Source organism: Rhizobium binae (assembly GCF_017357225.1).
In the GTDB taxonomy this organism is placed as follows: domain Bacteria; phylum Pseudomonadota; class Alphaproteobacteria; order Rhizobiales; family Rhizobiaceae; genus Rhizobium; species Rhizobium binae.
Genome location: NZ_CP071606.1, coordinates 113,420 through 223,533, shown reverse-complemented (window position 1 = coordinate 223,533; position 110,114 = coordinate 113,420). Strand labels below are relative to the sequence as shown.

Here is a 110,114-nt window from a genome sequence, read left to right as displayed (position 1 = left end):
CCAAACCATACATCATGGCATCGACATAGTTGGAGACTTCACGGATATCATCAACCGGTTGCCCGGCCTGAGCTTCGGTTTCAAACCGCAAGAGATCGGAAAGCGTCGACTGCGTTCCTTCGATCTGCGAGGAGAGAACAGCTTCCTTTCTCACATACATATAGAGAAACAGCTCCTGTCGCGGCAGCAGCATTGTGATGCCATCCAAGCGTCCTAGCGCGCGCTCAGCCAAGCTGAGACGCTCCAGCAATGAAAGCACATCGATCGCCGGTTCGGGCGGCAAAGGTGGAGGTACGAAAGCCGATACTGTTTCACTGGCAGCGGTCGTCTCGACGAAGCGACCCAAGCGATTTTTGGATTGGGAATCTGACATAACCCACTATCGGGCTCGCTCGTTATTTAAGCAAGACGCTTTTCATTTAATTAAGCCACAGACTTAGATAAGCGCGCTTAATTAACGCGGAGACACGAAGTCCAGAGCGCTGATCCAGAGTGATCTGAGTAAAGGGATAATGCTGATGAGGCAACATTCACCGTGTCAGACCCGGTACATCCTTTCTTAAAGCTCACCTCATATTCCCGCTCGCCCTCGGGATTAACGCCGAGAGAAACGGAAAGAGCATGACCAAAAACGACCTTTTATCACGTCATTTTCAGCGAAAGATATTAGAATTCTGCGAGCTGCGTATCGCGCTGATTGCGTCCAAAAGGGTACTGGAGAATATTCGGCCCTACCTAGTCAGTTTCATCATCTATCGAAAATCGCCCCCGCTCCTGAATGGCCATATCGACTGGACGACGATCGGTCAGGCGTGTGGGATCGAAGCCGAGTTGACGACAGAACTGAAAAAGCAGATGCGGCCAGGCTTGGATGCGATCATCCGATGGCTAGGCGCACCGCCGGCTGTCGAAGACCTAAAAACTCGGAAGCAGACCCTTCGCTCTAAGAAATCAGATCAAGACAAAAAGACAATCACCGCCTCCTCAACCAGAAAGCCGCATCGCGTCGGCGAAGGCGACAATGCTGCTCACTCAGCTTTCGCACCGCGTGGACCTGCACCGAAGCCGATCAGTCCTTTTCCAGAACCGCTATAGCAACGGTCTCGGCAAGAAATGCATTCCGCTGGATAAAGTCTGTTGTTCCCCGTGTGAATAGTGATGTGGGCTCCGCCATGATATATATCTCCCTTTAGGAATCAGCCGTTGTTAATAAAATATATGAGAATAGCGCTCCATGCTGAGCCAGCTATAAATATTACAGACCAGAGACGCATTGTTTTTCTTATCACGTCGCGCCTTTCTCTCATAATATGCAAGAATGCCGCCAATATAAGCAGTATATAAACCTGCGGAGACACTATGATCATTCCGGCGATAGAACCATTAGGTTGAAATGCGCCGAGTACTTCTTCTGATATACTTTGATAAAGTGCTATTTGCCTGAGAAGCGAGTACAAGCAACAAAGTAGATTATGGACAGTATAATCATAGATATTCTTAAGGCATGCGTTTTATTCATGGTTGCGCCCCACAATACGGCGTAATGGATTATTCTTAATCTTTGTCCGAATAAAACTAATACACAATAGCATCGGCAAGCGCTATTCTTCATAAATACTGTCGCAGTCATTATCCGAATTCGAAGGGGTTTAAGCGGCACGACACTTGAGAATTCATCTTAAGCTCCTGCTGATCCCGTTATCCGCTGGGGATAAATTCAAGAGATCAAAAATAAATTATTCGCATGAACGATTCCAGGATCGCACGCCAAAATTTCCAAAATTCAAAGGTGAAGTGGCAATTCTCAACTTAATGGTGAATTATTTTTTCTCGCAAACGTTGTCAATAGCAACCAGGGAACGTCCAAACTATTTTTTATGCTTCTAATCATTGGGCGGATCTTATCGAAAGATCATGCGATCAAAACCAGAAACTAGGTAAATCCCTTAGAGGTTGACTCAAAAAGACCTCAGCAATATCTGTATCTTGCGAGCCGCCGTGTGAGCATGCGGATGTGGGCGATTGTGATCCATGCTTAGGCGGAGGCGATCGTTTTCTCCCAATCCTTGGCCAGTCTACGGCAACGACCGAGCCAAGCGAAGGTCCGTTCCACCACCCAGCGGCGCGGCAGGACGGTGAAGCCCTCGGCCTTATCGGAACGCTTGACGATTTCCATCGTCCACTGGCCGATCTTCGCCAGTCTCCCTTTCAGCTTGTCGCCCGCATAGCCGACATGCCGGAGCCAGGGCCAGCGGTGGCGGATCGATTTCAGAAGGTCGGATGCCCCGTCGCGATCCTGAATGTCCGCGCCATGCACGATCAGACCGACCATCAGCCCCAGCGTGTCGACAATGATGTGGCGCTTGCGCCCCTTGATTGTAAGCGCGATTTTCGCTGCACGTTGACGCCAACCCGTTGATTGGCATCGGATCAACGTTTGGAACCGTATTGTGTCAGGCGGCTTCGGTTCTGGCGAAGTTGAACGGCAGCAGGTCGACGATGTCGGCCCTTTCGTCCCGCTGCGGCAACTCAGTGAGCACGTAGCGCAGCCAGGCGAGTGGGTCGACGCCACAGACGCGGCAAGTCAGCATCAAACTGTAGACCACTGCGCTGGCCTTGGCTCCGTCGGCGGTGTCGCTGAACAGCCACGATTTTCTTCCGGTGGCAAAAACTCTGATTTCGCGTCCCAGAATGTTGTTATCGATCGGGATCCTGCCGTCGCTGGTGTAGCGTGTCAGGTAATTCCATTGGTTCAGGGTGTAGGAGACGGCGTCGCCGAGCTTGGTATCCGGCACGACCTTCGGCGCGATGGCGTCGAGCCACGCCTTTAGGGCGTTCAGGACAGGCAAGCTGTGCTGTTGGCGGAAACGGCGAATGCAATCAGCCGTCGTCTCACCGGCATCTGTCAGTACCGGAGCAATTCGAAATGATCGCTGGGCTGATCCTCTGCGCCTCGCTGACGGCGGTCGACGGCGATACCGTCAAATGCGATGGACAGAACATGCGACTGCTGGGGGAAGGTGTCCCGTTCGTCTCGGGCATCGACACGCCGGAGATCGGGAGCCACGCGAAGTGCCTCAAGGAACGGAAGCTGGCGCTAATCGCCAAGGGCAGGCTGAAAGAGCTTTTGGCTGAAAAGGGATTGCGCGTCGTGTTCAGCGGCGCGGTGGACAGGACGCCATCTCACCGGCCGCTCGTTAACGTCTAACTGACGAATGGGGAAGAGATCGGGAAGAAGCTGCTCAGGGAAGGCTTCGCCCGGACATGGCACCCGCAACAGCGGAACGACTGGTGCGAGTAAGGCCACTGGGTACCCAACAAGATTAGCGAGTTCTGGCTAGTTGACCCTGTTGAAACCGATGTCATGCTAATGGGGTTGTTTGTCCCCCAGTGCTAGACCCTGCTTCTTTGGCCCCCGCTTGCGCGGGCTTTTTTTTACGTGCGAAGTGAAACCGGGAACTTTCGATGTCTCACATTGTTCGATGACTGGAACTTTCCTTTCTTTGCGCGCGGACGCGCCATGCGTCATTTGGCACGTCCGCTTCCTACACGCCCCGCTATAATGCGGGGCTTTTTTTTCGCTAGGCTGCGGAGCTTTTCTTGGTCCGCCGCCGTACAGGAACTGCCGCGACAGAACCAGGTTAGCTCACCGGATCGCGGGAGGAGGGTCACTGCGCAGCGACCAGGCCGAGAGCCTGTTCACCCGTTTCGGGCCTTCCTCGATCGAACTCGATTTTGCTGATGGCAGCCAAGCGCCGCGCGCCTGTTCTGCCAGACAGAATTGCCGAATAACGCCTTTCACGAACGGAATCGATATATGAGCGACAGACGCCATGAGTGGATCAGCAAACGGGCCTATGCGATCTGGGAAGAACAGGGCCGCCCTGACGGCCGGGACAGCGAACATTGGCGCCAGGCAGTCGCCGAGCGGGACGCGCTGGAACGCACGCAGGCCTCCGTCGACGGACGTGAAGTGCTGGTGAAGTTCCGCCCGAAGCCGCAACGGCCGGAACTGCCGCGCGACGGCTGGCTCACTCCGCCCGCCAAGGCCGGCTGATCCAACGGCCAGCGGCTTTTCCGCGCCCACGCTGATTTCCGCCTCTGCGGTCGGCGCCCGCGAGCGTCCTCCGGGGCCGTCTCAGATAAGCCTTTTGGATAAATATTCGGCGTAGCCTAGCGCTGTTACAATCATCGCGCGAAATGGCGGAGATGGGGCATGCGTCAGGGTTATCGCGTTCCGCAGAAGAAATCCTTGCTGCTAAGGGCGCCGGGTTTGGTCATCGGCGCGGTCGCGTTTGGTGCAGCCGGCGGCTGGACCGCGAGCGACATGCTGGCCTCATGGGGCGCTTCTGGCGGCTCTGGACTATCATGCAGGATCAAGGGCAACATCTCGATCGACACGGGCGAGCGCATCTTCCACGTGCCGGGGCAGAAATACTACGAGCAGACGAAGATTAACCCCCAATATGGAGAACGGTGGTTCTGCTCCGAATTTGAAGCTTGGGCCGCCGGCTGGCGCAAATCGAAATCGTAACTCGGAGATGGCCTTACAGCTGCTCGGTAAGCCTAAATGATAAAGTACTACTTATTGTCCTTAAAGAGAATTTCGAGCAACATTGTTGTGCAGCGCCTAAGTGCGCAATGCCTACAAAATAACCCCATGGTGCTCACCCCGCGAGAATGCGGGGATTTTTTGTCTGGCATCTACTCGAACCGCACCACAAACAACGGCGCCCGACAGCCCCGACTTTAGTCCGTCTTTTTCTCGGTAATATTCAAGCTAGATTTTCTTCATCCTTGTCGAGAGGACGCCAGGGAGGTTTTAGCAATGTTGCTTTGTATCCAGTCAGAACCTCCCTGGCAAAGTAAATAACACCTTTGTTTGCCAAGCTGGGTTAAACTATGTCCAACGCCGTAGTGGAACTTGGTCAGTCCCTCTTTGTTGTCAAAACTCGCCCCGCTTCGGCGGGGCTTTTTTGTCCGGCATCGTACCGGAACCACATTGGGACAATGAGGTTAACTCACCGGATCGCGGGAGAAAGCCAGTTAGTTTCCAGTTCGCGTAATGCCTTCCTCTTACGATCCACTGTTGGGTCGTGCGGAGTCAATTTACCGGTCCGCTCCCAAGCGACGCTCCGCACGGCCCGACGCTTTCGATGTTTCTCACGGACCGAAACATAAAGATGGCGCTGCGCTACGCGGTGTCGTCCGCTTTAGTTCCCATGTCTTCTAGATCCCCGCCATCTGCCGAATTTTGCGCTTAAGAGAACCAGGTGCTTTTCCAATCAGCGTTCGCCCCGTTAAATATCCAGAAACCTCATCAGATAACAAAGCAAATGAAGCGTAAAACAAAATAACGACAGGCGAAAATATAAAAATGACACCCAACATCGCGAGCCCTGGCCCGATCGATAACTCAGATGACAAAGTGGTCGCCAAGACAACAAGGGGAATCCAGGCAAGGACGGAAATTAAAAGCCCTGTTATTATAGCATAAAGGCCATATTTCTCTTCGTTTATCACTAAAATTCTTAGAAAACTAAACACGTATCTTCGCATCTTCAGTCCCTTAGCGACTCTGGTAAGGCGTTAGCCGTCTTCAGTGGCGCGTCATGAACATACCACCTTACCCTGGTGGTAGAAACTATTTTGCGGTTAACGTCGACGTCGCCAAGGTATGAAATTGCGCAGACATCAATGCTCCGGGTAAGTGAGATCATTGGGACTCTACCCGTCATTTCATTCGCAGGTTTCCATGCGTATTATTGCTGCAGCCGCTTTTTGTTTATTTCTGATCAAAATCGCAACCGCTCACGGCGCGGAAGATAGTCGCTCTCTTCATGAGACATTCAATGGGGAGGATAAATCCTGCTATACCGTCAACCGTGCATACGAAAACATGCATAACAGCGGGCGCTATACGATATCCGAGTTGCAAAAAGATGGTCACCTCAGGCCTTACATGGAGGTGCGCGCGATTGACAATTTCGTCTATTACAGAATCGAAAATGGCGGCTGGGGTGAAGAAAGGCGGCTGCCTATTCGTACCCCACTTGATGCAAATTCGGGACTGCCAGTCTTCACATCTTGTAAAGAGCTCGGCGACTCGCAAACCGAAGATGGTCCTGCATTTCACTATTCCGCAAACTGGCACCGAAACAAACGGAGTGCGGCGATGAAAATCTGGATATCGAAGGCCTCAGTGAAATTCATACAGACCGTCATGCACTACGATCAGGGTGCAGGAGAGCTGCTATTTCCAGTGGCTGTCCAAATTATGGATTATGACAGAGCCCACGCAATGAAACCGACAGTCCCACCCTGTTGGGCCCTTGATCTGGAGGCTCCGCCGGCCATCTGCATCGATCTCACCTCTCCCAGTCCGATCGCGGTTCATTGACCAGCTTGAACCCCGTTCGCCCACAGCGATGCGCGGCCCGACACTCAGGCGTTGTTTTTCGCCAGTGACGCAATGATGGCATCGAGCCGTCGGGTGGTTTCCTTCGACGTCTCCCGGTGCTCTTCGCGAAGATCCTTGATGCTCGATTCCAGCCGATGGATATGGCCGTCGAGATCAGAGCGGCGGGCGTACTCGTCGCGGATCCTGTTCAGCCGGTCATGCAAAACGTCGTCGCCCGCTTCGATCTTTCCGGATAGTCGCTCATCCACCGCGTTCATCCGCATCTTGATGTTGTTGAAGGCGGCAAAAACGAGCCCTCTGACAAACGTGGACACGGTGATCATGGCCCCGATCAACCAACGGATATCATCTGGCATTATTTTTCCCATCGAAGTTCGGGGTGGATTGAGCGCCGGCCTGGCGGGCGTTGAAATCGTCGATATGGTTGGCGCAGCGGGTCACCCGCGCGTTGGCGCGATCGAGGGCTGCGCGCTCCCGATCGAGAACGGAGAGCTTTTCGGCGACTTTGAGGTGACGATACATGATCTTCGCTCTCATCATGGCGTCATGGTCCTATGCGCCTGCGCAACAGCAAGGTCCTGCTGCGCCATGATCGTCGACCTCGTCTGCTTCGGCCTGACGAAGTACAAATTCCCCAAGCACCCGATGGCCCGCGGCCAGCACCGCATCCCGCGCGACCAGCAGCCGATGATGTTCCAGAGAGCGAGGCAAATAGCGTGAGGATCACGTCCGTTTGAGGGCCTTGTCAGGGCCAGTAAGCAGCGTCCTGATCGGCGCATTCCTCGGGGCTCAATTCCTTTCCCAACTCGCGCCAATAGATTGGAGCAATCCTATCGCAGTACGCCTTGGGATCCAGTCCAAAGGTTTTCGGCCGGTGCGGCAATGGAACGTTACGCGTTGACAGAACCGTTCGCAGAATTCCTCTTTGGTCATACAAATAAACTGCTTATGGCTGAAGATGGTTCAATCGGTGACCTTGGTAGTGGAATCACCGGAAGCGGTCTCCGCTCTCTCATCCTATGAAAGGAGGACGGGTAGATGACGGCTCGTCGCCACTCCCTAATCCCCGCCGGCATTTGCCGCCCCGCATGACGGCGGAACTTGCTGCCGGCTATTGTGGTGAAAGGCACGCCGAGGACTTCCTCGATCCCGTCGGCACGACATATCCACCGCCGCGCGTGGTTGACACGACACGACGGAAATTTTGGGATGATCTGGACCGCGATGAACATCGGCGCCGAGACGGTTTACACCTTCTACACGCGGCTCAGGAATACCAAGTTCGCATGGCCTTCTCTCGCGCTGCCCACCGCGGCCGAACTGATCTTTCGAGTTGGCGGAAGAGGCCCCGCCCGGCTGGCGGAGCCTCGGGGACCTCAGTCCCGGTTCGGGCGGGACCAGATCAACTGGAAGCCGTCTTCGCCTTCGACTTCCGTCAGCGTCGCGTAGATCGGCGCCGGGAAGCTCGGATCGTCGAGCTTGACCGAGAGGTAGTCGCGGTCGCTCTCGTTGGAGCGCTTCTGCCAGGCGGCGCCCAGTTCAACGGCACCCGCGTAGATGCGGAAGTGCGGGCCTTTGTCGGAGGGATTTTCAATGCGGGCGATGCGAGCCTTGACGTTGAGGGCGAGGGTGCGGATCGAGCCGGTGAAGCCGTTTTCGGTGGAGGTGAAGGTGCCGATAGTAGCCATTGTCATGTTCCTTTCGTTGTTTCGGGCCGCGCCCTTCGCGGCCTCGATGGCTGTCGCAAAGACCGGAGACGATCGGCCCGCACCTGAAGGTCCGGAATGAAATGGAGGGCGGCCGGAGGAACTTTGTTGTTTCGCGAGGAATGGCGGCGGAGCCGCCAGGGGGAAAGTTCTGGAGGCCGTTGCGGGAAGACGAGCGAGGCGAAGCCGCTGTCCGGTCAGACATGCCTCATCGAGCCCGCAGAAGGGAGTGCCGGCAACAATGAGGGCGGGAACATGGCGATGGCGACCCACACGCCATGCGATCGCAGTTCAAACGGCTCATAGGCGAGCCGCTCCAGGCTGCCAGATCGTTTGTCGTGGACGCCTCGACGTCGGCGCCGCAGACGCGCCAGTTGCTTTGATCCATACACGGGATATCGTTGAAGCGCGATTCGTTCCGGCCAAGAGATCCATGCGCAAACAGACAAAACCGTTCACCGTCGAAATCAAGCCGTCCCGCAAGCCGAAAACGGGTCCACAGAAAATGTCGATCTGGGGCAAGTTGGACTTGAGAGCGGACGAGGACCTGCAGGTGAGGACCGAGCCGGTGGTGGAGCCGGCCACCGCCGTTGGGGGAGGCCGGTCCTGACTATCCGCGAGCGGGAGCGGCACCCGGCTTTTCAAGCCGCCTGCCGGTCTTGGCTCTCCGCCGGCTGAAGATCGTGAAGATAGCCAACGGCACGTTGGGCATGCGCCGCGGCTTGGAAGATGGCTCGCTTGTCGCCCGAAAGAACGGTGAGCCAGGACTGAAGGTACGACGCATGATCCGGCCTCGGCTCGAGTTCCGGCGCAATGCCGAGATCGGCGCAGAGGAAGCAGCTGCCAAGCTCGGCAATGAGTTCCTCGCGGGCGCGCTCACTTCTATCTCTCGAATACCGGGAAAGATCCCGGCCGACGCGGCTGGCTGGCGCCGTCCAATGCGTTTTATGCCGATATCGGCATAAAACGCATTATGCCGTAAGCTGGATTATGCCGAATCTCATGAGAACGGCATTGGAATTAAACACCAACTCCGCCTTGATGGTCGGCATAATTGCTACCGGTTTGCCGTCGGCTACGCTGGGCGATGGAACTCCGCTCTCGCTTGTTCGACCGAAGCCCTGATCTCGCATCCTGAGGCGTGGTCATTGATGAGCCCCATCGCCTGCATGAAGGCATAGACGGTGGTTGGCCCTACGAAGGACCAACCGCGCCTTTTCAGATCTTTCGATAGCGAAATTGAAGCTGCGGAAGTCGATGCAGTCTGCGGTTCGGCGCAATCTTCCTGTCGCGGCTCGAAGCGCCAGATGTAGGTGGCGAGAGAACCCTCGGCCTTGACAAGCTCTTGCGCTCGTTTCGCGTTGTTGATGACAGCATTGATTTTGCCGCGATGGCGGACGATGCCCTCGTCCTTCAAGAGTCGCTCGACGTCGGAACCATCGAATTGCGCGATACGGTTGAAATCGAAAGCACAGAAGGCAGACCTGAAGTTCTCGCGCTTGGCAAGGATAGTTCGCCAGCTCAAGCCCGACTGAAAGCTTTCGAGGCAGAGTTTTTCGAAAAGGCGAAAATCGTCGGAGACCGGAAAGCCCCATTCGGCGTCATGGTAATGAAGAAACTCTGGTGCGGCCGCGCACCAGCGGCAACGCAGCCGTCCGTCATGACCTAGGACAGTTCCGCTCATCGATTACCCTTTCAGGAACATAAGCCGTTCATCAACGCGGCCTGGCGAGACTTCGTGGATCTCGGCGCTCACCACACGCTCTGCTACGAACGGATCCTCCTGAACCAACGCCTCAAGGCTTTTCCGATCAATATTGTGGGCGAGGAGTGTCCCGCCCGCGTTCGGCTGGAGGGTGCCTGCGAGAAGAAAAGTTCCGCTGTCGAAACCTCTTTTGATCCAGGTATTGTGTCCCTCAAGAAATTGAGAGGCCTGCGGCTTGTTGTCGGAAAACCTGAGAAATACGATAAACATGAACTGTCCCGTTTCTTGAGCTGTGACGGAATGAGAAAGGCGCTCGCCGCGCTATGACGCGTCGAGCGGGTTTGTTCGAGGCAGCTTATCCCCGGTCGGTGTTGACGCCTCGGCAGCGATAACCTTCAACCAATCCTTCATCTGATCGACCTCGCGCTGAACGAAGTCTTGATCCTGGAATGCATTAAAAAGGGTCGCCGCGCCCTGGCTCCGGGAGAGAAGATGCATGGCAAGCACATCCGCATCTGCTTCTCGACCGAGTGTTACGAACTGACGGCGAAGCCACGTCCTAAACAGCATGAACAATCTGCCTGCGTCTGGCTGCGCTGGATGGTTCAGCTTCGCAAGCTCACTCGTTAAGGTCCCGATCGGGCATCCATACAGTTTGATCTTATCCCCATTCACAATCAGGATATCGATGAAGCTGCTGATCCGCTCTACAGGTGTCTGGCCCTCTATCTCCCATCGCTCCAGCATAGCATTGCGATCAGCGAGGCGTTTTTGAATCACCGCTTCGAGAATGTCGTCCTTCGTTTTGAAATGGTGATAGAAGTTGCCGCGAGAAATCTTCACCAGCTCGGCAATGTCTGCAAAAGACGTGTGATCAAATCCTCTGCGATAGAACAGATCGTCCGCTACGCCGACGATCTCCTCACGTGTAGCCCGATTGGCCATCGTAGTAGTTCCCTGTTGGTCTTCGGACGCCTTAGGCAGCAGAGGCCTCTTCGCCGAGCTATGGTGGAAAATGGGTGATGACGGTTTGAGAATGGCGGCGTATCGAGGCGGGTGATTGAAGCCAGCCAGACCCTCTCAAGGAGAGCGATACGCCATGAACGAGACTATCAACATTTTTCGGCTTCGTCAGCCCGACGAAATTGAAGATCCCCTGACGAATGTGCTGCGCAGCGGGGCGCGCAAATTGCTAGCGCAGGCGATCGAGATGGAAGCCGAAGCATTTCTTGGCGCGATGAAGGATCTCAAGCTTGCCGATGGTCGTGATCGGATTGTCCGGCATGGTCACGCCCCGGAACGGAGCATCCAGACGGGGATCGGGCCGGTGCCGGTCAGCCGGGTGAAGATCCGGGACCGCGGCGCGGAATGCGAGGTTGACCGGATCCGATTTTCCTCGTCGATCCTGCCGAAATGGGCGCGTCGGACGCGCAGTGTGGATGCGCTTCTGCCCGTTCTCTACCTGCGCGGCGTTTCGACGGGGGATTTCCAGGAAGCCCTGTCGGCGCTACTGGGCAAGGACGCGCCGAACCTTTCACCCTCAGTGATTTCGCGACTGACGGCGGAGTGGGGCATCGAATATGATCGTTGGCAAAAGCGCGATCTTTCGGCGCGCCATTATGTCTATGTGTGGGCGGACGGGGTCTACCTGCAGGCGCGCATGGAAGATCAAGCCGAATGCATGCTGGTCCTGATCGGCGCCACGCCCGAGGGCAAGAAGGAACTTGTCGGCTTCCAGACCGGTATTCGCGAGAGTGCGCAAAGCTGGCGCGAGCTGCTGGTCGACATCAAGCGGCGTGGCCTTAAGATCGCGCCCGATCTTGCCGTGGGCGACGGCGCGCTCGGCTTCTGGAAGGCGCTCGATGAGCTCCTTCCCGACACCAAACACCAGCGATGCTGGGTGCACAAGACAGCCAACATTCTCAACAAGGTGCCGAAATCGGTGCAGGCCGGCATGAAGGCAGTCCTGCGCGAAATCTATCTCGCTCCCAGCCGGGCCTCGGCCGAGACGGCAATTGCCGTCTTCGTCGAAAAATATGACGCGAAGTATGCCAAGGCAGTCGACTGCCTGACGAAAGATCAAAATGCGTTGCTGGCGTTCTACGATTTCCCCGCCGAACACTGGGATCATCTGCGAACATCCAATCCCATCGAAAGCGTCTTTGCCACCGTTCGCCACCGCACGGTGCGCACCAGGGGTGCGCTATCCTCGAAGACCGCCACGCTGATGGTCTTCAAGCTGGTCATCGCCGCCGCCAGGACGTGGCGACGATTGAAAGGACAAAATCAGTTGCCGAAACTCATCGCAGGTGCCAAATTCCAGGACGGAATCGAGGTCATCGAATCGAAGCCACAGAGCGCCGCTTGATCAACCTCGTCACCCAAATTCCAGCATAGCTCCTCTTCGCCCGTGAAGAACGGATAATCAGTATATCCGGCGTCGCCCCCACCATAGAAAGTCGCTGGATCAGCCGTGTTCAACGGCAATCCCTGCCGGTAACGCCGTACGAGATCAGGGTTGGCGAGAAAGGGGAGGCCGAATGCCACGAGATCGGCTTCGCCATTTGCGATTGCCTGCTTTGCGCGGGCTAGGTCATAGCCGTTGTTCGCGATATATGTGCCAGCGAAACATGCCCGAAGAGCGCGATAGTCAACCACAGACGATTTTGTTGACATGTCTCCTTGTAGCACGTGGACGTATGCAAGCCCTCGAGCCCCAAGCTCCCGGATGATGTATTCGAAATGAGCTTGCGGGTCGGAATCGACCATGTCGTTGAAGCTGTTCTCTGGTGTCAGGCGCACACCAATTCTCCCTACGGGCCAAACTTCACCGACGGCGTCGAGGATCTCGTGCAGCAATCGCATACGGTTGCCGACAATGCCGCCGTACGCGTCACCTCGCCGGTTGCTGCCGTCGCGCAGGAACTGGTCGATTAGGTATCCGTTCGCTCCGTGAATCTCGACCCCATCGAATCCCGCGCGCTTTGCCAACGCCGCGGCATGTCGAAACTGAGCGACGAGATCTGGAATCTCCGCGAGCATCAGTTCGCGCGGCCTCACAAAATCCTGCATCCCGGCGTATGTGACTGCCTTGCCGGCTGGACGAACCGGCGATGGCGCGACCGGGGAAGCTTCTTCCGGCTGGAGGCTGGGATGGGAAACCCGGCCGCAGTGTTGCAGTTGCACGAAAATACGACCTCCTGAGGAATGCACGGCGTTGGTCAGTCGCAGCCAACTGCTCACGTGTGTGTCGGTGAAAAGGCCGGGAGTGAAGGGGTAGCCAACAGCCTCAGGAGAAACAGTAGTGGACTCGGCGATGATTAAACCCGCAGAAGCTCGCTGTTGGTAGTGCGAAACCATAATGGGCGTCACATTGCCATCACCATCGGCACGGTTGCGCGTCATCGGCGCCATCACCATGCGATTGGACAGCGGCAAATCACTTAGCTGAAAGGTATTGAAGAGATCGGCGATCATGAAACTTTCCCCACGGATTAGGTCATTTGTCCTAGTCCTGTGATTAGGTCAATTGTCCTACTCTGTCAACACCGATATCTCTTCCCTGCCGACATGTGTCAAACCATCATCTTGCGGCACTCCTGGCTTGACGTAATCAACGTCGACCCCGTCATGTCTGCCAGCAGGTCAGCAAAGGCCGGTATCGAATTGATGTAGAGGTTTTTGAAGAAAATTGTTGCTCCACCAACCCGGAGCACAATAATGGACATATCCAACCGGTTTACCTGCCTTGAGCCGTACCTCGCCTCTTTCGAGGAAAGTCTCTCCGCCAAGAACTACAAGCCTGCCACCGTGGAGAATTATCGTTATCTCCTGCGGCGCTTTGGCCAACTGCTTGAAGACGAGGGAGTTGCGCCGTCAGGTTTGACGACAGAGCTTGCGCTCGAATTGGGTCGGCGGCTACCGACGACACCCAAGGGCCAAATCAAGGTTCCCAACCTTGCGAGGCTGTTCGTCCAGCACCTGTTCGAGATCGGCGTGGCGACACGCCCGCGGCTCACTGCTGCTCAAGCCGAGCGCAAAGAGCTTCTCGGCGAACTCGAGTTTTACCTCCTGCGGCAACGTGGTCTCAGCCCACGGTCCGTCAAGCACGTGCAGGGGTTCGCGGCCCGCTTTCTGGCTCATCGCTTCGGAGACGGCATGCTCGATATTGCTGCGCTAAGCGCGCGCGACGTCGTTGCGTTCATGGAGCATGTTGTTGTTCGCAAGACGCCCTACCGGGATAAGACATTATCCTCGCATCTGCGCGGCTTCTTCCAGTACCTGTTCGCCCAGGGGCTCACCACCACGAACCTCTCACTCTGTGTACCCAGGGTACACAAGCCCTGGGGCGCGAGACTTCCGCGATATCTACCACCGGGCGCCGAACCGTCCGTTCAAGGATAGCCAGATCATCAACTCGATCTTGCGGGAAGCGTTCGCGGCAACCGGGGTGAAGCCGCCGGCACCCTATGTCGGATCGCATGTCCTTCGTCACAGCCTTGCGACGAACCTGGTGCGGTCCGGTGCTTCGCTGAAGGAGATCGGCGATCTGTTGCGACATCGATCGCGCGCAACGACGATGATCTATGCGAAGCTCGACACGGATGGATTGCGCTCCATCGCCCAGCCTTGGCCGATCGCGGAGGCAGCACAATGAGATTCCTTGCCGAACAGCACCGCTACCTTAGCATCAGAAGACGGCTGGGCGCCGACCTGAGTACGGACGAACGCATATTGCGTCGCTTCACCGCCTTTGCCGACAAGGATGGCGCGGAGTATGTCGATACCAGATTGATCATGCGCTGGCTGGAGAGCCTCCCCGCCGCCAGTGCCGGAACACGGGGCGCTCGCTTCCGGGTGGCACGTCAATTTGCCCTTTGGCTACACGGTATGGATCCGCGGCACGAGGTTCCGCCCCAAGGGTTGGTGCCCGCTCATGTCCAACGGGTTCATCCACACATCTACAGCGACGCCGAAATCCTTGCGATTGTCGAGCAAGCCCGGACGTTGCCATCGGTTTACGGCATGCGCGGGTTAACCTGTTCGACGCTCTTCGGCCTGATCGCCGTGACAGGGCTTCGGATTAACGAAGCCCTGCGTCTCGACCAGTCTGATCTTGATATTGAGACCGGTGTCCTTCGTGTACGCTTCGGGAAACTCGGCAAGGAACGAATGTTGCCCTTGGATCTAACGGTCGTTCAGCAGCTCGAACGCTATGGGCGTGAGCGGGACCGGCTATTGGGGCGCAGGTCAGAGGCCATGTTTATCACGTGCAGGGGCCACCGTCTCGGCGATTGCGGCGCGCGCTATAACTTCGCGCTGGTCTGCCAGCAGATCGGTTTGAGGCCGAGGCAGGATTACCAGCGCCATGGACGCGGGCCGCGCATCCACGACCTTCGCCACAGCTTCGCGGTTCGGACGATGCTGAACTGGTATCGTTCAGGCCAAGATGTCGGGCGTGAGATGATCAAACTGACGACCTGGCTCGGTCACGAGAGCCCGGCCAATACCTATTGGTATCTGGAAGCGGTCCCGGAATTGCTGGAATTGGCCTCCACCCGGATTACGAGTGCGGCGGAGGGGAGCAATGAAGGCGACTAGCTTCCCTGCACTCATTCAACGCTTCTTCACTGACCGGCTCTGCACACAGATGGAGGCAAGCCACCACACCATCGCCGGCTACCGGGATACATTCCGGTTGTTGATCCGTTACGCTGGTTCACGGTGTGGAAAGCCGCCCACGAAGCTGACGATCGAAGATCTCGACGTCGATCTTGTCGCCGACTTCCTGACCCACGTCGAGACGGCGCGCGGTAACACGGCACGGACCCGCAACGCGCGCCTTGCCGCCATCCGCTCATTCTTCCGATACGTTGCGATGACCGATCCGACCAAGCTGCTCCATTGCCAGCGCATTCTCTCGATGCCAAGCAAGCGATACGTGAAGCGAAGCGTGACGTTCCTCGACGCAGAAGAAATAGCGGCGTTGCTGGCGGCGCCGGATCGAACGACGTGGGTGGGGCGGCGTGATCACGCCCTGCTGTTGCTTGCACTTCAGACCGGATTGCGAGCATCCGAGCTGATCAGTCTGCGGTGCACGGACGTGTTCCTTGGGACAGGCGCTCACATCCGTTGCGTCGGCAAGGGGCGAAAAAGAACGCAGTACACCTCTTCGTCGAGATACGGCAAAGTTGATCCAGGATTGGATTGGGGAACGCCGTGACAGCGACAATCCCGTATTCCCTTCGATCCGGGGTGAGCGGCTCAGCCGTGATGCGTTGGAACACCTGGTGCGCAAGCATTGCCTCACAGCATCCCGAGCATGTCCGAGCCTCGCAAGCAAACGGGTTACACCGCACACCTTGCGGCATAGCACCGCGATGGAACTGCTCCATCATGGCGTCGACCAATCCGTGATCGCGCTTTGGCTCGGGCACGAATCCGTGGAAACGACCCAGATCTATATCCACGCCGACATGCGGTTGAAGGAGAAGGCGCTCTCTCAAGTCACCAAGCCGGAAGCCCATTCGAGGCGGTATCGTCCCGACGATGAACTGCTCGCGTTCCTAGAATCGCTCTGATTATGCCGAACCGCCGCATGGACACTTGGAGGAGCCTTCGCCCTTTATATCGGCCATGCGGCATAATCCGGCTTACGGCATAATGCGTTGCCTCATGGCTCAGCGTCGCATAGTAGCTCGCCGCGTCCCTGAAGCTCTCAAACGGCGGCATCTGGATGAGGTCGGCGGCAGGCGCGAAGAACGCCTGGTTTCCGCCATGGCGGATAAGCGCGCCGGTGTTCCGGAAGAAGCGGTCCACATGCGCAAGGCGCTCGACCGGGTCGAGGACGGGATCCAGGCGATGAAAATAATGATCGGGAAGGCCGTCGATCTGCTCGACGTTGAAAACGGTGTACGCCTTGAGGAACGGGATTTCCCGCTCGATCTCGCCGCCGTTACCGTCCGTTTCGGATTTGGTGAAGCGGCTCGCAAAGACAACCGTCGCGCCGGTCTCGCCCTTGCGCACGGCCGATCCCAATTCGAGCGCCTGCTTGAATGTCATCCACATCGGTGAGGAATAGCCACGCGCCATGCCCTCCGACCAAAGCAACAGCACATTCATGCCGGAATAGGGCTGGCCGTTGTGGCGCAGCGGTCGGGTGATACGGCCGTTCGTGTTCACCGCGTTCCATGGCTTCATCCAGGGCCGAACGCCATTTGTCAGGTCCTCCATGATCTTGTCAGTGATCCGCGTATAAATGTCGGCGCGTTGGCCTTCGTCCTTCCTGCTCATTCCAAACCTCCATTTCCAGGAGATCGCGCCGATCGCGACCCCGTCACGGCGGTCCAAAGGGTCGGAGCAAGAAGGGGTGAGGGCACCGGCAGGCCGGAACGAAAGTGGAGGACGGCGAAGCCGTTTCTCGAACGCCTCGCTCCGCCAGGACGCATGCCGGACGGGGTTGCGACGGCCGCTCCCGCGTCACTGCTTCACGAGTTTCAAGGAATGGTTTCGAGGTCGGTCGACCTGAACTCGTCCGCCGTGGCGAGGATCGGCACGCCATGGAATTTGGCGCAGGCATAATGCAGGCAATCGCCGAGGTTCAGATCATGGCGGCCGCTGCGATAGCGGTGCGCAGCGACAAGGGCGAGCCGCGTCGTCTCGTTTGCCGGCGGCAGATCGCGAACCTCGATTTCCCGCGCTTCGAGGAATTCCATCACGATCGTTTCGACCGCGGAAATCGGAAGGTTGAACTTGTCGGGCCGTGCAAGACCGAGGACGGTTTCGAGAATTGCGACCGGAGATGTGAACGGATGTCTGGCGGAAGCAACAGCGTCTGAGACGCGCGCCGCTTCCGGTTCATCAGAGAGAAGCGCGATGATCGCGCAGGCATCGACGAACATCAGGCGTCATCCCACATCTCATCGAATGCTTCACGAGGTAGAGGCTTGCGGATGTCCTCGCTCATCGCGACCCCATGCTTTTCCCGCAGCCGCGCCGCCGTCTGTAATGGCGTCTCCGCGCGATTGCGACGCTCGATCGCCTCCCGCATGGCAATGACGATGGCGTCGGTAATCCCGACGCCGGCCATTTCGGCGAACTTGCGCGTCAGCGCGTCCGCTTCCGGATTGTTGACGTTGATCGGCATGGGTCGTCTCCATGTAGATAATTTTCGAAGATAATGTAGATTATTGTGCGGTCTTTTCCAAGGCCGTCGGCACGCGTGCTTCTCGCCACCGAATAAGGCGGGGCCTAAGCCCCGCCGGAAAGCGCTTAGTCGAAGGCGGACATCTGTGCTTCGGCCGCCTTGCGATCCAGCGAGTGACCTGAGTTTTCGACGGGCCGATCGAAGGGCTTCTAGGTCTCACCGACGATTTGCTTGTAGGCTGCAACGGCGCCCTCGGCAGCCATCCTGAGCGCGTGTGCCTGCACTCCCATGTCGGCTGCAAACTCGCGCTTGCGCTGGGCAGCACTGTCGTAGCCGACAGGACCGTCGAGGTCCTCGTCGCGGCTGTCGTTGGCGGCCTTGGCTGTGGCATCGCGTGCCTCGGTAACGGCCCGGCTGTAGAACTGGCCTGCACCGTGGGCGGAACCGACGAAGGCGCCGACGATCCGCTGCAGGTGGATCTGCATGGCCTTTTCGCCGAGGCCGTCGCTCAGAGCATCGGCCGTACCGGAGATGAGCCGCTCATGGAGGTCGCGGATGCCGTCGCTGTCGACGATCGCGGTTCCGAAGCTCTCGGCGATTTTCAGCGCCTGGGCGCTGTCCGGGCATGTGAGCCGGACCATTTCGAGGGTTGCGCCTTTTCGGAGGGCCACGACGCGGGCGGATTGACGAGGGGAGGTAGCGGGCTTTGCCATGGTTTCTTCCTTTCCAACCTCGAAGCGGCTCCGGCCCCGTGCCGATTTGCCCTTCGATGCGGTCGCCCCGAACCGGCGGAAGACGGACGCTTCAAGGTCCGGAGACGGCGGTCTCCGCGATTCCGTTGCGGATCTGCCAACAAGTGCCTAGTTTGGGTCAAATCACGCAAAAGCGCCGGTTTCGACGCGCAATGTGGCCGTCAATGTCGGTTGACGAGAGAACCATTCGACACGATGTTGTGAGCTAACAACTAACCCAGCATCCTGAGAGACATGGGCTCCGTGCGGTTGGGGTAAAAAGCCGGCGCAAGCCGGCTTCAGACAGCTGACAAACCCGTCGATATTTTTCGGCGGGTTTTATTTTGGAGTTGGCTGCTTCGAATTGGGTGCGGCTGCGGAGCGGAGGTGGCGGCCTGTGGCCCTCATGCCATGGCTGGTTTGGGTGCTTTGGTGAGCGCCATTGCGATCTTCTTGATGTTTTGGGCTGCGGCGGCCAGCAGGCACTGACAAGCGACGCGGGTCAGACTTCGAAAGCGCGCATAGCGGTGCCCGTGAAGCTGCTTGGCATCGGCGAAGGAGCGCTCGACTGTCTCCTTGCGGCGCTTGTAGATCGCCTTGCCCCAGGGCGTCAGGCGATGAGCGTCGGTGCGCTCCCGGGCGTCTTGCCAGACATGACGGGTGATGGTGCGGACGGCCTTGCTGTTGCTGGTGCACGACGCCAGCAACGGGCAGGAACAGCAGATGGCCGGATCGGATGTGTAGTGTTTGTAGCCGTTGCGGTCGGTGGTGGCATAGGTCAAGAGCTGACCTTCGGGGCAGCGGTAGCCGTCTGTCTCGGGCTCATAGTCGAATTTCGACTTGCGCATCATGCCGGCCTTGGGCGGCGTCGGATTGCGGTAGCCGGTGACGCCGAGAATAGTGCGATCTTCAAGACCCTTGGCGATGCCGGATGTGGCATAGCCGGCATCGAGCCCGACCGCCTTCACATCGAAGTCGAAGCGATGCCGCTGCCGGTCCAGCCGATCGAGATAGACGATACTGTCATGCACATTGGCCGGCGTCACATGCGTGTCGGTGATGATGGCGAGCTTGCCGTCCACCGTGCGGTGATCGAGATAGAAGAAGCCCTTCGGCTTGCCGTCGCGCACCATGTAGCCGGCCTGGGGGTCGGTACGGCTGACCTTGGTCTGCTTCACCTGCGGCTCGCGCTCCTTCTCCGTCAACGGCTTCTGCCCATGCAGCGCCCGCTCAGCCTCGATCGCCCGGTCGAGATCGGCCCAATAGTCGGCACGCGACTTCTCGATCATGGCAAGATCGTACTTGCCCTTGTTGGCATTGGCCTTCAGATGCGTCGAGTCGGTATAAAGCACCGTGCCGTCTACCAGCTTGTGGGCGATCGCCTGTTCGACGATATGGTCGAAGATATCCTGGGCCACCGATGTGTCGCTGAAGCGCCGACGCCGGTTCTGGCTCAGCGTCGAGGCGTCGAACACGCCATCTGCCAGCTTCAACCGCAGGAACCAGCGATAGGCGACGTTGACCTCGATCTCGCGCACCAGCTGACGCTCGGAGCGGATGCCGAACAAATAACCGATGAACAAGGCCTTGAACATCAAGGTCGGATCAAGCGCTGGCCGGCCGTTGTCCGGGCAGTAAAGCAAAGCCACACGATCATGAATGAAGGAAAAGTCGATCACCTGATCAATCTTGCGAAGCAGGTGATCCTTCGGCACTAGGCTATCGAGCGTCACCATCTCGATCGCCGTCTGTTCGGCAGAGGGTTTCTTCAACATGTCCCAATGAATCACAAAACCCCCGGCATCGCCAGGGGTTTGTCAGCAGTCTGAAGCCGGCGCAAGCCGGCTTTTTTATGTTTTGGAGGCAGGAGTGCCGGCGTTGCGAACCCGCGTCTATATCGACGGCTACAATCTCTATTATGGCTGCCACCGCAAGACCGCGTTCAAATGGCTGGACGTTCTGTGCCTTTTCGAAACGCAAATCCTGCCGACGATCCTCTACCGGCCGACACCGGATGCCGACCTCTACATCCGAACTGCGCGATCAAGTATTTCACGGCCAAGATCATCGAAAGTGCGCTAGGGCGAGGACTCAGTGTCTTCCCGGGCCCAATACTATTACGCCTTGACGACGCATTGCGACGGCAGGCTCTCCATCGTGGTGGGCGATTACGGGACTCAGCGGCGACGTCGATCAGTCGGTGCTTGTCACCAACGATAGGCGCCTCACCCTGGCGCTGGAGATGTTGCAGGCCCGTTGCCCGCATATCGTCCGCGGCCTGGTGATCCCGACACGAAAGGTCGGCGCCGGCGGAGATCTTGAACACGAGGCAAACGTGTCGCTTGCGAAGCTGGCGCATTGGGTGAGGCGACATATTGCGAAGGATGAACTGCGGGGGGCGCAATTGCCGGATGTCGTCCCCGGCCGTCGACGCGGCCAGCGTCAAGCCGCATTCATGGTATGCGAAACCGCGTCGCCTCGCGAAAATGCTGGAGATGGCACGCCCGGTGCTGAGCACTGAAGGCGAAGTCCTGAAGTGGGCGGTAAGGAGAACGTCCATCTCGGTGGGCGTCGCCCGATCGATCTGATCGAGACCGATACCGGCGCGGTCGAGGTCTTCGATTACATCGAAGCGTATATCCGCGAGCAGCTAGACAAGGCCGATGATCAAGACGATCCGTCCTCGGACTCCTGACTTGGCGGGTGGGAAGGGAGTATGAGAGGTGGGGACCTTTTGGGGTATCCCTCGTCCTGGCCCGCAAACCGACTTAACTGCGCGTCCACCGATCCGTGTCTTCCAGCGCCTTGCTAAAGCAATCGAGAATTTGATCAACATGGCCCTCCTTTGCGATCAACGGCGGACAAAAAGCGATGCTGTCGCCGATGTTGCGGACAATCATCCCATGAGACTGGCAGCAGGCGTTGAAATATGCTCCGACGCGGCCGGCGGGATCGAAGCGCGCCTTCGTTGACTTGTCCGCCACGAGTTCGACCGCCGCAATAAAGCCGATCCCGCGGATTTCACCAACGAGGGAGTGATCGGCATAGCGCGAGAGGCCCGAGAGCAGCCGCTTCCCCATCCTCTTTGCATTCTCCACCAGACCGCGTTCTTCGATCAGCCTGATATTTTCAAGTGCCACCGCCGTTGCCACGGGATGGCCGCTCGCTGTGAAACCGTGTCCGAACGTGCCGATAGCAGCACTTTGGCTGGCTACCTGCTGATAGACCTTGTCATTGATGAGCACGGCGGCAAGCGGCTGATAGGACGACGACAGTTGCTTGGAAAGCACCATAATGTCCGGTTCGATGCCAAACGTGGTACAGCCGAACATGGAGCCGGTTCGCCCGAACCCGCAGACGACCTCATCGGCCACCAGGAGGATATCGTATCTTCGGCAGATCTCCTGGATTCTGCTCCAGTAACCGGTCGGCGGAACGATCACTCCACCCGCCGCCATGACTGGCTCGCCGATAAATGCGGCCACTGTGTCTGGTCCTTCGCGTTCGATCAGGGCTTCGAACTCTCGGGCAAGCCGATCAATAAAGGCGGTTTCCGTTTCTCCTGCTTCCGCAAACCGATAGTAATGCGGGCAGAGCGTATGGAGGATGTTCGGCAATGGCAGGTCGAAAGCGCGATGGTTGTTCGGCAGGCCGGTCAGGCTTGCGGCGGCCACGGTGACGCCGTGATAAGCGCCGATACGGGATATGATTTTTTTCTTTCGCGGCAGGTCGCGGGCGTTGTTGTAGTAGCGCACCATCTTCACCACGGTGTCGTTGGCTTCCGATCCGGAATTGGTGAAATGGACCTTGCTCATCGGTACCGGTGCCAGCGAGATGAGCTTCTCGGCAAGCTCGATGGCTGGCTGATGCGTCTTGTGGGTGAAGGTGTGATAGAAGGGCAGCTTGCGCATCTGCTCGATCGCTGCCTCGACGAGCCGAGGCTCGTCGAAGCCGAGCGCGACGCTCCAGAGCCCCGCCATCGCTTCGATGTAGCGGCGCCCATCAGTGTCGTAGACGAACACCCCCTCGCCGCGCTCGATGGCCAGCGGGCCAGCTTCCTCATGCGCTCTGGCGTTGGTGTAGCTGTGGAGATGAAAGGCGATGTCGCCAGCATGGAGCGCGCGGGTGAAATTGGACATGTGAGGTCTCCGACGGAATAAGGTATAGTGCGCACGTTCTCGCCAGGCCTGCGGCTTGCGAGGCTGTATTTGGTTTTTGCGAGATGTAGAGCCGCCTTCGCTGAGGCTGGCTCCGTCACGGACGGAAGCAGCGTCAGCCTGCATTATCGGCCGAGTCATGACAGGGCATCATGTTCCTCCTTCTATGGCATAAACCTTCTGAACGATCTGCCATTGCCCCTCTATTTTCAGCAACGACAGATAGTCAGTGAAGTAACGTGGCGGAACGGCGCACTTCAGTTTGACGAACGCCGTTCCGGGCGCCGACTGGTCCATTTGCAGCACCTGATCATGACGCGGCAATCGCTGAGCAAGAGGAGACTGGCGATCCCTGACGGCTTGCAGCCATTCGTCGCGCGGAATGATACGGACGGCGCCAAGCTCTTCGTACGTCAGCTCGCTGGTCGGTTGAAAGACCGACGCGATCTTGTCAGCGTCCCCTTCGTACAAACCGTCCAGATAAGTGGCGATACAGGCCGAAATGGCAGCATGATCGTCAGTGTCAGACATTGCTTTCCTCCCAGTGATGCCGTTGAATGTTGCCCCGTTCGTCTGGATTTGTGCAGGCGTTTTATCTCCCATTCGGTGGTGTCCTCACGTCACCACTCGGAAGTGAATAGCCGACATCAGCCCGCCATCATCGGGCGGGCGCGATTGGCACAACGGCGAGCAGAAAGCGGAGTGAGATGTGCGGTATACGTGCCTTAATCAGCCGGCTCAGCGCGTCATGGGGGGCCCAACAAACACGCCCCCGATCAGACGCCGCCGATGCAGAGATATTTCATCTCGAGATAATCGTCGGCGCCGTGGCGCGAGCCCTCGCGGCCGAGTCCGGATTGCTTGATGCCGCCGAACGGCGCCGTCTCTGACGACATCAGGCCGGTATTGATGCCGACCATGCCGTATTCCAGCGCTTCCGCCACCCGCCAGACCTTCTTCAGGTCGCCGGCGTAGAAATAGGCGGCAAGACCGAATTCCGTGTCATTGGCCTCAGCGATGACATCCTCGGCGGTCTCGAAGCGGAAGAGCGGCGCCACCGGTCCGAAGGTTTCCTCGCGCGCCACCGTCATGCCGCGGGTCACGCCGGTCAGCACCGTCGGCGCAAAGAAGGTGCCGGCACCGTCGATGCGCTTGCCGCCGGTCAGCACCTTGGCGCCTTTGGCAAGCGCGTCGCCGACATGATCTTCCACCTTGGCAAGGCCCTGTTCGTCGATCAGCGGCCCGATCTCGACACCCGCCGTGAAGCCGTCGCCGACCGGCATTGCGGCGACCCTGGCGGCAAGCTTGGCCGCAAAGGCGTCATAGACGCCCGACTGGATGTAGAGGCGGTTGGCGCAAACGCAGGTCTGGCCGGCATTGCGGTATTTCGAAGCGATCGCGCCTTCGACGGCGGCGTCGAGATCGGCATCGTCGAAGACGATGAAGGGCGCGTTGCCGCCGAGCTCCAGGCTGACCTTCTTGATCTGGTCGGCGCACTGCCGCATCAGGATACGGCCGACTTCCGTCGAACCGGTGAAGCTTATCTTGCGCACCTTGTTGTTGCCGCAGAGCTCGCGGCCGATTGCCGGTCCGTCGATACCGACGATGAGATTGAAGACGCCGGCCGGAATACCGGCCTGCTCGGCGAGCACGGCGAGCGCGATTGCCGTCAGCGGCGTCTGTTCGGCGGGCTTCGACACGACCGTGCAGCCGACGGCCAGCGCCGGCGCGATCTTGCGGGCAATCATAGCCGCCGGGAAATTCCACGGCGTGATCGTGCCGACGACGCCGACCGGCTGCTTGATGACGATCATCCGCTTGTCATCGGAAGGTGCCGGGATCGTCTCGCCGTAAATGCGCTTGGCCTCTTCCGCATACCATTCGACATAGGACGCGGCATACAGGATCTCTCCGCGCGCTTCGGGGAAGGGCTTGCCCATTTCGGCGGTCAGGATCGCGGCGAGTTCGTCGGCATTGGCGACCATCAGGTCGAACCATTTGCGCAGGAGGGCGCTGCGCTCCTTGGCCGGGCGGGCAGCCCAGGCCGGCTGGGCGGCATGGGCCGCATCGATCGCCGCCCGCGTCTCGGTTGCCCCCATGTCGGGCAGCGAAGCAAGCAGTTCGCCGGTTGCCGGGTTGAGCACGTCGAAAGTCCCAGTGGCATTGCCTGAGGTCCAGACGCCGTTGATATAGCCGGCGGCGCGCAGGAACGGCGAAGAGAAAGGAACGTGCTTTGTCAGTGCAGTGGTGAAAGCCATGTCATATCCTCATTGGGAATTGAGTGCGGTTCCGATGCGGTCACTTGCCCGTGCTCGCTTCCAGCATTGACGTCTCGAGAATGTCGAGCGCCTCGCCAAAGACCTCGTCCTGAATGGTGAGCAGGATCAGCCCCTTGTCGAGCGCTGTGAGCCGCACCTTGTTGGCGAAGTCAGCACTCGGCAATCCCGTCGTCCGGTCATTGAATTCGACGGCGTTCATGAAGCCGGGTCCGCGAATATCGGCAGTCTCCGGCACCTTTTCACGCAAGGATTCAAGCCGCTGCTTCAGCCGTCCGCCGAGCTGGTTGGCGCGACTGCAGAGGTCTTCGTCCGCGATGACGTCGAGGACGGCATGGGCGGCTGCGATGCCGAGCGGATTGCCGCCGTATGTGCCGCCGAGCCCGCCCGGTCCTGGCGCGTCCATGACTTCGGAGCGGCCGGTGACTGCGGCGAGCGGGAAGCCGCCGGCAAGGCTTTTCGCCATCGTCGTCAGGTCGGCGGCCACCTCGTGATGATCCATCGCGAACATCCGGCCGGTGCGGGCAAAACCGGTCTGCACCTCGTCAGCGATCAAGAGGATGCCGTGCTGGTCGCAGAGTTCGCGCAGTGCTTTCATGAAGGCTACGGGCGCCGGATAGAAGCCGCCTTCGCCCTGCACCGGCTCGAGGATAATGGCGGCGACGCGCTGCGGATCGACATCGGCGGCGAAGAGTTTCTTCAGCGCTGCAAGCGATTGGTCGACGGAGACGCCGTGAAGTTCGACCGGGAAAGGAACATGGAACACGTCGCCGGCCATCGCGCCGAAGCCGATCTTATAAGGCACGACCTTGCCGGTTAGCGCCATGCCCATGAAGGTGCGGCCATGGAAACCGCCGCTGAAGGCGATGACGGCCGAGCGGCCGGTGGCGGCGCGGGCAATCTTGACGGCATTCTCGACCGCCTCGGCGCCAGTGGTGACGAAGAGCGTCTTCTTCTGGAAATTGTCGGGCAACAGCGCGTTCAACCGAGGCTGACGTAGTTCTCGTAGGGCACGACCTGATGGCAGGTGTGGGTAAAGTGGTCGAGTTGCTCCTTGACGGCTGCGATAACCCTGGGATGGCGGTGACCGGTGTTGAGCACGGCGATGCCGGTGGCGAAATCGATATAGCGGCGGCCCTCCTTGTCGCAGATTTCGGCATTCTCTGCGCGGTCCGCATAGATCTGGGTGGTCATGCCGACACCGCGCGAAATCGCGGCATTCTTCCGGTCGGTAAGCAAGGTGGCGCTCACGATATCCTCCTGATGTTCATTTGCTTACGTGTTTTTGCCTTGGTAGCGTTATCTGCCATTCCGCAGTTTGAGATCGTCCCCGAAGGCGATCGAGATCTCAGCCTGCGGTCACCAGACGGGCCCGCCTGTGTAGGGCCGCCAGCATGCCGCCAAGAAGGACCGTTCCCACGATGAACAGGAATGCGGCAGCGACGATTGCCGGGCTGATGTTTTCGCGGATCGAGGAGAACATCTGACGCGCGAGTGTCAGCTGGTTCGGTCCGGCAACAAAAAGGGTCAGCACGACCTCGTCCAGCGATGTGGCAAAGGCAAGCACTGCGCCCGACAGCACCCCCGGCACAGCGAGCGGAAGCGTTATTTTCCAGAAAACCCGCCGGGGCGAAGCGCCCAGGCTCGCCGCCGCGCGCTCGACCCGATAGTCGATACCTTCGAGCGATGCGGTGATGCTGACCAGCACAAAGGGCACGGCGACAACGGTGTGCGCCACGATGACGGCTGCAAAAGTGTGCGCAAATCCGAGCCGGGCAAACAGGATCTGCAGGCCGACGCCGAGTACGACTGCCGGAACGACCATGGGCAGGAGGAAGATCGTTCGCAATGCCGAACCGAAGACGATGCGCCTGCGCAATGCGAGCGCCGCCAACATGCCGAGCACCGTCGACAGCAGGGTGGTTCCCGTGCCGATCAGCAAGCTGTTGACAATGGATCGCCGCCAGGCCTCGGTATTTGCAAGCTCTGCAAACCAGCGGGTCGAGAAGGCCGGAATGGGATAGGCTAGGAAGCTGCTGGAGGTAAATGCGATCGGAAGGATCGCCAAAAGGGGAGCCAGCAGAAAAACGACCGCTGCCGCGCCGAACGCGAATTTGAATAGCCGCGCCATCATCTCATGCCCTTGTCGTCTTCATGGAAAGCCGCCCATAGATGCCGTAAAGCACGATCGTGACGGCGAGCAGCACAATGCCCAGTGCCCCCGCCATGCCCCAATTGGCGGAGCCTGTGGCGTAGAAGGCAATGACCGAACTGATCATCTGGTCCTTCGGCCCGCCGATAAGCGCGGGCGTGATGTAGTAGCCGAGCGCCGCCATGAAAACGAGCAGGCCGCCGGAGGCGATACCTCGTAGCGTCAAAGGCAGCAGAATATGCAGGAAGGCTCTGATCGGCCTTGCACCGAGGGAAGCGGCCGCCGGCATGAGGTTTCGCGGGATGGCGATGAGAACGCTGTAGATCGGCAGGACCATGAAAGGCAGCAACACATGCGTCATGGCGATGATGACACCTGTCCTGTTGAAGAGCAGCGGCAAGGGACCGCTGACGAGGCCGAGCGACATCAGCACCGAGTTGATGAGGCCTTTATCCTGAAGAAGAATATACCAGGCTGCGGTGCGCACCAGAAGCGACGTCCACAGCGGCAGAAGCACTGCGGCCAGGAGAAGCTGGCGTCGCCAGCCGTTCGAGGCCGCCGCCAGCATCGCGTATGGCAACCCGATGACGCAAGTCGCCAAGGTCACGACAGCAGCCACAGCGAAGGTTCTCAGGAGAATTGCCCGATTGGCCGACTCCTCGGCCGGCATGGCCACGATCGCCCCTGCGGCATCATGTTGAAGATCGATGGCAGCAAGAAGATTGCGATCGGTATAGGGGCTGATGGCTTCGGCGATTGCCCGCCAAAACGCTATGTCGTTCCATCGTGGATCGACCTCTTCAAGGACGAACGGCGGCGTGCCATCTCTCACAGCCGTTATGGTCTTCCTCATCAGAGTGCGGAAGCCTGGCTGGGCACTGTTCAACCGTCTCACTACCTCGCCTAGGTTTTGGTCGTCCTTGATCGATTTCAGATCATCGACAAGCGCAGTGTGAATGGTGTCCGAAGGCGCGGAGATACGGTCCCAGCTGGAAATAGCGGCTGTTGTGAGCGGCAGGTTTTGGCTCACGACCGGATCCGACACCGCTTGACCGAGCACAGTCAGGAGCGGCCAGATAAAGAAGACACTCAGAAACAAGGCGAGCGGAAGCACGAGAGCAAAGGTGCCGAGACGTTGACGGAAAGCGCTCATGCGGCAATCACCCAGCAGTCGTCCGGCGAGAAATGCGCCATCACGTCGGACCCCGGTGGCCACTCCGCCGATCGCCTGTCGGTTCGAACCACGAAGCGGAAGGCATCCTCGTCGAGCTGCACCCGTAGATGATCGCCCTGGTATACGCTGTCGAGTATCTTTGTCGGCAGGGCATTGGCTGGCGAACCCTGTCCCCGTGCCGCCAGAGAAATCCGCTCGGGACGGACAGAAATATGGACGCGGCTTCCGACAGAGAGGGAGCCGCCGCCTGATACGACCACGTGCCGCCCGTCGACGATCTCGACTGCCGTCCCGGTCGGATCCGTTGCCTTCACCGTTCCTTCTATCAGGTTGGTTTCGCCTATGAATTCGGCGACGACACGCGTTCGCGGACGGTCATAGATCTCACGCGGTGAACCGATCTGTTCGATTTTGCCATGGTTGAAGACCGCAATCCGGTCCGACATGGTAAGCGCCTCGGACTGATCGTGGGTTACGAATACCACGGTCAGTTCCAAGCGTTTGTGAAGGTCGCGGATGTCGAGCTGCATCTGTTCGCGCAGGTGCTTGTCGAGCGCCCCGAGCGGCTCGTCCATCAGCACCACGGTGGGCTCGAATACCAGCGCGCGGGCAAGTGCCACACGCTGCTGCTGACCGCCGGAAAGCTGGGCCGGCTTTCGGCCGCTCATTGCCGACAGTTGCACCATGTCGAGCGCGCGCATCACCCGATCCTCGATCTCGCTGCGTCCGACGCCGCGCATTTTGAGCGGAAAGGCGATGTTGTCGGCGATCGACATGTGGGGAAAGAGAGCGTAATTCTGGAAGACGACGCCCATTTCGCGCCGGTGTGGCGGCAGGTGGTCGATACGGTGATCATCGAGAAAGATGCCGCCGCTGGTCGGATTTTCAAATCCTGCAAGCATCATCAGCAACGTCGTTTTGCCCGAGCCCGAGGGTCCCAGAAGGCTGACGAATTCGCCCTTGCCGATATCGAGCGACAGGTCCTTGACGACCTGAAATGTACCGAAGGATTTGGAGATTCTGTCAAAGCGTATGCGCGGGGTAGCCATGATGGCCCTCCGTTCGGATGGTCGTTTCTTAAATGCGGAGACCCACGGATTGCTTCTTGGAGCAATCCGTGGGCGAGGAAATAGCTCTGCTATTGCGCCAGCCAGGCGTCGAACCTCTTTGTCAGAGCTTCCGAATTGTCGATCCAGAAGTCCGTATCGAGGCTCAGTGCTCCGGCCATGTTGGCGGTCGCAGTCGGCAGGTCTGCGAGCTGGTCCGGTGGCAGGTTCTTGTCCGCTACCCTGTTCGTGAGGCCGTAGGCGATATATTGCGGCAGTTTCGCCTGGCTTTCCGGCTTGCTGGCGAAGGCGATGAAGTCGAAAGCCGCGTCCTTGTTTTCAGCACCCTTCAGGACGACCCAGCTGTCCACCGCGTAGATGCTGCCGGGCCAGACGACCTTGAACGCCCTGCCCTCGGAACGGTTGATGCCGGTAATGCGGCCGTTATAGGCGCTGGTCATGGCCACTTCACCGGAAGCAAGCAGTTGCAGCGGCTGAGCGCCCGACGTCCACCAGACGAGGTTCGGCTTGAGGCCATCGAGTTTGGCGAAGGCACGATCCACGCCCTCCGGCGTCGCCAGGACGTCGTAAACCTTGTCAGCCGGAACGCCGTCGGCCATCAGCGCGAACTCGAGCGTGTATTTCGGCCCCTTGCGAAGGGCGCGCTTGCCTGGAAATTTCTGCACGTCCCAAAAATCGGCCCACGACTTGGGACCATCGGCAATCTTGGCGCCGTCATAGGCGATTGCGGTCGACCAGACGATGGCGCCGACGCCACAATCATTGACGGCCGAAGGCAGAAAAGCATCCTTGCCGCCAAGCCTATTCCAGTCCACCTTTTCGAAAAGCCCGTCGGCACAGCCGAGTGCCAGTTCATCGGCTTCGACCTCCACGACATCCCAGGAAGGGCTGCCTGCCTTGACCTTGGCCTGGAGAACACCGATGCCGCCATCCCACCCCTCATCCAGCAGCGGCTTGCCGGTCTGTTGAGAGAAGGGCTTGAAGTAGATCTCCCGCTGGGCATCCTGAAAATTCCCGCCCCAGGACGCCACGGTGAGATCCCTGGCCATGCCAGGTCCGTCGGCAAGCGTCAGCGACAACAGGCCCAGAGCTGCGATCGTCGAGGTTTTGTTGAGGTTCATTCTTTTTCCCCTGTTTGTTAGTGATGCGGCAATGCTGACCTATGTCCCGGGCAGCGAGAAGGCGCTTTTTCTTGCCCGCGGTGGGACATTGGATGCACCACGCGAGACCAGCCATTGCCAGTCTTCAAACCGGCTCCGTCGGGAATCCACGTGCTTGGGCTCAAAAAAGCCGAATTCCATTCGAGGAAATAGTGGTGCATTGTATGCACCACGGTGCGCCACTCTTCATGACACAGGCCGTTCGAGTTTTTGTGGCATAACGGGCGGTGCACAGCAGTCTGACTTCGGTTCAATCACAGCCCATTTCATTGGGGGATACGCTTGCGCAGAGGGAAAGCAGAAGCAACCGAGCTTGATGGCGATCCGCCACGTGGGCGTTTGCCGCCCTTGTCCATGGTCCGCGCCTTCGAAGCGGTCAGTCGATTGGGCTCGATGCGCAAGGCCGCCGATGATCTCAACCTCAGCCATACGGTCATATCCCGGCATGTCCGAAACCTTGAAGCCTGGCTGGGCACGCGGCTTGTCGATGCCGGCCCGCGCGGCATCAGGCTGACGGTGGAAGGCAGGCTTTTTGCAGAAACTGTGGGAACGGCTTTCGACCTTATCGCTAAATCGACCGCTGAACTGCGGCCCGCCATCAGTCGCACGGTCTTGCGCGTCTGGTGCGTCCCCGGCCTCGCAACGCGCTGGCTGACGCCGCGCTTCAACCAGCTTCAGCTCGCTTTGCCCGGCATCGACTTCGTCATGCGTGCCACCGACCTCGAGCCGGATTTCAGCCGCTACGAGGCCGATGTCGACATCCGCTATTCGGAGGAACCAAGAGGAAACGTCCGCTGGATCCTGCTGGAAAGGCCTCGGATGTTCCCGGTTGCGAGCCCCGATTGGATCAGCAGAAATGCGCCCGTCCGGACCCTTGACGATTTGGTTCGCCAGCCTCTCATCCACGAGGAAAGCCGCGATCAATGGCGACAGTGGTTCCGCAAAGCCGGTTTCGAACATGAGGTTTTATTGAACGGTCCGCGATTGTGGTCAGCAAATCTCACGGTGGACGCGGCCGTCACGGGCCAGGGAGTCGCCTTGGCCACGCGATTGATCGCGGCAGACGATCTACGCGCAGGCCGGCTCGTCGAACTGCTTGAAACCGATGTCCGCCTCGGCGGCTATTATTTTGTCGGAGCGCGCGAGCGCTGGAACGAGGTGACACAGGCTCGTTTCAGAACGTGGATACAGCAGGCGATAACCGCAACGACGGGAGGTCATTCGCCTGGTGGAGACGCCGTGGATTAAAGCACGTCGGCCCCTGTTCAGCCGTTAAAAAACGCGGAATGCGCACGTAGAGGAGCGGTGGCCACTTGCGATGAGATCCTTGCAGTTGAACGGATTCGAACTATTCACCCAGCTATTTTCGCTCCCGGTGACATAAAGGACGTTCGGCAACCGGCATTCACACAGAAATTTTGGCGATCGGCTCCGTCGTGATGAAAATCAAGGGTCTCCGAGAATACGTCTGAATGGGAGCGCAGTCGCCGGAGCCTCGACCCCCGATGGGGCGCTGGGATGTTCAGCCGGTATGGATTGCCAGCAAATCAGCATAGACTGTCTGATTGCTCGCCAGCACCGGATGGCCCTTTAGCAAAGCTTCGCCTTCAGCCGGGAAGGTTAGATGAGTTCCACCTGCCTCCCTGACGAGGCAGTAGCCGGCCATGCAATCCCAGGCACGCATATGAGGCTCGTAATAGCCAACAAGCCGGCCAGCGGCCACATAGGCGAGCATCAGGGCACCGGAGCCATTGCGGATAAAATTCCCACCCTTGCCAAGCACGGCGGCGACAATCGCGCCTACCCGTTCCGGGGTGACATAGGTATTGCAGCCGATGCCCGTCATCGCATTCTGCAAAGTCCTTGACGGGTCGAGGCTGAGATTCTTGCCGTTCAGGCTCGCACCCATGCCCGCTGCCGCTGCGTAGAGTTCATCAGCGCATGGAACATGGATGACGCCGATCACCGGTACACCGCGGTGCAGGACCGCAATCGACACACACCACGTCGGCATGCCATTGACGAAGGGCGCCGTTCCGTCGATCGGATCGACTACCCATGTCAATGCCGACTGCCCTTCCTGATACCCGTATTCCTCGCCGAGAAATCCGTCTGCCCCAAAAGCTTCCGCCACGCGCCTGCGGATGAACGTCTCGACGTTACGGTCGGCAATGGACACGACATCCTGCAGATCCCGCTTCGTTTCGATCACGAGCGTTTCGCGCCTGTTGAAATAGTCGAGCGCCATGGCGCCCGCCTCCTGTGCCACCGCTTTGGCGAAAGCGAAGCGTGTATCAAGTTCGGTCTCTTGCAACATAATGCTGGTACCCCTTGCAATGGCAGTCGTCGGTGCGGGAGTTGAGCGGCCCGCACCGCCCGAATTTTCAGATATTAGAGGCCGACCCGCTGATAAGGGCGATGCCGCGGCTTCGAAAGCCGAGCGTCGCGTCGGCGGCGGCCGGCAGGATGCGGTCGACGGCGTGGTCGACGATGAAGAGCGTGCCGACGTCGGTTTCGACCTCGTACTCGACATGATCTCCGAGATAGGCCGAATGCAGGATACGGCCGGCAAGCCCTTGCCCACGTCCCTCGGAAAGCGCGATGGCGCCGGGACGAACGGCAAGGCTTGCCGCACCCGGCGTCGCCCGACCGGCAGGCACGCGGTGCTTGGAACCACCAATACGGATTTCAGCTTCAGCGCCATCGATGCCGACCACTTCGCAGGGGATAACGTTCGCCTCCCCCATGAAATCAGCGATGAAGGCGGAAGCCGGCGATTCATAGAGATCACGCGGGGCGCCGGACTGGGCGATTTCGCCATCCTTCATGATGATGATGCGATCGGACACTGCAAGCGCCTCGTCCTGATCGTGGGTGACATAGACGGCCGTGAAGCCCAGACGCTGCTGGAGCTGGCGGATATCGGTGCGCACCTTGCGGCGCAGGCGCGCGTCGAGGTTGGAGAGCGGCTCGTCGAGCAGCAGCACCTGCGGCTCCAGCACCAGCGCGCGGGCGACGGCAACGCGCTGCTGCTGGCCACCGGAGAGCTCGGCCGGAAGGCGATGGCCCATGCCGGCAAGGCCGACGAGCGCCAGCCCCTCTTCCGCCTTCTCACGCGATTGCCCGCGGCCGAGGCCGGAGGATTCCAGGCCATAGGCGACATTGTCGCGCGCATTCATATGCGGAAAAAGCGCATAGGACTGGAAGACCATCGAGACATCGCGTTCATTGGCCGGCAGCATGGTGACGTCCTTGCCGCCGATCAGGATTTTTCCGGCCGAAGGATGTTCGAGGCCGGCAAGCATGCGCAGCGTCGTCGTCTTGCCGCAGCCGGAGGGGCCAAGCAGGGTGACGAGCGTGCCAGGCTCGATGGTGAGCGACAGATCGGCAATGGCTGTGAAGGCGCCAAACGTCTTGCGCACGTTCTGGAAGACGACGGAACCGGCTTTCTGGTTGATCATGCGATTTTCTCCTGACGAGAGGAAGCGGAGGTGGCGAGGCCGGCGACACGGTTTTCACGGCGCAGGCGCCGTTCGCCCACGATGAGCTGGACGCCGGCGATGACGGTGATCATCACGACGATCAGCATGGAGGAATAGGCGATCGCCACGCCGTATTCGCCATTCTCGACGAGGCCGACGATGTAGGAGGTCGCCATGTTGTACTCGGCGCTGACGAGGAAGATGACGGCGCTGATGGAGGTGATGGCACGCACGAACGAATAGACGAGCGCGGCAGTGATGGCAGGACGCAGGAGCGGCAGGATGACCTTGCGGATCGTGCGGAAACTGTTGGCCCGGAGGGTCAGCGATGCTTCGTCCAGGCTCTTGTCGAGCTGGCTCATCGCCGCAATGCCGCCGCGCACGCCGACCGGCATATTGCGGAAGACGAAGCAAGCGATCAGGATCAGCGCCGAACCGGTCATCTCGAGTGGCGACAGGTTGAAGGCCATGATGTAGCTGACGCCGATGACCGTGCCGGGAATGGCAAAGCTCATCATCAGTGCGAATTCGAAAGCATTCTTGCCGGCGAATTTCTGGCGCACGATGATATATGCGGTGAGCAGACCGACAGCGGCGGTCAGCGGGGCGGAGATCAGCGCGATCTCCATCGTTGTCCAGAACGAGTTCCAGGCGACGCCCGTCCAGGCGATCCCGTTTTCGAAACTGATCGAGAAGGCCTTGGCGTAGTGATCGAGCGTCAGCGAATTGTCGAGGCCCCAGGTCTTCACGAAGCCGCCGATCAGGATCATGCCGTAGATGACGAGGGTGAAGAGGATCCACGGGATGACGAGGGCGTGAACGCCGATCGACAGCCCGCGCGGCAGGGCGATATGCGATCCGCTGTCGCCCTTGCCGGTGACGGTGGCAAAGTTCTTGCCCGACAGCCAGACGCGCTGGGCGAGGAAGGCGGAGAGCGTGAAGGCGAGCAGCACCATGGCGAGCACGGCGGCGCGCGAGGGGTCGTTCTGCGAGCCGACGACGGCGAAGAAGATTTCCGTCGAGAGCACGCCATGGCTGCCGCCGAGCACCAGCGGGTTGCCGAAATCGGCCATGCTTTCGATGAAGCCGATGAGGAAGGCGTTGGCGAGGCCGGGCTTCATCAGCGGCAGCGACACCCGCCGGAAAGTGCGCCAACGGTCGGCGCGCAGTGTCGTGGAGGCCTCCTCCATCGATGGGCTGACGCCTTCGACGACGCCGATCAGCACGAGGAAGGAGATCGGCGTGAAGGACAGCACCTGCGCGATCCAGATGCCGGTAAGGCCGTAGAGCCAGCGGCCGGGCTCTAGGCCGAACAGTTGCGACAGCCCCTGCGTGACGACACCGGCGCGGCCGAAGAGCAGCGTCAGCGCCAGACCGATGACGAAGGGCGGCGTGATAATCGGCAGGATCGTCAGCAGCCGCAGGCCCTTCTTGAAGGGAAAGCGGGTGCGGGTGGCGACGAGCGCGAAGGCAAGGCCGAGCAGGGTCGAGCCGAGGCCAGTCATGATGGCCAGCCACAGCGTGCGCCAGGCGACGCCGCAGCGGCCGGCGCCGATCACACAGTTGAGGCTCCAGATGCTCGGATCCTGAATGTTGCGGATGAAGTTATCCGCATTGAACGAGCCGTCGAAATCCTGCACCGATCCGACGAACATGCTGCCGATCGGGTAGAAGACGAAGACGGCGACGAGGAAGACCAGCAGCGCGATTGCGCTGACGACGAACGCATCGCCCTTCATCACGCCGCGCTCGGCAAGGCCGAAGGCGAAGAGCAGCACGAAGGTGATGGAAGAGAGCACTGCCCCCGCCCCCATGGCGGGCTGGCCGTTCGAGAGCGGGCCGAAAAGCGTGTCGCTCACCGTCCAGTTCCAGCCGGAAAAGCCGATGGCGAGGCCTTGGAGCGAGAGGAAGAGAACGCCGATCGCGCCGGTCCAGGCCAGCACGGCGCCGCGTCGCATCGGGTCCGCCATGCCGCGAGCCGCGACCGCCAGGAGAAGGAGCACGAGCGCAGCGGCAAGCCATAGCCGGCCATGGGCGAATATCTGCACGAGGCCGGGGGCGGCCTCCGGAGAAATAGGGAAACCGGCCAGCCAACCGAGCCCGAAGAGGCCGCCCTCGATCCGATACCAGGGCAACAGGGTCAATGCGACCGCGCCCAGGATCAGGACCACGTCCAGCCTGCGATTGCCATGTCTCATGGCTGACCTCGCTGTCTTTTGAGTTTTGGAAGGCGGCGCCCGTTGAGGCAGACGCCGCCGGTCAGGACATCAGTTGGCGGCGGCGCCGATTTCGCGATCCCAGCGTTCCAGCAGAGCCTTGCGCTTTGCCGGGTCGCCATAGGTTTTGAAGTCGTAATCGATCAGCTTGATGTCCTCGAAGCGCGGCGCCTCCTTCGGAATGGTCGCGCTCTTGTTGGAAGGCAGCTGGAAGGATTTGGCATCCTTCATGCGGGACTGGACTTCCGCCGTCAGCGCCCAGTCGTACCAGATCTTCGCATTGTCGAGGTTGCGCGCGCCCTTGATGATCGACATCGAACCGATCTCGTAGCCGGTGCCTTCGCAAGGCGTGATCGACTTGACCGGGAAGCCTTCCGCCGTCTGCGCCACCGCGTCGTGCACGAAGACGATACCGAGCGCCGTCTCGCCGCGTGCAGCCGCCTTGACGGGCGCCGAGCCGGACTTGGTATATTGCGAGATGTTGCCGTTCAGCTTCTTCAGGTAGTCGAAGGCCTGGTCCTCACCCATGATCTGCACGAGAGAGGCGAGCGCCGTATAGGCGGTGCCGGAAGAATTTGGGTTGGCGATCTGAATTTCGCCCTTCAATTCCGGCGCCAGAAGGTCTGCCCAGCAGACCGGCTCCTTATAGCCCTTGGTTTTGAAGATTTCCGTATTGTAGCCCCAGCCGAGCGCGCCGGCGTAGACGCCAACCGTCTTGTAGCCGGAGCTTTCAGCCTGTTTCTTCGCCCAGTCGTTGAGCTCATCGAGCTTCGGCGACTTATATTCCAGCGTCAGATTTTCCGCCGCGGCCTGAAGATGGGGGTCGCCCGTGCCGGCCCACCAGATGTCGGTCTTCGGGTTGCGGGCCTCGGCGCGCACCTTGGCATAGGTTTCGCCGGACGAGAGGCGAACCATGTTCACCTTGATGTCGTTATGCGCCTTCTCGAAATCACCCTTCATCTGCTCGCAGATGACGACATCGGCCGAGCAGATGAGGTTGAGTTCGCCGGCTGCCTGCGCCGGCAGCGCCCCGAGCGCCGTGCCGGCGAAGAGCATGAGGGAAAGGGTGTTGATTTTCATGCGGGCATCCTCCTGTTGCCTGGGTTTGATTATTCGCATGAACAAGACACAGCAGGGCCTTCGGCCTGCCCGCGGCGGCGCGTTCACGATTTCGGATTGCTGTTTGTCTAAAGGGCTCGATCAGTTCGTCACGGCGATTTCCGCATCGAATCTGCGGAGCAGTCGACTTCGTTCTTCCGGTGAGCCGAAGGTGGCGAAGTCATAGTCCACCATCTTGATCATCGAAATGTCAGGTGCTGCGAGCGGCAGGGCGGATTTCGCGTTGGATGGCACCTGGTTCTGGCCGGACGCCGCTCCGGTCCCCTGCCCTTCCGGGCTCAGCGCGAAATCGACGAAGCGCTTTGCTTCCTCGATGTTCTTCGCACCTTTGACGATGCTCACGGCGCCGATCTCGTAGCCGGTGCCTTCGCAGGGTGCGACGATCACAAGCGGAAAGCCCGCTTGCTTCTGCGTGACGGCGTCATGCATGAAGGAAATACCGATAAGGGTTTCTCCCCGCGCCGCCGCCTTGATAGGCGCAGCTCCGGAAGGGGTGTAGTGCTCGATATTGCGGTCGAGCGCGGCGAGATAACGGAACGCCTCATCCTCGCCGAAGAGCTGCACCAGCGTCGCAAGCGTGGTGAAGGCGGTGCCGGACGAATTCGGATTGCCGCTCTGGATGCGGCCGCGATAGGCGGTATCCGTCAGGTCCTTCCAGCAAGTCGGCGCCGGCAACTTCAGCTCGCGCAGCAGATCGGCATTGTAGGCAAAGCCGAGCGCCCCGGCATAGATGCCCGCCGAGCGGCCGCCGGACATCGCGAAAAAATTCTGCGCCCAGGGCAGCATGTCGCGCTCATGGGCCGGCTGGTAGGCTTCGAGAAGATTTTCAGAGCCGGCCTGCAGATGGGTGTCGCCCGTGCCGCCCCACCAGACATCGACGGTCGGCGCAGCTTTTTCCGCGCGGATCTGATTGAGGATATCGCCGGTGCTCTTGCGGGTTACCGAGATTTTGTGCCCGGTCTTTGCCTCATAGGCCGCCTTCATCGCGGCGCACCACATCTCGTCCACACCGCACAAAACGGTGAGCGACGGGGCAGCCGTGCCGGTGCCGGTGCTCGCCAGCCACAAAGCCGCGACCGCGCTGAAAGCGGTGATGCCTCTCACGATTTCCTCCCATTGGACCTTGCGCCCCATCTCCGCAGTCAGGATGTCACATCTGCTGCCTTGCGCAATCGAAGAATGGTTACGGTTCTTACAGCTTTGCCCGCGACGTACCCCTCAAAAATGACAAAGGTTACAAATGTGACAAAGCGCATAACACGAGCGCGCTTTGAAGATCGTGACAGCCCTGCCTATAATGGATGCGGGAGGACGTGCATGTGTTGAATGAGAAGATCAGCATTCTGATCGTCGAGGACGATCCGGACATGGCGGAGCTTATCTCCGACCTCGTGGAGGCGGAGGGGTGGACGCCGCTCACCGCGCCGTCGGCGGAGGAAGCGGCGATCGTGCTTTCGCGCGAAACAGTGCATCTCGTGCTCGTTGATCATAACCTACCCGGTACCTCCGGCCGTACCTTCGCGCAGCGCCTGCGGGCCCAGACCAATATCGGCATCGTCATGGTGACGGCTGCCGGCAGCGCCGCAGACCGGGTGCTCGGCCTCGAAACGGCGGCCGACGACTATGTCGTGAAACCCTTCGAGCCGATCGAATTGACGGCGCGTATCAAGGCCGTGCTGCGCCGGACCATCCCCTCGCTGAAGCCGGAGCGGGAAAGCGAACGGGAGCACGAGCCCGCATCCCTGAAACTCGGCGACTGGTCGGTGGATCTCAAGAGCCGCCGCGCCATCTGCCGCACAGATCCTGCCAGGTCGCTGACGAGCGCCGAATTCGCGCTGCTCGAAATCCTCGCAGAAACGCCGAACGCACCCGTCAGCCGCGCACAGATCCTCGACCGGCTGGGCGCCGAAAGCGAGCGCTACATCGACCGCAATGTCGACGTGCTCGTGCTGCGTCTGCGTCGCAAGATCGAGCGCAATCCGGACTTGCCGCGCCATATCAAGACGCGCCGCGGCAAGGGCTATGTTCTCGACACCGACGATGGCGAGATCGTATCGTGATCAGCCGTCCCTTCCTCTCCTCCATCGCCTTTCGCCTGCCCTTTGCCATCGCCTTCATCTGCGTGCTCGTCTTCAGCCTGGCGACCATCGCTGTCTATGGACTGCAGCGGGCTCGCCAGGAGATGGCCGCTTATGGCCTGCAGGCGTTTTCGAGTCTTGCCAAGGCTTCGCTGGTCTCGCGGCAGGTTTCCGATCTCGTCTCCAGCGCACCCTTCCTGATGAATGCGACCTCACCCTACCGGGTTTCCAGCGAAAGCCGCTCCGTGGTCGTGCAGGTCGATACGTTGCTGCGCGCCATGCAACCTGAAAACGACGGGGCTGCCGTGAAGGGTTTTGCGAGCAGCCGTATCGTCGAGCTGCTGGAAACGATCCGCACGCAGACGACGGCGCTTGCAGGCGACGCGGAATCCGCCCAGCAGCATAAGGCGGAGGCTGCGGCAGCGCTCGGCGAGATCGCAACCGGCAGCGGCATTCCGGATGCCGACTTCCGCGGCCGGCTGAACGCCGTCGTGCAATCCGCCTCCAATTCGGACAGCCTTTTTCAGCTCGGTGAATTGCGCCGGCGCTACGTCTCCGAAACCGCCCCGCGCCTCGAACCCGCCGCGCCGGACATCCGGATAGCCGCCGCCGAGCTTGCGCCCTACGAACGGGTGTTCGAGGCACAGACGCGCTATCTCCTCGAAATGTTCGCCATCCGCGCCGCCGTCTCGCGCCTGCATACGGTCTCGCGCGATCTGTCGCATGCAACGGAAACACAAAGTGAGGCCGTTGCCCGCGGCCTCAGCGACGACCTCGTCTCGACCTCCGACGCCTTGAGCCGCATTCTCGTCATCGTCGCCGTCGCCTCGCTGCTGGTGCTGGCGATGGCCGTGGTCTCGATCCGATCGGTCATGCGTGTCTCACGCGGCATTGTCGCGCTTTCGAACGGCATGAATGCACTGGCAGAAGGGCGCAAGGACGTTGACGCGCCGCGCTATGACGGCACGGAAACCGAGCTGGTGCGCCTGCTCGAGGCGTTCCGTGCATTCCGGGAAAGCGTTGAACGCGTCACGCGGCTGCGGCGCACTGCGGAGGCCGCTGCCCGCACCATCCGCTCCACCTTCCGCAGCATGAACGAGGGCATCGCGCTGTTCGATGCGCGCGGCCGGCCGATCACCATGAACCGCCGCGTCATCGAGCTGGTCGGCTGGTCTGGTTCGGCCAGGAAATTGCCACTCCGCAGTTTCGTGACGCCGCTGCCGGAGATCGATCCGGCACTCCTGCCGGCCGAGAACGACGCCGGTCTGCTCTCCGACCGGTCCGTCCTGCGCCACCGCTCTGACGCTGGGCGGGTGACGGAAGTGTCGATATCGCGCCAACCGGATGGCGGCGTCGTGCTGCTGGCGCGCGATATCACTGACATGGACCGGCAGGAGGCAGAGGCAGCGAAGATCCAACGGCTTGACGGTATCATGCGCATGACCCACCAGGTGAGTCACGAAGTCGGCAACATGATCGGTATCATCACCGGCAGCCTTGGGCTGCTGGAGCGCGAAACCGGCTTCAATGACCGGCAAAAGCGACACCTCGCCCGCATTCGCAAGGCTGCCGACCGGGGCAGGTCGCTGGCCGGCAGCATGCTGTCCATCGGCAGCCAGCAGCCGATCCATCCGGGTCCGGTGGAGATCGGCGTCGTGCTGCGCGGCATGGCCGACGTGCTTGAAATCGCCATCGGCGAAAAATGCCGGCTTGCCTTCGACATAGCCGACGACCTGCCCACCGTCCTCATCGATACAGCGCTCTTCGAGCAATCGGTCCTCAACCTCTGCCTCAACGCCGCCGCGGCCATGCCAGCGGGCGGAACGATCCTCATCCGTTGCGCCCGCAACGAGGCCGGGGTGACCGTCAGCGTGATCGACGACGGTATCGGCATGTCGGCCGAGGCAATCGATAAGGCGTTCGAGCCCTATTTCACCACCCGCGATGCCGAAGGCGGCGCAGGTCTCGGCCTGGCTGTGGTATATGGCTTCGTCCGCCAGAGCGGCGGCGACGCGCGCATTGCCTCGGCGCCGGGTAAGGGAACGATCGTGGAACTGCTGTTTCCGGCGTGAATTGCGTTCTACGCCAGCTTGTCAGGAATCGAATTACGCCCCAACTTCTGAAAATGAAAAAGGTCAGATCTCAATTAAACCGGTTGGCTGACCATACAAAGACGATCCTCGAGGGCGGGTCCGCACAGCAGTATGGTGCTCATTGTTTTCGCCCAATCGCGGGCGACGGCGTCGAAGTTCTCCTGATCACAACCCGTGAAACTCGGCGCTGGATTCCCAAAGGATGGCCAACTGAGGGGCTAGCCCCCCAACGAAGTGGCCGAAAGAGAAGCCTGGGAAGAAGCTGGTGTAAAAGGACGGGCAAAGAATCGGATCTTTGGCCACTTTGGCTATATCAAGTCGCTCGCAGATGGACAGCAGGTTCCCGCCTTTGTTGAGGTTCATATGCTTGAAGCGCGCGACACCAAAAAGCGTTTTCCAGAGTGCAAAAATCGGACACTCGCCTAGATGCGACCCGCAGAGGCTGCGTCTCTCGTCAAGGAGCCTGATTTAGAAGGCCTACTGCGTCGCATGGAAAAACAGGCGGTTTGAGATGTCCTGCGTGTCGGATAGGCCGGCGGTGGACAAAAGTCATCATATGGAGAGCCAGCTGTGATCCGAACGAAGATTGACATTCTATGGCTGAGGCAGTGTTGCGCTTTTCACTTACAGTATTTTCCTGACTCCACGCTTCTATCGAAGCTCTGCGACTTGCAGGATCGCATCGAACAAAATAGCGATGCGCCGCTTCTGCGCGTCCCCCTCACAAGCCTGCACATGACGGTCGCCACCTTGATCGACGCGGCGGCCCAATTTGCGGTTCCAAACCATGATATCTGGAAGTCGACAGGAGACCAATGGACGGAAATCGTGAATCAGATTGCTGAGAAGACGCCGCCGATTGATCTAGAATTCAGCGAGGTCGAGACTTCAGCTGCTGCTGTCTTCGAAAAGGCGCAGGAGCCGCCAGAACTGCGCAAACTGCGTTCCGCCATTTCACATGCCCTCTGCTTCGAAGATCGGCGTCCGAGACCCCCCAGATCGCCCACATAACGCTGTTCAGGTTTTCTGCTGCGGAATGGATATCAAAGGTCAACGTGGGTTCCGGTTTTGCGCCGATAAGGGTCACCGTTCGATCTCTTCAATTGTTGGAGGAGCGCGTCTATCCAAGTCTCGAGATCAAAAGGCTGGGTGCGCCGCTGCTACAGGGCGTGGGCGGGTAAAGCTCGCGAGCACGCGGCCATGGCCCCATTGATGGGTGGAACTTTCCATGGTCGAGATAAATCTCTTTGAAGTTGAAAGGATCTGAATCGCTGACGTCGTTGTTCGCCTGTAGCATCACTGAAAATTCCGGCTCTTGATCTTCAGCGTATCGATATGAAGATCCGGCACGAAAATATCCCTCGGGCGAACGCCCGGGACCGACCGCTCGCGCGAATCCGGACTTCCGGGAGAGCCATGGGCGAACTCGTCGCCGCGGCCGGTCTGCAGATGGAATGCACCGTCTCGATGGGCAAGGCTCGACAAGTCGGCCGAAAGATCGAAGAGCTGCTGAGCGACCAGGTGAACAACCTCGCCTTCCCGCTGGATCCTGCCATTGATCGCCATCATGCTGGCGCCGAGCACCACCCGTCGCGATCGCTCGAAGAGTTTTGGCCAGACGACAATGTTGGCAATACCGGTCTCGTCCTCGATGGTGATGAACATCACGCCCTTTGCCGAACCCGGGCGCTGGCGCACCAGCACCAAGCCGGCCGCCATCAGCCATTGCCCGTCACGAGCCGTCATCGTCTCGGCGCACGTGACGATCCGACGTTTGGCGAGATCGGCACGCACGAAACTCAGGGGGTGCTGCCTGAGCGTCAGACCCGTATGGCTGTAGTCTTCGACGACGTTATGGCCTTCGGTCATCTGTCTGAGCTCGACTGCCGGCTCCTACTGCTCGGCAATCGCCCGCGCTTCCCGTTCCGCAGCGGCGGTGAAGAGGGGAAGCGGCTCGTCGCGCAGCGCCTTGATCGCCCAGAGCGCATCGCGTCGCTCGAGACGCAGGGACGGCAGGAAGGCATCGGCTTCGGCAAGCTCGACGAGGGAGGCGACCGGAATGCCTGAACGCCGCCACATGTCGTCGACGGAGGTGAAGGGATCATCGGCGCGAGCGGCGACCTCATCAATCACACCTGTATCGATTATCAGGATCCAACGACCGGGCGCGCCTTTGAATGGGAATTTCGCCGAGAAAGCGAGATCTTTCCGATCCGCCAGTCAGCGCGATTAATGGTCTCGGACGTCGAGACCATGATCGGCGCTTGTTGCGAGGGAGCCGGTATCGCACAGGTCATGGAGCTGGGTTCGCAGCACATCATGGATACCGGAAAGCTCGTCGAGATCTTTTCTGACTGGCCCGACGAGATCTTTCCTCTTTATGCCATCTACCCGTCACGACGCCATCGTGCTGCGAAGGTCCGTGTGTTCACCGATTTTTGTTTAAGGCTACTGGGCCGGGCCGATAGCGGAGCCATTTTGGCATAGATCAGCAAAAGCTAATTAGGCAGTGACGCAGCCCAGCTTCGCTAAGGCGGCGTCCACCCAAGCTCTGTCATTCTTGCCCGCGCGGATTGCTTCCATCTGCTTCGTCTCGGCCTCATGCTTTTTCGTCGCCGCAGCGAAAATGCTTTCAGCATCGTCCATCTGTACGCTGAGGAAACCGTCCGCGTCTCCGCAGACGAGGTCGCCCGGGTTGATCACCATACCGCCGATCGAGATCGGCACGTTCACTTCACCCGGACCGTCCTTGTAAGGACCGCGATGGGTGACACCGAGCGCAAAGACCGGGAAAGAACCAGCAGACAGTTCGGCGCTGTCACGGATTGCGCCGTTGATAACGATACCACCGAGGCCGCGCTGAATGGCGTGCGCCACCATCAGCTCGCCGATGATCGCATTAGTCAAATCGCCGCCAGCATCGACGACGACAATGTCACCCGGCTCCGCGATATCGAGCGCCTTGTGGACCATCAGATTATCGCCCGGGCGGGCTTTCACCGTGATCGCCGGGCCCACCATCATGCCGCCGGTGAAATAGGGCCGAAGTGCTGCGCCGCCTGCGGTCATGCGGCTCATCACGTCGCTGATATTGGCAACCGGCAGGCTGCGAAACGCATCCACCCACTTTGCATCGACCTTGCGGTCGCGCGCGCAGATCCGAAATCCGATCATGTCAATTCTCCTCAGTATGGATAGGTTCGGGCAGCAGAAGCGAGGTTCTTGTTGGCAAGCGCCTGGGCGTCATAGCCCCGGCCCTCCAGGACCCTGATGATATGGGTGGCACTCTGTACCGCCATGTTGCGCAGCGCCGAGCGGCTGGCGCCGCCGACATGCGGCGTGGCGATGAGATTGGAGAGTTGCCAGAGCGGACTGTCGGCCGGCGGCGGTTCCTCCTCAAAACTGTCGAGGGCGGCACCCGCGATCGACTGCGACTGCAACGCCGCGACAAGGGCTGCCTGATCGACGACGGCACCACGGGCGGTGTTGATCAGGAAGGCATCCGGCTTCATCAATGATAGGCGCTCGGCGTTGATGAGATGATAGGTTTGCGGCATCAGCGGGCAGTGCAGGCTGACGACATCCGCGGCTCGCAGGATCTCATTGAGATCGCGGCTGACCGTAACTTCCGGCGTATCCGCGGCGAATGGATCATAAGGGATGACCCTCATGCCAAGACCGCGAGCAAGAGCAGCAGCGCGCTGGCCGATCTCGCCGAAGCCGACGATGCCGAACACCGCACCGGCGAGGTCCCGCCCGACATATTTCGTCTTCGGCCAGCCCCCGGCTTTGACTTGGGCATCGAGCGGCAGAACGTCCTTCATCAGGCTGACCGTCAGGCTGATCGCCAGCTCCGCGACCGACTGAGCATTGGCGGCAAGCGCCCTTAGAACCGGGACACCCACCTCGGTTGCCGCCGCCAGGTCGATATTGTCGACGCCACTGCCGTGCTTTGCGATCACCTTCAGTCTTGGCGATGCCGTAATCACCGATCGATCGATCGATCCCTGCCGCACCAGTATCGCGTCGACCTGATTGTCCCGTGCCATGGCGGCAAGATCGGCCGGCGTCGAATAGGCCGGGGCGAAGATAGGTTCGAGCCGATGATCCGCCAGAAGCTGCATGGCTTCGGAAACCAGCTGGGCTCCCGTGACCATCACACGGCCCTTAATCTGCCCGTCGATCGAATTCGTCGCATTCATATGTGCGCCTCGTCTGTACCAAAGTGCTGGAATATTCGGGAAAGAGCCCCAAGGATTCGAGGCAAGTTTCCCTGTCATTACGGATGTCTGGGCGATCTGGCGAACCGTGCTAAGATGTCTGCGCCGGCTATCCTCATCGATAACTGTCAGACGTTCTGGGTTCCCCATTTCCGAACCGTTAGATGTTCGATCGTCCGAAAGACAAGTCCTTCGACCACGAGACCGATCACGATAACGGTCAGCAGGCCAGCAAACACGCCGGAAGTTTCGAGCGCATTGCGAGCTTCGAAAATGTACCAGCCGAGACCCGCTGCATTTCCCGATACCCCGAAGACCAGTTCGGCGGCGATCAGGGTACGCCAGGCGAAGGCCCAACCAATCTTCAAGCCGGACAGGATCGAGGGGAAGGCTGCGGGAATGAGGATAAAAAACACCATCCGTAAGCCGCCGAGGCCATAGTTCCGGCCGGCCATCTTCTGGGTCTGGCTGACCGAAAGAAACCCCGTGAAGGTGTTAAGCGATACCGCCCAGAGGACGGAGTGGACGATGACGAAGACGATGCTGCTGGTGCCGAGGCCGAACCACAGGAGCGCGAGAGGCAGGACCGCGATGGCCGGCAGGGGATTGAACATGGCCGTCAGTGTCGCGAGCAGGTCCGTGCCGAAGCGCGTCGAGATCGCAAGCGTCGTCATCACCGTGGCAAGCGCGATCGCTGTCGCATAGCCGGTCACGAGAACCTGCAACGAGGTTATTGCCGCCGAAGGCAGTCTCCCGGAGACGATGTCGCCCCAGAGCGTCGTGACAGTGTCGCTGAACGAGGGAAACATCAGCGGGTTGCCCAGATAACGCGCATAGACCTCCCAGATCACACACAGGCCGATCAAGACCAGCGCTCGGCGGAACCCCGTGACATTGAAAAGGCCTTCCAGAAAGCCGATGTCCTGCTTGATGCTGCCGATTTGCGCGATATCGACCGTCTTGTATTCCAGATCGGGTCTGGCCGGCGGGGTCGGCCGTGCTGTGAGGACATCAGTCATAAGCAACCTCCTGATCGCCGAAGAGCATCTGGTTGATCTTTCGATTGAAGGCCATGAAGTCGGCATCGCCCTGGTGCTGATGCCCATAGGCAGTCGCATCAAGTTCCGCGCGGGCCTGGCCAGGATGCGGCGAGAGGACGAGAATTCGGGAACCGACGATGATCGCCTCTTCGATCGAGTGCGTCACGAACAGCAGCGTGAAGCGCACGTCATCCCAGAGTTCCAGAAGCTCTTCCTGCATGCGTCGCCGCGTCAGTGCGTCGAGCGCAGCGAAAGGTTCATCCATCAGGAGCATCTGCGGCTCCATGGCGAGCGCCCGGGCGATCGCCACGCGCTGCTTCATGCCGCCCGAGAGCATGTGAGGATAGGAATTCTCGAACTTCGAGAGCCCCACTTTGGCGATCACGCGCCGTGCACGGTCGCGGATCTCGGATTTCGGGAAGCGACCAGACCGGCGCATCGGAAACATGACATTGTCGATCACCGTCATCCACGGCATGAGCTGGTCGAATTCCTGGAACACCATCATACGATCGGGGCCTGGCCCACGAACCGGATTGCCGCCAAGCTTGATGTCGCCCTCAACTGGCGCCATAAATCCGGCAACACTTTTCAATAGCGTCGATTTCCCGCAGCCCGAAGGGCCCAGTAGAATGAAGCGATCATCCTTCTGGACGTTGAAGCTGACCTTGTAGGTCGCCGTCAGAATGGCGGCTCCTGTCTTGTATTGCAGGGTAACGCCATTCACGGAAAGCAAAGGCGATGATGTGGGCACGCCGTTCGTGCCATGTGCGAATTGCGTGTTCATGTCCATCAGCTACCATTTCCCTTGCTGACGGGCTCAAAGAACATATCGCGCCAGCTGGCAGGGGCCTGCTTGATAGCACCGGTGCTCGCCAGAAAGTCGGCGAAGCTTTGCATTCCGCGCGGCTCAACGGTGAAGACCTGACCTTTGATTGCTTCCTGGACTTCGGCTGCGGGCAAATTCGTTTTTTCCGCAGCCATATAGATCTCGGCGGTTTTGCCCGGATCATTCCGGATCAGATCCATGGCTTCCTTAAGCGCGCCCACAAACGCGGTCACCGCCTTTGGATTGGCGTCAGCAAATATTTGGGTTGCAGCATAAAGCGCACCGGAATAAGGACCTCCCATGACATCCTCACCGTCGAGAACTTTGAAGCATTTTTTTGATGCCTCAAGCGTGCTGATGAAGGGCGGTGCGGCGAAATAGAGGGTAACTCCGGTTCCGGTAATCAATGCAGTCGTTGCGTCGGGATGCGGCAACTGGACCATCTGCTTGTCGAAGCGCCTGGCCTCACCTTTGCCAAACGCCTTTTCGGCCGCCATCTGCAACATGATGGCCTGAGGGGACGTCGTACCGGTCACTGCAATGCGGTCCGTCGGCTTGATATCCTTGATCGACTTGATCGATGGGTCGTTCGTATAAAGCGTCAATACCGCTTCATTGCACGCCACCATCCCTTTGAGGTCGAACGACCCTTTGGTCTTGGCCCAGGCAGCAACCAGAGCTGTGGAACCGTAGGCACCGATATCGAGACTGCCACTGAAAATACCGTCGTTAATGACCGTCGATCCGCTGACACGCTGCACCTGAAATTCCGTTCCGGCGATCCCATTGCTCTCTGCATGCTTCTGGAAGAGCGAAAGCTTTTCCGCGACAGTCGTCGCAAGATGGCTCGTACCGTACTGAGTAGCGACTTTGATGGTCTTCTTGTCTTGCGACCGCGCGATCAAAGGCGCTCCAGAGGCCGCCAGCAGGCCGATCCCCGCAAAAGCCAGAGATTGACGTCTTGTCAGATTGATCATGAACTCCTCCACGAGTTTCGCCATCTGCTAAAGGCTCTCGGAGGGTTCACAACACTCATGAGCGCGTACCCATCCTCCCGATGAGCAGCACTTTGTTAGCATTTCGAAACGGCGTTGCAAATACAAAATGCAACGCCGTTGCAATTTTTAATATTCGCCTCCGAGCGAGTTCGTCAGCCCGTTCGCAAGGCTAAGCAGTTGTTGAGCCACTTGTGCCGACTTTTCGGCGGTCAGCCGCGATGCCGGACCCGTGATCGCGAGCGCTCCCAACAGGCGCTGCCCGGCTCCGAACACCGGGGCCGCCATCGAAGCGACATGCGGATCCGTCACGCCACTAGAATAGATGGGCAAAGTAACGCCTCTGCCGCTCTCAGCCCCTGCTTCGAACGCGCGCAAGACCTGCGCGATCGAAGACGCATCCATGGGTCTGAGGTCTCCGGGCCGCACATGCATGCGCAGCGGCGATGGCGAATCATGGCGGAACAGGCAAAGGCGCTGGTCGCCGCGACGGATATAGAACGAGGCGGTCTCGCCCGATATTGCAACAAGCCGCTCCAGGACCGGTATCACTTCAGACTCAAGGGCGAAGGATTGAAGGTAAACAGATCCCAGCCTGGCGATCTCGGTTCCCAGACGATAACGTCCGTCCCGCATCCGCTCTATGAAACCGAAACTTTGGAGCGAAACACATAAGCGCATGATCGTGCTTTTGACCAGGCCTGTCCGCTCGGCGAGCTCTGTCAGCTCCAGCGCATCGTCGCCCCGTCGGAACGCCGATAGCACGGTAAGAAGCCGATCGGCGGAGGCCACACCTTTGACCCTGGGCAAACCCTGCTCGTACTCGTCGTCCATAATCACCATCTTCCTCATGAGCCTGTCAGTGCATCGTTAGCCTAGCCACCGGCCATGCACAATTCCTCGCCTCGAACCGGTAGCCTTGCCCGCAAGATACTACCTGTCTGAGATTCAGTGAGGTAGATGACGTGACGATCATTCGGATCAAAGGCCATGTTGGTTGTCGAAATCCCAGCGCAGGACTGGATGCGATGCAGCGGCTCTCCTACGCGCGACACATGCCATATCGAGCCGAACCCGGTATGGGCGACGAAAAGTTCCCCATCTTCCGACAGCGCCAGCCCGTCAGGCCCACCCATACCACCATGCAATTGCAGGAAGACCCCGACCTTCGTGGCAACGCCTTCGTGAAGCGGCGCCCGCCAGATCTGCTGAGCACGGGTTACGGCGACGAGCAGATAGCTCATGTCCCTGGCAATCACGATCCCGTTCGGACTGGGGATGCCGGACAGGACACAATCCAGCTTCCCCGCCGCAGACCAGCGGAAAACCCGGCCGGTCGGCGAATGTAGCCCGCTTTGGCCCTGATCGGTGAAATAGAGATCACCATTGGCGGCAAAGACGAGGTCGTTGACGCCTTTGAAGCCCTCCGAAAAATAATCCTCAATAACCGGCGAGACCGCCCCCGTGCAGACATCGAGCTGCAGGATGCCACGTTTGTAGTCGGTGATGTAGATCTTGCTTTCACTGTGAAATTTCATGCCATTCGGCCAGCCGTCATATTCTGCGACCAGCTCCCAATCTCCTGCAGGCGTGATTTTGAAGATCCGACCGAACGGAATGTCGGTGACATAAAGGTTGCCATTGCCGTCGAAGCAGGGGCCTTCGAGGAAGGAATCGCTGGCCATGCCGGAACGGTTCACGTCAGCCCAGCGCGTCTTGCGCGGATGCCGGAAGCGGTCGGGCATCCGTGAGAAGACTTCCATCTGGATCGTCGGAGGGGGTGCGAAGAACATCAGAACTCTCCCTCTGGTTTGATGCCCAGATTGTAGACGCGGGCTGCTGTGGAAAAGAAGAGATCCTGTTTTTCCGAAGCACTGAAACCCTTGGTCAGGCGCTTGAAGGCGTTCCAAAGCGACCGATAGGAAACCATGCCCTTGTCGACCGGGAAATTGCTTTCGAACATGCAGCGCTGTGTCCCGAACCGTTCGATCGCAAAAGAGATATACGGGTCCCAAGCGGCCGCAAGCAGATCGGACGCCGGCGGCCGGTCGGCAAGGTGAAAATCAAACCCGCCTGCCCCCATGGCAAGACCGCCCAGCTTGACGCAGACATTGGGAAGCTCGGCGATCCTCTTCATGGAAGCGCGCCAATCGGCCAGCACCTCCTCGCGCCGCCCTCTATAAGGCCCGGCACCGAGCGGGCCACCAAGGTGGTCAAGGATGATTGTGGTATCCGGGCAGGCGCGTGCCAGGTCCTCGAACTCTTCGAGCTGGGTATGATAGGCCCACACGTCAAGCGTGAGGCCGCGTGCTCCGAGCCGGCGAGCGCCGTCGCGAAATGCCGCTTTCAGCAGCAGGCCCCTCACCGGAGGAACGGGGTTGGTCGCAATTTCCGGATCCTCATGCCAGGCAGTCTGGTTGCGGATGCCACGAAAGCGGCCTCCGCCGACACCCATCATGCGATCAAGAACCGCTTCGATCCGGTCACCGGCCATCAGATCGCAGGACCCTACGATCCCCGCGCAGGCCCTGAAAGATCCGTAGAGACCGGAGGCCGACCGCGCCGCCACGCCGTTTGCGAACTCAACCTCGCCAACAGGTTTGAGCAGATCATCCGCCTGATCGATATTATACATCGACCTGCTTTGCACGAAGACCGTCGCCTGGATGCGATGGCCCTGGCGGGCGTCGGCAAGCAGTTCATCGAACAGGTGCCGATGGCCAGGGCGGTCCCACAGGTGATGATGCGGGTCCACGATCGGCATCCCGGGGAAAAGAGCTTCCTCCTGTTCCAGAGCCAACCAGTCTTCGCGCACGGCAATATGGGGCGAACTTACAGCCATCGATCCTCCTCGAATTTGTTAGCAGCTGCAGCAATCGGCACTGATTTTTAAAAACGCGGTTGACAGTGCAGCCGAGATGATCTCATTATTTTTGCAACGCCGTTTCAAAAAGCACTTCGGGAGGAAGTATGCAACAGAAACTTCGCCGACGCGCCGCCTTGGCCGCGATCGCCGCACTGTCGATCTTCACAGTTTCCGCTACCGTCTCGAGAGGTGCCGAAGAAAAGCCGATCTCGATCGCGATCCAGTATGGTTACGCCTATCTGCCTGTCGTGGTCGCGGACCAGAAGGGCTTCTTCTCCAAGCAGTTGGCCGCAAAAGGCATCAACACGACCGTCGAGATCAAGAAAATCAGCGGGGCACCGGCCATCAATGACGCTTTGATCAGCGGGACGATCGATATCGGCGCCTACGGTCTTCCGGGCATGCTGATCGCTGCGGAAAAGACAAAAAGCTCAATCAAGATCCGCGGGCTCGCGGCCCTTGTTGCGGGCGACAATGGTTTCTACACGAACAAACCGGAGATCAAGGATCTCAAGGATCTCGGATCCAGCGACCGCATCGCCGTGACATCGACGACGGGTCAGCAAGGCCTTCTCGTCAGGATGGCCGCGAAGAAGGCTTTCGGAGACGCAAGACACTTCGATACGATGATGGTGCAGTTGCCGCATCCCGATGCGACGAGCGCCCTTCTCGCCGGTGGCACCATCAGCGCCTATGTTGCACCTCATCCTTACAGCGACGTGATGGAAGCGGATTCCAAGATCCACAAGCTGTTCAACTTCTCCGACTATCTCGGACAGCAGGTCACAAGCGGGCTGCTCGCAACCACCGGAAAGTTCATCGACGATCGCAAGGATGCATCTCTGGCCATCGTTGCAGCGATCGAAGAGGCTGATGGCTTTATCCGTGACAATCCGAAAGAAGCCGCTGAGATCTTCCTTGCGTCGGAAAAATCGTCTCTCAACGCCGAGCAGATCCAGAAAATGCTTGAGAGTGTGAAGGGCGAATGGGGTGTCCAGCCCAAGGGCGTAATGAGCTTTGCCGACTTCATGACTGAAGCAGGCCTACTGAAATCGAAACTGAGCAAGTGGCAGGACGTGTTCTTCGAACCTGTCGCTGCCGGTCAGGGCACCTGACACTGGGATAACGAAGCCTCTTGGAGGCTTTGTAGAAATGCGCGCAACGATGCAGGGCTAGGCTCCAGGCTGCTCAAGACAAGAACAGCGCTGGGACGTGCGAGCACTCGCCGATGCGCCGTTAGCACTCGAAAACCCATCATCTTTGCCAAAAAGAGCACAGGCTACGCCTTTGCCATTTTGGTCGCCACCATCCAGAGGAGGATTGAATATGCAGAACACCCATATCAAGCTCGCGTTTGCCTTTGCGGCACTTGCCATATCGGCGTCCTACGCCCATGCCGAGTGGCCAAACGACCGTCCGATCCAGATGATCGTCGCGTTCGCGCCGGGCGGCAGCACCGACGTCATGGCCCGTGCCATAGAGCCGCTGCTTGAAAAGGAACTTGGCGCCGATATCGTCATCGAAAACCGTCCTGGTGCATCGGGCGAAATCGCCTATACCGCGCTGTCGAAGGCAAAGCCCGACGGCTACACCTTCTCCTACATCAATACGCCTGGGTATCTCTCCATGCAGGTGCAGCGCAAACTCGGCTACGACCCGAAAACCATCAAGCCGATCGCGCGCATCGTCGATGACCCGGCGGCAGTCGTTGTCCCATCGGGTTCCGACTTCAAGACGCTGAAGGATTTCGTCGAAGCCGCCAAGGCAAAGCCGGGTTCCGTATCGTTTGGCTCTTCCGGCGTCGGCACAGACGACCATCTGGCCATCATCCTGCTCGGCGCTGCTACAGGCGCGAAGTTCACCCACGTTCCGTTCGGCGGCGCTGGTGAAACGCGCACGGCCATTCTCGGCTCGCAGATTTCGGGCGGCGGGCTGAATGTCAGCGAATTCGCTGGTACGGAAAGCACCGGGCTGCGCATGCTTGCCACCTTCGGGGCGGAACGTTCGCCGCAGCTTCCCGATGTGCCGACAGCCAAGGAGCAGGGCTTCGACGTCGAAATGAGTTCGGAGCGTGGCGTTGCCGCGCCAGCCGGTGTCCCAGACGAGATCACCAAGAAATTCTCCGAAGCAATGAAGCGCGTCATCGACAGCCCGGAATTCCAGAAGCAGGCCAAGCAGCTTGCTCTGCCGCTCGCCTATCTGTCTGGCCCAGACTGGGAAAAGCAGATGCCTGATCGACTCGCCCGCTTCCAGAAGATCTGGAACGAAACTCCGTGGGTTCAGTGATGGCAAGCTCCGATATGAGGAAGAGGGATTATCCCGATATTCTCGCAGGGGCCTTGATGATTGGACTGGGAGCGCTCGGCCTTTGGGCCGGGCGCGACCTAACCTTCGGTTCGGCGGCGATGATGGGACCCGGATATCTCCCAGACGTTATCTGCGGACTGCTGATCGTGATCGGCGGATTTGTGCTGATCAAGGCGATAGGCAAGTTCTATGAGGCAATTGGTGAGACGAACATTAAGCCGCTTATCATTCTCGTTGTGGCGATCGGTGGTTTTGCTTTCATGGCGGAAGCGCTAGGCTTCATCATTGCGACGATCTGGCTTCTCGTCATCGGTAGCCTGGCTGACCAGGAGTCCCGGTGGAAAGAGATCGTCATCTCCAGCCTGATCCTGACCGCCTTCGGCGCGCTCGTCTTCATCTATGGCCTCGGCGTACAGATGCCGATCCTGCCGTTCTGACAACGTCAGGAAGGAACTCAAATGGATTTTCTCCACTTCCTCGTGCTCGGTTTCTCCGAAGCACTCACGCCGACAAATCTCCTGTTCTGTTTTATCGGGGCGTTGCTCGGCACGTTGATCGGCGTTCTGCCGGGTATCGGCCCGACAGCAACCGTCGCAATCCTGTTGCCGGTGACGTTCTTCCTGCCGCCACTTGCGGCCCTGATCATGCTGTCGGGCATTTTCTACGGCGCCCAGTATGGCGGGTCGACCACCGCAATTCTGGTCAACCTCCCCGGTGAAGCATCTGCGGTGGTGACGGCCATCGATGGCTATCAGATGGCCCGAAAAGGGCGCGCGGGCGCGGCGCTTGCTATTGCTGCGCTCGGATCTTTCTTTGCTGGCACCGTGGCGACCGTCGGCCTTGCGGTAGCAGGTCCTACTCTTTCGTCCTTTGCCCTCTCCTTCGGGCCGGCCGAATATGTCTCTCTTTGTATCTTCGGCCTCCTGGCCGCAACGATCCTCGCCCACGGCTCCGTTATCAAGGCGATCGGCATGGTTTGCCTTGGGCTGGTGCTTGGCATGGTGGGCATCGACGTCAGTAGCGGCGCGACCCGGCTTACGTTTGGTTCGACGGAGCTCTATGACGGTATCGACTTCGTCGTCATCGCCGTCGGCCTGTTCGGCGTCGCTGAAATCGCCAGCAATCTGGAATTCAAGGAGACCCGCGGCGTTCTGCAGAGCACGATCGGCCGTCTGTGGCCGACGACACAGGAGTTCAAGGAGAGCTGGGGTGCCGTGCTTCGCGGTACGGCGGTTGGAACCATCCTTGGCGTGTTGCCAGGCGGCGGTGCGACGCTTAGCGCCTTCAGTGCCTATTCCGTCGAAAAGAAAATATCGCGGACGCCGGAGAAGTTCGGGCACGGCGCAATCGCCGGCGTTGCTGGACCGGAATCGGCAAACAATGCCGGAGCACAGGCTTCGTTCATTCCGCTTCTGACGCTTGGCATTCCGTCGAACTCGATCATGGCCATGATGCTTGGCGCTATGACGATCCACGGCATCACGCCGGGACCTTCTGTCATTCACAACCAGCCCGAGCTCTTTTGGGGTCTCATCGCTTCGATGTGGCTCGGAAACGCAATGCTGCTGGTGATCAACCTGCCGCTGATCGGCATCTGGGTCCGCCTGCTGAAGGTACCGTACCGTCTGCTTTATCCGGCGATCCTGCTATTTTGCTGCATCGGCGTCTACAGCGTCAACAACCGCGGCTTCGACGTCGCCTTGGTAATCCTGTTCGGCGTCCTCGGATATGTCTTACGAAAGGCGAAATGCGAAGCAGGTCCCCTGCTCCTCGGCTTCGTCCTCGGTCCTTTGCTCGAAACCAATCTGCGCCGCGCCTTGCTCCTTTCCCAAGGCGATCCGCTGGTGTTTTTCGAGCGGCCGATCAGTGCTGTGCTTCTGCTCGTGACAGCCGGCATGCTTTTGACGCTCATTCTTCCGGCTATCCGGAAAAGCCGCAAGGAAGCGTTCGAAGCCGGCGAAGACTGACAACTCCACGCTCCGCAAGTACCTTGCGGAGCGTCATGCAAGGACGCGAGTTTACCATGACGACATCAGACGTGAGCAGATCACGCCGTTCAACACGCTTGCTGCAGAACATTCTCGCTCTTGATGACTTTGAGGTTCATGCACGCAGGCATCTCCCCAAACCGCTTTACGGTTACATCGCTGGCGCCAGCGAAACGAACGCCTCCTTGAAGCGAAACGCCGAAGCGTTCGATGCTTATTCCTTCCGGACGCGCGTGCTTAGGGATGTCTCCGGCAGGAGTATGAAGACAATCTTGCTCGGCCAGGCCTATGAAGCTCCGTTCGGTATCGCTCCAATGGGGATCAGTGCCCTGATGGCCTATCGGGGTGATATCGTCCTGGCAAAAGGTGCGGAAGAAACTGGTATCCCGATGATCATGAGCGGGTCGTCCTTGACCCGGCTTGAAGATGTCGTCGCCACGGCGCCGAAAAGCTGGTTCCAGGCCTACCTGCCGGGCGAGCCCGACCGCATAGCGGCGCTTGTCGATCGCGTCGCCAATGCCGGTTTCGGAACGCTCGTTCTGACCGTCGACACAGCCGCGCTGGCAAACCGGGAGAACAATATTCGCTCCGGCTTCTCGACTCCGTTGCGCCCCAGCTTGCGGTTGGCATGGCAGGGCGTTTCGCATCCGCACTGGACCCTGGGGACCTTCCTTCGCACCATCGCGCGACATGGCATTCCCCATTTCGAGAATTCCTACGCGACACGCGGTGCGCCGATCATCGCCTCGAACGTCATGCGCGATTTCGGGCGCAAGGACCATTTGAATTGGTCGCATCTGGAGCAAATTCGTGAACGTTGGAAAGGTCATCTGGTCGTCAAAGGCATACTTCATCCCGACGATGCAGATCATGCCGCTAATTTGGGCGCGGACGCGGTCATTGTTTCCAATCACGGAGGACGCCAGCTCGATGGCGCCATGGCACCGCTTAGAGCTCTTCCCGATGTCGCCGAGCGTATAGATGGCCGCATCCCGGTCATGATCGACGGCAGCTTCAGGCGTGGCACCGACATCATCAAAGCTTTAGCGCTGGGTGCCGATTTCATCTTTGTCGGAAGACCGTTCCTTTACGCCGCTTCAGTGGCCGGCCGGAACGGCGTCGTAAAGGCGGCAGAGATTTTGAAGACTGAACTCCATCGGAACATGGCGTTACTCGGGGTCACGTCAATCAATGAGATCGGTGAAAAACACATCGTCGCCGATGCGCCTCGGGGCTCGTATCTTTATCAAGATGAATCGATCAGCCTCAGCTCTTGAACGGACATGAACCTGCGACCTGCTCATCAGACCCTTTAAGTAACTGATTGCCTGATTACTTTGCCAATGCGGATCGTTGGTGCGGCGTAAGCCCAACTATGGAACTTGTTGATATCGATCGTCATTTTGATGCATTTGAAGGCGGCTGCGGCAAGCGGAACTCTGGCTGAGCGTGCCGAAAATTGAACGCGCTTATCACGCAGTTCTCCCTCGATCACGTTAGTGGCCCTCAGCGGCTGATGAATCATCATCTAGCCGCGTAGCAGACATCTACCAACGTAGGAAACGTTTACCGGCGAAATAACCGACAGTCACGACGATGAGAGTCGCCAGAGGATACCATGCCGCGACGAACAATGGACTGTCATCGAAGCAGTTGGTCGCATAAAGCGTCGCAGCGATGCCGACTGATACGAGACCTGCGAGCGCACCGGCAAGACCTGGGTTTTCCGGTGCGCCCTGCCGCATGGCGAGGAAGAGGAATGTGCCAGGAAATGCCGATAGCGCTGGTATGATCGTCAGGCAATGCAATGCGTTATGGCCAATTAGTTTATCGAGCCAGACATCGGACGGCGTGACGAGTAGTTCCAGGGTAGTTGCTGCAAGCAGAAGAACGGGCGCGATCAACAGCAGCCACCGTCGCCGCCCGATGTCGCTTCCCGGTCGAATGACGGGTCCCGCCAGAGATAACGCGGCGGCAAAGAGGGAGAGGGTGATAACGAACTTAAAGTCGAACCGCACGGTTTCGATCGCCTGGGCGATGTCGTGTCGAAATCCCAGCGTCAAAAAGAAAGCAAGGCCGGAAACCAAGGCACCGGATACTACGGCAGCCGAAAGCACGGAGGTTAGATTGACCGGTCGGCGCGTGTCCTGCGCTATTAGGGTTATCAGGTCTTCTGTTTTCACGCTGCCATTCCTACTCAACAATCGAGCAGACCCGTTCACTCGTCAAAGCCTGCAGTCGCTCATATGATGTTCTCCCGTCGAAGCATCAAGCGTTGCGCCGCTCATTCGACTTTCGTCACGTAATCGACCGGAGCACATGCCTCGGCGTGGTTACGATCTCATCGATTAGGCTGCCATCAAGTGTCGCTTCTCGTATTTCGGATTATTCCAGGATCTACCATCGCAACAGCTTTTGACCAGCTAAAGCGCCAACTGCTGTGACGGCGGCAATGGCGATCGGGTACCAGAGGAGGACGAAGAGCGGGCTGTCGTCGTCGCAATTGGCGGCATAGAACGTTGCGGCGATCCCGGCTGCCGCCAAACCCGCGACGGCTCCGGCAAGTGCAGGACGTGTCGGTGCTCCATGTCGTAGCGCCACAAGAAAACAGGCAAGGGGACCGACCGACAACGACGGAATGATCGTCAGACAGAGCCTGGAATTGTGCCCGATCATCCGTGTCACCCAGGTCTCAGGTGGCATGACGGAAAGCTCGAACACTGCCGCACCGACAGCCAATGCCAACGGCACCAGCAAAGCCCAGCCCCACCAGTGCAAGGGCACGCCGGGCTTTCCTATACGATACATGACGAGACTGCCAGTGACCGCAAGAGCGACCGTGATGACGAATTTGAACAGAAAACGGCCGGTGTCCAAAGCAGCACCGATATCATGCCGGAAGCCGATTGCCGAGAAAAAGGCAATTGCAACGATCAGGACGGCCGCGATGCTTGCCTGTTGGAGCATGTGAGTGAGGCTTGACCTCACCGGCGCGTCCTGTGCGAGCAATTCTATGAGATTTTCTGTCTTCATTTCAGTGGCTCCGAATAGAGAGCCGACAACGCCTTGAGCGCCCGGTGGAGCGCCACACGTACAGCGACTTCGGTCATCTTCAGACGCTCCGCCGTCTCGCGGACGCTCGAACCTTCGACCGAAATTGATTGGACGATCGTCCGCTGAGGATCCTTCAAGCGACTCAGTATCTGTTCGATGTCCATCCGGTCCGCCACCCCTACTCCGTCATCGCTTTCCAGGGTCGCAATCACGTCCTCGAGGGGAACGGCGGCCTGCCTGCCTCTGCGTCGCAGGCTGTCGATCAACTTGTTCCGCACCAGGGCAGCCATCCACGGGCCCAGGGGCCGGGATGGATCCCAGGTGCCCCGCTTAAGATGAATAGCCAGCAACACTTCCTGAACCACGTCCTCAGCCTCACTTGCCGGCGCACCGAATTGTTCGCAGCGCTTGCGAGCAATCACGCGCAGATGAGGCGTGACGGCTGTCAGCAATCTGTGGTAGGCGCGTCCATCGCCCGCGATTGCCGATCGCATCCAGGAGGCCCACTCTTCTTCGCGCGCCGAATTCTTCATCCGACATATTCCAGTTCGGAGAAAAAGCTCGGCTCGTTACATGAGCGGACGGAAATTTCCTGCCAAGCGAACGGGATAGCTTGCATGCTGCGCCCCTCGTTCATGCTCATGCAGGTTCCACTTGCTTGGCGCCATCGGGCTCAAGGAGTGCGAACACAGGCTTTATCAACCCTTCGAGCAGCTCCTTTTCCGGGCGGGCACGTGCCAGGACGCGGATGCCAAGCAGGGTACCAAGCAGCGTTCCGGCCAAATCGGCGGCGCGTTGGCGCCGGCCGATGGAGCCATCTTCCTGGCCTCTTTCCACGCAGCGTAGGAAGAAGGCCTCGACTTGCACAAGCACGCTGGCAACGACACGCTGGAACTCTTCGTCATGCGGCGCGACTTCAAGAGCCGAATTGACGAGCATGCAGCCTTTCCTCCTTGTGTCGGCCAGGGATCGATCGATGATTTCGCTAAAGAAGGCGTTGATCGCCTGCCGTGGTGGTTTCGATTCGAAACGCCCGACGCGATCCCCAAAACTTCGCTCGACGTAAAAATCGAGCGCCCTGCGATAAACCGCCCGCTTGTCGCCGAAGGCGTTGTAGATGCTGGCGGTCGTCAGCCCCATAGCCTGGGCGAGATCCCGGATCGAGGTTGTTTCATATCCCCGTTCCCAAAACTGCTCCACGGCGAGCTCCAGCACTTTTTCTTCGTCGAATTCTCTGGGCCGGGCCATCTGTTTGTCTCTCGATAACGTGATTACGGCTCCGCAATAGCCTGGAACTTTCTGCGATACATTTTATAACGAGTGATTTAAAACGCAATCGCATGTCGGCCCACGCACGCTTTTTTGCATGGTTGGGCCGGGCTCAACATACTGGGAGATAAACGAAATGGGTCTTGAGCAGGATCTTGCTGAATTTAACGCGAAGTTCGAGGCAAGCGCGCCTCCCGGTGCAGCAGCGTTTTTGAACGCGAAGATCGAGGAGCTCACCTCTGGCTTTCCGTTCGATCGCGTTCCCAAACCTGGTGATCTCGCTCCCGAATTCTCCTTGCCTGGTGTGACGGGCGAAACGATCTCCTTGCTTGAGACACTGGCCAGTGGTCCGGTTGTTCTCACCTTCTATCGTGGCGCTTGGTGCCCGTACTGCAACATTCAGCTCGCCGCCTACGAGCATGCCTTACCCGCTATTGCGGAAGCCGGGGGCTCTCTCATCGCAATTTCGCCGCAAAAGCCGGATGGCTCACTGTCTATTGCCGAGAAGAATAATCTCACGTTCGACGTCCTCAGCGATACCGGCAATGGTGTCGCGCGGAAATTCGGCCTCGTCTACACACTGCCTGACGATCTCAAGGCGGCTTATTCCTCGTTCGGCGTCGACCTCGGAACGATCAACGGAGATGACAGCTGGGAGCTGCCGATACCTGCGACCTTCGTGATCGGCCGTAATGGCCGTGTGCGCCTCGCCCACGCCGAAGCCGATTACCGCAAGCGTCTCTCTCCGGATGCGATTGTCGACGCACTTAGGGCGGAAGAAGCTGTCTAGACCGAAACCGCAGCGAAGAAAAAAGCGAGGTAAAACCATGAATCTCGAAGGCAAGCGTGTTCTCATCACCGGTGGCTCCAGTGGCATCGGCTTCGCCATTGCACGTGCCATGCTGGCGAAAGGAGCTCGGGTCGTCGTTACCGGGCGAAACTCTGAGCGGCTGGTTCAGGCTGTCAGGGATCTCCAGGAAAAGGGGTTGCCGGTTATCGGCATTCAGGCGGATGTCGCCACCCCGGAAGGTCGGTTTCTATCCCTCGACAAGGCCATCGAGGCACTTGGCGGGCTCGATGTTCTCGTCAACAATGCAGGCGGCGTGCGGGCCGGTCGTCTTGAGAAGACGACCGAGGCGGAAATAAGGATTATGGTCGAGGTCGACCTTGTTGCTCCTATTCTCTTGACGCAGGCTGCTCTTCCCCACCTGCGCGCGTCCGGAGAGGGACTAGTCGTCAACGTCACCTCCGGCATTGCGTTGATCGGTGCTCCATTCTACGCGACCTACGCCGCGGTTAAGGCGGGGCTCTCACGGTTCAGCGAGGCACTGCGCCGGGAACTGAAGGGCGAAGGTGTCGGCGTCTTGACGCTCTATCCGGGCGCGACGGATACCCCGATGATGCAGTCCTCGAAGGCCGGCCCCGAACTGGGGTTCACGCGCGAGCCGCCCGAAGCGGTTGCCAATGCGCTGATCGAAGGAATTGAAACCAATTCCCTTGAGGTGATCCGCGGCGGCGAGGCTCGCGCGAAGATGATCGCAGCCAACAGGGATGATCCGGCGGCGATCGATGAACGTTTTCTAACAATGAAGCCAGCGCTCGAAGAGGCGGTCAGCGACCACTCAGCGCTCTAAAACCGAGGAGATGATCATGACCAAGCTCGCATTGTTCGTACAATTGAAGGCAAAGCACGGAAAGGAAGAGGACGTCGCAGATTTTCTCAAAAGCGCGCAAGCCCTGCTCGCCCAGGAACCGCTCACCGTCGCATGGTTTGCGGTTCGCTTCGACAAGTCCACGTTCGGCATCTTCGACGCTTTCGATGGGGAAGAAGGTCGCCAGGCCCACCTCCAGGGTCAGATCGCCGCCGCCCTGATGGCAAAATATGACGAACTCTTTGAGGGACCGCTCGACATTAAACAGGCGGAAGTCCTCGCCGACCGCCTTACTAGCTGAAAAAAAATCAATCCGGAGCCGGGCGAGGTCCGGCTCCGGATGCCTCAGTGACGCGCTTTGACTTCTATTCCTGACGGAGCCCCCATGATCCGCTTCTATTTTCATCCGACGCCCAATCCCGCGAAAGTTGCCCTCTTCCTGGGAGAGGCAGGGCTGCCCTATGAGGTGGTTCCCGTCGACACCAGCAAGGGCGAGCAACATTTGCCGGCGTTCGGCGCCATCAATCCGAATGGCAAGGTGCCGGCCATCGTGGACACGGACGGCCCAGGCGGAAAAGAGACACGCGTCTTCGATTCCACCGCCATCCTGATCTATCTCGCCGAAAAGACAGGCAAGTTTCTTGGCTCGCCCGAAGATCGGCCTGAGCTTCTCTCGTGGCTGCTGTTTCTCGCGTCCGGCCTGGGGCCATTCTCAGGCCAGGCGGTCCATTTCCAGCACGCAGCGCCGGATGGCCTCGATTATGCCGTCAACCGCTATCGCCGTGAGGCCGAACGCCATTATCAGGTCCTCAACGATCATCTCGAGGGTCGCGATTTCATCGTCGGAGATACTTACACAATTGCCGACATGTCCGCGTGGGGATGGCTGGATCGTGCCTCGCGCGTCCTCAAGGGGCTTGAGGATCCGCTCGCTGCTTATCCGAACCTGAAGCGGCTCTTCGAAACGGTTGATGCGCGCCCGGCCGTCTCTCGCGCACGGGAAGTCGGCAAGGATCATTCTTTCAAACGCGTCAACGACGAAGAAACCAAGCGGGCGCTTTTCCCGTCGAACTATCCGCCCGCGGCATAAGGTTCAGGACTAGCGGCAGCTTTGGTCTCGGCTTGCTCCAACGGCTTCGTGTGTGGCTCCGGCCTGACGTGTTCAGGCCGGTTTTGGCTGATTGCGAAGTAACGGCTTTTCGATCAGTCGGTGATGGCGGAGAGGATCGCCCCGCCATTTGCTCCTTGTATCAGTACCGCTGTCTTCAAGTCCTTATCGGCCTGCGGCAAGGAAAACGAGGTTTTACTCCCATCCCAGGTGCCAAGCCGGGCCAGACGCCGGACGACATGTGTGTGCTGCAATGTCGCGCCGCTGTTTTCCCCTCGCGCAACCGGCACGTCTTCGATCCGCGGATCGTAGCGCACCAGCCAGACATCAGCGTTCCCGGTGGTAGAGCCGGCGCCGACTTCGATACGGTCATTGGTAAACGCCAGCGCTGGGCCATTCAGCGAAGGCGTTTGCGCCAGCAGGGATTCGACTTTGGGAAGACTGTTTCCGACGGTGGTTGCGGTGCCGTTGACGACCATCTGGGGGGTATAGGGGCCGGGCTGCCTCAAGGCCGGTTCATAGGCAACCTGACGCTCGGTGAATTCCGGCTTCCCGTACGTGTCTTTCCAGCCCAGGTAATCCCAATAGGTCACGGAGAAGCTCAGCGCGAGAACATTCTTCCGGTTGCTGATCTTGATGAGATTGGCGTTGGCCGGAGGGCACGACGAGCAGCCCTGGCTGGTAAACAGTTCCACCACGGTCAGTGGCCGCTCTGTTGCGGCCACGGGCATGGCCGCAAGTGCTGGCAACGAACAAAAGAATATCAACCTGCCGATCTTGCCTGGATATTTCATCACGCGACTCCCTATCACGGCCACGCCGGGCAATCCGGGTGATCAGTGGGAGTTCGCATGCGACACGGTCATCGTTACTGGCTCACGAGCATGTGATCGCGTTAATCGATGTAACAATAGGGCGTTCGCTTGCGTACTCGAAGCGTTGAAACGAGCGTCCAAGGAGAAATAGTGTAAGCGGGTAGGTCACCCCACGTATCTTTAGGGCCGCTGAACGGTCATTCTCTAGCATGAGTCATGCGGAGAAACCTATGAGCGACAGTGTGAATCATCATCGAACATTCGAGGTCCTGACGGCGGAGCCGGTGCAGTCTCGACGCAAGCCACGTCATTGGTCGGACGAAGAGAAGGCACAGCTTGTCGCCGAGGCACTCTCGCCGGGGGCCAATGTGTCGGCGATTGCGCGGTCTCAGGGATTGGACCCGTCGCAGCTCTATGCCTGGCGTCGTAAGGCGCTCTCGTCGGGAATGGTCGCGCCACTGACGGAGGGAGCGCGCGCGCCAGTCAAGTTCACGCGCTTTGAGGCGGTGGCCGGTTCGATGGTGGAGATCGTCGTGGGCGATGTTGTGGTGCGCGTCGGCGGCGATGTTGATGCCGATCACCTGACCAAGATACTCCGGGTGGTCCGCACGGCATGATCGCTTCCGGTGTGGTGGTTTACGTGTCGTGCCAGCCGGTCGACTTCCGCAAGGGGGCCGCGTCTTTGATGGCGCTGGTCCGAGATGGCGGTCTCGACCCGTTCAATGGCTCGCTTTACGTGTTCCGGTCGAAGCGGTCGGACCGTGTTCGCATTGTCTGGTGGGACGGCTCAGGCGTCTGCCTCTATTCGAAAACCCTGGAAGAGCAAGGCTTTTGCTGGCCGGGTATATCGGCGGCGCGGATGCGTCTCGACCATTCGCAACTGATGGCGCTTCTGGCGGGGCTCGATTGGAAAAAGATCCGACCGGCCAAGATCAGGCGGCCGTTGTTGACGGGCTGAAACCGGCCTGCGGCAAGATGAATCATGTGGCTGTAATGATTGGGAAAGCGGCTGTTCTTGTGCTCTATTGCCTCCATGGATTTGCCCGTTTCCGACCTGCCAGACGACGTCGATGCGCTGAAAGCGATGATCCTTGCGATGGCGCGCGAGCAGGCTGCGAACGAGACCCGGCTTGCAGCCGCGGCGGCAGAGGTCGAGCGGCTGAAGGCCGTCGAAGTGAGCGCCAACGAACGGATCGCCAACCTCACGGCGATCCTGAAGGTTTTGCAGCGCACGCAACATGGCAAGCGATCCGAGCGGCTGCGCCTGGCCGTCAATGACGAACAGGTTTCCTTTGCGTTCGAGGAGGTCGAGACCGGCCTTGCGGCAATCCAGAGCGAACTCCACCGCGCGACCGGGGACAAGCCGAAGCGCGCGCCGCGTCCGCGCAAGGGCTTTGCCGCTCATCTCGAACGCATCGAGGAGGTTATCGAGCCGGAAATCCCGGCCGACTGCGCGGGGCTGGAAAAGGTTCTGATCGGCGAGGATCGCTCCGAGCGGCTGGACGTGGTGCCGCCGAAGTTCCGGGTGATCGTGACGCGCCGCCCCAAATACGCTTTCCGGGGCCGCGACGGTGTAGTTCAGGCCCTGGCGCCGGCACACCTTATCGAAAGCGGCCTGCCGACGGAGCGGCTGCTCGCCTATATCGCCGTGTCGAAATACGCCGACGGACTTCCGCTTTACCGGCAGGAGGCGATCTATGTGCGCGATGGCGTCGAGGTCAGCCGGTCGTTGATGGCGCAGTGGATGGGGCATCTGGGCTTCGAATTGCAGATGGTCGCCGATTATATCCTCGACCGGGTCAAGGAGGGCGAAAGGGTCTTCGCCGACGAGACGACCTTGCCCACGCTTGCCCCCGGTTCCGGGAAAACCACCAAGGCCTGGCTGTGGGCCTACGCACGCGATGATCGACCCTACGGTGGAACCAGTCCGCCGATGGTTGCCTATCGCTTTGAGGACAGCCGGGGCGGCGATTGCGTGGCGCGTCATCTCGCCGGATTCAGCGGCATCCTGCAGGTTGACGGCTACTCAGCCTATACCAGCCTGGCCAAGACGCGGGCCAAAACCGGCAGCAATGAACCCATCCAGCTCGCAGGCTGCTGGGCACACCTGCGGCGCAAGTTTTACGATCTGCACATCAGCGGAGTCTCTCAGGCCGCAACGGAATCGATCGTCGCCATGACCGAGTTGTGGAAGTTCGAGGACGAAGTCCGCGGCAAGAATGCCGAGAGCCGCGCGGCGCGACGCCAGGAAGAATCCGCGGCCATCGTCGCCAGCCTCTTCGAGCTCTGGGAAAAGGAGCTTGGCAAGGTCTCGGGAAAATCCAAAACCGCCGAGGCGATCCGCTATGCGCTCACCCGGCGAGAGGCGCTGGAACGCTTTCTCACGGACGGTCGCATCGAGATCGACTCCAACATCGTCGAACGGGCGATCAGGCCCCAAACGATTACGAGAAAGAACAGTCTATTCGCCGGCAGCGAGGGCGGTGGACGAACCTGGGCGACGGTGGCCACCTTATTGCAAACGGCCAAAATGAATGGCGTCGATCCGCTCGACTGGCTCTCGCAGACCTTGACCCGCATTGCTCAAGGCTGGCCAGCATCCGAAATCGAAGCGCTCATGCCCTGGAACTTCAAGCCTGACGTTATCGGCTGACCGCTTACGAAATAGTCATGCCGCTTCGATCCGTGCTCCTTGCCTGTGCGGCAGCGCTGGGCCCAGCCCTTGCTGTTCCGGCATTTGCCGAGACAGTTACCTTGGAGGCGAAAGATGGCGTGAAGATCTATGGAGACTTCCAACGGGCCGAAGGCCGATCTCGCGCAACCATCTTACTGTTTCACATGGCAGGTTCCAATAGGAGCGAATACGCGCCTCTGGCGCCCATTCTGAACAAGGCGGGCTTCAGTACCCTGGCCATTGATCAGCGGTCGGGTGGCAATCTTTGGGGCACCGTCAATCAGACTGCTGCGAAGGCAAGAGGTGGTGCGGCTTTCGCCGATGCACTTCCCGATCTTGAAGCCGCGATCGCCTATGGCAGCATGCAGCACTCCGGCCCGATCGCCGTTTGGGGATCGAGTTATTCCTCAGCGCTCGTCTTCGTTGCCGCCGCTCGCCATCCCGAGGTTAAGGCACTGCTCGCGTTTTCCCCCGCCGAGTACATTGAGGGGTATTCGATCGAAAAGGCAGCGACAAAGCTGACCATTCCCGTATTCATCATATCCGCGCCCGACAGTGATGAGATATCGAGTGCAGACGCGCTGACAAAAGCGGTACCCGCCCATAGAGCAGTTCAATATATCCCGAAGCACGGTGTGCATGGATCGGCGACGTTGCGCATGGACAGGGACCCGCAAGGCGCCACCGAAAACTGGAAGCATGTATTGGCCTTTCTCGACAGCACCTTTCCCGGTACCTGAGGAACTGGAGTCCAGCCGAGCTTGGGAGCGATCGTCCAGCGATTGCTGAGACCGTTGCGCGTCCCGTGACAATTTGAAATCAAGCAGCTTGGGCCGGGCTTTTCCCCAATCAAAAGGGTTTCACGACAGCGAGCCAAGCGATGATCGCGAACGCGAGGAAGATGGCAAACGGAGCGGCCCTGAGCAACCGGTGAACAGGCCTTTCTTGCTGCAGCAACCGTTTCAAGGCCAGACCTTCGACGCTGTGCAGAACGCTGAGGAAGATGGCAGGGACCATCTTCAGAAGCAACCAGGACGAACCACCCCAACCCGCACCAAAGGCCATCGTAAAGCCAGCTACCCACACGATCGCGAGCGCGGGAGTCGTTACGAGCGCATCCCAACGTAGGACGGATTGGCCGATGCGACGGAAGCTCGTTTCATCTGGTGAAGCTATCGCGATCCGCAAAGCCAGCGCCAGCGCCAGCATACCTGCGATGAGGGTGACGACGGCGAAGACGTGAAGCGCTTTGATATATAAATACATCAGCGTTCCTGTTCATGATGCCTTAGCGGTTGAAGATTCTGGAGATGATACCTTGCAGGCCGGACAGCATCCCTACGACGGTGACCGCGAAGATCACGTATCGCAGTTCCTCAAACGGCGTTCCATCGAGATAGCTGACGCCATATTCCCAGATAAAGAAGACAGCCAGGGTAGCAAAAATAGCCACGAGAAGACCAAAGAGATGGTGGCCAGAACCGTTGGCAGGTTCAGTCATGTGCCCGCTCCATTTGCAAAGCGGTCGACCTTGAAGATCAACAGATCGTCACGTCGCTCTATATTTCCTTCGAGCACCACTTGTAGGCCGGTTTTGTCGAGTAGCCCTGCAGGCATAGGTCCGCCGTCCTTCGACGCGAGCAAAAAGAAGATACGGCCATCAACCGGTGCGGTTGAGACAAACACAGGCGGCACGCCACCGGAAATGCAAAGATTCGCGCAGGCCTTATGCGCGAGACCCGTCCCCGGCTTCATCGCCCCACCTCCGCACTTCCCATCGCAGATCTCACCCGTTAAGCGCCATCGCCCGAGATCCTGTGGCGGCGAGAGCGCCAGAGCTGCAGACGGCTGCTCGTCAACGGCCTTCAACTCGTCTCCGCCGCCGACGAGCAGCATTTCGAGATCTCCGCGCTTGACGAAGATGCCACCCACCCGGGCAGCCTTGCCGGCAAGCGGCAGTGCCCGGTCGTCAACGCCAAATTTGCCGGAACCCGCCAGCATGATGGCGCGCGGCGGTGCCGTTCCAGTGCCGGCTACGCGCAAAATCGGATATGGCTTGACCTCCATCGTGCCGGTCAGATGCTCGCCATGCAGTTCGTCGGCGTAGCTCCCTGCCCCGGGGCTCTCGGTGTTGAGAGATAGAAGCACCGAGGCCGAGGCCATACCGGCGATGAAGAACACGACGAAGCCGATCATCAGTGCCTTGACGTCGGCCGGCACCTTCTTGAAATATCCGACAAAAAATCCACGTTCGGCGGGTTTCAACATCAGGCTGTCCCCTCTTTGTTGGAGGCGGAGGGTAGGAGCTCGGCCGGGATTGGAACAGGATCGAGCTTCGTGCCCAACGGAAGCGGTTCTGGATCGACAAGGACAGCCGAGCCCTGCAACCGGACCCGATACTTGCGAATGCGTTCCCGGAACGGCGGTGGCGAACAGCCATCTTCGGGGCGATATTGATAGCCATGCCATGGGCAGGTGATGAAACCGAGAACGACCTTGCCTTCACCGACTGGTCCGTTCTGGTGTGAGCACACATTAGACACGGCCGACAGGCCACCCTTGGAGCGAAAGACGGCGATGCGCTCGCCGCCCGGAGAAGCGCCGATGATCGCCCTGCCCTCGGCAATCTCGGAGAGATGGCCGACGACGATCCAGGGCTCCTCCGGCGCCCTGGCCGAAGCGGCGGCATCTGCCCCAACCTCACGGTGCCCGGCGATCAGATTCAGTGTTGAGAGCAGCGCCAGGCCGCCGACCAGGAGCAGCCCAAGGGCGAGATCGTGGCGATCGAGCAGCGCCCCAAGCGCCACATGCAGGATGATCGCGGCATAGGCGAAATAGACACTCATGTGGATCGCCTTCCACAGGGGCGGCGTCAGAAAGGAGAGCCAGAAGTCGTGGCTGGTCGCCGCGAGAATAGCCAGAATGACAAGCGCAAAAACGCCGAAAAGCTCGAAGGGAAAGCCTGCGACACTTGTGAAACTGGTGTTGCTGGTAAACAGTGCCGTCAGTTCCGGCGTCGGGCTGTAAGAAAAATACCAGCCCAGCACGTAATAGGCATGCGTCGCGGCAACGATGAAGGTCATCACGCCGAAGTGGCGCCTGTTGTAGAGCAGTGGAATGAAGCGTGTATCGATGCGGGCGAGCGGTCCGATCGCGAGCACGATCGTCAGCATCAAGAGAGCTAGCGAACCGAAAGCCCGCATGCGCTGTGTTGGAAGATCGACCTCGCGCAACGCCGGCGAGAGAAGTGGACCAGCTTTCAGGAAGATGAGAATGTAGACGACGATCCCGGCAAGCAAGACGCCATCGTAGATCATTTTGGTCCGGTTCCAGATGATCGGCTTGTAGGATACGCTCACGGGTGCCCTCCTCCAGCGACCTTGCCGTCGAGACGGATTGCCGGTGCGTCCGCCGGCAGTTTCGGAGCGCTTGCAAAGATGATGGCAAGCAGGAGCGGCAGAGCGACTGCAAGTCCGGTCCAAATTGCCGCATGGGCGCGACGGTGGCGGCGCTGCACGTTACTGCCCTCCCTTCGCAAGGCTCAGCCAGCGCCAGATGACGACCGGCCAGAGGAGAACAAGGCCTGGGATAAGGAGTGGCCTTACCGCATAGGCATCATGTGCGCCCGGATCGACTTTGTCGAAGCCATAAAGCAGGAACGCAGCGGCAACGACAACGCCAATGCCCGCCCACAGCATCAATCCCGCGGATACCGGATCGTTCGAACCAAACATGAGATCCTCACACCGGTCCGGTCGCCGGAATCGCCGCGCCAGTGACGATCCCACCAGCCGGCGAAATAAGAAAGCCTATGAGCTTGGCGATGTCTGCAGGCTGAACCCAGCCGCCGGTTTTGGCGTTCGGCATCGCCGCCCGATTCTGCGGCGTATCGATCGTCCCAGGCAGGATGCAATTGGCGGTGATGCGGTCGTCGCGGTTCTCTGCGGCGATCGCTTCGGTAAGGCGGATGACAGCCCCTTTCGAGGCAGCATAGGTTGCCTGATTGGCGCCAGCTTTCAATCCGGGTGCCGCTGCAATGTGGACGATACGGCCATAAGCTGCTTCCCGCATCGGCTTCAGGACTGCGGCGCTGATCGCATAGGCGGTGCGGGCATTCATCTGGAACATCTGGTCCCATTGATTAAGGCCGAATTCCTCGACCGGGCCGGTCTGGAAGCCTCCAACCGTGTTGACCAGCGCATCGAGTCGGCCAAACACGTCAAGCGTCCGGTGAACGGCGTTCTGGCAGGAGGTGAGGTCCGTTAGATCGATGCCTCCGATTTCCAGAAGTCGCCCGCCTGAGCGGTTTTCCAACGCAAGGTCAGCGCCGAGATTGCGCTCCACGGCGACGACCCGTGTGCCGTTGCTCGCGAACTCTTTGACGACTGCGGCCCCAAGGTTGCCGGCCGCACCCGTTACCATCACAACCATCTCGTCATTCGATACTTCATGCATGGCAACGTTCCTTCCAACAGGCTGATCGCCAACGTGTCCGCCCCGTTATACGGATCGCATCATCATTTTGTTACAGATGTTTTAAAACTTTTCCAGTGTCATCGACGCGACGGGCCAAACTTGCTGCGACAGCGAAAAAATTCTGTCGAGGCGCTGTAACGAAGACGGCCGCGCAACCGTACAGGCCTTTGTCAGACCGGAATTTCGGATCGAAACGATCGAGATAAAGGTGTCTCGCCAAGGAGCAAAGAAGATGAAACGCGATGCATATGGTCTTGTGACGAGCACGGACAGCAAAGACGCGCAACGGGCATTTGAGGGTGCAGTCTTCGGTGTGGCGACCCACCGCCCGAGCACAGGTCCTGCGCTGCAGATGACCATTGCGGCTGACCCTCACCACGTTTCCGGACACGTTTTGAAGGGCTTTGCAAACCTGATCCTGGCGCGCTCGGAACTCGCAGCGCCTGCCGCCGATGCATTGAAAGATGCACGGACGGCGCTGGCCGTCAAAAGTGGCGGAACGGGTGACGAGCGAGTGCTGGTCAAGGCGCTTGAAGCCGCCGTCGACGGTTTGTTCTCCCAGGCTGCCGACCTCCTTGACTACGGTTTCGAAGATCGTCCGAGCGTCTTCCTGCCGTTCAAGATCTCGCAAGCGCTGCGTTTCATGCTGGGCGACGCGGCCGGCATGCTGAGCGCGAGCACAAGGGCTGTCAGTAGCCTCGATCCCACGAGCAATGCTGCCGGCTTTATTCTTGGCTGCCATGCCTTCTCTCTGGAAGAACATGGCCGTTATCAGGAGGCGCTCGACGTCGGGCAACGCGCCGTGGCGCTGCAGCCAGATGATTCCTGGGGGCTTCATGCGGTCTCACATGTCTTCGAGATGCGTGGCGACACTAAAGAGGGCATCGATTGGCTCGAAGGAAGCCGGAAGGCCTGGTCGCGCTGCAACAACTTCTCGTTTCACATGGCCTGGCATCTGGCTCTCCTGTATCTGGAGCGCGGTGATCATGATCGTGTCCTGCAGATTTACGACGATGAAGTCCGACCGCAGCAGACCGACGATTTCCGCGACATGGCCAACGCCGTTTCGCTCCTCTGGCGCATGCAGCAATCCGGGATCCATGTTGGCAGCCGCTGGATGGATGCCGCTGAAATCGCCAACCGGCGCAAGGCCGATACAACACTGATCTTCGCGGCTCTGCACAACCTTGCGGCCATGGTTGCGATTGATGATCGCAAGGGTGTCGCAGAGCTCGTTGCTCAGATCGATGCCAAGGCACTCGGCATGGATGATCAGGCACGCGTTGCAGCCGAAATCGGGGTGCCGATGGCGCGCGTATTGGCCGGGCTCGATGCGCCCGCCGACCAGCGAATGATCGACCGTATGGTGGCAAACCTGCCGAAGATCGGCGGCAGCAATGCTCAGCGCGACTTCTTCGTCCTTGCGTTGGCCAAGGCCGTCGGCCGCAGCGGCGACAATGCCGCGGTCTCGCGCATCGGGCAGATCCGTCAGCGCCTCAAGGCAGACGATCGCCTCTTCCAGTCCATAGAGCAGTCCGTCGGCGTCAGCCTTTCGGCCTGACAACTTCCCGCAAACAAGGAGAAATGTCATGACTATGATGGAAATGCAAAAGTCGGCAATCTTTCCGGAGATCCAGCCGAGCCTGGCGCGCACGATCGTGCTGGCGGGCCTCGCAGCGGACATCACCTGGGAGATCTGGGCGCGCGTCATTACCCCGCTTTGGGTCGGTGGACCGCTGGAACCAGCAGCTCTCGTTCAGTCCGTCTTCGGCTTCGACAATCTGCTGGCTGCCGAGGCTATTCACGCCATCGTCGGCATTATCTTCTATCCGATCGGCTATCTGTTCATCGCCCGGCCGCTGCAGAGGTTGATATTCCCGAACCTGCCGCTGATCCTCACCGGCATCGGCTTTGGTACAGGCCTGTGGGTCTTCGCTCTTTATGTGATGGCCCATCTCTTTGCCGGGTTGCCGGCGTTTCTCGGCTTCATCACCCTGACCTGGGCCTCGCTCATCGGTCATATTCTGTTCGGCATCGTCGTCGCGTTTGTCGTCCGGTTTACGGAACGCTGAAGGTGTCGTGGAGGAGACCTGCCCGGTCATACCATCCGCCGGGCAGGTTTCTCGTTTTTGAATAATCTCTACACGGTGGCTCGTTTGTAATGTCTCAATCCAGACCCTCGGATCGCATCGCTGATATCGTTGCCAAGACCCTTCGGATACACAAAGTGCGTCATGCCTTTGGTGTGCCTGGTGGTGAGGTCGTAACACTGATAGATGCTTTGCAGGCCGCGGGAATCACGTTCAACCTCACGCGCCACGAGACGTCTGCCGCCATCATGGCAGCGGGTGCCAGCACGATAAGCGGCAATCCCGAACTCCTGGTGACGACGGTCGGACCGGGTCTTGCCAATGCCGTCAACGGCATTGCCGACGCCGTTCAGGAGCGTGTTCCGCTGATCGTGATTTCCGGGGTCGTCGATCGTGCGACCCGGGCTCGCTATACCCATCAGGTGATCGATCACGCCCAACTTCTGCGTCCGCTCGTCAAGGCCTCTTTTGAAGTGGAGCCGGAAAGCGCCGCGTCCACAGTGATGCGCGCCTTGGCGATCGCGACGACTGAACCCATGGGGCCGGTGCATCTCGACCTTTCGCCTGCCGTCGCTGCGAGCTTGAGCTCAAGCGAATTCATTCCCAAGGCGCCAAAACGGTTTATCACCCCTGCTTCCGTCACCGATCCTGGCGTTCGCCTCCTTGCTGAGCGAATCCGCGCATCCGAACGGCCCCTACTCCTTGTCGGTCTTGAGACTGCACGCAATCAGGCCGGCCCCGCCCTGCAACATCTGGCCGAGACCATCGGAGCGCCCGTTGTCACGACCTATAAGGCGAAGGGCATCATTCCCGAGGACCACCCCCTGTCTCTTGGGGCCGCCGGCCTATCGCCGCTTGCAGACAAAATCCTTCTTCCTCTGATCGAGAAGGCGGATCTTGTGCTTGCCTTCGGCTACGACCCGATCGAAATGCGGCTCGGCTGGTTGGATTTCGTGACCGACCAGACGAAGCTCGTCGAGATCTCCGGAGCTCATGCCGATCACTCTATGCATCACGCCGGCACATGGATCTCGGCAGACACGAAAAGCCTGTTACAAGCGCTCAACGGCTCGCTCGTCGAGCGTAAGACATGGCCCAGTCACGAGCCGGCTGCCGCGAAAGCGGCGCTCGATCGCGTCTTTTCGACCAGGGACGCATGGGGGCCGCATGCGATCGTCGATCACCTGAATGAGGCAGCCGGGACCGACGGTCTGGTCACGGTCGACAGCGGCGCTCACCGCATCCTGCTGTCGCAGAAATGGCGCGCGGCAACACCGCTGTCGCTCCTGCAGTCCGCCGGCTTTTGCACGATGAACGCCGCTTTGCCGCTGGCGATCGGCGCGAAGGTAGCCGATCCCGCTCGACGGGTGTTTGCTGTCATGGGTGATGGTGGCCTGGAGATGGGTATCGGCGAACTTGCGACCATTCGGGATCTCGGCCTGCCGCTGACGATCGTCCTGTTTCAGGACCGCAGCCTCGCGCTGATCGCTATGAAGCAGGCATCCGCCGGCCTCGCACCAGCGGGCGTCGCTCTGGGTGAAACAGATTTTGCTGCCGTGGCCATTGGGTTCGGCGGCTATGGTGTGAATGTGGAGACAATCGATGACTTCCGTACCGAGCTTGAGGGTGCCTACCACCGGCCGGGCTTCAGCCTCATTGCCTGCAGGTTCGACGCCAGCGCCTACGACGGCGCTTTCTGATCCCCATCAGGCAACAGCTTCGGCTGGCGCGAAGGTCAAGCGTGCTCGTGATCCGCGCCTCGACTTTTTTCGTGGCGTCGGCATGCTGATCATCCTGCTTGCCCATATACCGGACGACGGCTGGGCGCTGTGGATCCCCGCACGCTTCGGGTTTTCGGACGCCACGGAGATGTTCGTGTTTCAGTCGGGCATGGCCTCCGCCATCGCGTTCGGATCGACATATGACCGCAACGGGGCGATTGCACTGATTGCCCGCGTGGCGCAGCGCATCTGGCAGATCTTCTGGGCACATATCATTGTCTTCATCGTGGTTGCCGCCATCATGGTGGTCGCCGGAACGCGCTATGATGGTGTCACCTATGTCGATAGCCTGAACCTCGTACCGTTCATGAAGGATCCGGGCCACCTTCTGGTCGGCTTGCTGACGTTGACCTATGTGCCGAATTATTTTGACATCCTGCCGATGTACATCGTCATCCTGGCGCTGATGCCGGTGATGATCTTTGCATCGAATCTGCACCACGCCCTGCCGATATTTCTGATGACCGTCCTGTGGCTCGCCACGCAGTTTGGACTGACGCATCTGCCGGCCGAACCATGGTCGGACCGCCCCTGGTTCTTCGACCCGTTTGGCTGGCAGTTCCTCTTCTTCACCGGTTTCTTCCTGATGCGCGGTCACCCGTCGGCGCCCGGCTATGACCGCCGCCTGATGGTCCTTGCCGTTGTTGCCGTAATCGCAACTGTGCCCTTTGCATGGGTTCGTTTCCAGGAGGTCCACCCCTTCTTCGAGATGGCCGCTGCGCGGATCGCTCCGCTGACCGACAAAAGTGATTTCGGCATCTTGCGCTTCGTTCATTTCATGGCGCTCTGCTACATCGCCGTCCGTGCTGTCGGAAAAAATGGCGCACGGCTGCGCGGTCCGGTCGTCCGGATCTTGACGGTCGTGGGCCAACAATCGCTCGCCGTCTTCATTACCGGCATGGTCATCGCTCAGCCGATCGGCATCGCGCTCGATCATGCCGGCCGCACGACAGGCGCAGAGGTGGTCGGCAACCTGTTCGGGTTCGCGACCCTGATCGGTACCGCCTATCTCGTTCGCTGGTTCAAAACGTCACCCTGGAAATCGTGAGGCATCGATGTCCGATCACCCAAAACCCGGGAGCCTTGAGGGGCTGCGCGTCCTCGATCTCTCGCGTATCCTGGCCGGACCGACGGCCACGCAACTCCTCGCGGATCTCGGTGCCGACGTCATCAAGGTTGAGCGACCCGGTTCCGGCGACGATACCCGCAGCTGGGGTCCACCCTTCGTCCCGAGCGCCGATGGCAGCGGCAGCGATCTCAGCGCCTATTTCCTCTCGGCCAACCGCAACAAGCGATCGATCGCGATTGACCTGGCGACCGAGGACGGGGCGGCTCTCATCAAACGGCTGGCGGCGATTTCCGATGTCGTCGTCGAAAACTACAAGCCGGGCGATCTCGCTCGCCGCGGCCTTGGCTATGACGACCTCAGGACGATCAAGCCGGACATCGTCTGGTGCGCAATTTCCGGCTTCGGGCAGACCGGCCCCTATGCCGACCGCACTGGCTACGATTTCCTGATCCAGGCGATGGGCGGGATCATGAGCATTACCGGTGACAGCGACGCGAACGGCGGTCGCCCCGTGAAGGTTGGTCTCGGGATCGCCGATGTCATGTGCGGCATGTATGCGACCGTCGGCATCTTGGCTGCCCTGCGCCACCGTGACCGGACCGGCGAGGGCCAGTATATCGATCTCGCGCTCTACGACGCGCAGGTTGCATGGTTGATCAATGCCGCGACGAACCACCTGGTCTCCGGCAAGGTACCTGGGCGGATCGGCAACAGGCATCCGAACATCGCGCCATACCAGACGTTCGCAACGGCTGACGGGGATATCGCCGTCGCAGTCGGCAATGATCAGCAATTCGCCCGTTTCTGCCAAGCCATCGGCATACCCGAACTTATCAACGACGGGCGCTTCGCGCGCAACCGGGATAGGGTCATCAATATCGACGAACTCGATGAACTGGTCACTACTGCCCTGCGCGTTGACACAGCAGAAAACTGGGAACGACACCTCATCGCAGCCGAGATCCCCGCCGGCCGCGTCGCGACGGTCGATCAGGTCGTTTCCAATCCGCACACGCTGGCACGGGAGATGGTGGTGGACGTGCACACAGATGAAGGACGCACCCTGCGGCTCCTGGGGAACCCTCTGAAGATGTCCGCGACGCCGGTGCGCTTTGACCGGGCGCCCCCGCATGTCGACCAGGATCGTGAAGATGTCCTTGCACTTTTAGGGGCTCTTGAGAAGAAGCGGCAGGGTGAAGAAGGCGAATAGCAAGTTTGAGGTGGATAGCTTTGAGCGCAAGGGTCGGGCGATTGAGGGCCAGCTGCAGAGTTTCACACCTGTGCGCCCGCACTGCCTATCTCGAGACAGGAAGCCGTTCTCCGGCTCTTACTGAGCCTTTCAGTCGATTGTCCGAAGGCGCCAAGGGGCAAACATAGCTGGACGAATAGGCGCACGAAGGAAAATAGGAAAAGTTAAAATCGAGCACCAACGTGCCGTCGGAACGGGCAACTCCCAGGTCCGCTCCCTTTATGGTGTCGAGGAGATATCGGCCACCGCCATACGTCTCTGATCCAGAGGTTGCGTCGGCGAACGGCAGGAACACGCCGCCACCGTATCCCTCGATCCAGTAAAGGCTCAATTCTCCACCCAATCTGGCGTCCAGACCTATCGTGCGGGCGAACGCATGCATCGACAGCTCACCATCCGCTCCTGTCGCAACGCTAATCGGTCTCTGCGTTACGGGAGCAAGCTGTACCATTATGCGCAGGGAGGGATCATACGGAAATGTGGTGGGGCCCTCATACGCCTTACGATCCGCAGCTTCGATGGGCGACTGCGAATGCGTGCGAAACATGGCCGAACGGGTATCGCACCAAAGCCGCCAAGCGGCGGTCGCATCCTTGCCGGAACGTATCTCGTTATAGAGATCTGCGATTTTTTCGCGCCATTCCCATAGTTGTAGGGTATCGTTCAAATCATATCCTCCCGTGTCGGGGTTTCACCCGATCAGGTGGTGCGAGCCTGTCTGATCGCATCACGAAGCTGATCCGTCCCGAGCACACCGGAATAGGTCATCTTTCCGATAACGAAGGACGGCGTGCCAGCAAAATTAAAAGCTGTCGCCTGATTGTAGTTTCTGGTGAGCAGGTTGGAAATCTTCTTATCGTTTCGACGGACTGCTTCGGCGACCTTCGAGCGATCGAGCCCGGCCGATGTCAGAAGTCTTTTGACATCGTCTTGGCTGAGCGAGGCAGGCGTTGCCATCAACGCTTCCATCGCCTGTTTGTAGGCGCCAAGTTCGTTTGCACCAAGCACCGCTTGCGACGCGAAGACGGAAACGTCGCCGAATACAGGCCAGTCCTTCATGATCAGCCGGACATTACCATCCTCAGTGACGACCGATTCCACGTCCGGGTGGCTTTTCTTGCAATAGGGGCACTGATAGTCGAAAAACTCGACAACGGTCACGTCACCTCTGGGGTTGCCGAGAACCGGAGCATCCGGATCGCGAAAAACTTCGTCCTCCGACAACTGCTGGGCAAAACCAGGCCGGGGAGCCAATACAGCAGCAACGACGCCACCGGTGGCGATCGAAAGGAATTGTCTGCGAATAAACATCTCGGTTTCCTATTACTGAACATTCTTGGTAGAGGCTAAGCACCGTTGCTCATGGCTGCAGCTGCTTTCAGGACGTCATCGGTGCCGAACTCTCCGACCAGCCGTCTCCCCGTCTGCTGGCGATCAGACGGCAAGAAAATCATCGTCGGCGGTCCCACGACATTGAGCTCGCGCATGAGCTCACGCTGTTCAGGGCTGATATTGGTGAGATCGACCTTGAACGTCTTCAGAGGCGCCAACGCATTGGCGACATCAGAGCTAGAGAAAACATTCCGATCGATCGAGCGGCAACTCACGCACCAATCGGCGGTAAAATAGACAAGGCTCGCCTTACCGGCTGAACGCGCCACATCGAGTTTCGGCTGCCAGTTGCGACTTCGAGGTAAGGGAGGTCATTTTGCGCTTCCGGGTCGACTCTTGCGACGGTCCGAGCGCCGCCGAAGCCTTCGAGCGGGCGCAGTGGATCGGCCGAACCGGCAGCAAAGCCGACAACGAGCACCATCGCATAGACGGCGGCAAGGAGTCCCACCGACTGCAAACCCATACGCAGGGGGGACGCGCGGCCCTTCGTAACATCGAAGGCGCCCAGGAAGACGGCGATCGCCATCGCCCATATAGCCCAGAGACCGAGAGGCAGCCATTGCGGAAGCACCGGCTCCGCCATCCAGATTGCGAAGGCGAAGAACACGAAGCCGAACACATGCTTGACCGAGGTCATCCACGCCCCGGCGCGCGGTAAGGCCTGAGAGCCGACCGTCCCGAAAATCACCAGCGGAACGCCCTTGCCGAGGCCGAGCGCAAACAGCAAAGCTGCCCCAAGAGCGATATCTTCGGTGCGAGCGACATAAAGCAGCGCGCCCGCAAGTGGGGCCGTCACGCAGGGGCCGATGATGAAGGCCGAGGAAAATCCAAGCACGGCAGCCGAGCCAACCGACCCGCCCCGCCGCCTGTCTGACCGGCTGAGACGCGCCACCCACGCCGAAGGTAGCTGCAGTTCGAACAGACCGAACATCGACAACGCTAGGAGGGCAAATATGAGTGCAACTGCAGCGACCGTGACCGGCGATTGCAAGGCGATCTGCAAATTTTCACCTGTCCAGGCAGCGGCTGCCCCGAGGATCGCGAACGCTGAGGCGAGCCCTATCGCATAACTCCCCGACAGGACGAAACCGCGCCGCGCATTCAGCTTCTCCCCTTCGCGCGCCAGCGTGGCAGCCAGGATCGGGTAAAGCGGAAAAACGCACGGGGTGAAGGCTAAGAGAATGCCAAAGCAAACGAAGGCGGTGAGAAGGAGCGGAACCCCGCCACGCGACAGAAAGCCGCCAACGATATCTTCCTCATTTGCCGAAGCCACGATCGATGTAAGCTGTGAGGATTCTTGCGTTCCCGTCGCACTGCCGGTCGTTGCCGTATCGGACCATGCCGATTGTCCGCCCGTTGGAGGTGAGAACACCGGCTGTTCGGACACTGCAAGCGTTGTCGGATCGACGATCCGCCTGGCTGGCGGATAGCAGAGACCATGCTCCTGGCACCCCTGGTATGTGACGGTCACCGAAGAACCCACGGGGCCAAGCTCGGCTTCGGCGCGATCAAAATAGACCTCCGATTTTCCGAAATTCGGGTCAATCTTTTCCGTTCCGGGGAATGTAATGAGCGGGACTGAAGAGCCGTCTACGGTCTTGGCAGAAAGATATTGGCGATAGAGATAATATCCCGGCGGCATCTGCCACCGAAGATGGATAGCTCCCGATGGCGTGCGATCCACGGAAAACTTGAAAGCGTCGTTCATCGCCAGCGGTGTTTCAGCTGCGAGCGCCGGGCTGACGCCAAAAATACATAGGAAGATAATGACCACGAGGCGCATTTTTATTAACCCGCCAAGCCTCTAGGCGACATGCCGCGCCGGCTGGCTTACGTAGTCGGCCATCGTGCGAAGCAAGCCATCTGCGTCTTCAGGTTCGGCGTCCAGAAGATCGGCGAGAGCCGCAATCACCTCCCTCCTGTTCCAGCCCATCGCTGCCGCTCGATCAATCAGACTGTCGAGATCGGTCACAACAGCCCTTTGACAATCGCGAAGTCGGTTGGGGTGGCTGTGGGAGATACGAGGCGCAGAAATCATGGCTTGGGACCTTAAGAAGGGCGTCGAGGTTTCGCCCGGCCGCAAATGCGGACGGGCGGGCTTGATGAGGGCGCCACTCATGGAGCAGGCTGCGCCCTCACTGCGTCCCAATTCGCATTTGCTTTTTTGATGTAGCCGCCGATATCCGAACGCCAGGTTCCGAGAACCTTATCGTTGTAGTTAAGATAGAGCTTATCATCGACCACCGTGAAGGCCTGGGGCTGGGTGGGCGCTTTGTGGCCCTCAGCGGTCCCGTAGGCGCAGTATCCGCCATATTGCGGGGCGTAGTGCCCCGGGTCCTTCGCGAAGGTGTCGCGGTGCGCTGCGGACGCGAAGTAGAAGGTCGCACCCTTGTAGGAGGTCGAAAATTCCTGGGTTCCCTTTACCGGCTTATGGTCGGTGAAATAGGCAACAGCATCGTAGCCGTTAATGGCAACACCGTTCGTTGTATAGATCTCATCGGCGAACGCGATCGAGGCCGAAGAAAATGCAACAAGGGCTGCAGCCGCAAGCGGCACGATACGCGGGATGAACAGGGTCATGGTCTTTCCTTTGCAGTTGAGACGAACGCACCTTGTTCGAAGGCAAACGGCTAAATGTTACAGCTTGTAGCGTTCACGAAGTCGTGCTTACCGGCTGGGGCCTATTGCGAGCACATAGCAAGAGCGACCTGAGCCCGAAGCTCGCGGATCTCCCGATCCTTTTCGGCCGTTTCACGCAGCAACTGATCGAAACGGGCATCGTTTGCCCGAGAGATTTCCCAGAATGTTACCTTGAAGATTACAGGAGTAGTGGAAGCCGGGTTGTGGATGCTGGCGGGCTCCTGCGGCGACGGGTTCTCCGCCGTTGCCCTCCCCCAAACCTTGAGCGTGCAGTCGCCGCCGACATCGATACGAACGACAGCTTCAACTGTCGCGTCAGCCCGGCCTGCGGCATGGCGATATGCAGTCGTTCCGACGTGAACTCGCAGCGTCGAAGCGTCGATGACGTGCGGCAGCAACGCGCCAGCCGTCTCAACTTCGAAGACAATGCCTGGACGAACCCGAGAGAAATCGATCGGGAGTTCGCGTTCGGACTGTAACAGGTGCGCGATGCTCGGTGTGATTACCTGCCCCCAAACGGCCGCGCCTTCACCAAAGTGATGGACGATAGCGTGGCCCACGCTCGGACATACGACGGAATGCAGCATTATGAGTTCCTCTGTAACCCGGGCCGGATATCTCGGCCAACCTCGCGAAGGCCGAACGCCTCGCCGTTGACTAGTTCGCAGGATGCCGGCCGGTTGTTACAAGGAGCTTCAGCTAATTTTCGGGAGAAGGATCATCTTGGAAAGCCGACTGCCGTCAGGCCGGCGTCGAGCATATCTGCACGGGCCTCGTGGCCGCCGTTGTGGATGCACATGATGCTGTCGCCCCGGATACAGTCAGGAACATCGTTGCATTCGATGTCGTCAAGTGTGATCGTCTTCGCGTTCTTCGCATCGCATTTCGCGCGCGAACGCAGGATCGCCACGCTGTCGTAGGCGTTACCCTGATGAAAACGGCCCCCAAGAGAGCGGCCCTCCAAAGGAAAGGTCTGGTCGGCGGTTCCATGAAAATGGATCATCGGCGGAAGGTCTGCAACACAATCCTGGGCCTTTGGAAGTGGATTCCAGAAGACACCGGAAAAGGTGAGCATGGCGGCCGCCTTTTCTCCCTGTTGGCAAGCCGTGTACCAAGCCATCGAGGCACCGATGGAAAATCCTCCGATGATCGTTTTTTCGGCGGTGATGCCGTAGCGTTGTCTCAAGTCCTCAAGAACATCGGCGATAAATGCCTGTTCGTCTCGTCCAGGACGAGCGCTGTTTGGGAACGACCAACTCCCATCGGTGCCGTCGACCGCCACAAAGGCGAGATGATGCGATACCGTCGTCTCGACAAGGGGGCGTTGTTGCATTTGCAGCTCGGCGGAACTTTTGTAGCCGTGAAAAAACACGTAGGCGCCTCGAATGTCGCCGTCCTTCGGCGCTTCGATCCGATAGTCGCCACCCTTCACTGGGCAGGCCACCGAGCCGCCGCAAGGAACCGCAGCAAGCGAGGCGCTTGGCATTGCCGCAACGGCGAAACACCAAAATAAAATGGATCTAATCACAAGCGCTTCCCTCCGCATCCTACTGGTGAATGCGTAGGGCCTTGGACGACCGTAGGCAATTTACCGAAAGATCAAATTAGCGAGAGAACGCCTCGTTCATGGAAGTGCGAGAAGAACGCTTATCGAGATCAACACTTTGTCCATTGTGTATGGTCTCCACATTGCATGTACGGGCAGTTTGAGACCTCGTCGGCCGTTTGCGTAGACCCTCACCGGCTGGAGAGGATTTTGCACTGTGGACGCTTCTGTCGCCACAGTTGCATGATCATCCCTAGGTTCGCCGCTCTGGCGGGGAGAGCGCTTAATAACGAGTACGCATGGCATGACAAGCTGATCTTGAAAATCATCAGCGGCGACGGGAGCAAGCTGCTTGTTCTTATCGCCGAAGACGAACCCCTCATTCAAGCAAATCTCGAAGATGTGGTGACAGAAGCCGGCTTCGAGCACCTCGCGGTATCGAGCGCGGACGAAGCTATCCGTGCTTTGGAGGAGGACGCGGACCGCTTTTGCGCCCTGCTAACCGATGTAAGAATGCCGGGTGAAGCAGACGGTTGGGATTTGGCGCGCCGGGCGCGTGAACTACAGCCGCTCATGCCAGTGATCTATATGACGGGGGACAGCGCCAAGGAGTGGGCAGCTCAAGGCGTTGCCAATAGTGTTCTACTTCAGAAGCCTTTCGTCCATGCCCAGCTTGTCACCGCATTGACCACTCTTCTCAACGATGCTGCCACGAGCAGCATCGGGCAATAGCTCGCCAGACTGAACTGAAGGGATCGGCTAGGGCGCTCAACCTTTCTGCCATATATGGCGAAGAAAAGCGCCCCTACGAATGACCGCGACAACAGCCGACACTTACGACCGCTTGTCGGCGATAATGGATAACTTGTGGATCTGTGGTGGCTTGGCGAATAAGTCGCCTTCGGCGGCCTTCGCCATCAAAGCCGTAGCGACCTGGCCATTTAGGTGGGCATCCCTTCCGTCCTCATCGTCGAACGTATCGAAGATTGCGAACGAGCTTGGGCCTTCCTGTATCGCATACCAGGAAATCGTGTCCGGCTCCGCGTTGACGAGAGGTATTGCTGATCTCAGGAAATCGGCGACCTCCTGTTCCTTGCCGGGTTTTGCTTCGATCGGAACGTAGAGTGCGAATTTGGTCATGACCATCTCCATGGGCACCTGATCGTGCCGCAACCTGCTATACCACGTTCTGCCGTCGGATGTTTCGCGATCGGGCAAATAAAGAAATCCGCAGGAAAGCTCGGGGTTGTTCTAGGATAGCGAACCCCTCGGAATGATTGGAAAATAAGGTTGCTGGATCAACGGCTTTTGAAACAGAGCCGGACCGACGACCCTGTCATTGTATCCAGCGTGACCTGCCACGGAAGTTTCATCCGGCTGCGATTAGAGCCTCGGCGGCTTTGAATACGCCAACTGGCGCGGTGGGAGCAACCGGCGGAAACGCGAAGCTTTCATCTTGCGCAGCGTTGGAGCCGGTTGCGGCGATGCTCCCGGCGTAGCCTGCCGGGGTCTGGTATCCGAGCGACGAGTGTGGCCGGAAATGGTTATAGTCGTCAGCCCATTCAGCAATGGCGCTGCGGGCATGATCGAGGCCGAAGAAGAGGCTCTCGTTGAGCAACTCGTCGCGCATCCGACCGTTGAAACTCTCGACATAGCCGTTCTGCATCGGCTTCCCCGGCGCGATGTAGTGCCACTCCACCTTGTGATCCCTCGACCAGGCGAGAATGGCATTCGACGTTAGTTCGGTGCCGTTGTCGGAGACAATCATTCCGGGCTTGCCGCGTCGTTCGATCAGCGTTGTCAGTTCTCGAGCAACACGTCGACCAGAGATAGACGTGTCCGGGATCGCTGCCAGGCATTCGCGCGTCACGTCATCAACGACATTCAAGACGCGGAATCGTCTGCCGCAGGCAAACTGGTCGTGGACGAAATCCAGCGACCAGCGGGCATTGGCTTTCGCCTCGACCAGGATCGGTGCACGCGTGCCGACAGCACGCCGCCGGGCCTTTCGCTTGCGAACGGAAAGCCCTTCCTCGCGATAAAGACGGTATATGCGATTGACGCCGGACGGCTCTCCATCTCGCCGAAGCAGGATGAACAGCCGACGGTAGCCAAAACGCCGCCGCTCGTTGGCGAGGTCGCGCAGCTTCGCTCGCAGATCGACCTCCGGCGGTCGACTTGACCGATAACGGATCGTCTTGCGGTCGGCAGATATGATCTGGCAGGCCCGACGCTCCGAAAGACCCATGACGGCCTTCAGATGCGTGACGGCTTCACGCTTGGCGGCAGGCCCTACCATTTTTTTGCAAGAAGCTCGCGGAGTGCGGCTGCATCCAGCATCTGCTCGGCCAGCAACTTCTTTAGCTTGGCATTCTCGTCCTCGAGCGCCTTCAGACGCTTCGCCTCGGAGACGTCCATGCCGCCAAATTTGGCTTTCCAGTTATAAAACGTCGCTTCTGAAATCCCGTGCTTGCGGCAGAGGTCGGCTGCCTTCGCGCCAGCCTCCTGCTCCTTCAGCACCGCAATAATCTGCTCTTCCGTAAATCGCTGCTTCTTCATTCGTCCGTCCTTCAATGGGCCGGACTCTAATCCATCCTGGAGGAAATTCGCAGTGGCAGGTCAAGCGCACCCCAGGAAAAAAGTGTTAATCAATGTATTAGACGATAAAGGTGCATGGATTAAGTTAACCCCGCTATGTCGCCTGAGTGTTGCGCTCTCTACCGTTCTCGCGATGACGGGTTGTTGTTTTGCACCTAATCGCAAGACTCCGCATCCAATAATTTCCACAAGATAGCGCGGCATTTAAATTGAGATCGGGCACTTAATTTGAGATTCGCCAGTCCGATTTGGCACTTAATGTGCGATCCGCAGCGTAGAAATGATCACCGATCGCCAAGCTTCATCGGAAATGCGAAGTATTACAGAACGTTATTTCCGAACCACCGAGCGTCAAGCGCCGAAGATGGAACCAGCGAATCTCAAATTAAATGCCATGAGCTGCGAAACAGGCGCATTCTTACAGTTAAATGCCAAACGACAGGAGTCTGGTCGCTCGGTCACCGACTATGGCCGCGGCTAACGGATCCCAGCCAAGCTAAATCCTACAGACTTCCACAAAACGGAAGTCACGGTTCCGCAGTTCGAAGCTGACGATGTTATTCGGAAGGCTGTATCCATTGCTTGTAGCGGTTTCTGGCATGGCCGGACCGAGATCAAGTCCCATCAATCAAGGATATTTGCCATGAACAACCTTCTGCAAACACGCGTCATCATCGCCGAACGGAACGTCGGGTCCATGTCCATCCTCGCCCCACTGCGATGGTCGCTCGTCGTAATTTTCATCCGGTTCGGCTTTATGAAGTTCACGGGCTACGAGGCGCACGGTATCGCGCCGCTGATCGCAAACAGCCCAATCATGAGCTGGTTGCATATCGTGTTCGGCATCGAGGGCGCGGCCCGGGTGATCGGAGTGCTTGAGCTGTCGACCGCCGTCGCCCTGATCGTCGGCGCGTTCGTTCCTGTCATCTCGGCGCTTGGCGCGGCCATGTCGACGGCGACCTACCTAATAACGCTGAGCTTCTTCATCAGCACGCCCGGCGTATTCGAGCCCTCGCTCGGTGGCTTCCCGGCCATCTCCGGCGATATCGGGCAATTCCTGCTGAAAGATCTGGTGCTGCTCGCCGCGTCGGTTACGCTGCTGCTCGCCTCACGTGCACCATCGACCAAGTGAATGCAGCGGCACGGGCAGCTTGGAGAGAGACCATGAAAATCCTCAGATTTGCGGCGATAGGCATCGTCGCCCTTGTTTCCGGTAAGGCTGCCATGGCCACGCCGGAGCCTATCGCAACGACACCGACGACCTATCATTATGAGCAGGTCGACGGGATCCGGATATTCTATCGCGAGGCTGGTCGACGCGACGCCCCCACGATCGTGCTGCTTCACGGCTTCCCGTCATCGTCTCGTGAGTTTGATGCGCTTATCCCCCACCTGGCGAAGCGTTACCACCTGATCGCACCGGATTTTCCCGGCTTTGGCCAGAGTGATGCGCCCTCTCCGACCAGCTACGACTATACGTTCGATCATCTTGCCGCCACGACCGACCATCTCCTCGAGAAACTCGGTTTGACCCGATACTCGCTCTACATCCATGATTATGGCGCCCCGGTTGGCTTCCGGATCATGCTGGCCCATCCTGACCGGTTGCAGGCGCTGATCGTCCAGAATGGCAATGCCTATCGTGAAGGGCTGGGGCCGAAATGGGCGAAAATCGAGGAGTATTGGGGGACCCGAAGGCTCATCAGGACGTCGTCGATACTTTTCTGTCGTTCGAGGCCACGAAGCAGCGTCACATCGCCGGCACCAAGCATCCCGAACTCTACAATCCCGATACCTGGACCGACGAGTTCGCCCACCTCTCCGCGCCCGGCCAGCGCGAAATCCAGGCCGCTCTGCTCTACGATTACCAGACCAACGTGGCGTCGTACCCCGCCTGGCAAGCGTGGCTGCGCGCGCACAAGCCGCCCACTCTGGTCGTCTGGGGGGCGAACGACCCGTCGTTCATCGCGGCGGGCGGCGAAGCGTTCAAGCGCGACCTGCCTGACGCTAAAATTCACCTGCTGGATGCTGGCCATTTCGCGATGGACGAGAAGAATGACGAGATCGCCGACCTGATCCTCCGCTTCCTGCCCACCCATCGCTGAAAGGCCTGGCGGTTTGTCGTGGATAGCCGCAGGAGCCTTTCGGCATGAGCATATTTCTGCAACGATCTACCCGGGAGGGACAACAATGCTTGTGACGAGAGGATTTAAGGGCAAGCGCCGCGGCGCAGACGCCGATCGCCTGCGATTACCGCCTGGCCAGTTCCTCACACCGGAGTTTCCGGTGCTGACCGCCGGCCCGACGCAGCACACGCCACTCGATCGCTGGAGCCTTGCGCTTCAACACGGCGGCTCGATGCTGGGCAAGTGGAGTTGGGAGCAGTTCGAGGCTCTGCCGCAAACCGAAATCACCTCCGACATTCACTGTGTCACCAAATGGTCGAAGTTCGACACGCGCTGGCGCGGTGTCACCATCGACGACCTCTTGCGCGCTGCTGGGCTGAATGCTGCGCCGACCGGCTTCCTTATGGCGCATTGCGATGGGGGCTACACGACCAATCTACTCGTTGCCGATCTGATCGAGGCGCGTGCGATGATTGCGACCCATTTTGACGATCTGCCGCTCCTCCCTTCTCATGGCGGCCCAGCCCGCCTGCTCGTGCCGCACCTCTACTTCTGGAAGAGTGCCAAGTGGGTGCGGCGCCTCGCCTTTCGTGATGCAGACTCGCCCGGCTTCTGGGAATCGCAAGGCTACCATCTGCGCGGCGATCCCTGGCGCGAGCAGCGCTATACAGGTGACCAATGATCGACCTCGCAACAGCATCCGCGCAGTGGCGCGTTGCCACGGTCATGGCGATCCGCTACGAGACGGCGACGGTCAAGACGATCACCTTCGATGTGCCGGGCTGGCCCGGGCATCTCGGTGGGCAGCATGTCGACCTGCGCCTCACCGCCGAGGACGGCTATGTCGCGCAACGCAGCTACTCGATCGCCTCCGGCGCCGGTTCGGGTCAGCTTGTCGAACTGACCGTCGACGCCGTGCCCGATGGGGAGGTCTCGGGTTTCCTCCATGAAGGGTTGCGCGTCGGTGACCGGATCGAGATCCGTGGACCGATTGGGGGCTATTTCGCCTGGTCTGCGGCACATGACTATGGATTGCTTCTGATCGCAGGCGGATCGGGCATTGTGCCGCTAATGTCGATGCTGCGGTCGCGCGCCGCGGCAGGCGCGACGCACCCTGCCCGCCTGCTCTATTCGTCAAGGAGCGTCGACCAGATCATCTACCGCGCCGAACTCGATCGGCTTGCGGCACAGGGCGCCCAATTTTCGCTCACGCACACTCTGACCCGCAATGCGCCGTCGGGGTGGACCGGAGAGCAAGGCAGGATCGACCGCGTGATGTTGACACGCCGGCAATTCACTCCCGTCGGGAACCCTGACGTCTACGTATGCGGGCCAACGACATTTGTCGAAACGATTGCCGAGCATCTCGTCGCGATGGGCCACAGGGGGAGCAACGTGCGGACAGAGCGGTTTGGCCCCACGGGTGCGATCCGGAAATAAGAAGAGAAGCCAGCCGGTTGTCGCATCGCCCCGCCCCCTGCGGACTTCCGGGCCCGTCTAATCCACCGATCCGCGGCTATTCAGTGGCGCCAGCGAAGGATCAGCCTTCCGCGCGACGCTTCAGATAAGCCTCGCGTGCCACGTCCATGCGCGATGAGTTTTCCACCACCCACTCCGCCAATGCCCGAACGGGCATCAGGAACTCTCGCCCGAGTTCAGTCAGCGCATATTCGACCTGGGGCGGATTGACCGGCGTAACCGTGCGAGAAACGAAGCCGTTCGCCTCCAGCTCGCGCAGCGTCGATGCCAGCACCTTCTGGCTGATTTCGCCGACCTCTCGGCGCAGGGCGTTGAAACGAAGCGGTCCATGCCCAAGCACACGCACCACCAGCAATGTCCACTTGTCACTGATCCGCGCCAGCATCCGGCTGATGTGATCGCAGGCAGCGGTATCCTCGTGGTTATCTGGTTTCAACAAAGTGCCTCCTTGTGAAGTCACGCGAACCGTCTGTAATCTGGTTACCTAAGGAAACCTACCATACAGGAGATGACTTTGAATTCCAAACCCCGCATTGCCGTCATCGTCGGTTCCACCCGGCCTACGCGATTTGCCGATGTGCCGGCGCAATGGATTCTGAAGCAGGCGCAGGCCCGCGGTGACATGGATGTGGAATTGGTCGATCTGCGCGACCATCCGCTGCCCTTCTTCGATGAGGTCGCCTCCAACATGTGGGCGCCGAGCCAGAACCCCGAGGCGATCCGCTGGCAGGAGACGATCGCCCGTTTCGACGGCTACATCTTCGTCACCGCGGAGTATAACCACTCGATCACCGGCGTTTTGAAGAACGCGCTCGACCAGGCCTGCAAGGAGTGGATCCGCAAGCCATTCACCGCCATCGGTTACGGCGGCACGGGCGGAGTACGTGCGATCGAACATTTGAGGCTGATCGCGATTGAGCTTCAAATGGTTTCGACCCATGCGACCGCCCATATCGGCGGGAGCGACTTCTTCGCCGTGCATCCGGCATTCGGGAAAAAGCCCATCGAGGAGATCGAAGCGAACCTCCTTCCGTCGACGACGACGGCTCTGGACGAACTGCTCTGGTGGGCGAAAGCCACTATGGCTGCCAAGTCTGCTGGCGCCTGACGCGCAGGAAGAACGCTTCCGAAATTGAAAAGGCTCGCTGACGACCACCGCCAGCGAGCCTTTTGGGAATATCAGCCAAGCCACGAGGGCGCGGCCGCACGGTCCGGCAATCGTCCGCAAGGTCAAAGCACCTTGGTTTCGCCGCCGTCGACCCGGAGCGCCGTGCCGGTGATCCAATGGCTTTCGGCCGAAAAGAGGAAGGCGATCGCGTTGGCGATGTCTTCGGGCTGCCCGTAGCGGGCGATCCCCGCCTCGATCGCGAACCGATTGATGGCCCATCAAGCGAGAGACCGTGCTTGTCGGCATATCCCCGCAGCATTGTCAGGCGGCGGTCGGTCATGACCGATCCGGGCAGGACCGTGTTGACCTGCACACCGTCCTCGATGCCCCGATCCGCAAAGGCCTTGGCCAGCGCAAGGATCGCCGCGTTGATCGTACCGACTGCCGCAAGCGATGCCTTGGGCGTATAGGCGGACGTACCCGACGTGATCGCGACCGAACCCTGCGTAGCCTTGAGCGCGTCCCATGCGGCGAGTGTCAGACGCCGGGCGGAGTGGAATTTGAGTGCCAATCCGTCGTCCCATTGTTCGTCGGTCAGTGCGAACATGTCGGCCTGTGGAACAGCACCAGCGATGCAGGCGACGGCATCGATCCTACCAAAGTGGTCGATCGTGGTTGCGACGACGGCTCCAGCCGCATCCGGCTGGCGCAGATCGTGGACCTGAAGTAGCGGCGTTGCTCCTGCCGCCCGGACCGTTTCAGCCGTCTCCTCCAAGGCCTCTCGGGTTCGTGCCACCAGCGCCAGGGCACTGAAGTCGCAAGCCAGCCGGACGGCCGTTGCGCGGCCGATGCCGCGACTGGCACCAGTGATGATCGCTACGCGCTCCATCAGACGCGGGCCTCGGCGATAGCCAGCGTGTCGATATACTGACGGAAGCTGGCGATCTTGCCGTTACGGACCGTCCAAACATGGGCATACCGGGCGTTCGACGTCTTGCCGGTCGCGCCGTGGACGCCGGTAAAATCTCCAAGCGAAACGACCGTTTCGTTCTCGGTTATGAACTCGGTCGGCACCAGCGTGAAGCTCGACCATTCCGCCATCAGCGGCTTGAACAGGCCCTCGGCGACCTTCTCCGGGCCACGCCCGTCTACCTTGTAATGCCACATCGTCGTCCATTCGATGTCGGACGCCATTAGGCCAAGCGCGCCCGGCGCGTCACCCTTTGAAAGCTTGTCATAGAAGTCGCGAACGATGTCACGCGCGTTGGTCATGATCTATCTCCGAAGTATCAGACGGACGGTTACGGTTCCTGATTGCTAGGTCCGGGCGCAGAATGGTGCGCCCGGACGGGTGGCTCATCCGACATGCTTGGCGAGGAATTCGCGCATCGCAGCGCCGATCTCGGCGGCATGGGTTTCGATCGCGAAGTGTCCGCTGTCGACGAAGCGAACGTCCGCAGCCGGTACATCGCGCTTGAATGCTTCGGCACCCGGCGGAATGAAGAACGGATCGTTCTTGCCCCAGATCGCCAGCACCGGCGGCTGATGCGCGCGCAGGTAGGCCTGGATGGTGTCGTAGAGCGCGACGTTGGTCTGGTAGTCGAGGAGCAAGTCGAGCTGGATTTCGTCGTTGCCGGGACGCGACAGATAGAAATCGTCAAGATTACGGCCGTCTGGAGAGACCTTTGTCGGATCATCGACCCCGTGCGTGTACTGGAAGAGGGTTGTCTCGGGCGCCAGGAAGCCGCGCAGCGCGTCACGGTTGGCCTGGCTGGGCTCGTTCCAATAGGCCATGACCGGCGCGAAAGCATCCGAAACACCTTCGACATAGGTGTTGCCGTTCTGGGTGACGATCGCGGTGATCCGCTCAGGATGCTTGACCGCCAGGCGGAAGCCGACCGGAGCGCCATAGTCGAAGACGTAGATGGCGAACTTGTCGAGACCGAGCACCTCGGTAAAACGGTCGACGACATTGGTGATGTTCTCGAATGTGTAGCCGAACTGGTCGCGGGAGGGCTGTTCGGTCATGCCAAAGCCGGGCAGGTCCGGCGCGACGACATGATAGTGTTGCGAGAGTTCAGGGATCAGGTCGCGGAACATGTGGCTGGCGCTCGGGAAACCGTGCAGCAGCAGCACGGTCGGGCGGCTCGCATCGCCGGCTTCGCGGTAAAACAGCTTGATGCCATCGACATCGACGGTGTTGAAACGAACGGTCATGGGGTATCTCCTTGATTTGAAGGTGTGCGGAAGGGTTTGCAGGCGCGGCGACGCGCCCGCATCGTTTCTTGCCAAGCTTGTGGGAAGGATCAGGCGGCGGCGGCCGTGCGAACCGTTACGACCGGGAAGTCGATTTCAGTCTTCAGCGCTTCATTGACGTAGTTGGTGAAGGTATTGAGCGCGACATGGGCGATGATCTCGACGATCTCGGCATCGGAATATCCGGTATCCTTGAGCGCCGCGATATCGGCATCGCTTGCCTGTCCGCGTCCACCGGCGAGCTTGACGGCGAAGCGCACGGCTGCATCCGCCTTGACATCGTTGGAGGCGCCGTTGCGGTTGGCGGTGATTTCCGCGTCATCGAGCTTGGCGAGGTTGCGGGCGATGTAGGTGTGAGCGGACAGGCAGTAGCCGCAATCATTCACCTCGGCAATCGCCAGCGCGATCCGCTCGCGGGTCTTGGCGGGTAGCGCACCCTTACCGAGGGCGCCGGAAAAGCCGAGATAGGCTTCCAGCGCTGCCGGGCTGTTGGCGACGATGCGAAAAAGGTTCGGCACTGTGCCGAGCTGCTTTTGGACCGCCGCAAGCAGGGGCTGGGACTTTTCGGGGGTCTGTTCGGTGGCGGGGGTTGGAATTCTTGACATGTGCTTTTCTCCTGAACGGGTTGGATTGCGGTTGCAGGATTGAAGTACCCCCTTCCGGATCCGGAAGGCAGGTGCTAAGTCCGGAAGCCTAACTTCCGTTAAACGAGAGGAACGATGGACAGGTTCGAGGCAATGCGCACGCTGGTCGCGGCGGTCGATGGAGGGAGCCTGTCTGCGGCATCCCGATCCCTCAACGTACCCCTTCCCACCGTCAGCCGCCGCGTGTCCGATCTGGAGACCTTTCTCGGTTCGCAACTCGTCGTTCGCACAAGCCGCAAACTTCTTCTAACCGAAGCTGGCACGGCCTATGTCGCATCGGCGCGAAGGGTGCTCGATGAACTCTCGGAGGCGGAGCGCGCCGTCTCGGGCGAGTATCGTGCGCCGCGCGGCGAATTGCTGGTGACCGCCCCCATCGCATTCGGCGCTCTCAACGTAGCGCCGATCGTCCACGATTTTCTCGGCGTCTATCCCGACGTGACGGTGCGGCTCGTCCTGTCCGACAGCAACATCGATCTCATCGAAACACATCTCGATGTTGCGGTCAGGATCGGCCGTCTGCCTGATAGTTCGCTGGTGGCGCGCAGGGTCGGAGAGATCCGATGGGTCGTCTGTGCAAGCCCGGGTTATTTGGAACGGCGAGGCAAGCCGGAAACGCCCGACGACCTGACCCACCACGATTGTATCGCGTTCGAAGGACTTCAGCGCTACCGGGAGTGGCCCTTCGTGGACGGAAATGCCCAGCAGCAGGTGACGATCAATCCACGCTTCTCGGTGAATACCGCCGAAGGCGTCGTGAGCGGCGCGGTCGCGGGCGTCGGAATTGCTCGTGTGCTTTCCTACCAGGCGGCAGCAAGCATCAGGGCGGGCTTGCTATGGCCGGTATTGACGGATCGGGCGCCTCCAGCGATGCCCGTGCATCTGGTCCATGCCCCGCACCAGCAGCAGCCGTTGAAATTGCGCGCCTTCCTTGATTTCGTTGCACCTCGATTGCAGCAGCGCCTCCAAGCCATAGCACGCGACACTGACGGTGCCGGGCAAGGCACTTCAACAGCCCCCTAGCCAACCCTCACGCGACCCCATCACAACGGGGAAGGCACGCCGGCCCGAGGATGGTGCCCCGGCGAATGGGCACACATCTCTTGCAATATGTCGACTCGCATCGGCGGAAGGGGTGATTCAGGAAAAGCAGCGCCCCTATTGACAATGCGTGAGTGAACAGTCATCTATTGAGCGAGGATGATGGCAAATGGCGCGACCCAGAAGCGAAGAGAAACGTGATACGATCCTGGCGGCGGCAATCGAGCTGATTGCCGAACACGGACTTGGTGCCGCGACAGCCGAAATCGCCAAGGTAGCTCAGGTGCCGCATGGATCGGTGTTCACATACTTCGGCACCAAATCCGCTCTGCTCAATGAACTCTATGTCGAGTTGAAGACGGAGCTGTCTGAGGCCATCCTGGAAGCAATGCCTGGCGACGGTGATGTTCGCGGGCAATTGCATCATCTGTGGGTGCGTTGGACGGACTGGGGCGTTTCCAATCCGCCTAAGCGGCGGACCCTGGCGCAACTGGGGGTCTCAGACCAGATCACCGGAACCAGCCGAAAGGCGGCGGCAGTCGTCGCAGGCCCAGCCGTTGAAATTGTGGGCCGCGCGCGATCCTCCGGCGCATTGCGCGATGCGCCCTTGGCCTATGTGGGAGCGCTTGTTGAAACGATGGCAGGGACAACGATCGATTTCATGATCCAGGACTCCAGCAATGCGGAGCGTATCCGCGATGCTGGATTCAAGGCCCTATGGCAGGCACTACGCTAAACTTTTCACCGTAAAAAATGAGTGTTCACTCAGTCAAACAAGGAAAAATTTGTATGAAAGCTATCCAAGCCACCCAGTTCGGTAGCCCGAGTGTTTTGAAAGTGGTTGATCTGCCCGATCCGACGCCGGGGCCGGGCCAGATTTCGATCGACGTCAGCCATGCGGCGGTCGGTCTCATCGACATTCTGTTCCGTCAGGGGCAATTCAAGGATGTGCCCGGCATGGCGCAGCCTCCGTTCGTTCCCGGCCTTGAGGTAGCCGGCACGGTCAGAGCACTGGGCGATGGCGTGACAGGTTTTAATGTCGGCGAAAAGGTCGTGTCGATGTCCGCAGGCACTGGCACCGGCGGGTATGCCGCGGTGTATATCGCGCCCGTTGGCGGTGTCGTGTCGATCGAAGGCTCAAATGTCGATCCAGCTCTTGCTGTCGCGATGATCCCCAATGCCGCGATGGCGCACATCGCGCTGACCATGGTCGCCAGGCTTGCCGAGGGAGAAGGCGTGCTGGTGCATGGCGCTCTCGGGGGCTTCGCCTCCGCATTCCCCGGCATCGCAAAACAGCTCGGCGCTTCACGGGTCGTGGGCACAGTCCGCCCGGGCAAGCTCGAAGCAGCCGCGAACACGAAACTGCCCTATGATCGGATCATCGATTCAGCCGAGTTGCCCGGCGCCCTCGCGGGCGAAAAGTTCGATGTCATCATCGATCCCGTGGGCGGAAGCCTCCGAGACCAAAGCTTTGCACTGATGAAGCCGGGTAGCCGTCTCATCGTGGCAGGCAATGCCAGCGGTGACTGGACCCATGCCGTCAAGACGAACGACCTCTGGCTGGGCAGCATGACGGTGGCCGGCTTCAATGCGGGAGCCTTTCTGCCGTCGCATCCAGAGGCTATTCGGCCAGGCCTTGAGGCAGCCTTGAAAGCAGCTGACTCAGGACTATGCGACACACTCTTCGATGAGCTCCCCTTCACCAAGGCCGTGACCGCTCACGAACGGATGGAGAGCCGCGATCTGAACGGCCGCATCGTGCTGACACCGCAATAGCGATCAAAGGCAACCGGCATGGCTGGTGCGATTTGATTTTGGCAATTTGGGGGACGGCCTTGAGGCAAAGCCGAGGTCGTCCTTACCAGGCTAGCAATCAGTCGGCATCGAAAGCTATCGATGTGTGTCCGGTTGTATACGAAACCACGCCCCGTTACGCCCAGTCTAATATTCTCCTCATCCTGAGAAATTGAATTTTATGTAACAAATGCAGCGTTCGTCTTACGCCTTTGCATGAAGCGCGCGGCATGAGAACGTTTTCTATTGCCTAAGCTCTTGAAGGAGCGGCTCGAATTATCCGAGCGAAAGGATCGTTCGCACGTCCTTTTTTGGCGGAACTCCAAAGAGCCGTCGATACTCGCGATTGAACTGCGTGACGCTTTCGTAGCCGACGCGAAGCGCTGCACTGCTCGCGTCGACACGATCGGCAATCATGATCCTGCGCGCCTCATGCAGGCGCAGATGCTTCTGGTATTGCACAGGGCTCATGGCTGTCAGAGCGCGGAAATGATGGTGCAAGGTGGATTCGCCCATGCCCGCAATATCCGCCAGGCTCTCAATCCGGATGGGTTGGTCGTAATTCTCTCGCAGCCAACGGATCGCAGTCGAAACCCGATTTGTCTGGGTGCCGACCTGAACCGAATGCCGCAACCGGCTGCCGACCGGGCCCGTCATGACCCGGTAGAGGATTTCCCTCTGGATCGACCTTGCCAGTATGGGTATCTCAACGGGGTGATCCAGAAGGTCGAGCAGGCGCATCGCAGCACTCGTCAGTTCCGGCGTTACGGGTCCGATAGCGATGCCCGATCCCCTCCCTTCGGTAAACCCTCCGAGCTGATCGACCTCGGCGATCAACTCGCGTGCGAGGTCGAGGTCAATGTCCAGTTTGAACGACACATAGGGGGCCGCGATGCTCGCGTCGAGCACCTGAACGATGGTCGGCAGGCCAACCGCCGTCAGCAGGAAATGGTCCTGATCGTAGAGATAGGTCTCATCTCCCAGAATGACCCGCTTTGCACCGCTGATGATGAATGCGAAGGACGGCTCATAGAGGGAGGAGTCGGGCGCCGTCGGGCACGCGCGCCGATGGAGGGAGAGGCCGGGAATGGCAGTGGCAAGGGACCCTTCGTTCGGCAGGCGCATTTCGACGCGTTCGCGCATCCGGCCACGCGCGAATTCCATCTTCTCTTTTACCATGACGGCTTTCGTTTGCATGAATGAACCGCTTCAGTGCCCACGCCACCCTAGCCTCTGCGATCACCGCCTAGAAGTCCGTTGACAGCACCAGATCCTTCCAATGTTCGATATTCTCGGCAAGCGTTGCGGATTTATTGTCGAAAACCGCATAGGCATCCGAGCCTGTCGCGAGCCAAACGGGCGGATTGTCCGCCTTGACCAGCGCAAGCATAGCTGCAGCGAATTTCCGGGGGTCGCCGATCTGCTGGTGATTGTCGGCGTCGAGCGCCTGCCGACGCCGGGCGGAGGCCGCTGCATAGTCCTCGATTGCAAAATCGCCGTAGCGAACAGAACTGCCATCGAGAAAATCCGTGCGGAAACGGCCGGGATAGACACAGGTCACCTTGATGCCGAACGGCGCCACCTCGCGGGCGAGCCCTTCCGACCAGCCGGATACGGCATGTTTGGTGGCGCAATAGATCGACGAGCCTTCAAAGCCCTGCATGCCCGCAATCGACGATATCGTTATGACATGGCCGGAGCGCTGAGCCCGCATCATCGGAAGGACGGCGCGTGTGACATCGAATACGCCGAAGACGTTGGTGGCGAACTGCCGCGACACGGTTTCCGGGGCGATCTCTTCGAAGGCGCCGAGTTGGCCATAGCCTGCATTGTTGACGAGAACGTCGATGCGTCCGAACCGCTCCTTCGCCGCATTGACGGCCTTATCGACCGCTGCGTGATCGGTAACATCGAGAGGGACCGTATGGAGGCTGTCGGCAAAGGCTTCTAAGGCCTCAACGATCTGCTGTGGGTCGCGCGCCGTGGCAGTGACAGTGTCGCCAGCCTCAAGTGCTGCGCGTGCGATTTCCAGGCCGAGCCCACGATTGGCCCCGGTAATAAACCAGGTTCTCATAGAGTAAATTCCGCTGTTGATTTGACTGAGGCGCATCTGGTGCCTGTTCGATGCAATCTATGGCCTGAGCCGTGCACCGGCTAGAAACGGTCCTGCCTGTTTCTTGCCTAATGCTGTCGATCAGCAGCCTGAGGCAGCGACGTCACGTGTTCGGCGCCAGCCCATCCAGCACGATATCCATCAGTCTCTCTGCCTGTGCGCGTCCCTCCGCATTCGCCGGAGCGCGCCAGTAAAAGCCCATGAGCAGAAGAAGATCGGCCGCCCGCAGGCCTTCACGCATGCTGCCCTCGGCAATGCAGGCCCGGATCAACTCGTCCAGCGCAGCAATGACCGGAGCATAGGTTCCCTGGATTGCCTCCTGAGCGGCGGGGCTGTGGAGAGCGTCACCCAGCCCATGTTTGACCCGGATGTAGTCCGCCAGCGTGGCAAACCACTGCCGGAAGGCGTGGACGGCCGTATCCTGCACAAGCAGTGCCGGTACGGAAGCGACCAACCGCTGAATGTCATGGTGATATACCGCAAGAATAAGCGCTTCGCGGGTTGGGAAATGCCGATAGAGCGTGCCCGCACCGACACCGGCGCGCTTGGCGATCTCATTGAGCGACGTCGCGCCCGACTCCACAAAGGCATCGTGTGCGATTTGCAGGATGTGCTCCCGGTTCTTCAACGCATCGGCCCTCGTCATCGAACGAGTTTGTTCTTTCACCTTGCAACCATCCTGCTCGCTACAGGCCCCCTTGCTAAACGGAGAATTCTCCGTTAACGCATAATCAAAACGGAGAGCTCTCCACTAAGGCCACCATAGGAGGCATCATGAACTATATCAAGCTCGGCAAAACAGGTCTGGACGTTTCCCGCATTGCGATCGGCGCCATGACCTATGGCGACCCAAAGCGCGGTCATCCCGTCTGGTCGCTCCCCGAGGAGGAGAGCCGCCCCCTGATCAGGCATGCCATCGAGCAGGGCATCAATTTCTTCGACACCGCCAACATGTATTCACAAGGAACAAGCGAGGAGATTCTCGGCCGGGCCTTGAAAGATTTCGCCAACCGCGACGATGTCGTCATCGCCACCAAGCTGCGTCACCCAATGCGACCCGGCCCGAACGGCAAGGGGTTGTCGCGCAAGGCCATTATGACGGAGATCGATCACAGCCTGCGTCGTCTTGGAACTGACTATGTCGACCTCTATCAGATCCATCGCAATGATCCCGACACCCCGCTCGAAGAAACGCTCGAAGCGCTCCATGATATCGTGAAGGCCGGCAAGGTCCGCTATCTCGGCGCGTCCTCGATGCATGCCTGGGAATTCTCGAAGGCTCTCCATCTGCAAAAGGCAAACGGCTGGGCACGCTTCGTGTCCATGCAGGATCACTACAATCTGCTCGCCCGCGAGGAGGAGCGCGAGATGTTGCCGCTGTGCCGCGATGAAGGCATCGGTACGATCGTCTGGAGCCCGCTGGCGCGCGGCCGGCTAGCACGTCCGTGGGGCGACGCGAAAGCCACCGCGCGATCCGGCAACGACCCCTTCGCCGACATGCTCTACACACAGTTGACCGCCGAAAGCGACAGCGCCATCATCGAGGCGGTTGGACAGATTGCCGAGAGGCGCGGTGTCACGCGCGCGCAGGTCGCGCTCGCATGGTTGCGCCGCAATCCGGTCGTGACCGCTCCGCTCGTCGGCGCCAGCAAGCCGAGCCAGATTGACGACGCGATCGCATCACTCGCCATTACGCTCTCCGAGGAGGAGGTGCGTCTTCTTGAGACGCCCTATACACCGCGGTACGACTTCCAGGGGATCTCGGATGACCGGGAACTACAGCGCATCATGGCGCGGATACCGGGCTTTTCACCGCCCTCGGCCTGAGGGCCCGTCACCTGCAGGCGCCGTCAGCTTTGCTTGCCGATGTCTCCGGTCCGCCGCTCCGCCAAGGCTCGCATTATGCGCGTCGTCAGGAAATCGACAAATACCCGAACTTTGGGAAGCGGATAGCGGCTTGCCGGCCAGAGCAGGTGCAGAAAACCTGAATTCTGGCTTTGACCAGGCAGGATCTCCACCAGTGAACCGGAAGCAATATGTTGGTCGACGGCAAAATGTTGGGGAAGGCAATGCGGCGGCCGCGCACAGCCAGTTCCAGCAGGGCCCCCATCATGCTGGCGGTGATAGTGACCGCCCCCCGGCCTCGGTACAAGAAGTACAATTCCCATCGAAGCCGATGTTCGCGACAGGAATTATCTCTCCACCGTCGCGGACATCAACGGTGACATTGCGCCGAGAGTGAACGTTCAATCGCGGACGCCTTGAGCGGAAACGAACGAACGACCCCGTGATTGCAGCGAGCAACTAATCAGTGAAAAGTCCGGCTCCTGATCCACAGTGTATCAACATGAAGATCGGGAGTGGATCCATCCCTCGCCCCGAACCCCCGGCGGCGCTTTTTCGCGGGAACCACAGGACTCTGCGATTGCGCGACGAGCCCGTCCGGCGCGCGCCGCCGTGGCGGGGGTGCAGAGCCACGGCCGGACATCGCGCCGTACCACGACCGCCAGATCGTCATCCTCGAGTGCGACGCATGGGCCAACTAGCTCGACCCAACGGTTTCCGGGAAGCCACTGATCAAGCCGCTCCCCACGGGGACTCGGCTCTGGACCGTGAGAATGTTCAAGAATTAGTCGCCCGCGCGCTCACCGCACTCTTGCACGGATTAGCAAAGTGTAATTCACTCCTTGCGATCAACTTTGAGGCGAGGGCGACGTCGATGATGCGGTTTCTAGCAGCTTGCCTGGTAGTTTTGTCCGGATCGGTCGGGGCTCTGGCAAGCCAGGTCACTATCGCCAGCTGGAATCTCGGTTGGCACATGGACCTGCAGACGGTGCAGCATTGGATCGGAGAATGTTCGAAAAACTATGTCGAAGATCCTGCCACCGGTAAATTCAAGCTGTCGCAAGAGGCGGGGTTCCAACCGGGATGGGACATCGACGCGTTCAAGATCGAGGGATGGGACGTCGGTCGATTGCCCGTCTGCAAGGTTTACACCGCCGGGGGAACCGTTCGCGTCAACCTTGAGGCCTACCGGAAGCGGCAGCAACAGATTGCGAATTTTATCGCAAGGCTCATTCCTGCGGACATCATCGCATTCCAGGAGGTCAGCGGGGAGCAGTCAGTCCGGGAAGTACTCCCGAACGGCGGCAGCGACTACGATTTCTGCCCAGTGACGGGCTACAAGGTGCAGCGCCTGGTAATCGCCTGGAAGAAGACGCTTGGTGAAAAGGTGTCGTGCGCAATCGAAGATACGCTCAGCCTTCCCGCCAACCCCGATGACAAGCGGCCGCGCCCGGGTCTCGCCCTCACACTCAAGATCGATGGGAAGCTGCTTCGCATTATGGATATCCACCTCAAGTCGAGCTGCGTGTCGCCATTCGACGGTGGAAACCTGGAGGGCACTGGCAAGGACTGCATGATCCTGCAGCAGCAGGTCGATCCCCTTGAAAACTGGATTGAGAGCGCTGCCGCCGATGGAGCCAAGATCGTTCTTCTCGGCGACTTCAACCGCAACTTTTGGCACGAACTGCGCGACCAGCGTCCGGCCAGAACCGACGCTGGCGGAACCTCGTCGCCGCGGCCGGCGGGCGTGCTGTCCCGGTCTCTCATAGAAGAAATCGCCGATGGTCAACCGGCGAATGCAAATCTCGAGGTCCTTGATGAGCACTGTCAGATCAGCGATGCCGGGCAGGCACTCTGCACTCAGGCTGAAATCCGCGACCTGACCACGCCGGAAACACAGAAGGTGCGTCCGCTGCCCGGATCGCTGCCATTGCTCGCGCCCTGTTGGCGACGACATGATCTTTACCTCGAACCGCGTCAGGATCATGGTGGCGACCAAGCCGGTGGATTTCCGCAATTATGCGCCGACGATAATTATGCGAAGTCGTAGACGCCGATCTATGGATTATGTCGTCTTCGCAGATGGTTAGATAGATCGAGCACGCGCGACCGCTCCACATAACTATGCTCCCTCACAATGAGTTCACTTGTGAGGAGAGCGAAGAATGATGGATGCCACTATTCGTAATCACTGGTTCCTCGATCCCGGACCGTTGTCGTCATGGATCGATCGGTTCGCGGACGAGCTTGCCGCTCAGAGGTATACGCCGCTGACCATTGAAGGCTACACGGCCTCGGCTCGTCATTTCGCAGCTTGGCTTGGTAGAGCAGGCATCTCGATCGACGTCATCGATGGTGATGTCGTTCGTCGCTTTGCCGAACATCGGTGTCGATGTCCCGGTGGGCGGCAGTGGCTGCGGATCTCGCCAAAATACTCGCGCCGTGCCGGGAGGTTCGTTGTTTTCCTGCAAGAGGCAGGTGTCGCATGTCCACCCCCGAAGATCGCGTCGCCATATCCCCTGCTTGATGGCTATCAAAGCTGGCTGCACATCCACCGAGGACTGTCGGAACGAACGATCGCCCGTCACCTTCGCGACCTACATAAGCTGTTGCCGGAGCTCGGCACAGCGACCCTCGACTATGATGCCGCCCTGATCCGTAGTGTTGTCCGAGAGTGGCGCGAGCGAACCGGGCCGGCTGACCTGAGAACCATAACAAGCGCCTTGCGCAGCTATCTTCGCTACCTCGCGGGTGCCGGCTTGTGCCGCCCCAACCTCGATCACGCCATTCCGCCGGTCTTGCAGTGGCGCCTTTCGTCGTTGCCGCGGTATCTTGCGGCCGCCGACGTCGAACGCGTGATTGCATCGTGCGATCAACTCGCCAGAGGCTGCCTGCGGGATCGGGCAATCCTGCTTCTATTGGCTCGTCTAGGACTGCGGGCCGGAGACGTGGCCTGCCTCAGGCTCGACGATATCGAATGGACGTCTGGTATGCTGCGCCTGAGCGGCAAAGCGCGCCGGCAAGTTCGGCTGCCATTACCGCAGGACGTCGGTGATGCACTTCTCGCATACATCGAGCAGGAACGGCCATGCGTGCCTGAAGAGGCGGTCTTTCTTACAATGATTGCACCCTACCGATCATTTGCGCAGTCCAGTCATGTCTCCACGATCGTAGCGCTGGCGCTAAAACGTGCGGGCATTTCCGATCCCCCGTCGTCTGGAGCGTGCCTGCTGCGCCACTCGGCGGCAACCTCGATGCTCCGCTCGGGGGCCACACTCGAAGCTATTGGTACGGTGCTGCGTCATCGTTCGCTCGATATGACCGCACATTACGCCAAGGTCGATATCGCGATGCTGGAGCAGGTTGCCCAGCCCTGGCCGGGAGAGCTCCCATGCTGAGTAAGCTCCTCGCCGATCATGCGGCGCTGCACCAAGCCCTGGGGTTCAAGTTTCGGACGCCGGGCATTCTCCTGCGCAACTTCGTCGCGTTTGCCGCGCATCGCGGTGAGCATGTCATAACGACGGCAACCGTGCACGAGTGGGCGCTACAGGCGCCTTCACCCGAACAACGTCGCAACCGCCTATTGGCGGTCCGTCGCTTCGCGCTCTCGCTGCATGCCGAAGATCCGCGCCATGAAGTTCCCCCTGCAGATCTTTTCGGCCGCGGCAGTCGCAAACGCCGCACGCCGTATATTTATAGTCGCGAGGAGATTCGCCGGCTGATCGACGCCGCTCAGCGACTTGGCCCCGACGATTCAATCCGATCGCTCACCTACGCCACGATGTTCGGGATGATTGCAGCGACCGGCATGCGTGTTTCGGAGGCGATCGCCATTCGATTGACGGACGTGACCGACGACGGGTTGATCATTGCCCAGACCAAGTTCAAGAAGAGCCGGTTGCTCCCGCTCCATACGACGACCCGACGCGCATTGGACCGATATCTCGTGACCCGCCTGAAGGCGGCAAGTCAGAGCGATGCGCTTTTCATTTCGGATCAGGGAACGCCCCTGGCTTATCCGACAGTAATAATGGTCTTCCTGCAGATTATGCGATCGATCGGCTTGCGAGGCGCTGCAGGATCGCGAGGGCCGCGGATCCACGATCTTCGCCACACGTTCGCCGTCCGCTCTCTCGAACGCTGTGCGCACGATTCCCAGGCGGTGGCGCGGCATATCACTGCCCTGAGCGCCTATTTGGGGCATGCCCATGTGACCGATACATACTGGTATCTTCAGTCAACGCCGGAACTAATGGCGCATCTGTCGGCAGCCGGCGAGACATTGCATCGAGGAGTTACGGCATGACCCAGCTTGCCCAGCACCTCACCGCTTTCCTGCGCGAGCATCTTCCCCGGGAACGACATGCAAGCGTTCACACTTGCGATGCCTATGCTTATAGCTTCCAACTGCTGGTGACGTTCGCCGCAGGACGATTGAGCAAGCGACCTTGTCTGCTGCAGATCGAAGATATCGACGTACCGATGATCCTCGCTTTTCTCGAGCACATCGAAGGGATGCGTGGCAACAAGGCTCGATCGCGCAACGCCAGGCTGGCTGCCGTGAAGTCCTTCTTCCGCTATCTCGAGCATCGCGCACCCGCGGTGTTGGATCAGGCCCTTCGGGTGCACGCCATTCCGATGAAGAAGATTGACGAGGCGCTAGTGGCTTCGCTTTCGCGTACCGAAGTGCAAGCCCTGCTCAATGCACCGGATCGGCGGACATCATCAGGCATTCGCGATCGGGCCATGCTGCATCTGGCTTTCGCCGGCGGGCTCCGCGTGTCCGAACTCGTCGGTCTCACCCTCGACCAGTTCGACGGGCGGCCACCGGCGAGTATCCATATCATCGGCAAAGGACGACGAGAGCGCGTGCTGCCGCTCTGGCAGGAGACCGCTGCTGCGATCCGCGCCTGGATCGCGGTTAGACCCAAGGGTGGCGAAACGGCGCTCTTCCTGAACAACGCTGGCAGGATGATGACCCGCTCCGGTTTCGAATACATCCTCGAAAAGCACAGCCGCCGCCGCCGTCAGCGTCGCGCCCACGCTCGCGACGAAGTCGATATCGCCCCATGTCCTGCGCCACAGCTGCGCCATGCACATGCTTCAGGCGACGCGCGACATTCGCAAAGTAGCGCTGTGGCTGGGTCACGCCACTCTCCAGAGCACGGAGATCTACCTGCGCGCTGACCCGACCGAAAAACTCGAGATGCTCGACGCTTTGGCGCCGCTCGGCATCAAGCCAGGCAAATTCCGCCCGCCGGATAAACTGATCGCAATGCTCGCCACGCGATAGCGCATAGTTATGTGGAGTCGATGGATGTCGAAAAGCCGCCAGTGCGTCCATCGGCGTCTACGACTCCGCATAATTATCGTCGGCGCATAATTGCGGTTATGTGGAGCTCCACATAACCGCAAGGGTCATGACGGCTTGGCGGCGCTGGTGAGGAATGAGCTGCACAAGGACCCGTTTACCGGAACGGTCTTCGTGTTCCGGTCCCGCAAGGCGGACCGGTTGAAGCTGATCTACTGGGATGGCTCCGGGATCGTCATGGCCTACAAAAGGCTGGAAGAGCAGACGTTCACTTGGCCCGGCATCAAGGATGGCCTGATGACGATCACCCACGCCCAGTTCGAAGCCTTGTTCGCAGGCCTTGATTGGCGGCGGGTTCATGCCGTCCAAACGAGAACGCCGGAAGCCATCGAATAGCTGCGGCACGATGACTCAGTACCGCGAATTCCGAAGCCAAATCGGGTCGGATTTGATAGTTTCCGGCCATGCTTGATGCCGCCGACCTTCCCGATGATGTTGCCGCCCTGAAGGCGATGCTGATCGCGGCGCAGGCACGCGAGGCGGCCAAGGACGTCGCGATAGCCAGTAAGGACGAACATATCGCCCGCAAGGACGAGCGGATCGAACGGCTTGAGAAGCTGGTTGCAGCATTCAAGCAGGCAGCCTTCGGGCGCAAATCCGAGAAGACCGATCCTGACCAATTCGATCTGGCCCTGGAAGACCTGGAAACGGCTATGGCCGTGATCCATGCCGAGGATGAGGCGGACGTTCCTGCAGGCAACAGGATTAGCAAGCCACGTGCGATCAATCGCGGCTCCCTTCCGAAGCATCTCCCGCGCATCGAGGAGGTGATCGAGCCAGAAAGCCTGATCTGCGGCTGCGGCGGTGGCCTGCATTGCATTGGCGAGGATGTCTCCGAGCGGCTGGACATCATCCCGTTACAGTTCCGCGTCATCGTCACCCGCCGTCCTAAGTATGCCTGCCGTGCCTGCACGGACGGTGTCGTCCAAGCCCCAGCTCCGGCACGGCTGATCCAGGCTGGGCTTCCGACGGAAGCGACCGTCGCCCATGTGCTGGTCTAAGTATGCCGATCACCTTCCGCTCTATCGGCAGGCGCAGATCATGAGCCGCCAGGGCATCGATCTCGACCGCTCCACGCTTGCCGATTGGGTCGGCCGGGCAGCGTTCGAATAGCCCCGTCTTCGACGCACTGATTGCCAACCTGAAGCGCTCGACCAAGCTCTTCATGGACGAGACCCGTGCTCCGGTGCTCGATCCCGGCTCGCGTAAAACCAAGACCGGATACTTCTGGGCGCTGGCGCGGGATGATCGTCCTTGGAATGGCGGTGCTCCGCCGGGCGTGGCCTTCACCTACGCTCCCGGTCGGGGAGGCATTCATGCCGAACGCAGATTGCAGGGGTTCGAAGGCATCCTGCAGGTCGATGGCTATGCCGGATACAACAGGCTGATCGGGCCAGACCGGATTGGCCCAGATATTCGGCTTGCGTATTGTTGGGCACATGTTCGTCGCAAGCTGGTGGAGATCACCCGGAACGGAACAGCACCCATTGCCGAGGACGGCGTCAAACGCATCGGTGAACTGTATAGGATTGAGGCCGAACTGCGAGGCCTTGATTCAGAGGCTCGCCTCGCCGGGCGACAGGAACGGTCTGCGTCACTCGTCTCCGACATGCATACGTGGCTCGTCCATCACCGTGCCGGTGTTGCGACGAAGTCCCCACTCGGCGAGGCTTTGGCCTACATCGCCAAATACTGGGATGGTTTGAAGCTCTTCCTGACCGACGGCCGGATCGAGATCGACAACAACAGTGTCGAGCGCACCATTCGGCCGATTGCCCTCAATCGCAAGAACGCGCTCTTCGCGGGGCACGACGCCGGAGCCGAGAACTGGGCAACCATCGCCTCGCTCATCGAAACCTGCAAACTCAATGCCGTCGATCCGTTGGCCTATTTGACCGCGACGCTCACCGCCATCGTCAACGGTCACAGGCAGAACCGGATCGAAGAGCTTTTACCGTGGAATTATCCGGGCATGGCAAGCAACTGCCGCACGTAGTAGCCTCCCTTTTGCGTCCGACCGCCTCTTTCGGAAGGATGGTTCGTGAAGTAAAACACTTCAATGAAAAACAAACTCGTCCACGAAATCTGGCTCGATCCCGAGCCAGACGGTCAACTGCTCCCCGGCCTTTGTCTTGCTGGCCCAATGGGAGACGGCTTCAGAGCGCTCCTTAATAAGGGAGTTGTTAAGGCTGGTGAGATAACTGGGCATAGCCATTTCGATGTCATGACGAAATACTGGAAGCTGCAGGGCTGGGGCGAGTACCAGACGGAGCACCGCCAGGATCACGAGCCATATCCTGACGAATGGGTTCTCATCCAACGCCCCTTTATCGACAGCATGTAAAATTGGCGTTGTGGCCGCGATCAACGCACACCGGCCTTGGGTCTGAAGGCCGACCTTCAAAACGAGCCCTCGTCTTGGTGGTCAAGTGTCATGGGCACACCGCTTACGTCCTTGTCTCACTCTCCTCTCGCTCTTTTTTCCACCCGGGATAGACCGGCGGTGAAATCATGCGCCCGGCCCTGGGAATTATTTCGAAACCTATGGCGTGTATCTGTTGGATGGTGATCGGAAATAGACCGACTAACGATCAGAGAGCGTCCGGGATGAATACAGGCTCGAGTGACCGCAGCGTCCCCGCATCAAGCAGAGCGGGCTTGCGCGACTATATCGCCATTGCACGGCTCGATCATAGCACGAAGCATGTCTTCATCGTTCCCGGCATCATCCTCGCCTATCTTCTGCGAGGGGTGAGAAACGATGACCTTGTGTCCGCGATCGTGCTCGGGCTCGTGACCGCAGTGTGCATCGCATCCGCGAACTACTGCATAAACGAGTGGTTCGATCGCGACTTTGACCGCCATCACCCGACGAAATCGCAGCGGTCCGCCGTGCAAAGCGCGATGAACGGCAGGCTGGTTCAGCTTGAATGGACCGTGCTGCTCATCGTCGGCCTCGGCTGCGCCATTCTCTCAAGCAAACTTCTCTTCTGCGTCGCCTGCCTGTTTGCGATTCAGGGAATCCTCTACAATCTCGACCCGATCAGAAGCAAGGACAAGGCCTATCTCGACGTCATCTCCGAATCGATCAACAATCCGATCCGCCTGGTGATCGGCTGGTCGATGATCGACCCAACGAGCCTGCCGCCGGGATCGATCATCCTGGCCTATTGGTTCGGCGGCGCGTTCCTAATGGCGGCCAAGCGCTTGTCGGAATATGACGAGATCGTCGCGTCACATGGCAAGGAACTGCTGTCGCGGTATCGGGCGAGTTTCGCGCACTATACGCAGGTCTCGCTGACCGCCTCATGCATTGCCTATTCATTATTTTCGATTGCCTTCCTGTCCGTCTTCCTGGTCAAGTATCGCATCGAGTACATGCTCGTCCTACCCTTCGTCGTTGCCCTGTTCACAGCCTATTTCGTGATGGCGACAAAGCCGGGCTCTACGGCGCAAAAACCGGAAAAGCTGTTCCGCGAGCCAGGGCTGATCGCAATCGTCATGGCTCTGGTGGCGGCCTTCATCTTCACGACATTCGTCGACATTCCTCTTTTAGTGACCCTGACCGAGCAGCACTACATCACCATCCGATGATCATGGCGAAGGATATCGACTGGGACAGTATCCGTTTCGTCGTCTTCGACGTCGACGGAACGCTCTATAGCCAGAGAAGGCTGCGCCTTCGCATGGCGGGCGAATTGATCGCTCATGCGGTGGCGCGGGGCAGCCTGACCAATCTGCGTGTGCTTCGTGCATATCGTTCCTTGCGCGAAACCATCGGCGAGGAGGAGATCGACGATTTTCAGGCGAGCCTGATGGCGCGTATCGTCGCGCGAACCGGCGAACCTGCCGAAAGGATAGAGGCAATTGTCAGCGAGTGGATCGGCCGCCGTCCGCTCGCTCATCTCGCATCCTGCCGGTATGACGGGCTGGTCGAGCTGTTTTCCGGTCTTAGACGGCAGAACAAGGCGATTGGGATCTATTCTGATTATCCTGCCGAAGAGAAGCTGCAGAGGATGAACTTGTCGGCCGATTACATATTGACCGCAAGCGATCCGGGCGTCGGCATCCAGAAACCTCATCCACGCGGACTGCAGATGCTGATGCAGCGCGCCGGTGTCGGTCCGGCGCAAACCGTGCTGATCGGCGACAGACCGGAGCGAGACGGTCTTGCGGCGCGGCGCGCCGGTGTCCTGCCGCTCATTCGCTCCGCCGTAGCGCGGGAGGACTGGCTGACCTTTTCAAGCTATCTGGACCCGGTGTTCGCGGCGCTTCGGACAGAGGAAACTTCCGGATGATCTTGTCCAAGGCTGTTCGTTATGTGTTCACCGGGGGGCTCGCTGCATTCGTCGACCTCACGATGTTTCGCTGCGTGCTGGCGCTTGGCGTGCCGCTCGGCCTTTCGGCGACATCGAGCTGGCTGATCGCCGCCGCCGTCAATTACAGCGTCACCAGCCGCTATGTCTTCAATCAGGCAATAAGCCGCAAGCGCGCTTCACTGTTTCTGATCGGCGCCCTCGTCGGCCTGTCCATCAATGTCTGTGTGACGCTGATCCTCGCGCAGCAGGTCGGGCTCTCGCCCTTGTGTGCAAAGTTTTTCGGCATCGGGACGGCCTTCTCCTTCAATTTCCTGATAAACCTTCTCTGGGTGTTCAGGTAAGGGCCCCGAGCGAAGTGCGTGCCATATCTTTCCGTTCAAGGATCGTGGCTGCAATAGGAGCAAGTCTCGGCTGAAGAGTCATCCAGGTCCGTCGTCACCTCCTTCCGCATTACCTGGTCGACCTGAAGAATCTACAGCTCGTTTTCTGAGATGCGGCCTTCGGCGAGCACTATGGAGGCGACGAGCCGGTCGCCTTCTTCGCGAAGCAGCGCGGATTGCGTCAACCTTCGCTCATGGCCCTTTCACAAGGGCGGCGAAGCGCTATGCTGTCAGCACGCAGCGAGCGAGAGAATTCCATGGGACGATCACGGCAGAGCGAATTATGCGAACGGATCACGA

At 59.5% G+C, this 110,114-nt stretch carries 117 protein-coding genes and 13 pseudogenes (2 of these 130 running past the window's edge); 60 read left to right on the top strand and 70 right to left on the bottom strand.

The window, feature by feature from the left end:
- On the bottom strand, window positions 1-373 hold the start of the coding sequence (locus tag J2J99_RS25585; RefSeq protein ID WP_168301382.1) for a Fic family protein. 809 nt of this gene lie to the left of the window's left edge; only the first 373 of its 1,182 coding nucleotides appear in the window; the start codon lies at window positions 371-373; its stop codon lies beyond the left edge, outside the window.
- A 248-nt stretch (window positions 374-621) separates the two neighbouring features.
- On the opposite strand from J2J99_RS25585, the gene J2J99_RS25580 reads away from it, so the two are divergent.
- Window positions 622-1,095 carry a hypothetical protein gene (locus tag J2J99_RS25580; protein ID WP_168301383.1) on the top strand — a complete coding sequence of 158 codons (474 nt, stop codon included), beginning with the start codon at window positions 622-624 and terminating at the stop codon, window positions 1,093-1,095.
- A 943-nt stretch (window positions 1,096-2,038) separates the two neighbouring features.
- Here the strand turns inward: J2J99_RS25580 and J2J99_RS25575 are convergent.
- Window positions 2,039-2,434: pseudogene (locus tag J2J99_RS25575) on the bottom strand (transposase); the annotation flags it as partial.
- A gap of 19 nt (window positions 2,435-2,453) precedes the next feature.
- Window positions 2,454-2,903: pseudogene (locus J2J99_RS25570) on the bottom strand (IS66 family transposase); the annotation flags it as partial.
- 23 nt (window positions 2,904-2,926) lie between these two features.
- Here J2J99_RS25570 and J2J99_RS25565 point away from each other — a divergent pair.
- From J2J99_RS25565 to J2J99_RS25555, 3 genes and pseudogenes are all read left to right on the top strand, one after another.
- Window positions 2,927-3,301: pseudogene (locus tag J2J99_RS25565) on the top strand (thermonuclease family protein).
- A 516-nt stretch (window positions 3,302-3,817) separates the two neighbouring features.
- The gene (locus J2J99_RS25560; RefSeq protein WP_097597907.1) at window positions 3,818-4,057 is read left to right on the top strand and encodes a DUF2934 domain-containing protein; all 240 of its coding nucleotides are present in this window, start codon (window positions 3,818-3,820) and stop codon (window positions 4,055-4,057) included.
- Between the two features lie 159 nt (window positions 4,058-4,216).
- Window positions 4,217-4,534, top strand: a complete 318-nt coding sequence (locus tag J2J99_RS25555) for a sunset domain-containing protein (RefSeq protein WP_168301384.1) — start codon at window positions 4,217-4,219, stop codon at window positions 4,532-4,534.
- A gap of 695 nt (window positions 4,535-5,229) precedes the next feature.
- Here J2J99_RS25555 and J2J99_RS25550 read toward each other — a convergent pair.
- Complete coding sequence (locus tag J2J99_RS25550) at window positions 5,230-5,559, bottom strand: hypothetical protein (RefSeq protein ID WP_168301385.1); 330 nt, start codon at window positions 5,557-5,559, stop codon at window positions 5,230-5,232.
- Window positions 5,560-5,755: 196 nt separating this feature from the next.
- Between J2J99_RS25550 and J2J99_RS25545 the strand changes: the two genes are divergently transcribed.
- Entirely contained in the window at window positions 5,756-6,400 is a 645-nt protein-coding gene (locus J2J99_RS25545; protein WP_168301386.1) for a hypothetical protein, read from the top strand.
- 44 nt (window positions 6,401-6,444) lie between these two features.
- Here the strand turns inward: J2J99_RS25545 and J2J99_RS25540 are convergent, their stop codons facing one another.
- Both J2J99_RS25540 and J2J99_RS25535 read right to left on the bottom strand, forming a co-directional pair.
- Window positions 6,445-6,777: a hypothetical protein gene (locus J2J99_RS25540; protein ID WP_168301387.1), complete on the bottom strand. Its 333-nt coding sequence runs from the start codon at window positions 6,775-6,777 to the stop codon at window positions 6,445-6,447.
- Window positions 6,767-6,961, bottom strand: coding sequence for a hypothetical protein (locus tag J2J99_RS25535; protein ID WP_168301388.1), 195 nt, complete (start codon window positions 6,959-6,961; stop codon window positions 6,767-6,769). Before J2J99_RS25535 ends, J2J99_RS25540 begins: the two co-directional genes overlap by 11 nt.
- A gap of 48 nt (window positions 6,962-7,009) precedes the next feature.
- On the opposite strand from J2J99_RS25535, the gene J2J99_RS34525 reads away from it, so the two are divergent.
- Window positions 7,010-7,141 carry a hypothetical protein gene (locus J2J99_RS34525; protein WP_281410851.1) on the top strand — a complete coding sequence of 44 codons (132 nt, stop codon included), beginning with the start codon at window positions 7,010-7,012 and terminating at the stop codon, window positions 7,139-7,141.
- A gap of 656 nt (window positions 7,142-7,797) precedes the next feature.
- Here the strand turns inward: J2J99_RS34525 and J2J99_RS25530 are convergent.
- On the bottom strand, window positions 7,798-8,109 hold the full coding sequence (locus J2J99_RS25530) for a DUF736 domain-containing protein (RefSeq protein ID WP_167528243.1): 312 nt from the start codon (window positions 8,107-8,109) through the stop codon (window positions 7,798-7,800).
- 451 nt (window positions 8,110-8,560) lie between these two features.
- Here J2J99_RS25530 and J2J99_RS25525 point away from each other — a divergent pair, with 451 nt between their 5' ends.
- The gene (locus J2J99_RS25525) at window positions 8,561-8,737 is read left to right on the top strand and encodes a hypothetical protein (RefSeq protein WP_168301389.1); all 177 of its coding nucleotides are present in this window, start codon (window positions 8,561-8,563) and stop codon (window positions 8,735-8,737) included.
- A 31-nt stretch (window positions 8,738-8,768) separates the two neighbouring features.
- Here J2J99_RS25525 and J2J99_RS25520 read toward each other — a convergent pair.
- The 4 genes and pseudogenes from J2J99_RS25520 to J2J99_RS25505 form a co-directional block, all read right to left on the bottom strand.
- Window positions 8,769-9,071, bottom strand: a pseudogene (locus J2J99_RS25520) (zincin-like metallopeptidase domain-containing protein); the annotation flags it as partial.
- 131 nt (window positions 9,072-9,202) lie between these two features.
- On the bottom strand, window positions 9,203-9,811 hold the full coding sequence (locus J2J99_RS25515; RefSeq protein WP_168301390.1) for a DNA-3-methyladenine glycosylase I: 609 nt from the start codon (window positions 9,809-9,811) through the stop codon (window positions 9,203-9,205).
- A 3-nt stretch (window positions 9,812-9,814) separates the two neighbouring features.
- Complete coding sequence (locus J2J99_RS25510; protein WP_168301391.1) at window positions 9,815-10,102, bottom strand: YciI family protein; 288 nt, start codon at window positions 10,100-10,102, stop codon at window positions 9,815-9,817.
- A 51-nt stretch (window positions 10,103-10,153) separates the two neighbouring features.
- On the bottom strand, window positions 10,154-10,777 hold the full coding sequence (locus tag J2J99_RS25505; protein ID WP_168301392.1) for a TetR/AcrR family transcriptional regulator: 624 nt from the start codon (window positions 10,775-10,777) through the stop codon (window positions 10,154-10,156).
- 154 nt (window positions 10,778-10,931) lie between these two features.
- On the opposite strand from J2J99_RS25505, the gene J2J99_RS25500 reads away from it, so the two are divergent.
- The gene (locus tag J2J99_RS25500; protein WP_104891281.1) at window positions 10,932-12,200 is read left to right on the top strand and encodes an IS256 family transposase; all 1,269 of its coding nucleotides are present in this window, start codon (window positions 10,932-10,934) and stop codon (window positions 12,198-12,200) included.
- On the opposite strand, the gene J2J99_RS25495 is transcribed toward J2J99_RS25500, so the two are convergent.
- Entirely contained in the window at window positions 12,119-13,309 is a 1,191-nt protein-coding gene (locus J2J99_RS25495) for an alkene reductase (protein WP_207600991.1), read from the bottom strand. The genes J2J99_RS25500 and J2J99_RS25495 overlap by 82 nt on opposite strands.
- Window positions 13,310-13,552: 243 nt before the next feature.
- On the opposite strand from J2J99_RS25495, the gene J2J99_RS25490 reads away from it, so the two are divergent.
- From J2J99_RS25490 to J2J99_RS25480, 4 genes and pseudogenes are all read left to right on the top strand, one after another.
- Window positions 13,553-14,236, top strand: coding sequence for a site-specific integrase (locus J2J99_RS25490; protein WP_246735485.1), 684 nt, complete (start codon window positions 13,553-13,555; stop codon window positions 14,234-14,236).
- A 19-nt stretch (window positions 14,237-14,255) separates the two neighbouring features.
- On the top strand, window positions 14,256-14,489 hold the full coding sequence (locus J2J99_RS34625) for a tyrosine-type recombinase/integrase (protein ID WP_246735484.1): 234 nt from the start codon (window positions 14,256-14,258) through the stop codon (window positions 14,487-14,489).
- Window positions 14,486-15,433, top strand: a complete 948-nt coding sequence (locus tag J2J99_RS25485) for a tyrosine-type recombinase/integrase (RefSeq protein WP_168302418.1) — start codon at window positions 14,486-14,488, stop codon at window positions 15,431-15,433. Before J2J99_RS34625 ends, J2J99_RS25485 begins: the two co-directional genes overlap by 4 nt.
- A pseudogene (locus tag J2J99_RS25480) lies at window positions 15,420-16,413 on the top strand (tyrosine-type recombinase/integrase). Before J2J99_RS25485 ends, J2J99_RS25480 begins: the two are co-directional and overlap by 14 nt.
- On the opposite strand, the gene J2J99_RS25475 reads toward J2J99_RS25480, so the two are convergent.
- The 5 genes and pseudogenes from J2J99_RS25475 to J2J99_RS25455 all read right to left on the bottom strand — a co-directional run bounded on the left by J2J99_RS25475 (window position 16,340) and on the right by J2J99_RS25455 (window position 20,484).
- Window positions 16,340-17,125 carry an ArdC family protein gene (locus tag J2J99_RS25475; protein WP_168302417.1) on the bottom strand — a complete coding sequence of 262 codons (786 nt, stop codon included), beginning with the start codon at window positions 17,123-17,125 and terminating at the stop codon, window positions 16,340-16,342. The pseudogene J2J99_RS25480 and the gene J2J99_RS25475 sit on opposite strands and share 74 nt — an antisense overlap.
- A gap of 203 nt (window positions 17,126-17,328) precedes the next feature.
- On the bottom strand, window positions 17,329-17,733 hold the full coding sequence (locus J2J99_RS25470) for a type II toxin-antitoxin system VapC family toxin (RefSeq protein ID WP_168302416.1): 405 nt from the start codon (window positions 17,731-17,733) through the stop codon (window positions 17,329-17,331).
- On the bottom strand, window positions 17,733-17,978 hold the full coding sequence (locus J2J99_RS25465; RefSeq protein ID WP_168302415.1) for a type II toxin-antitoxin system VapB family antitoxin: 246 nt from the start codon (window positions 17,976-17,978) through the stop codon (window positions 17,733-17,735). The genes J2J99_RS25470 and J2J99_RS25465 overlap by 1 nt, the downstream gene beginning before the upstream one ends.
- 125 nt (window positions 17,979-18,103) lie before the next feature.
- Window positions 18,104-18,691: pseudogene (locus J2J99_RS25460) on the bottom strand (hypothetical protein).
- Window positions 18,692-19,113: 422 nt separating this feature from the next.
- Complete coding sequence (locus J2J99_RS25455) at window positions 19,114-20,484, bottom strand: IS1182 family transposase (protein WP_168302470.1); 1,371 nt, start codon at window positions 20,482-20,484, stop codon at window positions 19,114-19,116.
- 94 nt (window positions 20,485-20,578) lie between these two features.
- On the opposite strand from J2J99_RS25455, the gene J2J99_RS25450 reads away from it, so the two are divergent.
- Together J2J99_RS25450 and J2J99_RS25445 are read left to right on the top strand one after the other, a co-directional pair.
- The gene (locus tag J2J99_RS25450) at window positions 20,579-20,791 is read left to right on the top strand and encodes an NYN domain-containing protein (protein ID WP_168302476.1); all 213 of its coding nucleotides are present in this window, start codon (window positions 20,579-20,581) and stop codon (window positions 20,789-20,791) included.
- Between the two features lie 454 nt (window positions 20,792-21,245).
- Window positions 21,246-21,404, top strand: coding sequence for an MbcA/ParS/Xre antitoxin family protein (locus tag J2J99_RS25445; RefSeq protein WP_168302477.1), 159 nt, complete (start codon window positions 21,246-21,248; stop codon window positions 21,402-21,404).
- Window positions 21,405-21,477: 73 nt separating this feature from the next.
- Here the strand turns inward: J2J99_RS25445 and J2J99_RS25440 are convergent, their stop codons facing one another.
- From J2J99_RS25440 to J2J99_RS25405, 8 genes and pseudogenes are all read right to left on the bottom strand, one after another.
- The gene (locus tag J2J99_RS25440) at window positions 21,478-22,848 is read right to left on the bottom strand and encodes an aspartate aminotransferase family protein (RefSeq protein WP_207600990.1); all 1,371 of its coding nucleotides are present in this window, start codon (window positions 22,846-22,848) and stop codon (window positions 21,478-21,480) included.
- 168 nt (window positions 22,849-23,016) lie between these two features.
- Complete coding sequence (locus J2J99_RS25435; RefSeq protein WP_168302480.1) at window positions 23,017-23,469, bottom strand: nuclear transport factor 2 family protein; 453 nt, start codon at window positions 23,467-23,469, stop codon at window positions 23,017-23,019.
- 173 nt (window positions 23,470-23,642) lie between these two features.
- The gene (locus J2J99_RS25430; protein ID WP_207600989.1) at window positions 23,643-25,124 is read right to left on the bottom strand and encodes an NAD-dependent succinate-semialdehyde dehydrogenase; all 1,482 of its coding nucleotides are present in this window, start codon (window positions 25,122-25,124) and stop codon (window positions 23,643-23,645) included.
- A 40-nt stretch (window positions 25,125-25,164) separates the two neighbouring features.
- Window positions 25,165-26,393, bottom strand: a pseudogene (locus J2J99_RS25425) (4-aminobutyrate--2-oxoglutarate transaminase).
- Window positions 26,394-26,490: 97 nt separating this feature from the next.
- Window positions 26,491-27,276, bottom strand: coding sequence for an ABC transporter permease (locus J2J99_RS25420; RefSeq protein ID WP_168301647.1), 786 nt, complete (start codon window positions 27,274-27,276; stop codon window positions 26,491-26,493).
- Window position 27,277: 1 nt separating this feature from the next.
- Window positions 27,278-28,447, bottom strand: coding sequence for an ABC transporter permease (locus J2J99_RS25415; protein WP_168301646.1), 1,170 nt, complete (start codon window positions 28,445-28,447; stop codon window positions 27,278-27,280).
- Window positions 28,444-29,517: an ABC transporter ATP-binding protein gene (locus J2J99_RS25410; RefSeq protein WP_168301645.1), complete on the bottom strand. Its 1,074-nt coding sequence runs from the start codon at window positions 29,515-29,517 to the stop codon at window positions 28,444-28,446. The genes J2J99_RS25415 and J2J99_RS25410 overlap by 4 nt, the downstream gene beginning before the upstream one ends.
- A gap of 89 nt (window positions 29,518-29,606) precedes the next feature.
- A complete protein-coding gene (locus J2J99_RS25405) occupies window positions 29,607-30,584 on the bottom strand; it encodes an ABC transporter substrate-binding protein (RefSeq protein ID WP_425526071.1) in 978 nt (325 codons plus the stop codon).
- 465 nt (window positions 30,585-31,049) lie between these two features.
- Between J2J99_RS25405 and J2J99_RS25400 the strand changes: the two genes are divergently transcribed.
- Entirely contained in the window at window positions 31,050-31,943 is an 894-nt protein-coding gene (locus J2J99_RS25400; protein ID WP_168301654.1) for a LysR substrate-binding domain-containing protein, read from the top strand.
- A 274-nt stretch (window positions 31,944-32,217) separates the two neighbouring features.
- Here the strand turns inward: J2J99_RS25400 and J2J99_RS25395 are convergent, their stop codons facing one another.
- The 5 genes from J2J99_RS25395 to J2J99_RS25375 form a co-directional block, all read right to left on the bottom strand.
- Window positions 32,218-33,012 carry an inositol monophosphatase family protein gene (locus J2J99_RS25395; protein ID WP_205919202.1) on the bottom strand — a complete coding sequence of 265 codons (795 nt, stop codon included), beginning with the start codon at window positions 33,010-33,012 and terminating at the stop codon, window positions 32,218-32,220.
- A gap of 67 nt (window positions 33,013-33,079) precedes the next feature.
- Entirely contained in the window at window positions 33,080-34,156 is a 1,077-nt protein-coding gene (locus J2J99_RS25390; RefSeq protein ID WP_168301643.1) for an ABC transporter ATP-binding protein, read from the bottom strand.
- A complete protein-coding gene (locus tag J2J99_RS25385) occupies window positions 34,153-36,375 on the bottom strand; it encodes an ABC transporter permease (RefSeq protein ID WP_168301642.1) in 2,223 nt (740 codons plus the stop codon). Before J2J99_RS25385 ends, J2J99_RS25390 begins: the two co-directional genes overlap by 4 nt.
- A gap of 69 nt (window positions 36,376-36,444) precedes the next feature.
- Window positions 36,445-37,473 carry an ABC transporter substrate-binding protein gene (locus tag J2J99_RS25380; protein WP_168301641.1) on the bottom strand — a complete coding sequence of 343 codons (1,029 nt, stop codon included), beginning with the start codon at window positions 37,471-37,473 and terminating at the stop codon, window positions 36,445-36,447.
- A 120-nt stretch (window positions 37,474-37,593) separates the two neighbouring features.
- Window positions 37,594-38,616, bottom strand: a complete 1,023-nt coding sequence (locus tag J2J99_RS25375) for an ABC transporter substrate-binding protein (RefSeq protein WP_168301640.1) — start codon at window positions 38,614-38,616, stop codon at window positions 37,594-37,596.
- A 215-nt stretch (window positions 38,617-38,831) separates the two neighbouring features.
- On the opposite strand from J2J99_RS25375, the gene J2J99_RS25370 reads away from it, so the two are divergent.
- The 3 genes from J2J99_RS25370 (at window position 38,832) to J2J99_RS34620 (ending at window position 42,694) form a co-directional block, all read left to right on the top strand.
- A complete protein-coding gene (locus J2J99_RS25370) occupies window positions 38,832-39,572 on the top strand; it encodes a response regulator (protein WP_168301639.1) in 741 nt (246 codons plus the stop codon).
- A complete protein-coding gene (locus J2J99_RS25365) occupies window positions 39,569-41,662 on the top strand; it encodes an ATP-binding protein (protein ID WP_168301638.1) in 2,094 nt (697 codons plus the stop codon). Before J2J99_RS25370 ends, J2J99_RS25365 begins: the two co-directional genes overlap by 4 nt.
- 690 nt (window positions 41,663-42,352) lie before the next feature.
- The gene (locus J2J99_RS34620) at window positions 42,353-42,694 is read left to right on the top strand and encodes a 2'-5' RNA ligase family protein (protein WP_343229141.1); all 342 of its coding nucleotides are present in this window, start codon (window positions 42,353-42,355) and stop codon (window positions 42,692-42,694) included.
- 285 nt (window positions 42,695-42,979) lie between these two features.
- Here J2J99_RS34620 and J2J99_RS25355 read toward each other — a convergent pair.
- A pseudogene (locus J2J99_RS25355) lies at window positions 42,980-43,804 on the bottom strand (OB-fold nucleic acid binding domain-containing protein); the annotation flags it as partial.
- On the opposite strand from J2J99_RS25355, the gene J2J99_RS25350 reads away from it, so the two are divergent.
- Window positions 43,784-44,170, top strand: a complete 387-nt coding sequence (locus J2J99_RS25350; protein ID WP_168301652.1) for a LysR substrate-binding domain-containing protein — start codon at window positions 43,784-43,786, stop codon at window positions 44,168-44,170. The pseudogene J2J99_RS25355 and the gene J2J99_RS25350 sit on opposite strands and share 21 nt — an antisense overlap.
- Window positions 44,171-44,185: 15 nt before the next feature.
- Here the strand turns inward: J2J99_RS25350 and J2J99_RS25345 are convergent, their stop codons facing one another.
- The 8 genes from J2J99_RS25345 to J2J99_RS25310 all read right to left on the bottom strand — a co-directional run bounded on the left by J2J99_RS25345 (window position 44,186) and on the right by J2J99_RS25310 (window position 51,609).
- The gene (locus J2J99_RS25345) at window positions 44,186-44,857 is read right to left on the bottom strand and encodes an RraA family protein (RefSeq protein ID WP_168301637.1); all 672 of its coding nucleotides are present in this window, start codon (window positions 44,855-44,857) and stop codon (window positions 44,186-44,188) included.
- An 11-nt stretch (window positions 44,858-44,868) separates the two neighbouring features.
- Window positions 44,869-45,885, bottom strand: coding sequence for a hydroxyacid dehydrogenase (locus J2J99_RS25340; RefSeq protein ID WP_168301636.1), 1,017 nt, complete (start codon window positions 45,883-45,885; stop codon window positions 44,869-44,871).
- 146 nt (window positions 45,886-46,031) lie between these two features.
- Entirely contained in the window at window positions 46,032-46,922 is an 891-nt protein-coding gene (locus tag J2J99_RS25335; protein ID WP_168301635.1) for an ABC transporter permease, read from the bottom strand.
- A complete protein-coding gene (locus J2J99_RS25330) occupies window positions 46,915-47,736 on the bottom strand; it encodes an ABC transporter ATP-binding protein (protein WP_168301634.1) in 822 nt (273 codons plus the stop codon). Before J2J99_RS25330 ends, J2J99_RS25335 begins: the two co-directional genes overlap by 8 nt.
- On the bottom strand, window positions 47,736-48,749 hold the full coding sequence (locus J2J99_RS25325) for an ABC transporter substrate-binding protein (RefSeq protein WP_168301633.1): 1,014 nt from the start codon (window positions 48,747-48,749) through the stop codon (window positions 47,736-47,738). The genes J2J99_RS25330 and J2J99_RS25325 overlap by 1 nt, the downstream gene beginning before the upstream one ends.
- 147 nt (window positions 48,750-48,896) lie before the next feature.
- Window positions 48,897-49,610: an IclR family transcriptional regulator gene (locus J2J99_RS25320; protein ID WP_425526070.1), complete on the bottom strand. Its 714-nt coding sequence runs from the start codon at window positions 49,608-49,610 to the stop codon at window positions 48,897-48,899.
- A 32-nt stretch (window positions 49,611-49,642) separates the two neighbouring features.
- On the bottom strand, window positions 49,643-50,563 hold the full coding sequence (locus J2J99_RS25315) for an SMP-30/gluconolactonase/LRE family protein (RefSeq protein ID WP_168301650.1): 921 nt from the start codon (window positions 50,561-50,563) through the stop codon (window positions 49,643-49,645).
- Window positions 50,560-51,609: an amidohydrolase family protein gene (locus tag J2J99_RS25310; RefSeq protein WP_168301632.1), complete on the bottom strand. Its 1,050-nt coding sequence runs from the start codon at window positions 51,607-51,609 to the stop codon at window positions 50,560-50,562. Before J2J99_RS25310 ends, J2J99_RS25315 begins: the two co-directional genes overlap by 4 nt.
- A gap of 128 nt (window positions 51,610-51,737) precedes the next feature.
- Here J2J99_RS25310 and J2J99_RS25305 point away from each other — a divergent pair, with 128 nt between their 5' ends.
- The 5 genes from J2J99_RS25305 (at window position 51,738) to J2J99_RS25285 (ending at window position 57,205) form a co-directional block, all read left to right on the top strand.
- Window positions 51,738-52,748 carry an ABC transporter substrate-binding protein gene (locus J2J99_RS25305; RefSeq protein WP_168301631.1) on the top strand — a complete coding sequence of 337 codons (1,011 nt, stop codon included), beginning with the start codon at window positions 51,738-51,740 and terminating at the stop codon, window positions 52,746-52,748.
- Between the two features lie 211 nt (window positions 52,749-52,959).
- Window positions 52,960-53,919, top strand: coding sequence for a tripartite tricarboxylate transporter substrate binding protein (locus J2J99_RS25300; RefSeq protein WP_168301630.1), 960 nt, complete (start codon window positions 52,960-52,962; stop codon window positions 53,917-53,919).
- Window positions 53,919-54,377, top strand: coding sequence for a tripartite tricarboxylate transporter TctB family protein (locus tag J2J99_RS25295; RefSeq protein ID WP_168301629.1), 459 nt, complete (start codon window positions 53,919-53,921; stop codon window positions 54,375-54,377). The genes J2J99_RS25300 and J2J99_RS25295 overlap by 1 nt, the downstream gene beginning before the upstream one ends.
- Window positions 54,378-54,398: 21 nt before the next feature.
- Window positions 54,399-55,907, top strand: a complete 1,509-nt coding sequence (locus J2J99_RS25290; RefSeq protein ID WP_168301628.1) for a tripartite tricarboxylate transporter permease — start codon at window positions 54,399-54,401, stop codon at window positions 55,905-55,907.
- 56 nt (window positions 55,908-55,963) lie between these two features.
- Entirely contained in the window at window positions 55,964-57,205 is a 1,242-nt protein-coding gene (locus J2J99_RS25285) for an alpha-hydroxy acid oxidase (RefSeq protein ID WP_168301627.1), read from the top strand.
- A gap of 270 nt (window positions 57,206-57,475) precedes the next feature.
- On the opposite strand, the gene J2J99_RS25280 is transcribed toward J2J99_RS25285, so the two are convergent.
- The 4 genes from J2J99_RS25280 to J2J99_RS25265 form a co-directional block, all read right to left on the bottom strand.
- The gene (locus tag J2J99_RS25280) at window positions 57,476-58,111 is read right to left on the bottom strand and encodes an NrsF family protein (protein ID WP_168301626.1); all 636 of its coding nucleotides are present in this window, start codon (window positions 58,109-58,111) and stop codon (window positions 57,476-57,478) included.
- A gap of 214 nt (window positions 58,112-58,325) precedes the next feature.
- Window positions 58,326-58,961: an NrsF family protein gene (locus J2J99_RS25275; protein ID WP_168301625.1), complete on the bottom strand. Its 636-nt coding sequence runs from the start codon at window positions 58,959-58,961 to the stop codon at window positions 58,326-58,328.
- On the bottom strand, window positions 58,958-59,515 hold the full coding sequence (locus tag J2J99_RS25270) for a sigma-70 family RNA polymerase sigma factor (RefSeq protein ID WP_168301624.1): 558 nt from the start codon (window positions 59,513-59,515) through the stop codon (window positions 58,958-58,960). The genes J2J99_RS25275 and J2J99_RS25270 overlap by 4 nt, the downstream gene beginning before the upstream one ends.
- A 106-nt stretch (window positions 59,516-59,621) precedes the next feature.
- Window positions 59,622-60,230 (bottom strand): TetR/AcrR family transcriptional regulator, encoded by a 609-nt coding sequence (locus tag J2J99_RS25265; protein ID WP_168301623.1) that lies wholly within the window; start codon window positions 60,228-60,230, stop codon window positions 59,622-59,624.
- A 157-nt stretch (window positions 60,231-60,387) separates the two neighbouring features.
- Here J2J99_RS25265 and J2J99_RS25260 point away from each other — a divergent pair, with 157 nt between their 5' ends.
- The 4 genes from J2J99_RS25260 (at window position 60,388) to J2J99_RS25245 (ending at window position 62,993) form a co-directional block, all read left to right on the top strand.
- Entirely contained in the window at window positions 60,388-61,041 is a 654-nt protein-coding gene (locus J2J99_RS25260; RefSeq protein WP_205919198.1) for a peroxiredoxin-like family protein, read from the top strand.
- Between the two features lie 37 nt (window positions 61,042-61,078).
- Complete coding sequence (locus tag J2J99_RS25255) at window positions 61,079-61,885, top strand: SDR family NAD(P)-dependent oxidoreductase (protein WP_168301648.1); 807 nt, start codon at window positions 61,079-61,081, stop codon at window positions 61,883-61,885.
- Between the two features lie 16 nt (window positions 61,886-61,901).
- On the top strand, window positions 61,902-62,204 hold the full coding sequence (locus tag J2J99_RS25250; protein ID WP_168301622.1) for a putative quinol monooxygenase: 303 nt from the start codon (window positions 61,902-61,904) through the stop codon (window positions 62,202-62,204).
- An 84-nt stretch (window positions 62,205-62,288) separates the two neighbouring features.
- Window positions 62,289-62,993, top strand: coding sequence for a glutathione S-transferase family protein (locus J2J99_RS25245; RefSeq protein ID WP_168301621.1), 705 nt, complete (start codon window positions 62,289-62,291; stop codon window positions 62,991-62,993).
- Between the two features lie 113 nt (window positions 62,994-63,106).
- Here the strand turns inward: J2J99_RS25245 and J2J99_RS25240 are convergent, their stop codons facing one another.
- On the bottom strand, window positions 63,107-63,805 hold the full coding sequence (locus J2J99_RS25240; RefSeq protein ID WP_168301620.1) for a DUF1223 domain-containing protein: 699 nt from the start codon (window positions 63,803-63,805) through the stop codon (window positions 63,107-63,109).
- A gap of 251 nt (window positions 63,806-64,056) precedes the next feature.
- Between J2J99_RS25240 and J2J99_RS25235 the strand changes: the two genes are divergently transcribed.
- From J2J99_RS25235 to J2J99_RS25220, 4 genes are all read left to right on the top strand, one after another.
- Window positions 64,057-64,443: a transposase gene (locus J2J99_RS25235; RefSeq protein WP_168302454.1), complete on the top strand. Its 387-nt coding sequence runs from the start codon at window positions 64,057-64,059 to the stop codon at window positions 64,441-64,443.
- Entirely contained in the window at window positions 64,440-64,784 is a 345-nt protein-coding gene (gene tnpB / locus J2J99_RS25230; RefSeq protein WP_168302453.1) for an IS66 family insertion sequence element accessory protein TnpB, read from the top strand. Before J2J99_RS25235 ends, tnpB (J2J99_RS25230) begins: the two co-directional genes overlap by 4 nt.
- A 75-nt stretch (window positions 64,785-64,859) precedes the next feature.
- Window positions 64,860-66,479, top strand: a complete 1,620-nt coding sequence (gene tnpC, locus J2J99_RS25225) for an IS66 family transposase (protein ID WP_168302452.1) — start codon at window positions 64,860-64,862, stop codon at window positions 66,477-66,479.
- 17 nt (window positions 66,480-66,496) lie between these two features.
- Entirely contained in the window at window positions 66,497-67,240 is a 744-nt protein-coding gene (locus J2J99_RS25220; protein ID WP_168302245.1) for an alpha/beta hydrolase, read from the top strand.
- A 109-nt stretch (window positions 67,241-67,349) separates the two neighbouring features.
- Here the strand turns inward: J2J99_RS25220 and J2J99_RS25215 are convergent, their stop codons facing one another.
- From J2J99_RS25215 to J2J99_RS25185, 7 genes are read right to left on the bottom strand one after another with little or no spacing between them, the layout of a single operon-like run.
- Window positions 67,350-67,766 carry a CopD family protein gene (locus tag J2J99_RS25215; RefSeq protein ID WP_168302244.1) on the bottom strand — a complete coding sequence of 139 codons (417 nt, stop codon included), beginning with the start codon at window positions 67,764-67,766 and terminating at the stop codon, window positions 67,350-67,352.
- 22 nt (window positions 67,767-67,788) lie between these two features.
- Window positions 67,789-68,001: a hypothetical protein gene (locus tag J2J99_RS25210; protein WP_168302243.1), complete on the bottom strand. Its 213-nt coding sequence runs from the start codon at window positions 67,999-68,001 to the stop codon at window positions 67,789-67,791.
- Entirely contained in the window at window positions 67,998-68,768 is a 771-nt protein-coding gene (locus J2J99_RS25205; RefSeq protein ID WP_168302242.1) for a hypothetical protein, read from the bottom strand. Before J2J99_RS25205 ends, J2J99_RS25210 begins: the two co-directional genes overlap by 4 nt.
- A complete protein-coding gene (locus J2J99_RS25200) occupies window positions 68,768-69,859 on the bottom strand; it encodes a Rieske 2Fe-2S domain-containing protein (protein ID WP_168302241.1) in 1,092 nt (363 codons plus the stop codon). Before J2J99_RS25200 ends, J2J99_RS25205 begins: the two co-directional genes overlap by 1 nt.
- Window positions 69,856-70,017, bottom strand: coding sequence for a hypothetical protein (locus J2J99_RS25195; protein WP_168302240.1), 162 nt, complete (start codon window positions 70,015-70,017; stop codon window positions 69,856-69,858). The genes J2J99_RS25200 and J2J99_RS25195 overlap by 4 nt, the downstream gene beginning before the upstream one ends.
- A gap of 1 nt (window position 70,018) precedes the next feature.
- Window positions 70,019-70,234 (bottom strand): hypothetical protein, encoded by a 216-nt coding sequence (locus tag J2J99_RS25190; RefSeq protein WP_168302239.1) that lies wholly within the window; start codon window positions 70,232-70,234, stop codon window positions 70,019-70,021.
- A 7-nt stretch (window positions 70,235-70,241) separates the two neighbouring features.
- Window positions 70,242-70,955: an SDR family NAD(P)-dependent oxidoreductase gene (locus J2J99_RS25185; RefSeq protein ID WP_246735471.1), complete on the bottom strand. Its 714-nt coding sequence runs from the start codon at window positions 70,953-70,955 to the stop codon at window positions 70,242-70,244.
- A gap of 253 nt (window positions 70,956-71,208) precedes the next feature.
- Between J2J99_RS25185 and J2J99_RS25180 the strand changes: the two genes are divergently transcribed.
- The 5 genes from J2J99_RS25180 (at window position 71,209) to J2J99_RS25160 (ending at window position 77,126) form a co-directional block, all read left to right on the top strand.
- Window positions 71,209-72,537, top strand: a complete 1,329-nt coding sequence (locus J2J99_RS25180; RefSeq protein WP_168302238.1) for a tetratricopeptide repeat protein — start codon at window positions 71,209-71,211, stop codon at window positions 72,535-72,537.
- Between the two features lie 28 nt (window positions 72,538-72,565).
- A complete protein-coding gene (locus J2J99_RS25175; RefSeq protein ID WP_168302237.1) occupies window positions 72,566-73,048 on the top strand; it encodes a hypothetical protein in 483 nt (160 codons plus the stop codon).
- A gap of 89 nt (window positions 73,049-73,137) precedes the next feature.
- Entirely contained in the window at window positions 73,138-74,766 is a 1,629-nt protein-coding gene (locus J2J99_RS25170; RefSeq protein ID WP_168302236.1) for a thiamine pyrophosphate-binding protein, read from the top strand.
- Between the two features lie 82 nt (window positions 74,767-74,848).
- A complete protein-coding gene (locus J2J99_RS25165; RefSeq protein WP_246735470.1) occupies window positions 74,849-75,895 on the top strand; it encodes an OpgC family protein in 1,047 nt (348 codons plus the stop codon).
- A 7-nt stretch (window positions 75,896-75,902) separates the two neighbouring features.
- Window positions 75,903-77,126: a CaiB/BaiF CoA transferase family protein gene (locus tag J2J99_RS25160; RefSeq protein ID WP_168302234.1), complete on the top strand. Its 1,224-nt coding sequence runs from the start codon at window positions 75,903-75,905 to the stop codon at window positions 77,124-77,126.
- An 85-nt stretch (window positions 77,127-77,211) separates the two neighbouring features.
- Here the strand turns inward: J2J99_RS25160 and J2J99_RS25155 are convergent, their stop codons facing one another.
- The 8 genes from J2J99_RS25155 to J2J99_RS25120 all read right to left on the bottom strand — a co-directional run bounded on the left by J2J99_RS25155 (window position 77,212) and on the right by J2J99_RS25120 (window position 82,725).
- A complete protein-coding gene (locus J2J99_RS25155) occupies window positions 77,212-77,832 on the bottom strand; it encodes a DUF1684 domain-containing protein (RefSeq protein WP_168302233.1) in 621 nt (206 codons plus the stop codon).
- Window positions 77,833-77,864: 32 nt separating this feature from the next.
- The gene (locus tag J2J99_RS25150; protein ID WP_168302232.1) at window positions 77,865-78,476 is read right to left on the bottom strand and encodes a DsbA family protein; all 612 of its coding nucleotides are present in this window, start codon (window positions 78,474-78,476) and stop codon (window positions 77,865-77,867) included.
- A gap of 35 nt (window positions 78,477-78,511) precedes the next feature.
- Window positions 78,512-78,826 (bottom strand): thioredoxin fold domain-containing protein, encoded by a 315-nt coding sequence (locus tag J2J99_RS25145; protein WP_168302231.1) that lies wholly within the window; start codon window positions 78,824-78,826, stop codon window positions 78,512-78,514.
- Window positions 78,769-80,340 (bottom strand): protein-disulfide reductase DsbD, encoded by a 1,572-nt coding sequence (gene dsbD, locus J2J99_RS25140; protein ID WP_168302230.1) that lies wholly within the window; start codon window positions 80,338-80,340, stop codon window positions 78,769-78,771. Before dsbD ends, J2J99_RS25145 begins: the two co-directional genes overlap by 58 nt.
- 21 nt (window positions 80,341-80,361) lie before the next feature.
- Window positions 80,362-80,529, bottom strand: a complete 168-nt coding sequence (locus J2J99_RS25135; protein ID WP_168302229.1) for a hypothetical protein — start codon at window positions 80,527-80,529, stop codon at window positions 80,362-80,364.
- 143 nt (window positions 80,530-80,672) lie between these two features.
- Window positions 80,673-81,137, bottom strand: coding sequence for a YHS domain-containing (seleno)protein (locus J2J99_RS25130; RefSeq protein ID WP_168302228.1), 465 nt, complete (start codon window positions 81,135-81,137; stop codon window positions 80,673-80,675).
- 101 nt (window positions 81,138-81,238) lie between these two features.
- On the bottom strand, window positions 81,239-81,784 hold the full coding sequence (locus J2J99_RS25125; RefSeq protein WP_168302227.1) for a hypothetical protein: 546 nt from the start codon (window positions 81,782-81,784) through the stop codon (window positions 81,239-81,241).
- 131 nt (window positions 81,785-81,915) lie between these two features.
- Window positions 81,916-82,725, bottom strand: coding sequence for a CE1 family esterase (locus tag J2J99_RS25120; protein WP_246763164.1), 810 nt, complete (start codon window positions 82,723-82,725; stop codon window positions 81,916-81,918).
- 336 nt (window positions 82,726-83,061) lie between these two features.
- On the opposite strand from J2J99_RS25120, the gene J2J99_RS25115 reads away from it, so the two are divergent.
- Complete coding sequence (locus tag J2J99_RS25115; protein ID WP_246735469.1) at window positions 83,062-83,475, top strand: response regulator; 414 nt, start codon at window positions 83,062-83,064, stop codon at window positions 83,473-83,475.
- Between the two features lie 102 nt (window positions 83,476-83,577).
- Here J2J99_RS25115 and J2J99_RS25110 read toward each other — a convergent pair whose 3' ends face one another.
- Window positions 83,578-83,883 (bottom strand): putative quinol monooxygenase, encoded by a 306-nt coding sequence (locus J2J99_RS25110; protein ID WP_168302225.1) that lies wholly within the window; start codon window positions 83,881-83,883, stop codon window positions 83,578-83,580.
- Between the two features lie 229 nt (window positions 83,884-84,112).
- A protein-coding gene (locus tag J2J99_RS25105; protein WP_132576271.1) for an IS3 family transposase occupies window positions 84,113-85,302 on the bottom strand; the annotation gives its coding sequence in 2 pieces (ribosomal slippage) (window positions 84,113-85,050 and window positions 85,050-85,302; 1,191 coding nt in all).
- Window positions 85,303-85,621: 319 nt separating this feature from the next.
- Between J2J99_RS25105 and J2J99_RS25100 the strand changes: the two genes are divergently transcribed.
- From J2J99_RS25100 to J2J99_RS25080, 6 genes and pseudogenes are all read left to right on the top strand, one after another.
- Window positions 85,622-85,822 carry a hypothetical protein gene (locus tag J2J99_RS25100; protein WP_168297369.1) on the top strand — a complete coding sequence of 67 codons (201 nt, stop codon included), beginning with the start codon at window positions 85,622-85,624 and terminating at the stop codon, window positions 85,820-85,822.
- 162 nt (window positions 85,823-85,984) lie between these two features.
- Complete coding sequence (locus tag J2J99_RS25095; RefSeq protein WP_168297370.1) at window positions 85,985-86,473, top strand: YkgB family protein; 489 nt, start codon at window positions 85,985-85,987, stop codon at window positions 86,471-86,473.
- Between the two features lie 32 nt (window positions 86,474-86,505).
- A pseudogene (locus tag J2J99_RS34750) lies at window positions 86,506-87,183 on the top strand (alpha/beta fold hydrolase); the annotation flags it as partial.
- The gene (locus tag J2J99_RS34745) at window positions 87,066-87,446 is read left to right on the top strand and encodes an alpha/beta fold hydrolase (protein WP_425526069.1); all 381 of its coding nucleotides are present in this window, start codon (window positions 87,066-87,068) and stop codon (window positions 87,444-87,446) included. The pseudogene J2J99_RS34750 and the gene J2J99_RS34745, both read left to right, overlap by 118 nt.
- A gap of 85 nt (window positions 87,447-87,531) precedes the next feature.
- Window positions 87,532-88,149, top strand: a complete 618-nt coding sequence (locus J2J99_RS25085) for a sulfite oxidase-like oxidoreductase (protein WP_168297371.1) — start codon at window positions 87,532-87,534, stop codon at window positions 88,147-88,149.
- Complete coding sequence (locus tag J2J99_RS25080; protein WP_168297372.1) at window positions 88,146-88,907, top strand: ferredoxin reductase; 762 nt, start codon at window positions 88,146-88,148, stop codon at window positions 88,905-88,907. The genes J2J99_RS25085 and J2J99_RS25080 overlap by 4 nt, the downstream gene beginning before the upstream one ends.
- A gap of 100 nt (window positions 88,908-89,007) precedes the next feature.
- On the opposite strand, the gene J2J99_RS25075 is transcribed toward J2J99_RS25080, so the two are convergent.
- Complete coding sequence (locus tag J2J99_RS25075; RefSeq protein WP_425526067.1) at window positions 89,008-89,382, bottom strand: winged helix-turn-helix transcriptional regulator; 375 nt, start codon at window positions 89,380-89,382, stop codon at window positions 89,008-89,010.
- A 78-nt stretch (window positions 89,383-89,460) separates the two neighbouring features.
- On the opposite strand from J2J99_RS25075, the gene J2J99_RS25070 reads away from it, so the two are divergent.
- Window positions 89,461-90,054, top strand: coding sequence for an NADPH-dependent FMN reductase (locus J2J99_RS25070; RefSeq protein WP_168297373.1), 594 nt, complete (start codon window positions 89,461-89,463; stop codon window positions 90,052-90,054).
- A 122-nt stretch (window positions 90,055-90,176) separates the two neighbouring features.
- On the opposite strand, the pseudogene J2J99_RS25065 reads toward J2J99_RS25070, so the two are convergent.
- The 4 genes and pseudogenes from J2J99_RS25065 to J2J99_RS25050 all read right to left on the bottom strand — a co-directional run bounded on the left by J2J99_RS25065 (window position 90,177) and on the right by J2J99_RS25050 (window position 92,915).
- Window positions 90,177-90,946 (bottom strand): annotated as a pseudogene (locus J2J99_RS25065) (SDR family oxidoreductase).
- On the bottom strand, window positions 90,943-91,326 hold the full coding sequence (locus tag J2J99_RS25060; RefSeq protein ID WP_168297374.1) for a nuclear transport factor 2 family protein: 384 nt from the start codon (window positions 91,324-91,326) through the stop codon (window positions 90,943-90,945). The pseudogene J2J99_RS25065 and the gene J2J99_RS25060 overlap by 4 nt, the downstream one beginning before the upstream one ends.
- 84 nt (window positions 91,327-91,410) lie before the next feature.
- Window positions 91,411-92,271, bottom strand: a complete 861-nt coding sequence (locus tag J2J99_RS25055; protein WP_168297375.1) for an alpha/beta fold hydrolase — start codon at window positions 92,269-92,271, stop codon at window positions 91,411-91,413.
- An 89-nt stretch (window positions 92,272-92,360) separates the two neighbouring features.
- A complete protein-coding gene (locus tag J2J99_RS25050; RefSeq protein ID WP_168297376.1) occupies window positions 92,361-92,915 on the bottom strand; it encodes a carboxymuconolactone decarboxylase family protein in 555 nt (184 codons plus the stop codon).
- A gap of 114 nt (window positions 92,916-93,029) precedes the next feature.
- Here J2J99_RS25050 and J2J99_RS25045 point away from each other — a divergent pair, with 114 nt between their 5' ends.
- The 3 genes from J2J99_RS25045 to J2J99_RS25035 all read left to right on the top strand — a co-directional run bounded on the left by J2J99_RS25045 (window position 93,030) and on the right by J2J99_RS25035 (window position 95,768).
- Window positions 93,030-93,974, top strand: coding sequence for a LysR family transcriptional regulator (locus tag J2J99_RS25045; protein ID WP_168297377.1), 945 nt, complete (start codon window positions 93,030-93,032; stop codon window positions 93,972-93,974).
- A 187-nt stretch (window positions 93,975-94,161) separates the two neighbouring features.
- Complete coding sequence (locus J2J99_RS25040) at window positions 94,162-94,728, top strand: TetR/AcrR family transcriptional regulator (protein ID WP_168297378.1); 567 nt, start codon at window positions 94,162-94,164, stop codon at window positions 94,726-94,728.
- Window positions 94,729-94,781: 53 nt separating this feature from the next.
- On the top strand, window positions 94,782-95,768 hold the full coding sequence (locus J2J99_RS25035; protein WP_168297379.1) for a quinone oxidoreductase family protein: 987 nt from the start codon (window positions 94,782-94,784) through the stop codon (window positions 95,766-95,768).
- A gap of 294 nt (window positions 95,769-96,062) precedes the next feature.
- On the opposite strand, the gene J2J99_RS25030 is transcribed toward J2J99_RS25035, so the two are convergent.
- The 3 genes from J2J99_RS25030 to J2J99_RS25020 form a co-directional block, all read right to left on the bottom strand.
- Window positions 96,063-96,965 carry an AraC family transcriptional regulator gene (locus J2J99_RS25030; protein ID WP_246735368.1) on the bottom strand — a complete coding sequence of 301 codons (903 nt, stop codon included), beginning with the start codon at window positions 96,963-96,965 and terminating at the stop codon, window positions 96,063-96,065.
- A 67-nt stretch (window positions 96,966-97,032) separates the two neighbouring features.
- Window positions 97,033-97,860 carry an oxidoreductase gene (locus tag J2J99_RS25025; protein WP_168297381.1) on the bottom strand — a complete coding sequence of 276 codons (828 nt, stop codon included), beginning with the start codon at window positions 97,858-97,860 and terminating at the stop codon, window positions 97,033-97,035.
- Between the two features lie 142 nt (window positions 97,861-98,002).
- Window positions 98,003-98,566 (bottom strand): SbtR family transcriptional regulator, encoded by a 564-nt coding sequence (locus tag J2J99_RS25020; protein WP_205918897.1) that lies wholly within the window; start codon window positions 98,564-98,566, stop codon window positions 98,003-98,005.
- Between the two features lie 107 nt (window positions 98,567-98,673).
- Between J2J99_RS25020 and J2J99_RS25015 the strand changes: the two genes are divergently transcribed.
- The 8 genes and pseudogenes from J2J99_RS25015 to tnpC (J2J99_RS24980) all read left to right on the top strand — a co-directional run bounded on the left by J2J99_RS25015 (window position 98,674) and on the right by tnpC (J2J99_RS24980) (window position 107,111).
- Entirely contained in the window at window positions 98,674-99,726 is a 1,053-nt protein-coding gene (locus J2J99_RS25015) for an aldo/keto reductase (protein WP_168297382.1), read from the top strand.
- Window positions 99,727-100,370: 644 nt separating this feature from the next.
- Window positions 100,371-100,442: pseudogene (locus J2J99_RS34740) on the top strand (SOS response-associated peptidase); the annotation flags it as partial.
- Window positions 100,443-100,717: 275 nt separating this feature from the next.
- Window positions 100,718-101,794, top strand: a complete 1,077-nt coding sequence (locus J2J99_RS25005; protein WP_246735369.1) for an endonuclease/exonuclease/phosphatase family protein — start codon at window positions 100,718-100,720, stop codon at window positions 101,792-101,794.
- A gap of 115 nt (window positions 101,795-101,909) precedes the next feature.
- Window positions 101,910-103,142, top strand: coding sequence for a tyrosine-type recombinase/integrase (locus J2J99_RS25000; protein ID WP_246735370.1), 1,233 nt, complete (start codon window positions 101,910-101,912; stop codon window positions 103,140-103,142).
- Window positions 103,136-104,050, top strand: coding sequence for a tyrosine-type recombinase/integrase (locus J2J99_RS24995; protein ID WP_168297384.1), 915 nt, complete (start codon window positions 103,136-103,138; stop codon window positions 104,048-104,050). Before J2J99_RS25000 ends, J2J99_RS24995 begins: the two co-directional genes overlap by 7 nt.
- Window positions 104,047-105,037, top strand: a pseudogene (locus J2J99_RS24990) (tyrosine-type recombinase/integrase). The gene J2J99_RS24995 and the pseudogene J2J99_RS24990 overlap by 4 nt, the downstream one beginning before the upstream one ends.
- 90 nt (window positions 105,038-105,127) lie before the next feature.
- Window positions 105,128-105,451, top strand: coding sequence for an IS66 family insertion sequence element accessory protein TnpB (gene tnpB, locus J2J99_RS24985; protein ID WP_168297385.1), 324 nt, complete (start codon window positions 105,128-105,130; stop codon window positions 105,449-105,451).
- Between the two features lie 68 nt (window positions 105,452-105,519).
- Window positions 105,520-107,111 (top strand): annotated as a pseudogene (gene tnpC, locus J2J99_RS24980) (IS66 family transposase).
- A gap of 60 nt (window positions 107,112-107,171) precedes the next feature.
- Here tnpC (J2J99_RS24980) and J2J99_RS24975 read toward each other — a convergent pair.
- Window positions 107,172-107,519, bottom strand: a complete 348-nt coding sequence (locus tag J2J99_RS24975; RefSeq protein ID WP_168297386.1) for a hypothetical protein — start codon at window positions 107,517-107,519, stop codon at window positions 107,172-107,174.
- Window positions 107,520-107,722: 203 nt separating this feature from the next.
- Here J2J99_RS24975 and J2J99_RS24970 point away from each other — a divergent pair, with 203 nt between their 5' ends.
- The 4 genes from J2J99_RS24970 to J2J99_RS24955 form a co-directional block, all read left to right on the top strand.
- Window positions 107,723-108,709, top strand: a complete 987-nt coding sequence (locus J2J99_RS24970; RefSeq protein WP_168297387.1) for a UbiA prenyltransferase family protein — start codon at window positions 107,723-107,725, stop codon at window positions 108,707-108,709.
- A gap of 2 nt (window positions 108,710-108,711) precedes the next feature.
- Window positions 108,712-109,413: an HAD family hydrolase gene (locus J2J99_RS24965; protein WP_246735372.1), complete on the top strand. Its 702-nt coding sequence runs from the start codon at window positions 108,712-108,714 to the stop codon at window positions 109,411-109,413.
- Window positions 109,410-109,775, top strand: a complete 366-nt coding sequence (locus J2J99_RS24960; RefSeq protein WP_168297388.1) for a GtrA family protein — start codon at window positions 109,410-109,412, stop codon at window positions 109,773-109,775. The genes J2J99_RS24965 and J2J99_RS24960 overlap by 4 nt, the downstream gene beginning before the upstream one ends.
- A 296-nt stretch (window positions 109,776-110,071) precedes the next feature.
- A protein-coding gene (locus tag J2J99_RS24955; protein ID WP_168297485.1) for an acylphosphatase crosses the window boundary here: on the top strand, window positions 110,072-110,114 show its 5' end (the start). Its footprint extends 239 nt past the window's final position; only the first 43 of its 282 coding nucleotides appear in the window; it begins with the start codon at window positions 110,072-110,074; its stop codon lies off the right edge, out of view.

What these genes read in the sequence shown, in the direction of transcription:
- J2J99_RS25580 (WP_168301383.1), top strand. Translation starts at nt 622, where the DNA reads ATGACCAAAAACGACCTTTTATCACGTCATTTTCAGCGAAAGATATTA.
- J2J99_RS25560 (WP_097597907.1), top strand. Translation starts at nt 3,818, where the DNA reads ATGAGCGACAGACGCCATGAGTGGATCAGCAAACGGGCCTATGCGATC.
- J2J99_RS25555 (WP_168301384.1), top strand. Translation starts at nt 4,217, where the DNA reads ATGCGTCAGGGTTATCGCGTTCCGCAGAAGAAATCCTTGCTGCTAAGG.
- J2J99_RS25550 (WP_168301385.1), bottom strand. Translation starts at nt 5,559, where the DNA reads ATGCGAAGATACGTGTTTAGTTTTCTAAGAATTTTAGTGATAAACGAA.
- J2J99_RS25545 (WP_168301386.1), top strand. Translation starts at nt 5,756, where the DNA reads ATGCGTATTATTGCTGCAGCCGCTTTTTGTTTATTTCTGATCAAAATC.
- J2J99_RS25540 (WP_168301387.1), bottom strand. Translation starts at nt 6,777, where the DNA reads ATGCCAGATGATATCCGTTGGTTGATCGGGGCCATGATCACCGTGTCC.
- J2J99_RS25535 (WP_168301388.1), bottom strand. Translation starts at nt 6,961, where the DNA reads ATGATGAGAGCGAAGATCATGTATCGTCACCTCAAAGTCGCCGAAAAG.
- J2J99_RS34525 (WP_281410851.1), top strand. Translation starts at nt 7,010, where the DNA reads ATGATCGTCGACCTCGTCTGCTTCGGCCTGACGAAGTACAAATTCCCC.
- J2J99_RS25530 (WP_167528243.1), bottom strand. Translation starts at nt 8,109, where the DNA reads ATGGCTACTATCGGCACCTTCACCTCCACCGAAAACGGCTTCACCGGC.
- J2J99_RS25525 (WP_168301389.1), top strand. Translation starts at nt 8,561, where the DNA reads ATGCGCAAACAGACAAAACCGTTCACCGTCGAAATCAAGCCGTCCCGC.
- J2J99_RS25515 (WP_168301390.1), bottom strand. Translation starts at nt 9,811, where the DNA reads ATGAGCGGAACTGTCCTAGGTCATGACGGACGGCTGCGTTGCCGCTGG.
- J2J99_RS25510 (WP_168301391.1), bottom strand. Translation starts at nt 10,102, where the DNA reads ATGTTTATCGTATTTCTCAGGTTTTCCGACAACAAGCCGCAGGCCTCT.
- J2J99_RS25505 (WP_168301392.1), bottom strand. Translation starts at nt 10,777, where the DNA reads ATGGCCAATCGGGCTACACGTGAGGAGATCGTCGGCGTAGCGGACGAT.
- J2J99_RS25500 (WP_104891281.1), top strand. Translation starts at nt 10,932, where the DNA reads ATGAACGAGACTATCAACATTTTTCGGCTTCGTCAGCCCGACGAAATT.
- J2J99_RS25495 (WP_207600991.1), bottom strand. Translation starts at nt 13,309, where the DNA reads ATGATCGCCGATCTCTTCAATACCTTTCAGCTAAGTGATTTGCCGCTG.
- J2J99_RS25490 (WP_246735485.1), top strand. Translation starts at nt 13,553, where the DNA reads ATGGACATATCCAACCGGTTTACCTGCCTTGAGCCGTACCTCGCCTCT.
- J2J99_RS25485 (WP_168302418.1), top strand. Translation starts at nt 14,486, where the DNA reads ATGAGATTCCTTGCCGAACAGCACCGCTACCTTAGCATCAGAAGACGG.
- J2J99_RS25475 (WP_168302417.1), bottom strand. Translation starts at nt 17,125, where the DNA reads ATGAGCAGGAAGGACGAAGGCCAACGCGCCGACATTTATACGCGGATC.
- J2J99_RS25470 (WP_168302416.1), bottom strand. Translation starts at nt 17,733, where the DNA reads ATGTTCGTCGATGCCTGCGCGATCATCGCGCTTCTCTCTGATGAACCG.
- J2J99_RS25465 (WP_168302415.1), bottom strand. Translation starts at nt 17,978, where the DNA reads ATGCCGATCAACGTCAACAATCCGGAAGCGGACGCGCTGACGCGCAAG.
- J2J99_RS25455 (WP_168302470.1), bottom strand. Translation starts at nt 20,484, where the DNA reads ATGTTGAAGAAACCCTCTGCCGAACAGACGGCGATCGAGATGGTGACG.
- J2J99_RS25440 (WP_207600990.1), bottom strand. Translation starts at nt 22,848, where the DNA reads ATGTCCAATTTCACCCGCGCGCTCCATGCTGGCGACATCGCCTTTCAT.
- J2J99_RS25435 (WP_168302480.1), bottom strand. Translation starts at nt 23,469, where the DNA reads ATGGGAGATAAAACGCCTGCACAAATCCAGACGAACGGGGCAACATTC.
- J2J99_RS25430 (WP_207600989.1), bottom strand. Translation starts at nt 25,124, where the DNA reads ATGGCTTTCACCACTGCACTGACAAAGCACGTTCCTTTCTCTTCGCCG.
- J2J99_RS25420 (WP_168301647.1), bottom strand. Translation starts at nt 27,276, where the DNA reads ATGATGGCGCGGCTATTCAAATTCGCGTTCGGCGCGGCAGCGGTCGTT.
- J2J99_RS25415 (WP_168301646.1), bottom strand. Translation starts at nt 28,447, where the DNA reads ATGAGCGCTTTCCGTCAACGTCTCGGCACCTTTGCTCTCGTGCTTCCG.
- J2J99_RS25410 (WP_168301645.1), bottom strand. Translation starts at nt 29,517, where the DNA reads ATGGCTACCCCGCGCATACGCTTTGACAGAATCTCCAAATCCTTCGGT.
- J2J99_RS25405 (WP_425526071.1), bottom strand. Translation starts at nt 30,584, where the DNA reads ATGGCCAGGGATCTCACCGTGGCGTCCTGGGGCGGGAATTTTCAGGAT.
- J2J99_RS25400 (WP_168301654.1), top strand. Translation starts at nt 31,050, where the DNA reads ATGGTCCGCGCCTTCGAAGCGGTCAGTCGATTGGGCTCGATGCGCAAG.
- J2J99_RS25395 (WP_205919202.1), bottom strand. Translation starts at nt 33,012, where the DNA reads ATGTTGCAAGAGACCGAACTTGATACACGCTTCGCTTTCGCCAAAGCG.
- J2J99_RS25390 (WP_168301643.1), bottom strand. Translation starts at nt 34,156, where the DNA reads ATGATCAACCAGAAAGCCGGTTCCGTCGTCTTCCAGAACGTGCGCAAG.
- J2J99_RS25385 (WP_168301642.1), bottom strand. Translation starts at nt 36,375, where the DNA reads ATGAGACATGGCAATCGCAGGCTGGACGTGGTCCTGATCCTGGGCGCG.
- J2J99_RS25380 (WP_168301641.1), bottom strand. Translation starts at nt 37,473, where the DNA reads ATGAAAATCAACACCCTTTCCCTCATGCTCTTCGCCGGCACGGCGCTC.
- J2J99_RS25345 (WP_168301637.1), bottom strand. Translation starts at nt 44,857, where the DNA reads ATGATCGGATTTCGGATCTGCGCGCGCGACCGCAAGGTCGATGCAAAG.
- J2J99_RS25340 (WP_168301636.1), bottom strand. Translation starts at nt 45,885, where the DNA reads ATGAATGCGACGAATTCGATCGACGGGCAGATTAAGGGCCGTGTGATG.
- J2J99_RS25335 (WP_168301635.1), bottom strand. Translation starts at nt 46,922, where the DNA reads ATGACTGATGTCCTCACAGCACGGCCGACCCCGCCGGCCAGACCCGAT.
- J2J99_RS25330 (WP_168301634.1), bottom strand. Translation starts at nt 47,736, where the DNA reads ATGGACATGAACACGCAATTCGCACATGGCACGAACGGCGTGCCCACA.
- J2J99_RS25325 (WP_168301633.1), bottom strand. Translation starts at nt 48,749, where the DNA reads ATGATCAATCTGACAAGACGTCAATCTCTGGCTTTTGCGGGGATCGGC.
- J2J99_RS25320 (WP_425526070.1), bottom strand. Translation starts at nt 49,610, where the DNA reads ATGGTGATTATGGACGACGAGTACGAGCAGGGTTTGCCCAGGGTCAAA.
- J2J99_RS25310 (WP_168301632.1), bottom strand. Translation starts at nt 51,609, where the DNA reads ATGGCTGTAAGTTCGCCCCATATTGCCGTGCGCGAAGACTGGTTGGCT.
- J2J99_RS25305 (WP_168301631.1), top strand. Translation starts at nt 51,738, where the DNA reads ATGCAACAGAAACTTCGCCGACGCGCCGCCTTGGCCGCGATCGCCGCA.
- J2J99_RS25300 (WP_168301630.1), top strand. Translation starts at nt 52,960, where the DNA reads ATGCAGAACACCCATATCAAGCTCGCGTTTGCCTTTGCGGCACTTGCC.
- J2J99_RS25295 (WP_168301629.1), top strand. Translation starts at nt 53,919, where the DNA reads ATGGCAAGCTCCGATATGAGGAAGAGGGATTATCCCGATATTCTCGCA.
- J2J99_RS25290 (WP_168301628.1), top strand. Translation starts at nt 54,399, where the DNA reads ATGGATTTTCTCCACTTCCTCGTGCTCGGTTTCTCCGAAGCACTCACG.
- J2J99_RS25285 (WP_168301627.1), top strand. Translation starts at nt 55,964, where the DNA reads ATGACGACATCAGACGTGAGCAGATCACGCCGTTCAACACGCTTGCTG.
- J2J99_RS25275 (WP_168301625.1), bottom strand. Translation starts at nt 58,961, where the DNA reads ATGAAGACAGAAAATCTCATAGAATTGCTCGCACAGGACGCGCCGGTG.
- J2J99_RS25270 (WP_168301624.1), bottom strand. Translation starts at nt 59,515, where the DNA reads ATGAAGAATTCGGCGCGCGAAGAAGAGTGGGCCTCCTGGATGCGATCG.
- J2J99_RS25265 (WP_168301623.1), bottom strand. Translation starts at nt 60,230, where the DNA reads ATGGCCCGGCCCAGAGAATTCGACGAAGAAAAAGTGCTGGAGCTCGCC.
- J2J99_RS25260 (WP_205919198.1), top strand. Translation starts at nt 60,388, where the DNA reads ATGGGTCTTGAGCAGGATCTTGCTGAATTTAACGCGAAGTTCGAGGCA.
- J2J99_RS25255 (WP_168301648.1), top strand. Translation starts at nt 61,079, where the DNA reads ATGAATCTCGAAGGCAAGCGTGTTCTCATCACCGGTGGCTCCAGTGGC.
- J2J99_RS25250 (WP_168301622.1), top strand. Translation starts at nt 61,902, where the DNA reads ATGACCAAGCTCGCATTGTTCGTACAATTGAAGGCAAAGCACGGAAAG.
- J2J99_RS25245 (WP_168301621.1), top strand. Translation starts at nt 62,289, where the DNA reads ATGATCCGCTTCTATTTTCATCCGACGCCCAATCCCGCGAAAGTTGCC.
- J2J99_RS25240 (WP_168301620.1), bottom strand. Translation starts at nt 63,805, where the DNA reads ATGAAATATCCAGGCAAGATCGGCAGGTTGATATTCTTTTGTTCGTTG.
- J2J99_RS25235 (WP_168302454.1), top strand. Translation starts at nt 64,057, where the DNA reads ATGAGCGACAGTGTGAATCATCATCGAACATTCGAGGTCCTGACGGCG.
- tnpB (WP_168302453.1), top strand. Translation starts at nt 64,440, where the DNA reads ATGATCGCTTCCGGTGTGGTGGTTTACGTGTCGTGCCAGCCGGTCGAC.
- tnpC (WP_168302452.1), top strand. Translation starts at nt 64,860, where the DNA reads ATGGATTTGCCCGTTTCCGACCTGCCAGACGACGTCGATGCGCTGAAA.
- J2J99_RS25220 (WP_168302245.1), top strand. Translation starts at nt 66,497, where the DNA reads ATGCCGCTTCGATCCGTGCTCCTTGCCTGTGCGGCAGCGCTGGGCCCA.
- J2J99_RS25215 (WP_168302244.1), bottom strand. Translation starts at nt 67,766, where the DNA reads ATGTATTTATATATCAAAGCGCTTCACGTCTTCGCCGTCGTCACCCTC.
- J2J99_RS25210 (WP_168302243.1), bottom strand. Translation starts at nt 68,001, where the DNA reads ATGACTGAACCTGCCAACGGTTCTGGCCACCATCTCTTTGGTCTTCTC.
- J2J99_RS25205 (WP_168302242.1), bottom strand. Translation starts at nt 68,768, where the DNA reads ATGTTGAAACCCGCCGAACGTGGATTTTTTGTCGGATATTTCAAGAAG.
- J2J99_RS25190 (WP_168302239.1), bottom strand. Translation starts at nt 70,234, where the DNA reads ATGTTTGGTTCGAACGATCCGGTATCCGCGGGATTGATGCTGTGGGCG.
- J2J99_RS25185 (WP_246735471.1), bottom strand. Translation starts at nt 70,955, where the DNA reads ATGCATGAAGTATCGAATGACGAGATGGTTGTGATGGTAACGGGTGCG.
- J2J99_RS25180 (WP_168302238.1), top strand. Translation starts at nt 71,209, where the DNA reads ATGAAACGCGATGCATATGGTCTTGTGACGAGCACGGACAGCAAAGAC.
- J2J99_RS25175 (WP_168302237.1), top strand. Translation starts at nt 72,566, where the DNA reads ATGACTATGATGGAAATGCAAAAGTCGGCAATCTTTCCGGAGATCCAG.
- J2J99_RS25170 (WP_168302236.1), top strand. Translation starts at nt 73,138, where the DNA reads ATGTCTCAATCCAGACCCTCGGATCGCATCGCTGATATCGTTGCCAAG.
- J2J99_RS25165 (WP_246735470.1), top strand. Translation starts at nt 74,849, where the DNA reads ATGCTGATCATCCTGCTTGCCCATATACCGGACGACGGCTGGGCGCTG.
- J2J99_RS25160 (WP_168302234.1), top strand. Translation starts at nt 75,903, where the DNA reads ATGTCCGATCACCCAAAACCCGGGAGCCTTGAGGGGCTGCGCGTCCTC.
- J2J99_RS25150 (WP_168302232.1), bottom strand. Translation starts at nt 78,476, where the DNA reads ATGTTTATTCGCAGACAATTCCTTTCGATCGCCACCGGTGGCGTCGTT.
- dsbD (WP_168302230.1), bottom strand. Translation starts at nt 80,340, where the DNA reads ATGCGCCTCGTGGTCATTATCTTCCTATGTATTTTTGGCGTCAGCCCG.
- J2J99_RS25130 (WP_168302228.1), bottom strand. Translation starts at nt 81,137, where the DNA reads ATGACCCTGTTCATCCCGCGTATCGTGCCGCTTGCGGCTGCAGCCCTT.
- J2J99_RS25125 (WP_168302227.1), bottom strand. Translation starts at nt 81,784, where the DNA reads ATGCTGCATTCCGTCGTATGTCCGAGCGTGGGCCACGCTATCGTCCAT.
- J2J99_RS25110 (WP_168302225.1), bottom strand. Translation starts at nt 83,883, where the DNA reads ATGACCAAATTCGCACTCTACGTTCCGATCGAAGCAAAACCCGGCAAG.
- J2J99_RS25100 (WP_168297369.1), top strand. Translation starts at nt 85,622, where the DNA reads ATGATCACCGATCGCCAAGCTTCATCGGAAATGCGAAGTATTACAGAA.
- J2J99_RS25095 (WP_168297370.1), top strand. Translation starts at nt 85,985, where the DNA reads ATGAACAACCTTCTGCAAACACGCGTCATCATCGCCGAACGGAACGTC.
- J2J99_RS25085 (WP_168297371.1), top strand. Translation starts at nt 87,532, where the DNA reads ATGCTTGTGACGAGAGGATTTAAGGGCAAGCGCCGCGGCGCAGACGCC.
- J2J99_RS25080 (WP_168297372.1), top strand. Translation starts at nt 88,146, where the DNA reads ATGATCGACCTCGCAACAGCATCCGCGCAGTGGCGCGTTGCCACGGTC.
- J2J99_RS25060 (WP_168297374.1), bottom strand. Translation starts at nt 91,326, where the DNA reads ATGACCAACGCGCGTGACATCGTTCGCGACTTCTATGACAAGCTTTCA.
- J2J99_RS25055 (WP_168297375.1), bottom strand. Translation starts at nt 92,271, where the DNA reads ATGACCGTTCGTTTCAACACCGTCGATGTCGATGGCATCAAGCTGTTT.
- J2J99_RS25050 (WP_168297376.1), bottom strand. Translation starts at nt 92,915, where the DNA reads ATGTCAAGAATTCCAACCCCCGCCACCGAACAGACCCCCGAAAAGTCC.
- J2J99_RS25045 (WP_168297377.1), top strand. Translation starts at nt 93,030, where the DNA reads ATGGACAGGTTCGAGGCAATGCGCACGCTGGTCGCGGCGGTCGATGGA.
- J2J99_RS25040 (WP_168297378.1), top strand. Translation starts at nt 94,162, where the DNA reads ATGGCGCGACCCAGAAGCGAAGAGAAACGTGATACGATCCTGGCGGCG.
- J2J99_RS25035 (WP_168297379.1), top strand. Translation starts at nt 94,782, where the DNA reads ATGAAAGCTATCCAAGCCACCCAGTTCGGTAGCCCGAGTGTTTTGAAA.
- J2J99_RS25030 (WP_246735368.1), bottom strand. Translation starts at nt 96,965, where the DNA reads ATGGTAAAAGAGAAGATGGAATTCGCGCGTGGCCGGATGCGCGAACGC.
- J2J99_RS25025 (WP_168297381.1), bottom strand. Translation starts at nt 97,860, where the DNA reads ATGAGAACCTGGTTTATTACCGGGGCCAATCGTGGGCTCGGCCTGGAA.
- J2J99_RS25015 (WP_168297382.1), top strand. Translation starts at nt 98,674, where the DNA reads ATGAACTATATCAAGCTCGGCAAAACAGGTCTGGACGTTTCCCGCATT.
- J2J99_RS25005 (WP_246735369.1), top strand. Translation starts at nt 100,718, where the DNA reads ATGGACCTGCAGACGGTGCAGCATTGGATCGGAGAATGTTCGAAAAAC.
- J2J99_RS25000 (WP_246735370.1), top strand. Translation starts at nt 101,910, where the DNA reads ATGATGGATGCCACTATTCGTAATCACTGGTTCCTCGATCCCGGACCG.
- J2J99_RS24995 (WP_168297384.1), top strand. Translation starts at nt 103,136, where the DNA reads ATGCTGAGTAAGCTCCTCGCCGATCATGCGGCGCTGCACCAAGCCCTG.
- J2J99_RS24970 (WP_168297387.1), top strand. Translation starts at nt 107,723, where the DNA reads ATGAATACAGGCTCGAGTGACCGCAGCGTCCCCGCATCAAGCAGAGCG.
- J2J99_RS24965 (WP_246735372.1), top strand. Translation starts at nt 108,712, where the DNA reads ATGGCGAAGGATATCGACTGGGACAGTATCCGTTTCGTCGTCTTCGAC.
- J2J99_RS24960 (WP_168297388.1), top strand. Translation starts at nt 109,410, where the DNA reads ATGATCTTGTCCAAGGCTGTTCGTTATGTGTTCACCGGGGGGCTCGCT.